Annotated in this window: 109 protein-coding genes and 4 pseudogenes (1 of these 113 running past the window's edge); 78 read left to right on the forward strand and 35 right to left on the reverse strand. The window is 28.8% G+C overall.

The features are described 5' to 3' along the window. From AC1B00_RS00005 to AC1B00_RS00015, 3 genes are all read right to left on the reverse strand, one after another. Positions 1 to 766, reverse strand: a 766-nt coding sequence (locus AC1B00_RS00005) for a cache domain-containing protein (protein ID WP_488847537.1), incomplete at its 3' end; no start/stop codon positions are given. Positions 767 to 833: 67 nt separating this feature from the next. Continuing rightward, positions 834 to 2,186: a magnesium transporter gene (gene mgtE / locus AC1B00_RS00010; protein ID WP_488847538.1), complete on the reverse strand. Its 1,353-nt coding sequence runs from the start codon at positions 2,184 to 2,186 to the stop codon at positions 834 to 836. Further along, a complete protein-coding gene (locus AC1B00_RS00015; protein WP_488847539.1) occupies positions 2,186 to 3,358 on the reverse strand; it encodes a peptidoglycan DD-metalloendopeptidase family protein in 1,173 nt (390 codons plus the stop codon). Before AC1B00_RS00015 ends, mgtE begins: the two co-directional genes overlap by 1 nt. A 96-nt stretch (positions 3,359 to 3,454) precedes the next feature. On the opposite strand from AC1B00_RS00015, the gene AC1B00_RS00020 reads away from it, so the two are divergent. The 5 genes and pseudogenes from AC1B00_RS00020 to AC1B00_RS00040 all read left to right on the forward strand — a co-directional run bounded on the left by AC1B00_RS00020 (position 3,455) and on the right by AC1B00_RS00040 (position 7,364). Then, entirely contained in the window at positions 3,455 to 4,150 is a 696-nt protein-coding gene (locus tag AC1B00_RS00020; RefSeq protein WP_488847541.1) for a plasminogen-binding N-terminal domain-containing protein, read from the forward strand. 214 nt (positions 4,151 to 4,364) lie between these two features. Further along, positions 4,365 to 4,673, forward strand: a pseudogene (locus tag AC1B00_RS00025) (lipoprotein required for motility); the annotation flags it as partial. Next, positions 4,649 to 5,035: a hypothetical protein gene (locus tag AC1B00_RS00030; protein ID WP_488847542.1), complete on the forward strand. Its 387-nt coding sequence runs from the start codon at positions 4,649 to 4,651 to the stop codon at positions 5,033 to 5,035. The pseudogene AC1B00_RS00025 and the gene AC1B00_RS00030, both read left to right, overlap by 25 nt. Continuing rightward, the gene (locus tag AC1B00_RS00035; RefSeq protein ID WP_488847543.1) at positions 5,032 to 6,333 is read left to right on the forward strand and encodes a sigma-54-dependent transcriptional regulator; all 1,302 of its coding nucleotides are present in this window, start codon (positions 5,032 to 5,034) and stop codon (positions 6,331 to 6,333) included. The genes AC1B00_RS00030 and AC1B00_RS00035 overlap by 4 nt, the downstream gene beginning before the upstream one ends. Next, complete coding sequence (locus AC1B00_RS00040; RefSeq protein WP_488847544.1) at positions 6,330 to 7,364, forward strand: aspartate-semialdehyde dehydrogenase; 1,035 nt, start codon at positions 6,330 to 6,332, stop codon at positions 7,362 to 7,364. Before AC1B00_RS00035 ends, AC1B00_RS00040 begins: the two co-directional genes overlap by 4 nt. A gap of 118 nt (positions 7,365 to 7,482) precedes the next feature. Here AC1B00_RS00040 and hemJ read toward each other — a convergent pair whose 3' ends face one another. From hemJ to glmM, 3 genes are read right to left on the reverse strand one after another with little or no spacing between them, the layout of a single operon-like run. After that, positions 7,483 to 7,926, reverse strand: coding sequence for a protoporphyrinogen oxidase HemJ (gene hemJ, locus AC1B00_RS00045; protein WP_488847545.1), 444 nt, complete (start codon positions 7,924 to 7,926; stop codon positions 7,483 to 7,485). Positions 7,927 to 7,928: 2 nt separating this feature from the next. Next, the gene (lspA, locus tag AC1B00_RS00050; RefSeq protein WP_239818356.1) at positions 7,929 to 8,372 is read right to left on the reverse strand and encodes a signal peptidase II; all 444 of its coding nucleotides are present in this window, start codon (positions 8,370 to 8,372) and stop codon (positions 7,929 to 7,931) included. After that, positions 8,369 to 9,691, reverse strand: a complete 1,323-nt coding sequence (gene glmM / locus AC1B00_RS00055) for a phosphoglucosamine mutase (protein WP_488847546.1) — start codon at positions 9,689 to 9,691, stop codon at positions 8,369 to 8,371. Before glmM ends, lspA begins: the two co-directional genes overlap by 4 nt. A gap of 98 nt (positions 9,692 to 9,789) precedes the next feature. Between glmM and rpsT the strand changes: the two genes are divergently transcribed. The 11 genes from rpsT to mscL all read left to right on the forward strand — a co-directional run bounded on the left by rpsT (position 9,790) and on the right by mscL (position 23,537). After that, positions 9,790 to 10,056 (forward strand): 30S ribosomal protein S20, encoded by a 267-nt coding sequence (rpsT, locus tag AC1B00_RS00060; protein WP_336611580.1) that lies wholly within the window; start codon positions 9,790 to 9,792, stop codon positions 10,054 to 10,056. A gap of 7 nt (positions 10,057 to 10,063) precedes the next feature. Continuing rightward, entirely contained in the window at positions 10,064 to 11,131 is a 1,068-nt protein-coding gene (gene prfA, locus AC1B00_RS00065; protein ID WP_336611581.1) for a peptide chain release factor 1, read from the forward strand. Continuing rightward, entirely contained in the window at positions 11,128 to 12,000 is an 873-nt protein-coding gene (locus AC1B00_RS00070) for a hypothetical protein (protein WP_488847547.1), read from the forward strand. The genes prfA and AC1B00_RS00070 overlap by 4 nt, the downstream gene beginning before the upstream one ends. Positions 12,001 to 12,060: 60 nt before the next feature. Next, entirely contained in the window at positions 12,061 to 15,606 is a 3,546-nt protein-coding gene (nifJ, locus tag AC1B00_RS00075) for a pyruvate:ferredoxin (flavodoxin) oxidoreductase (protein ID WP_488847548.1), read from the forward strand. 232 nt (positions 15,607 to 15,838) lie between these two features. Beyond that, on the forward strand, positions 15,839 to 16,918 hold the full coding sequence (locus tag AC1B00_RS00080; protein ID WP_488847550.1) for a hydrogenase small subunit: 1,080 nt from the start codon (positions 15,839 to 15,841) through the stop codon (positions 16,916 to 16,918). Positions 16,919 to 16,920: 2 nt separating this feature from the next. Further along, positions 16,921 to 18,627 carry a nickel-dependent hydrogenase large subunit gene (locus AC1B00_RS00085; RefSeq protein ID WP_488847551.1) on the forward strand — a complete coding sequence of 569 codons (1,707 nt, stop codon included), beginning with the start codon at positions 16,921 to 16,923 and terminating at the stop codon, positions 18,625 to 18,627. 1 nt (position 18,628) lies between these two features. Then, entirely contained in the window at positions 18,629 to 19,276 is a 648-nt protein-coding gene (gene cybH, locus AC1B00_RS00090) for a Ni/Fe-hydrogenase, b-type cytochrome subunit (protein ID WP_488847552.1), read from the forward strand. Further along, positions 19,273 to 19,845 (forward strand): hydrogenase maturation protease, encoded by a 573-nt coding sequence (locus tag AC1B00_RS00095; RefSeq protein WP_488847553.1) that lies wholly within the window; start codon positions 19,273 to 19,275, stop codon positions 19,843 to 19,845. Before cybH ends, AC1B00_RS00095 begins: the two co-directional genes overlap by 4 nt. Continuing rightward, positions 19,835 to 20,977, forward strand: a complete 1,143-nt coding sequence (locus AC1B00_RS00100; protein WP_488847554.1) for a hypothetical protein — start codon at positions 19,835 to 19,837, stop codon at positions 20,975 to 20,977. Before AC1B00_RS00095 ends, AC1B00_RS00100 begins: the two co-directional genes overlap by 11 nt. Beyond that, positions 20,961 to 23,081 carry a carbamoyltransferase HypF gene (hypF, locus tag AC1B00_RS00105; protein ID WP_488847555.1) on the forward strand — a complete coding sequence of 707 codons (2,121 nt, stop codon included), beginning with the start codon at positions 20,961 to 20,963 and terminating at the stop codon, positions 23,079 to 23,081. The genes AC1B00_RS00100 and hypF overlap by 17 nt, the downstream gene beginning before the upstream one ends. Positions 23,082 to 23,129: 48 nt before the next feature. Further along, positions 23,130 to 23,537, forward strand: a complete 408-nt coding sequence (gene mscL, locus AC1B00_RS00110; RefSeq protein WP_239818368.1) for a large-conductance mechanosensitive channel protein MscL — start codon at positions 23,130 to 23,132, stop codon at positions 23,535 to 23,537. Positions 23,538 to 23,568: 31 nt separating this feature from the next. On the opposite strand, the gene AC1B00_RS00115 is transcribed toward mscL, so the two are convergent. Continuing rightward, complete coding sequence (locus tag AC1B00_RS00115; RefSeq protein ID WP_488847556.1) at positions 23,569 to 23,934, reverse strand: ion transporter; 366 nt, start codon at positions 23,932 to 23,934, stop codon at positions 23,569 to 23,571. Between the two features lie 294 nt (positions 23,935 to 24,228). Between AC1B00_RS00115 and AC1B00_RS00120 the strand changes: the two genes are divergently transcribed. The 4 genes from AC1B00_RS00120 to AC1B00_RS00135 all read left to right on the forward strand — a co-directional run bounded on the left by AC1B00_RS00120 (position 24,229) and on the right by AC1B00_RS00135 (position 27,938). After that, positions 24,229 to 25,902 (forward strand): DUF262 domain-containing protein, encoded by a 1,674-nt coding sequence (locus tag AC1B00_RS00120; RefSeq protein WP_488847557.1) that lies wholly within the window; start codon positions 24,229 to 24,231, stop codon positions 25,900 to 25,902. Positions 25,903 to 26,061: 159 nt separating this feature from the next. After that, positions 26,062 to 26,202 (forward strand): hypothetical protein, encoded by a 141-nt coding sequence (locus AC1B00_RS00125; RefSeq protein ID WP_488847558.1) that lies wholly within the window; start codon positions 26,062 to 26,064, stop codon positions 26,200 to 26,202. Positions 26,203 to 26,272: 70 nt separating this feature from the next. Continuing rightward, positions 26,273 to 26,797 carry a WYL domain-containing protein gene (locus AC1B00_RS00130; protein ID WP_488847559.1) on the forward strand — a complete coding sequence of 175 codons (525 nt, stop codon included), beginning with the start codon at positions 26,273 to 26,275 and terminating at the stop codon, positions 26,795 to 26,797. 262 nt (positions 26,798 to 27,059) lie between these two features. Further along, entirely contained in the window at positions 27,060 to 27,938 is an 879-nt protein-coding gene (locus AC1B00_RS00135; RefSeq protein WP_488847561.1) for a radical SAM protein, read from the forward strand. A 37-nt stretch (positions 27,939 to 27,975) separates the two neighbouring features. On the opposite strand, the gene dcuC is transcribed toward AC1B00_RS00135, so the two are convergent. Both dcuC and AC1B00_RS00145 read right to left on the reverse strand, forming a co-directional pair. Next, entirely contained in the window at positions 27,976 to 29,286 is a 1,311-nt protein-coding gene (gene dcuC, locus AC1B00_RS00140; RefSeq protein WP_239818374.1) for a C4-dicarboxylate transporter DcuC, read from the reverse strand. Positions 29,287 to 29,566: 280 nt separating this feature from the next. Next, complete coding sequence (locus tag AC1B00_RS00145) at positions 29,567 to 29,932, reverse strand: DUF4878 domain-containing protein (RefSeq protein WP_488847563.1); 366 nt, start codon at positions 29,930 to 29,932, stop codon at positions 29,567 to 29,569. 72 nt (positions 29,933 to 30,004) lie between these two features. Here AC1B00_RS00145 and AC1B00_RS00150 point away from each other — a divergent pair, with 72 nt between their 5' ends. Next, positions 30,005 to 30,568: a C40 family peptidase gene (locus AC1B00_RS00150; protein WP_488847564.1), complete on the forward strand. Its 564-nt coding sequence runs from the start codon at positions 30,005 to 30,007 to the stop codon at positions 30,566 to 30,568. A gap of 118 nt (positions 30,569 to 30,686) precedes the next feature. Here AC1B00_RS00150 and dapB read toward each other — a convergent pair whose 3' ends face one another. Then, positions 30,687 to 31,421: a 4-hydroxy-tetrahydrodipicolinate reductase gene (gene dapB, locus AC1B00_RS00155; RefSeq protein ID WP_336611595.1), complete on the reverse strand. Its 735-nt coding sequence runs from the start codon at positions 31,419 to 31,421 to the stop codon at positions 30,687 to 30,689. A gap of 5 nt (positions 31,422 to 31,426) precedes the next feature. Next, entirely contained in the window at positions 31,427 to 31,735 is a 309-nt protein-coding gene (gene trxA / locus AC1B00_RS00160; RefSeq protein WP_239818378.1) for a thioredoxin, read from the reverse strand. Between the two features lie 104 nt (positions 31,736 to 31,839). On the opposite strand from trxA, the gene AC1B00_RS00165 reads away from it, so the two are divergent. The 6 genes from AC1B00_RS00165 to AC1B00_RS00190 all read left to right on the forward strand — a co-directional run bounded on the left by AC1B00_RS00165 (position 31,840) and on the right by AC1B00_RS00190 (position 37,440). Further along, positions 31,840 to 32,112, forward strand: a complete 273-nt coding sequence (locus tag AC1B00_RS00165) for a NifU family protein (RefSeq protein ID WP_239818530.1) — start codon at positions 31,840 to 31,842, stop codon at positions 32,110 to 32,112. Beyond that, entirely contained in the window at positions 32,109 to 33,449 is a 1,341-nt protein-coding gene (locus AC1B00_RS00170; RefSeq protein ID WP_488847565.1) for a UDP-N-acetylmuramoyl-L-alanyl-D-glutamate--2,6-diaminopimelate ligase, read from the forward strand. Before AC1B00_RS00165 ends, AC1B00_RS00170 begins: the two co-directional genes overlap by 4 nt. Beyond that, entirely contained in the window at positions 33,442 to 33,744 is a 303-nt protein-coding gene (locus tag AC1B00_RS00175) for a YbaB/EbfC family nucleoid-associated protein (RefSeq protein WP_239818380.1), read from the forward strand. The genes AC1B00_RS00170 and AC1B00_RS00175 overlap by 8 nt, the downstream gene beginning before the upstream one ends. Next, complete coding sequence (locus AC1B00_RS00180) at positions 33,741 to 34,781, forward strand: DUF7488 domain-containing protein (protein WP_488847566.1); 1,041 nt, start codon at positions 33,741 to 33,743, stop codon at positions 34,779 to 34,781. Before AC1B00_RS00175 ends, AC1B00_RS00180 begins: the two co-directional genes overlap by 4 nt. Next, positions 34,782 to 36,620 (forward strand): transketolase family protein, encoded by a 1,839-nt coding sequence (locus AC1B00_RS00185; protein WP_488847567.1) that lies wholly within the window; start codon positions 34,782 to 34,784, stop codon positions 36,618 to 36,620. 88 nt (positions 36,621 to 36,708) lie between these two features. Then, positions 36,709 to 37,440 carry an IclR family transcriptional regulator gene (locus AC1B00_RS00190; RefSeq protein WP_488847569.1) on the forward strand — a complete coding sequence of 244 codons (732 nt, stop codon included), beginning with the start codon at positions 36,709 to 36,711 and terminating at the stop codon, positions 37,438 to 37,440. Between the two features lie 18 nt (positions 37,441 to 37,458). On the opposite strand, the gene AC1B00_RS00195 is transcribed toward AC1B00_RS00190, so the two are convergent. The 4 genes from AC1B00_RS00195 to flgH all read right to left on the reverse strand — a co-directional run bounded on the left by AC1B00_RS00195 (position 37,459) and on the right by flgH (position 39,921). After that, a complete protein-coding gene (locus AC1B00_RS00195; RefSeq protein ID WP_488847570.1) occupies positions 37,459 to 38,298 on the reverse strand; it encodes an NHL repeat-containing protein in 840 nt (279 codons plus the stop codon). Between the two features lie 61 nt (positions 38,299 to 38,359). Then, a complete protein-coding gene (locus tag AC1B00_RS00200; RefSeq protein WP_488847571.1) occupies positions 38,360 to 38,623 on the reverse strand; it encodes a helix-turn-helix domain-containing protein in 264 nt (87 codons plus the stop codon). 80 nt (positions 38,624 to 38,703) lie between these two features. Next, the gene (locus AC1B00_RS00205) at positions 38,704 to 39,222 is read right to left on the reverse strand and encodes a hypothetical protein (protein WP_488847573.1); all 519 of its coding nucleotides are present in this window, start codon (positions 39,220 to 39,222) and stop codon (positions 38,704 to 38,706) included. Positions 39,223 to 39,249: 27 nt separating this feature from the next. Continuing rightward, positions 39,250 to 39,921, reverse strand: coding sequence for a flagellar basal body L-ring protein FlgH (gene flgH / locus AC1B00_RS00210; RefSeq protein ID WP_239818386.1), 672 nt, complete (start codon positions 39,919 to 39,921; stop codon positions 39,250 to 39,252). 69 nt (positions 39,922 to 39,990) lie between these two features. Between flgH and pta the strand changes: the two genes are divergently transcribed. The 13 genes and pseudogenes from pta (at position 39,991) to AC1B00_RS00275 (ending at position 55,800) form a co-directional block, all read left to right on the forward strand. After that, positions 39,991 to 41,445, forward strand: coding sequence for a phosphate acetyltransferase (gene pta / locus AC1B00_RS00215; RefSeq protein WP_488847574.1), 1,455 nt, complete (start codon positions 39,991 to 39,993; stop codon positions 41,443 to 41,445). 20 nt (positions 41,446 to 41,465) lie between these two features. Beyond that, on the forward strand, positions 41,466 to 42,635 hold the full coding sequence (locus tag AC1B00_RS00220; protein WP_488847575.1) for an acetate kinase: 1,170 nt from the start codon (positions 41,466 to 41,468) through the stop codon (positions 42,633 to 42,635). A 277-nt stretch (positions 42,636 to 42,912) separates the two neighbouring features. Then, positions 42,913 to 43,809, forward strand: coding sequence for a dihydrodipicolinate synthase family protein (locus AC1B00_RS00225; RefSeq protein WP_488847577.1), 897 nt, complete (start codon positions 42,913 to 42,915; stop codon positions 43,807 to 43,809). Continuing rightward, positions 43,806 to 44,063, forward strand: a pseudogene (locus AC1B00_RS00230) (UxaA family hydrolase); the annotation flags it as partial. The gene AC1B00_RS00225 and the pseudogene AC1B00_RS00230, both read left to right, overlap by 4 nt. Before the next feature lie 102 nt (positions 44,064 to 44,165). Then, the gene (locus tag AC1B00_RS00235; RefSeq protein ID WP_488847766.1) at positions 44,166 to 45,323 is read left to right on the forward strand and encodes a UxaA family hydrolase; all 1,158 of its coding nucleotides are present in this window, start codon (positions 44,166 to 44,168) and stop codon (positions 45,321 to 45,323) included. Positions 45,324 to 45,345: 22 nt separating this feature from the next. Next, positions 45,346 to 46,605 carry an MFS transporter gene (locus AC1B00_RS00240; RefSeq protein ID WP_239818390.1) on the forward strand — a complete coding sequence of 420 codons (1,260 nt, stop codon included), beginning with the start codon at positions 45,346 to 45,348 and terminating at the stop codon, positions 46,603 to 46,605. 9 nt (positions 46,606 to 46,614) lie between these two features. Next, positions 46,615 to 47,403 carry an SDR family oxidoreductase gene (locus AC1B00_RS00245; RefSeq protein WP_488847578.1) on the forward strand — a complete coding sequence of 263 codons (789 nt, stop codon included), beginning with the start codon at positions 46,615 to 46,617 and terminating at the stop codon, positions 47,401 to 47,403. Between the two features lie 10 nt (positions 47,404 to 47,413). Further along, complete coding sequence (fucP, locus tag AC1B00_RS00250; protein ID WP_488847579.1) at positions 47,414 to 48,661, forward strand: L-fucose:H+ symporter permease; 1,248 nt, start codon at positions 47,414 to 47,416, stop codon at positions 48,659 to 48,661. Further along, on the forward strand, positions 48,658 to 49,392 hold the full coding sequence (locus tag AC1B00_RS00255) for an amidohydrolase family protein (RefSeq protein ID WP_488847581.1): 735 nt from the start codon (positions 48,658 to 48,660) through the stop codon (positions 49,390 to 49,392). The genes fucP and AC1B00_RS00255 overlap by 4 nt, the downstream gene beginning before the upstream one ends. Next, positions 49,392 to 49,709, forward strand: coding sequence for an L-rhamnose mutarotase (locus tag AC1B00_RS00260; RefSeq protein ID WP_239818394.1), 318 nt, complete (start codon positions 49,392 to 49,394; stop codon positions 49,707 to 49,709). Before AC1B00_RS00255 ends, AC1B00_RS00260 begins: the two co-directional genes overlap by 1 nt. A gap of 79 nt (positions 49,710 to 49,788) precedes the next feature. Next, the gene (proB, locus tag AC1B00_RS00265; RefSeq protein ID WP_336611608.1) at positions 49,789 to 50,571 is read left to right on the forward strand and encodes a glutamate 5-kinase; all 783 of its coding nucleotides are present in this window, start codon (positions 49,789 to 49,791) and stop codon (positions 50,569 to 50,571) included. A 9-nt stretch (positions 50,572 to 50,580) separates the two neighbouring features. Next, the gene (locus tag AC1B00_RS00270; RefSeq protein WP_488847582.1) at positions 50,581 to 51,810 is read left to right on the forward strand and encodes a glutamate-5-semialdehyde dehydrogenase; all 1,230 of its coding nucleotides are present in this window, start codon (positions 50,581 to 50,583) and stop codon (positions 51,808 to 51,810) included. Between the two features lie 411 nt (positions 51,811 to 52,221). After that, complete coding sequence (locus AC1B00_RS00275; RefSeq protein ID WP_488847584.1) at positions 52,222 to 55,800, forward strand: autotransporter outer membrane beta-barrel domain-containing protein; 3,579 nt, start codon at positions 52,222 to 52,224, stop codon at positions 55,798 to 55,800. 21 nt (positions 55,801 to 55,821) lie between these two features. Here the strand turns inward: AC1B00_RS00275 and AC1B00_RS00280 are convergent, their stop codons facing one another. Next, entirely contained in the window at positions 55,822 to 56,259 is a 438-nt protein-coding gene (locus AC1B00_RS00280; RefSeq protein ID WP_239818400.1) for a PH domain-containing protein, read from the reverse strand. Between the two features lie 250 nt (positions 56,260 to 56,509). Between AC1B00_RS00280 and AC1B00_RS00285 the strand changes: the two genes are divergently transcribed. Then, positions 56,510 to 59,242, forward strand: a complete 2,733-nt coding sequence (locus AC1B00_RS00285; RefSeq protein WP_488847585.1) for an FAD-binding and (Fe-S)-binding domain-containing protein — start codon at positions 56,510 to 56,512, stop codon at positions 59,240 to 59,242. Positions 59,243 to 59,343: 101 nt separating this feature from the next. On the opposite strand, the gene AC1B00_RS00290 is transcribed toward AC1B00_RS00285, so the two are convergent. Both AC1B00_RS00290 and AC1B00_RS00295 read right to left on the reverse strand, forming a co-directional pair. Then, the gene (locus AC1B00_RS00290; protein WP_488847586.1) at positions 59,344 to 60,708 is read right to left on the reverse strand and encodes an L-serine ammonia-lyase; all 1,365 of its coding nucleotides are present in this window, start codon (positions 60,706 to 60,708) and stop codon (positions 59,344 to 59,346) included. Then, entirely contained in the window at positions 60,705 to 61,913 is a 1,209-nt protein-coding gene (locus tag AC1B00_RS00295) for an aromatic amino acid transport family protein (protein ID WP_239818405.1), read from the reverse strand. Before AC1B00_RS00295 ends, AC1B00_RS00290 begins: the two co-directional genes overlap by 4 nt. A 388-nt stretch (positions 61,914 to 62,301) precedes the next feature. Between AC1B00_RS00295 and AC1B00_RS00300 the strand changes: the two genes are divergently transcribed. Next, complete coding sequence (locus AC1B00_RS00300) at positions 62,302 to 63,714, forward strand: alanine/glycine:cation symporter family protein (protein WP_488847767.1); 1,413 nt, start codon at positions 62,302 to 62,304, stop codon at positions 63,712 to 63,714. A 73-nt stretch (positions 63,715 to 63,787) separates the two neighbouring features. Here AC1B00_RS00300 and AC1B00_RS00305 read toward each other — a convergent pair whose 3' ends face one another. Beyond that, entirely contained in the window at positions 63,788 to 65,800 is a 2,013-nt protein-coding gene (locus AC1B00_RS00305) for an ATP-dependent helicase (RefSeq protein ID WP_488847587.1), read from the reverse strand. Continuing rightward, positions 65,793 to 67,649 (reverse strand): LTA synthase family protein, encoded by a 1,857-nt coding sequence (locus AC1B00_RS00310; RefSeq protein ID WP_488847588.1) that lies wholly within the window; start codon positions 67,647 to 67,649, stop codon positions 65,793 to 65,795. The genes AC1B00_RS00305 and AC1B00_RS00310 overlap by 8 nt, the downstream gene beginning before the upstream one ends. A gap of 104 nt (positions 67,650 to 67,753) precedes the next feature. Between AC1B00_RS00310 and AC1B00_RS00315 the strand changes: the two genes are divergently transcribed. Further along, positions 67,754 to 70,363 (forward strand): valine--tRNA ligase, encoded by a 2,610-nt coding sequence (locus AC1B00_RS00315; protein WP_488847589.1) that lies wholly within the window; start codon positions 67,754 to 67,756, stop codon positions 70,361 to 70,363. Between the two features lie 572 nt (positions 70,364 to 70,935). On the opposite strand, the gene AC1B00_RS00320 is transcribed toward AC1B00_RS00315, so the two are convergent. From AC1B00_RS00320 to AC1B00_RS00360, 9 genes and pseudogenes are all read right to left on the reverse strand, one after another. Beyond that, positions 70,936 to 71,544 (reverse strand): hypothetical protein, encoded by a 609-nt coding sequence (locus AC1B00_RS00320; protein ID WP_488847591.1) that lies wholly within the window; start codon positions 71,542 to 71,544, stop codon positions 70,936 to 70,938. Between the two features lie 126 nt (positions 71,545 to 71,670). Next, positions 71,671 to 72,174 (reverse strand): methyl-accepting chemotaxis protein, encoded by a 504-nt coding sequence (locus tag AC1B00_RS00325; RefSeq protein ID WP_239818534.1) that lies wholly within the window; start codon positions 72,172 to 72,174, stop codon positions 71,671 to 71,673. 24 nt (positions 72,175 to 72,198) lie between these two features. After that, positions 72,199 to 72,957, reverse strand: a pseudogene (locus AC1B00_RS00330) (PAS domain-containing protein); the annotation flags it as partial. 175 nt (positions 72,958 to 73,132) lie between these two features. Next, positions 73,133 to 75,073 (reverse strand): HD domain-containing phosphohydrolase, encoded by a 1,941-nt coding sequence (locus tag AC1B00_RS00335; protein WP_488847592.1) that lies wholly within the window; start codon positions 75,071 to 75,073, stop codon positions 73,133 to 73,135. A gap of 3 nt (positions 75,074 to 75,076) precedes the next feature. Beyond that, positions 75,077 to 75,808 carry a 3'(2'),5'-bisphosphate nucleotidase CysQ family protein gene (locus AC1B00_RS00340; protein WP_239818481.1) on the reverse strand — a complete coding sequence of 244 codons (732 nt, stop codon included), beginning with the start codon at positions 75,806 to 75,808 and terminating at the stop codon, positions 75,077 to 75,079. Further along, positions 75,808 to 76,242: a DUF2147 domain-containing protein gene (locus AC1B00_RS00345; RefSeq protein ID WP_488847593.1), complete on the reverse strand. Its 435-nt coding sequence runs from the start codon at positions 76,240 to 76,242 to the stop codon at positions 75,808 to 75,810. The genes AC1B00_RS00340 and AC1B00_RS00345 overlap by 1 nt, the downstream gene beginning before the upstream one ends. Positions 76,243 to 76,248: 6 nt before the next feature. Then, on the reverse strand, positions 76,249 to 77,259 hold the full coding sequence (gene tsaD, locus AC1B00_RS00350) for a tRNA (adenosine(37)-N6)-threonylcarbamoyltransferase complex transferase subunit TsaD (RefSeq protein WP_488847594.1): 1,011 nt from the start codon (positions 77,257 to 77,259) through the stop codon (positions 76,249 to 76,251). Next, positions 77,256 to 78,644, reverse strand: coding sequence for a class II fumarate hydratase (gene fumC / locus AC1B00_RS00355; protein WP_488847595.1), 1,389 nt, complete (start codon positions 78,642 to 78,644; stop codon positions 77,256 to 77,258). The genes tsaD and fumC overlap by 4 nt, the downstream gene beginning before the upstream one ends. A gap of 12 nt (positions 78,645 to 78,656) precedes the next feature. Further along, entirely contained in the window at positions 78,657 to 79,916 is a 1,260-nt protein-coding gene (locus tag AC1B00_RS00360) for a M28 family peptidase (protein ID WP_488847596.1), read from the reverse strand. Between the two features lie 220 nt (positions 79,917 to 80,136). Between AC1B00_RS00360 and AC1B00_RS00365 the strand changes: the two genes are divergently transcribed. From AC1B00_RS00365 to AC1B00_RS00395, 7 genes are all read left to right on the forward strand, one after another. Continuing rightward, a complete protein-coding gene (locus AC1B00_RS00365; protein ID WP_488847598.1) occupies positions 80,137 to 81,387 on the forward strand; it encodes a coproporphyrinogen III oxidase family protein in 1,251 nt (416 codons plus the stop codon). A gap of 2 nt (positions 81,388 to 81,389) precedes the next feature. Further along, the gene (locus AC1B00_RS00370; RefSeq protein ID WP_488847599.1) at positions 81,390 to 82,097 is read left to right on the forward strand and encodes an AMIN domain-containing protein; all 708 of its coding nucleotides are present in this window, start codon (positions 81,390 to 81,392) and stop codon (positions 82,095 to 82,097) included. A gap of 10 nt (positions 82,098 to 82,107) precedes the next feature. Beyond that, entirely contained in the window at positions 82,108 to 83,220 is a 1,113-nt protein-coding gene (locus AC1B00_RS00375; RefSeq protein ID WP_488847600.1) for an NAD(P)/FAD-dependent oxidoreductase, read from the forward strand. 203 nt (positions 83,221 to 83,423) lie between these two features. Then, positions 83,424 to 83,723, forward strand: coding sequence for a hypothetical protein (locus tag AC1B00_RS00380; protein ID WP_488847601.1), 300 nt, complete (start codon positions 83,424 to 83,426; stop codon positions 83,721 to 83,723). A gap of 30 nt (positions 83,724 to 83,753) precedes the next feature. Then, a complete protein-coding gene (locus AC1B00_RS00385) occupies positions 83,754 to 84,224 on the forward strand; it encodes a hypothetical protein (protein ID WP_488847602.1) in 471 nt (156 codons plus the stop codon). Positions 84,225 to 84,241: 17 nt separating this feature from the next. Beyond that, positions 84,242 to 85,012, forward strand: a complete 771-nt coding sequence (locus tag AC1B00_RS00390) for a hypothetical protein (protein WP_488847603.1) — start codon at positions 84,242 to 84,244, stop codon at positions 85,010 to 85,012. Continuing rightward, entirely contained in the window at positions 85,013 to 85,762 is a 750-nt protein-coding gene (locus AC1B00_RS00395) for a hypothetical protein (RefSeq protein ID WP_488847604.1), read from the forward strand. 7 nt (positions 85,763 to 85,769) lie between these two features. Here the strand turns inward: AC1B00_RS00395 and hemW are convergent, their stop codons facing one another. Next, the gene (hemW, locus tag AC1B00_RS00400) at positions 85,770 to 86,801 is read right to left on the reverse strand and encodes a radical SAM family heme chaperone HemW (RefSeq protein ID WP_488847605.1); all 1,032 of its coding nucleotides are present in this window, start codon (positions 86,799 to 86,801) and stop codon (positions 85,770 to 85,772) included. 1 nt (position 86,802) lies between these two features. Continuing rightward, positions 86,803 to 87,384 (reverse strand): hypothetical protein, encoded by a 582-nt coding sequence (locus AC1B00_RS00405; protein WP_488847606.1) that lies wholly within the window; start codon positions 87,382 to 87,384, stop codon positions 86,803 to 86,805. A 123-nt stretch (positions 87,385 to 87,507) separates the two neighbouring features. On the opposite strand from AC1B00_RS00405, the gene AC1B00_RS00410 reads away from it, so the two are divergent. The 18 genes and pseudogenes from AC1B00_RS00410 (at position 87,508) to AC1B00_RS00495 (ending at position 103,034) form a co-directional block, all read left to right on the forward strand. Beyond that, positions 87,508 to 87,975: an RNA pyrophosphohydrolase gene (locus AC1B00_RS00410; protein WP_239818505.1), complete on the forward strand. Its 468-nt coding sequence runs from the start codon at positions 87,508 to 87,510 to the stop codon at positions 87,973 to 87,975. Next, positions 87,969 to 89,171: an aspartate kinase gene (locus tag AC1B00_RS00415; RefSeq protein WP_239818506.1), complete on the forward strand. Its 1,203-nt coding sequence runs from the start codon at positions 87,969 to 87,971 to the stop codon at positions 89,169 to 89,171. Before AC1B00_RS00410 ends, AC1B00_RS00415 begins: the two co-directional genes overlap by 7 nt. Further along, a complete protein-coding gene (locus tag AC1B00_RS00420; protein ID WP_336611143.1) occupies positions 89,171 to 89,698 on the forward strand; it encodes a HobA family DNA replication regulator in 528 nt (175 codons plus the stop codon). Before AC1B00_RS00415 ends, AC1B00_RS00420 begins: the two co-directional genes overlap by 1 nt. Continuing rightward, positions 89,695 to 90,273: a DNA polymerase III subunit delta' gene (locus AC1B00_RS00425; RefSeq protein ID WP_488847607.1), complete on the forward strand. Its 579-nt coding sequence runs from the start codon at positions 89,695 to 89,697 to the stop codon at positions 90,271 to 90,273. Before AC1B00_RS00420 ends, AC1B00_RS00425 begins: the two co-directional genes overlap by 4 nt. Beyond that, positions 90,260 to 91,369, forward strand: a complete 1,110-nt coding sequence (folP, locus tag AC1B00_RS00430) for a dihydropteroate synthase (protein ID WP_488847608.1) — start codon at positions 90,260 to 90,262, stop codon at positions 91,367 to 91,369. The genes AC1B00_RS00425 and folP overlap by 14 nt, the downstream gene beginning before the upstream one ends. After that, positions 91,366 to 93,294 (forward strand): NAD-dependent DNA ligase LigA, encoded by a 1,929-nt coding sequence (gene ligA / locus AC1B00_RS00435; protein WP_336611140.1) that lies wholly within the window; start codon positions 91,366 to 91,368, stop codon positions 93,292 to 93,294. The genes folP and ligA overlap by 4 nt, the downstream gene beginning before the upstream one ends. Then, a complete protein-coding gene (gene tlyA, locus AC1B00_RS00440) occupies positions 93,291 to 93,986 on the forward strand; it encodes a 23S rRNA (cytidine-2'-O)-methyltransferase TlyA (RefSeq protein ID WP_488847609.1) in 696 nt (231 codons plus the stop codon). The genes ligA and tlyA overlap by 4 nt, the downstream gene beginning before the upstream one ends. After that, positions 93,958 to 94,827 carry a bifunctional riboflavin kinase/FAD synthetase gene (locus AC1B00_RS00445; RefSeq protein WP_488847611.1) on the forward strand — a complete coding sequence of 290 codons (870 nt, stop codon included), beginning with the start codon at positions 93,958 to 93,960 and terminating at the stop codon, positions 94,825 to 94,827. The genes tlyA and AC1B00_RS00445 overlap by 29 nt, the downstream gene beginning before the upstream one ends. Continuing rightward, positions 94,817 to 95,527, forward strand: a complete 711-nt coding sequence (cmoA, locus tag AC1B00_RS00450) for a carboxy-S-adenosyl-L-methionine synthase CmoA (RefSeq protein WP_488847612.1) — start codon at positions 94,817 to 94,819, stop codon at positions 95,525 to 95,527. The genes AC1B00_RS00445 and cmoA overlap by 11 nt, the downstream gene beginning before the upstream one ends. A 278-nt stretch (positions 95,528 to 95,805) precedes the next feature. Further along, positions 95,806 to 96,330 (forward strand): annotated as a pseudogene (locus AC1B00_RS00455) (methionine ABC transporter ATP-binding protein); the annotation flags it as partial. Between the two features lie 162 nt (positions 96,331 to 96,492). Next, positions 96,493 to 96,756 (forward strand): NIL domain-containing protein, encoded by a 264-nt coding sequence (locus tag AC1B00_RS00460; RefSeq protein WP_488847768.1) that lies wholly within the window; start codon positions 96,493 to 96,495, stop codon positions 96,754 to 96,756. Further along, entirely contained in the window at positions 96,753 to 97,493 is a 741-nt protein-coding gene (locus AC1B00_RS00465) for a methionine ABC transporter permease (protein ID WP_239818515.1), read from the forward strand. Before AC1B00_RS00460 ends, AC1B00_RS00465 begins: the two co-directional genes overlap by 4 nt. Positions 97,494 to 97,502: 9 nt before the next feature. Further along, positions 97,503 to 98,273 carry a MetQ/NlpA family ABC transporter substrate-binding protein gene (locus AC1B00_RS00470; protein ID WP_336611135.1) on the forward strand — a complete coding sequence of 257 codons (771 nt, stop codon included), beginning with the start codon at positions 97,503 to 97,505 and terminating at the stop codon, positions 98,271 to 98,273. Between the two features lie 9 nt (positions 98,274 to 98,282). Continuing rightward, a complete protein-coding gene (locus tag AC1B00_RS00475) occupies positions 98,283 to 99,044 on the forward strand; it encodes a MetQ/NlpA family ABC transporter substrate-binding protein (RefSeq protein WP_239818517.1) in 762 nt (253 codons plus the stop codon). Between the two features lie 60 nt (positions 99,045 to 99,104). After that, positions 99,105 to 100,196, forward strand: a complete 1,092-nt coding sequence (locus AC1B00_RS00480; RefSeq protein ID WP_488847613.1) for an ABC transporter substrate-binding protein — start codon at positions 99,105 to 99,107, stop codon at positions 100,194 to 100,196. Further along, entirely contained in the window at positions 100,183 to 101,229 is a 1,047-nt protein-coding gene (locus AC1B00_RS00485) for a FecCD family ABC transporter permease (RefSeq protein ID WP_336611132.1), read from the forward strand. Before AC1B00_RS00480 ends, AC1B00_RS00485 begins: the two co-directional genes overlap by 14 nt. Then, positions 101,222 to 102,001, forward strand: coding sequence for an ABC transporter ATP-binding protein (locus AC1B00_RS00490; RefSeq protein WP_488847615.1), 780 nt, complete (start codon positions 101,222 to 101,224; stop codon positions 101,999 to 102,001). The genes AC1B00_RS00485 and AC1B00_RS00490 overlap by 8 nt, the downstream gene beginning before the upstream one ends. Beyond that, a complete protein-coding gene (locus tag AC1B00_RS00495) occupies positions 101,985 to 103,034 on the forward strand; it encodes a GGDEF domain-containing protein (protein ID WP_488847616.1) in 1,050 nt (349 codons plus the stop codon). The genes AC1B00_RS00490 and AC1B00_RS00495 overlap by 17 nt, the downstream gene beginning before the upstream one ends. Here AC1B00_RS00495 and AC1B00_RS00500 read toward each other — a convergent pair. Both AC1B00_RS00500 and nusA read right to left on the reverse strand, forming a co-directional pair. Continuing rightward, positions 103,031 to 104,008: a pyridoxal phosphate-dependent aminotransferase gene (locus tag AC1B00_RS00500; RefSeq protein WP_488847617.1), complete on the reverse strand. Its 978-nt coding sequence runs from the start codon at positions 104,006 to 104,008 to the stop codon at positions 103,031 to 103,033. The two genes, AC1B00_RS00495 and AC1B00_RS00500, sit on opposite strands and share 4 nt — an antisense overlap. Next, positions 104,005 to 105,099, reverse strand: a complete 1,095-nt coding sequence (nusA, locus tag AC1B00_RS00505) for a transcription termination factor NusA (protein ID WP_239816751.1) — start codon at positions 105,097 to 105,099, stop codon at positions 104,005 to 104,007. The genes AC1B00_RS00500 and nusA overlap by 4 nt, the downstream gene beginning before the upstream one ends. A gap of 117 nt (positions 105,100 to 105,216) precedes the next feature. Between nusA and AC1B00_RS00510 the strand changes: the two genes are divergently transcribed. Genes AC1B00_RS00510 through AC1B00_RS00535 form a run of 6 tightly spaced genes read left to right on the forward strand, consistent with a single transcriptional unit; the run spans position 105,217 to position 109,347 of the window. Next, the gene (locus tag AC1B00_RS00510) at positions 105,217 to 105,447 is read left to right on the forward strand and encodes an HP0268 family nuclease (RefSeq protein ID WP_239816752.1); all 231 of its coding nucleotides are present in this window, start codon (positions 105,217 to 105,219) and stop codon (positions 105,445 to 105,447) included. Next, positions 105,444 to 106,739, forward strand: coding sequence for a tRNA (N6-isopentenyl adenosine(37)-C2)-methylthiotransferase MiaB (miaB, locus tag AC1B00_RS00515; RefSeq protein WP_488847619.1), 1,296 nt, complete (start codon positions 105,444 to 105,446; stop codon positions 106,737 to 106,739). The genes AC1B00_RS00510 and miaB overlap by 4 nt, the downstream gene beginning before the upstream one ends. Continuing rightward, positions 106,726 to 107,361, forward strand: coding sequence for a lysophospholipid acyltransferase family protein (locus tag AC1B00_RS00520; RefSeq protein ID WP_488847620.1), 636 nt, complete (start codon positions 106,726 to 106,728; stop codon positions 107,359 to 107,361). Before miaB ends, AC1B00_RS00520 begins: the two co-directional genes overlap by 14 nt. Continuing rightward, a complete protein-coding gene (locus AC1B00_RS00525) occupies positions 107,354 to 108,325 on the forward strand; it encodes a hypothetical protein (RefSeq protein WP_336611126.1) in 972 nt (323 codons plus the stop codon). Before AC1B00_RS00520 ends, AC1B00_RS00525 begins: the two co-directional genes overlap by 8 nt. After that, complete coding sequence (locus AC1B00_RS00530; protein ID WP_239816755.1) at positions 108,315 to 108,836, forward strand: hypothetical protein; 522 nt, start codon at positions 108,315 to 108,317, stop codon at positions 108,834 to 108,836. The genes AC1B00_RS00525 and AC1B00_RS00530 overlap by 11 nt, the downstream gene beginning before the upstream one ends. After that, positions 108,829 to 109,347, forward strand: coding sequence for a hypothetical protein (locus AC1B00_RS00535; protein ID WP_239816756.1), 519 nt, complete (start codon positions 108,829 to 108,831; stop codon positions 109,345 to 109,347). Before AC1B00_RS00530 ends, AC1B00_RS00535 begins: the two co-directional genes overlap by 8 nt. Before the next feature lie 22 nt (positions 109,348 to 109,369). Here the strand turns inward: AC1B00_RS00535 and AC1B00_RS00540 are convergent, their stop codons facing one another. Continuing rightward, positions 109,370 to 110,002, reverse strand: coding sequence for a superoxide dismutase (locus AC1B00_RS00540; RefSeq protein ID WP_488847622.1), 633 nt, complete (start codon positions 110,000 to 110,002; stop codon positions 109,370 to 109,372). A gap of 201 nt (positions 110,003 to 110,203) precedes the next feature. Here AC1B00_RS00540 and AC1B00_RS00545 point away from each other — a divergent pair, with 201 nt between their 5' ends. Both AC1B00_RS00545 and AC1B00_RS00550 read left to right on the forward strand, forming a co-directional pair. Beyond that, positions 110,204 to 110,917, forward strand: a complete 714-nt coding sequence (locus AC1B00_RS00545) for a DUF4198 domain-containing protein (RefSeq protein ID WP_488847623.1) — start codon at positions 110,204 to 110,206, stop codon at positions 110,915 to 110,917. A gap of 60 nt (positions 110,918 to 110,977) precedes the next feature. After that, positions 110,978 to 111,457 carry a thioredoxin domain-containing protein gene (locus AC1B00_RS00550; RefSeq protein ID WP_239816759.1) on the forward strand — a complete coding sequence of 160 codons (480 nt, stop codon included), beginning with the start codon at positions 110,978 to 110,980 and terminating at the stop codon, positions 111,455 to 111,457. Here the strand turns inward: AC1B00_RS00550 and AC1B00_RS00555 are convergent. After that, complete coding sequence (locus AC1B00_RS00555) at positions 111,443 to 111,946, reverse strand: gluconokinase (RefSeq protein ID WP_239816760.1); 504 nt, start codon at positions 111,944 to 111,946, stop codon at positions 111,443 to 111,445. The two genes, AC1B00_RS00550 and AC1B00_RS00555, sit on opposite strands and share 15 nt — an antisense overlap. A gap of 78 nt (positions 111,947 to 112,024) precedes the next feature. Here AC1B00_RS00555 and AC1B00_RS00560 point away from each other — a divergent pair, with 78 nt between their 5' ends. Together AC1B00_RS00560 and AC1B00_RS00565 are read left to right on the forward strand one after the other, a co-directional pair. Further along, complete coding sequence (locus AC1B00_RS00560) at positions 112,025 to 113,392, forward strand: GntP family permease (protein WP_336611124.1); 1,368 nt, start codon at positions 112,025 to 112,027, stop codon at positions 113,390 to 113,392. Positions 113,393 to 113,595: 203 nt separating this feature from the next. After that, a protein-coding gene (locus AC1B00_RS00565; protein WP_488847625.1) for a molybdopterin-dependent oxidoreductase crosses the window boundary here: on the forward strand, positions 113,596 to 115,343 show its 5' portion. Its footprint extends 736 nt past the window's final position; only the first 1,748 of its 2,484 coding nucleotides appear in the window; it begins with the start codon at positions 113,596 to 113,598; its stop codon lies beyond the right edge, outside the window.

The following is a 115,343-nucleotide window of genomic DNA, read 5'->3' on the forward strand; positions in this document are numbered from 1 at the left end:
TTTTGGTTAAATCACCATCTCCACTGCTAAGTTCTACTGATTTAGCTGTTAGATTGTTTAGCGGGCGAGAGATTTGTAATTTAATAAATATCATAATTAAAATTAGCATAGCGATAGAAATTACAATTGCAGCTGTTATAAATTTAAAGTTTGAGCTCTCAATTACTTCATCAATTACATGTCCTACTTCATTAATTTGAGCCTTAGTTACATCCATATCAATAGTACAGCCATAAATAATATCCATATTTTTATCTTTTTTTGTATATGTTATTATACTTCTATCTTTATTAGCAACCTTATCAAAGAAGGTAACTTCAGTAAAACCACCGCCAGCTAAGCCATTTTTAACAAATTTCATTACATAGCTTTCGCCATTTTTATCCAAATCTGCTTTAAGGTTTTGACCTATTTTTTCAGGTTGATAATGAACTAAATAAGTTCCATCAGAATTAATAGCAAAAAATCTTATATTAGCACTATCTAGATTCATATTTTGTAAATATTCAATAGTGCTCTCAAGTGCATCTTCAGGTCCATCTCCTGCTTTTACGAAGTCTTTATATAGTTTTTCTGTAAAGTGATAAAAACCATAAACAACACTTTTTGCAGCGCTTCTAGCGTCATTAATTGCTAGCTCTGACACTGTGTTTTGAGAAACATCATCAATATTTTGCATGCCTTTGTTTGATATAAATATTAAGCTTATACTTAATATAAATAATCCAATGAAAATACACAAAGAAAGTTTCGTTGAAATTTTCATATTATCTCCTTAATTGATAATTTAAAAAGTTGAATTTAATCACATAAATGTTAAAATTAAATTAAATCTATAAAATAATTATTTTTGCAAGTAGTAAAAAGCTAAAAAAGCCTAAAGCATCGGTTGTTGCTGTAAGCAATACTGAGCTTCCTAAAGCAGGATCAAACCCACATTTTTTAAGCAATAATGGAATTAATGAGCCTATTAAACCTGCAAAACCAAGATTTAAAATCATTGAAATAAATATAACAAGGCTAAGCATAGGCATAGAAAACCAAAAATACGCAACTGCTCCTAAAATTATTGCAAAAATTGTTGCATTTGAGAAAGAAATAGCTATTTCTCTAAAAATTATATTTTTTGAACTCTCATAGCTAAGTTCGCCTAAAGCTAGTTTTCTAATAGTAACTGCAAGTGCTTGAGAGCCTGTATTTCCACCCATTGATGCAACTATTGGCATAAGAGCTGCAAGGGCTACTAATTGCTCTATTGCATCAGAAAACATAGCAATTACATGAGCTGAGATTAAAGAAGTAATTAGATTTACAATAAGCCATTTTGCTCTACTTTTTGCGGCTTTAATAGTGTTTTCATCTTCGCTATCAATATCGCCAACCCCTGCGAAGTTATACATTTGCTCTGTTGCATAATCTTGAATTAGGTCGTGAATATCATCATAAGTTATTCTTCCTAATAATTTATTATTGTTATCTACAACAGCTATTACGCTTAAGTCGTAATCTTGAACCATAGTAATTGCTTCTTGTATATCATCATAGTCTCTTACAAAGTGCAAATCTTTTGCTAAGTCTTCGTTTTTATCTAGTATTTGCTTAAATGTATCATTAAATTCATATAAAATTAAATCTCCAACATGAAGACTATAAATTAATTTTTCATTTTCGTCAGTTATAAAAAGTTGAATGATATGCTCTATTTCTTGGCTTTTTTTAAGTTCTTTATATTTTGTAATAGCGCTTTCTAAAGTATCATCTAATTTTGCCGTAAAAATCTCTGTTTGCATGTAAGCACCGGCTTTTTCATCATCGTAGCGTTTTAAGAATAATATATCATCTTGTTCATCTTTGCTAAGATTTGAAAAAATACGATTAGCTTTTTCATCATCTATTTCTTCAATGCTTTGCATTAAGTCCGTTGCATCATCGCTCTCTAACTCCCCTAGAGCAAGTGCAAGTTTTTTACTAGATGCAAGTTTTAAAACATCACTTAACATATGCTCAGGCATTAAAGTTGCGATATTTCCTAAGTCTTCATCATCAAGGCTTTTTATTATATTTTCATAGGCTTCATAATCATCATTTTTAATTATTTTTAAAGCTTCTAGTAATTCAGCGTAGCTAACATCTTTTTCATCTAAAAAATCTTGAATTATTTCAAAAGCTACTGCTGTATTTTTCATTAATTTAACTCCACGATATTTTCAAAGCTTTCTTCTTTTATAGGAGTAACTTTTGCTTCTAAAATATGTTTTATTTCATTTATATAATCTTTTACAACTAAATCAAATTTTTGTTTTTCTTTGCCTGCTAGAGCATCTTTTGTAATTCTTACAACACTAGCTGGGTTTATTGCTGTATTGTTTTTATACATACCAAAATGTAAATGTGGTCCTGTGCTAAGTCCGGTTGATCCCACATAACCAACAATTTGACCTTGTTTTACGCTATCGCCTATTTTATAATTTCCAAACTTACTCATGTGTGCGTAAAGTGTCATATAACCACTTGAATGCGTTATTTGAATAACATTTCCATATCCGTTCTTAACACCCCTAAAGCTTATTTTTCCTGCTCCTGCTGCTTTAATAGGAGTTCCTTTAGGTGCTGCGTAGTCAATTCCTAAGTGAGCTCTATATTTTTTAAGAATAGGGTGAAATCTACCTGGGTTAAATGGAGAGCTAATTCTTACATTTCCAACAGGTAGTATGAAAGTATAGCTTTCTAGTTGTTTTCCACTTTCATCATAAAAATCATTATCTCCATATTTAAATATATAATAAGGTTTTTTATTTACTTCTATCATTGCTGATTTTATATTTAAATCTCCATAAACTCTACCTAATCTTCTTTTTTGCGAATATACAATTACTACTTTATCATCTTTTTTCATACCAGTGTAATTGATTGTCCCAGCGTAGGCTCTTAGTAATGCACTTGCTAATTTTGAGTTTTGAGTATTATCAATAATGTCTTGATAAACAGATTTATTTATTTTAAATGTTAGATTTGTATTTTCTATCTTATAACTTATCGGTGTAAATGTGATTGCGTATTTATCTTCTAAATCTTTATATATTTGGATTTGCAAATCTTCGCTAATAGGAATTAAGACTTGTTCTATGTTTTCATTTTCATCTCTTAATATTTGATATTTTATACCTGCAATTATTTCTGCTGTTAATTCTTTATCTTCTTTATCAAGATTGTGATATATGCTTAGTGGAATTTGATTTTTTTGTAAGAAAAATAAAAAGCTTTCCCCTCGTTCCCAAATTAATTCTTCCATTTTTAGTTCTTTTGAGATTAGATTTACACTTAAAAAAATAGATAAAATTAATATGATTTTTCGCATTATTTTCCCTTAAAATATAATAAATTTTTACAAAATAAGGCAGACATTTTACTTTTTTATGCTTATAATTTAGTAATTAATTTTAAAAGGATTGTTATGTTTAAGAAAACTTTTATTTTCTTTTTCTTTTCTTTATTTATGTATGCAAATCAAATTACAAGTGCTGTGATTGATAAGGTTGAGCAAGGCTATGTTTATGCACATATTGTGGATAATAATTTAAATTTAGATGAATTAAAAAATGGAGCATTTATAGTAAAAGATGTAGAAGAGCATTCCATTATTGTAGCTAGAGCTAATTTTATATCTTTTGAAAATAATGTATTGAAATTAGAGTTATATACATTTTCTGACTTAAAACAAACCGCATTACCTTTGCCTGTTTTGGCACCACAAATAGGCGATAGGGTTGTATTAAATACTTATGTAAAACACACAATGTTAATTGCTCCTAGTAAGCAAGATTATGAAATAGTTCAAAATAATTTTAAAGATTTTATTTATTTTGATACGAATGTTTTTGCAGCTAATTTATATTCATCTTCTTTGATAGTTCCTAGTAGAAATGATTTAAGAGATTTTTGTAAAACATGGGTTGTAGGAAGTATTATGTATGTTGCAGAAAATAATTTAAGTTTATATGAATGTTCTTCTCTTAAAAAAATTGCTAGTTTTGAATATAAAGTAAATAAAAATGAAAATATCAATTTTTATTCAAATATTTCTAAACAATTAAGCAAAACAACAGATTATTTTTCATATTATAACGAGCTATTCAAGGAAAAGGAATAATAATTGCTTTAAAGCATAAAATTATTAAAAAGGATTAATCGTGAAAAAATTAAGTGTTATAGCATTTGCTCTACTTATTTGTGCTTGTGTTCCGCAAAAAAAGACAACAAATATTCAAGTAGAAAATAATACTCAAAAAACAACAGCTTATAAAAAAGCAAGTTATCAAGAGCCAGTTTTAAGCCCAGAAGAAGAAGCAGTTCGTCTTATGATATTTTCTGCAATTGGCGAAGGCATTCCACCACAAAACACTGTTTCTCAAGCACAAGCCTTAGCTTTAGCAAAAAGAGCAGCTTTAGCAGATGCTTATAGACAATTAGCAGGAAAGCTCTATGGAATTAGAGTAAACTCAAGAGAAAATGTAAAAGATGCAATGCTAAGAAGCTCATTAATTACAACTTATGTAAATGGACTTATTAAAAATGCAAACATTACAGGTGAAGGCTTTAAAGACGGGCTTTACACGGTTGAGCTAGAACTTAAAATTGATAAATATAAATGGAACGAATTGTTCTCGTATTAATAACTTTAGTAGGATTATTAAACGCAACTAATCCTGATTATATCTTTTGGGCTAGATTAAGCACTAATAATCTAGTCCTAACTAATGAAGAATTTCATCTAAGTCGTGCAATGAGTATTGATAAAAAGGCGAAATACTCTTATGTTTGCGAACTTAACGCTACAAAAGACAATATATATGAAAGTTTAAAAGATCAGCAAAGCAATTTAATTGATTGTGTAAATAAAGCAATAGTTAGTGAATATGTAGATGTAAATAATTTTAAAGCAAATATTAAAACTTATTTAAGATTATTGCCAATTTATTTTAAAGCTGAACAAAATCAAGGAAAAATACTAATTTTTACAAAGGATAAGGTATGAAAATAGCCATAGTTGAAGATGATATTAATATGAGAAAATCACTTGAATTATCATTAAGCGATGATTATGAGCTTAAAACTTATAAAAATCCAATAGATGCTTTAAAAGAGCTTGATGATAGTTTTGACTTAATTATTAGCGATATTAATATGCCAAAAATGGATGGACTAGAGTTTGTAAAAACTGCTTTAGAACAAAACATAAATGCTGAGTTTATAATAATTACAGGAAATGCTACTTTAAATAAAGCAATAGAAGCTTTAAGATTAGGTGTGAAAGATTTTTTAACAAAACCATTTGATTTAGAAAGATTATACGAAGCAATAAATAGAGCAAAAGTAATAAGAGAAAAAAAGGCTAAAAAAACAAAAAAAGAAAGCTTGATTAAGCAAGATGGCTTTTTAGGTAATTCAAGTGAATTAGACTTATTAAAAACTACTGCGCTAAAGGCTGCAAAGACTAATGTAAGTGTGTTTTTAAGTGGCGAGAGTGGGGTTGGAAAAGAAGTTTTTGCAAAATTTATTCATGAAAATAGTAAAAGAGCAAATAAACCTTTCATTGCTATAAATATGGCAGCAATTCCTGAAAATCTAGTAGAAAGCGAATTGTTTGGCTATGAAAAAGGAGCTTTTACAGATGCAAATAGCAATAAATTAGGTTTGTTTGAATTAGCTAATGAAGGCACATTATTTTTAGATGAAATAGGGGAAATGAGTGCTAGTTTACAAGCAAAATTATTAAGAGTATTGCAAGAAAAGTGCATACAAAGATTAGGTGGAGCAAAACCTATAAATATAGATGTAAGAATTATAAGTGCTAGTAATATAAATATCCAAGAAAATATAAAAAATAATAAATTTAGAGCCGATTTATTTTATAGATTAAATACAATTATGTTAGATATTTTGCCACTAAGACACCGTAAAGATGAAATAATAGAAATTGCAAATGCTACTTTAAAAAGAGTTAGTGATGAATATGATTTGGGAGAAAAATCATTAAGCGATGAGGCTAAAAAGCTTTTATTAGATTATGATTATCCTGGAAATATTAGAGAGTTAATTTCAATTATAGAAAGTGCTGCAATTTTAAGCGATGAAAATATTGTAAAAGCAAGTGATTTAAGACTTAATTTTACAAATAGTAACAAAACTAATATAAATGATTTAGAATTTGAACTAATTAAAGAAGCTTTAAAGCAAGAAAAGGATATAAAAGCAGCTGCAAAATTAATCTCAATGAGCGAAAAAGCTTTTAAAGAAAAAATGCAAAAATACAATTTAGGAGATGAAATATGAAAAGTATTGCAATCGTAGGTGCTAGCGGAGCAGTTGGAGAAGAAATATTAAATGTTTTAAATGAATATGATTTTCCTGTAAAAGATTTAAGATTATTAGCTAGTAAAAATAGTGCAGGTAAAGAAGTTGTATGGCGTGATGAAACTTATGTTATTGAAGAATTAGATGAGCATAGTTTTGATGAAGAAGATATTGATATTGCATTTTTTGCAGCTGGTGGAAGTATAAGTGAAAAATACGCAAAAATAGCAGCTAGTAAAGGTGCTTTAGTAATTGATAATACAAGCTTTTTTAGAATGCATGATGATGTTCCTTTAATAGTGCCTGAGTGCAATCCGCAAGATTTTGCTAAGCATAAAGGAATTATCGCTAATCCAAACTGCTCAACCATTCAAATGGTTCAAGTTTTAAAGCCACTTGATGATGCTTTTGATATTAAAAGAGTTGATGTTAGCACTTATCAAGCAGCAAGTGGTGCAGGTAATTTAGGTATGAGTGAGCTTATGGAAGGCTTACAAAAAGTTTTTGCATTTGAAGAGATTAAACCTTCTAAATTTACTTATCAATTAGCACTTAATTTAATTCCACAAATTGATAGCTTTACAGAAAGTGGCTATACAAAAGAAGAACTTAAAATGGTAAATGAAACTCAAAAAATATTGCATAAAAAAATGCAAATAAGTGCAACTTGTGTGCGCGTACCAGTTCTAAGAAGTCATAGTGAAAGTATTACAATTACATTTAATAACGAAGTTGATTTAGATAAGGTTAGAGCAATTTTAAGCAAGGCTCCTAGTGTAGTTCTTATGGATAATCCAAATGCGAAAGCCCATAATGAAGAAGAGCCAAGCGAGGAATTACGCTATCCAATGCCACTTTTTACAAGCGATACAAATGAAACTTATGTAGGAAGAATTAGAAAGGATTTAAATGATCCTAAGATATTGCATTTATGGTGCGTAGCTGATCAAATCCGTGTAGGAGCTGCAACAAACGCTGTAAGAATTGCTTTACTAGCTTTAAATAAATAATATTATTAGAATTTGAATTTCCTAATTCAAATTCTACACTTCAAATAGCTTTAAAATACTTGTTTTTAGACATAAAAATAAAAGAATTTGAAATAGGAATTTCAAATTCTTTTTTAGATTAAAATGGTTTTATAATCATTGCAGTAATTATTCCAATCATTATAATTGTTGGAACTTCGTTATAAGCTCTAAAGAATTTACCACTTTTTGTACAGGTATCGTTTTTAAGTTGTTTTAAATATCTTAAGCAATCAAAGTGATATATTAAAAGTAAAACAACGCAAAGTAATTTAAGATGAAAATAACCTAAATGCATTAGGGTATTATTTGCACTAATCATTAAAATACCTGTAATAACTGTAACCATCATAGAAGGTTGTCCTATGAAGTAAAACAGCTTATCTTCTTGAATTTTTACAACTTCAACAAATTCTTTTTTATGTGAATGTTCTTGATGATAAACATAAAGGCGTGGCAAATAAAATAAAGTAGCCATCCATGAAATAAATGCTAAAAAGTGTAGCCATTTAATCCAATCATAATTATTTGTTAAAAAGTCCATTCTTAACTCCTTTTTTTAATTATTTCTTTTAAGATTATTATAAACACTCCTAAGTTAATGCAAACATCGGCAATGTTAAAAACAGCGAAGTTAAACCAGTAATGCCAAGCGATAAAATCAATTACACCAGGGTAAAAAAATCTATCGTAAATATTACTCATTCCACCTGCTAAAATGAATGATAAAGCAGAATAATTATCGTTTAGAAATTTTTTCTCTTTAACTAAAAATATTCCTGCAATCATTAATAAAATAATTTGTATATATTTTAAGTATCCTTGTAAAAAACTTAACATTGAAAACGCAACACCATCATTAAAAACCAAGTAAAAACTAATAGGAGTAAAATGCCATTCATAACCAGCTAAAAATATATTTTTGCTTAATCTATCAAGTATTATTACAAAAATAATAATTAAAGAAGAATATATTAATTTCTTCTTCATACTAGCACACTTTTAAAGTATTTTACACATTCACTCTCCATTGCTTTTAGTGTTTTTTCATCTTCACATTCAAGCAATATTCTCATTAAATTTTCAGTTCCTGAGTATCTAAACAAATAATTTACATTATTAACTTTAAGTTTTTCGTATAATTTTTCTATTCCTTCAAGGCTTTCAAGTGGTTTTTTTTCTGTTATTTTTAAGTTTGTTAAACTTTGTGGATAAAGTTTGATTTCACTAAAGATTTCGCTAGCTTTTTTATTTAATAATAGTTTAGCTACTTGAAGTGCAGCAACTATTCCATCACCTGTTTTTGCATAATCACTAAAAATTATATGTCCGCTTTGTTCTCCACCAAAATTATAATTTTTTTCTTGCATTGCATGTAAAATATACTTATCTCCAACATCAGTTGTAACATAAGAAATATTGTGTTTTTTAAGATAATTTAAAAAGCCCATATTACTCATTTTACTAATTGCAACGCCACTTAAATTATCATTATCTTTTAAAGCTTTTGCTAAGACACCTAATAAAATATCGCCATTTATAATTTCGCCATTTTCATCAACCACAACTAATCTATCAGCATCTCCATCAAATGCAAAACCTATATCAGCTCTTAATCTTTTTACTTCTTTTGCAAGCATACTTGGATGAAGTGCTCCACAACCATCGTTTATATTAATTCCATTTGGCTCACAAGCTAGAGTGATTACATCAGCACCAAGCTCAGAAAAAACAGCAGGTGCAACCTTATAAGCTGCTCCGTTAGCACAATCTAGCACAATTCTTAGATTTTTAAGGGTTGTATTTTTTGGGAATGAATTTTTAATATGAACTATATATCTTCCTATAACATCATCAATTCTTTTTGCAGAACCTATTTTATCTTTTATTACAAGATGGGAATTAATTAAGTTTTCATCATTAAAAATTTTATCAATTTCAAGCTCGTCAGCTTCGCTTAATTTAAAACCATTTGCATCAAATACTTTTATCCCATTATCATAATAAGGATTATGAGATGCACTTATCATAATAGCAAAATCACATCTCATATCTTCACTCAAAAACGCCACAGCAGGAGTTGGCATAGGTCCTATTTGTAATACATTAAAACCTACTGCATTAAGCCCACTTACGATAGCATTTTCTATCATATAACCACTTCTTCTTGTATCTTTTCCTACTATTACTTTTTTTGTTACAGCTTTGTTTTTAAAAAATATTCCTATAGCCATTGCAGCTCTTAAAGCTTTAAAAGCACTCAAATCGCTACCTGCAAAGCCTCTAATTCCATCAGTTCCAAATATCATTTTTAGCCTTTCACTATGATTTTAATTTTAAATTAAGATTATTTTAACAAAACTTTACTAAAATCATTCTTTTAAAAATTTTTACGAAGGAATTTTTTATGGCAAATCATAAATCATCAGAAAAAAGAGCTAGACAAACAATTAAAAAAACTATTAGAAATAGATTCTATAGAACAAGACTTAAGAACATTACTCGTGCAGTTCGTGAAGCAGCATTAGCTAATGATAGTGAAGCAGCAGCAGCAGCTTTAAAAATAGCTAATAAAAAAATTCATGAAATGGTAAGCCGTGGTTTTCTAAAAAAACAAACAGCTTCAAGAAAAGTAAGTCGTTTAGCACTTTTAGTAAATAAAATTGGTGCTTAATTTTTAAATGCTAGCAAGCAAACTTGAGCCTTTCTTAAAACGCTATGAAGAAATTCAAGCGTTTTTAAGTAATATTGAAAATACTTCAGATTTAGCAAAAGTTACAGCCTTATCAAAAGAACAAAAAGGTTTAGAAGATATAGTTGAAGTTGCTAAGAAATATTTAAATACTTTAGAATCAATTGAAGAGAATAAGACTTTATTACAAGATCCTGAATTAGGTGAATTAGCTAAAGATGAATTAAAATATTTAGAAGATTTAAAACCTAAATTAGAAGAAGAAATAAGAATACTTTTACTACCAAAAGACCCCAACGATGAGAAAAATATTTTCCTAGAAATTAGAGCAGGAACTGGTGGAGATGAAGCGGCTTTATTTGTTGGAGATTTATTTAAAGCATACGCTAGATATGCAGAAAGTAAAGATTATAAAATAGAGATTGTAAGTCAAAGCGAAGGTAGTGCAGGTGGATTTAAAGAAATTATTTTATTAATTAAGGGTGATAAAGCTTATTCAAGATTAAAATATGAAGGTGGAACACATAGAGTTCAAAGAGTTCCTGCTACTGAGTCTCAAGGAAGAGTTCATACGAGTGCAATAACTGTTGCAGTTATGCCTGAGGCTGAAGATAATGACATACAAATAAATCCAAATGATTTAAAAATTGATGTTATGAGAAGTAGTGGGCATGGTGGTCAGAGTGTTAATACTACTGATTCTGCTGTAAGAATTACTCATATTCCTACTGGACTTGTAGTTGTTAATCAAGATGGGAAAAGCCAACATAAAAACAAAGAAAGTGCTTTAAAAGTATTAAAAGCAAGACTTTATGAAATGCAAGAGCAAGAAAGATTAGCAAAGGAAAGAGAAAGTAGAAAATCTCAAGTAGGAAGTGGAGATAGAAGTGAAAGAATTAGAACTTATAATTATCCACAAAATAGAATAAGCGATCATAGAATAAATTTAACTCTTCATAGATTAGATATCATTATGCAAGATGGTTTGTTAGATGAAATTATAGAACCTTTAATAGCACACTATCAAGCAGAGGCCTTAAACGAAGCTAATTTATGACAAAAGTATTAGCATACATACTTGTTATAATAGTTGTAACAAGTGTGTTTTTATATAAAAATAATCAAAAAGAACAGATTGAAATTTTAAAACAAAAGCAAGAAGAAGAATTATTAGTAAAAAGCTTAGAAAGATTTTATTTAGCTGGAAAGGTTGAATGCTATAATCATTCTGAATGTAATATAGATAATGGAGTTTCTAAATATTTTCAATTTTCTAATTTATATCTAAGAAACAGACAAGATTTAATAACTTTTTTTAAATTATTAGATAAAGATAGTAAAGATTACAGAGCAGAGTTTATTAAAAAAAATAATTTTGAATATTATTTAAGTGATGGCAGTTTTTTTAATAATCCGATAAATAATATTGACAATTCTCATAAAGAATTTGAAATAGGAATTAAGAAATTAAGATTTAAAAACAATATCTTAGATGATTTTGCATTTTTAACTTGGTATGTAGATATTGGTTCTTATCAAACAATTATTGATACTTTTAAAAATATAAATGTTAGTCTAAAAACAAAATATGAAATTAAAAATTCTCATCTTGGTTTAGATAAATTAGACTTAGAATTAAAGCTTACCTTGGTTGATGAAAGCAAAATTAAGCTTATGATAAAAAATAAAAAAATTGAATTAAAAATGGAAAATTATGATTCATTGAAAATAATATTTGTAGAATTTAAAGAAATAATAAAAAAGTTTCTTGAAAACAATAAAGATATTATATTTTTTTCTGATTTATTAACTCATTATGATGATATTACAAATTCAAAAGTAAAAAGTATTTCTTTATCAACTAATAATCTTTTTGATACAAAAAATATCCTATTTGTAAGCACATATAAACTTGAATCAAATTAACATTTATTTATAAGCTTTGAGTAGAATTGAAACACAAATTCTATAAAAAAAGGAAAAATTATGGCAAAAGTTATGAAAACAATGGATGGTAACGAAGCCGCTGCATATGCTGCCTATGCGTTTACTGAAGTCGCAGGAATTTATCCTATTACTCCAAGTTCTCCAATGGCTGATTATACAGATATTTGGGCTTCTCAAGGTAAGAAAAATATTTTTGGTATGCCTGTTAAAATTGTAGAAATGCAAAGTGAAGCAGGTGCTGCAGGTAGTGTTCACGGCTCACTTCAAGCAGGTGCATTAACTACTACTTATACAGCTTCTCAAGGTTTATTACTTAAAATTCCTAATATGTATAAAATTGCAGGTCAAATGCTACCTGGTGTTATTCATGTTGCTGCTCGTGCAATTGCAGCTCAAGCTCTTTCAATTTTTGGAGATCATCAAGATATTTACGCAGCTCGCCAAACAGGTTTTGCGATGCTATGTTCAAATAGTGTTCAACAAGCTATGGATTTAGCTGGTGTTGCTCACCTTAGTGCTATTAAAGGTCGTGTTCCATTTATGCACTTCTTTGATGGTTTTAGAACTTCACACGAAATTCAAAAAATTGAAGTTATGGATTATGAAGTATTTAAAAGATTAATTGATATGGATGCAGTTCAAGCATTCCGTGATGCCTGTTTAAATCCTGAACATCCAAAAACTCGTGGAACAGCGCAAAACGATGATATATACTTCCAAACTCGTGAATTAGCAAATAGATATTATGACGCTTTACCTGATGTAGTAGCTGATTATATGAATGAAATTTCAAAAGTTACAGGAAGAACTTATAAGCCATTCGTATATTACGGAGCAGCTGATGCAACTCGTGTAGTTGTAGCAATGGGTAGTGTAAATGAGGCTTTAACTGAAGTAGTTGATTATCTAAATAAAAAAGGCGAAAAAGTTGGTGTTATGATGGTTCATTTATATAGACCATTTAGCTTAAAATATTTCTTTAACGAAATGCCAAAATCAGTTGAAAAAATCGCTGTTTTAGATAGAACAAAAGAGCCAGGTAGTATAGGTGAGCCTTTATATCTTGATATTAAAGCAGCTTATTATGATCAAGATAATGCTCCTATTATTGTTGGTGGTAGATATGGTTTAAGCTCAAAAGACGTAGATCCTGCACAATTACTTGCAGTGTTTGAGAATTTGAATTCGGAAAAACCAAAAAATAATTTTACTATCGGTATTAATGATGATGTAACAAATCTTTCATTACCATTAGGTAAGAAGATTTCATTAGGAGATGAGAGCACAACTGAGTGTTTATTCTATGGACTTGGTGCTGATGGAACAGTTGGTGCAAACAAAAACTCAATTAAAATTATCGGAGATAAAACAGATTTATACGCACAAGCTTATTTTGCTTATGATAGTAAAAAATCAGGTGGATATACAAGAAGCCACTTAAGATTTTCTAAAAAACCTATCACATCTACTTATTTAGTAAGTACTCCACACTTTATTGCTTGTAGCGTGGCTGCTTATTTAGATATTTACGATGTTTTATCAGGCATTAGAGAAAATGGAACTTTCTTACTTAACTCAATTTGGGATGAGCAAACTACAATAGAAAAAATTCCTAATAAAGTTAAAAAAGTTCTAGCAGAAAAAAATGTAAATTTCTATATTATCAATGCTACAAAACTTGCTCGTGAAATTGGTCTTGGCAATAGAACAAATACAATTATGCAAAGTGCATTCTTCAAATTAGCAAAAATTATTGATTATGAAGATGCTCAAAAATATATGAAAGAATTTGCATATAAAAGCTATGTGAAAAAAGGTGAAGCAATAGTTGAAATGAACTATAAAGCTATTGATACAGGAGCACAAGGCTTAGTAAAAGTTAATGTTGATCCAGCATGGGCAAATCTAGTTATTGAAGAGAAAAAAGCTGATGATAAATATATAGGAACTGCTTTTGTTGAAAACATTGTAAAACCTATGAACGCTGCTAAAGGTGATGATTTACCAGTTTCTGCATTTATTGGATATGAAGATGGTAGCTTTGAGCACGGAACAACTCAATTTGAAAAGCGTGGCGTTGGTGTTATGGTTCCTAAATGGATTGAGGCAAATTGTATTCAATGTAATCAATGTGCATCAGTATGTCCACATGCAGTAATTCGCCCATTCTTAATCAATGAAGAAGAAATGGCAAACGCTCCAGTAGGAGTAAAAGAGCATTCACTAGATGCTAAGGGTATTAAAGGCGAAAGTCTTAAATTTAAAATCCAAGTATCAGCACTTGATTGTACAGGTTGCGAACTTTGTGTAACTGAGTGTCCAAGTAAAGAAAAATCACTTGTAATGGTTCCACTAGAAGAAGAGCTAGAAAAAGGCGAACAAGATAATGCTGATTATTTATTCCATAAAGTAAGTTATAAAGATAACTATTTAGCAAAAGATACTACAAAAGGTGCTCAATTTGCGCAACCATTATTTGAATTCCACGGAGCGTGCCCAGGTTGTGGTGAAACTCCATACATTACTTTAGTAACAAGAATGTTTGGTGAAAGAATGATGATTGCAAACGCAACAGGATGTAGCTCGATTTATGGTGGTTCTGCGCCTTCAACTCCATACCGCAAAAACGATAAAGGTTTTGGACCTGCATGGGGTAACTCATTATTTGAAGATAATGCTGAGTTTGGTATGGGTATGAGAGTTGCAACTGAAACAATTCGCCATAGAATTGAAGATATTATGATTAATACAAAAGATAAAGCTCCAAATGCAATTGCTGCGCTTTATGGTGAGTGGTTAGCTAATAAGAAAAATGCTGATATAACAGCAGATGTAAGAGATAGATTAATCCCGTTATTAGAGCAACACGCTGAGCTTGAAGGTGCTAAAGAAATTTTAGGACTTAAAAACTATGTAGCTAAAAAATCTCAATGGATTTTCGGTGGCGATGGCTGGGCTTATGATATAGGTTACGGCGGACTTGATCATGTTTTAGCAAGTGGTGAAGATGTGAATGTATTAGTAATGGACACTGAAGTTTATTCAAATACAGGTGGACAAGCATCTAAATCAACAAGAACTGGTGCAGTAGCTCAATTTGCTGCAAGCGGTAAGCCAAGTCAGAAAAAAGACTTAGGACAAATCGCTATGACTTATGGAAATATTTTCGTAGCTCAAGTAAACTCAAATGCAAACTACGCTCATTTCATTAAAGCATTAATCGCAGCTGAAGCTTATGATGGACCAAGCTTAATAATTTGCTATAGCCCTTGTATAGCTCACGGAATTAAAGGCGGAATGGGTGCAAGTGGAGATCATGCTGAAATTGCTACTAAGTGTGGTTATTGGCCGATTTATACTTTTGATCCAAGGTTAGAAGAAGAGGGCAAAAACCCATTAAAAATTGTTTCTCGTGAGCCTGATTGGGATTTATATGAAAGCTTTTTAATGGCAGAAGTTCGCTATAATTCTCTTAAAAAGTCTAATCCAAAAGAAGCAGAGGAATTATATGCACGCAACAAAGCAGACGCTCAAAGACGCTACAGACAATTAAAGCGTTTAGCAGCAGCTGATTATTCTAATTAATATTAAGCCCTTTTTAGGGCTTAATTATTTTTATTTTCTTAAAGAATTTGAATTAGGAATTTAAAAATCAACTTAAATCTTCTTAAATTAATTTCTAAAAATGTTTTAATTAAGAAATTGATTTTTTTCTTTATTATCAAAAAGCTTTTATTTTAAGATTAAAATTATCTTTTTTGTAACCTTAAATTCTTTAAATCATATTAAAATTAATAAATTTTTTTAAGGAGATATTATGCAAAATCTTAATGCCAAAAAAGATTTAATGCAAATACTAAACGAACATGGTTTTAGTAGAAGGGATTTTTTAAAATGGTCTAGTGGAATGGCTACTATGCTAGGACTTGGAGCAACTTTTGCTCCAAATATTGCAAATGCAGTAGAAAACGCTAGTAATACTCCTGTAATTTGGCTACACATGGCTGAGTGTACAGGCTGTAGTGAGAGCTTACTTAGAAGTGACGCACCTACAATTGATAGCTTAATATTTGATTATTTAAATATTGAATATCACGAAACCGTAATGGCTGCAAGCGGTCATCAAGCTGATGAAAACTTAGAAAACGCTATTAAAAAACACGCTGGAAAATATGTATTATTAGTAGAAGGTGCAGTTCCTGCAGGAAGTTCTAGTTTTTATCTAACCTTGGGTTCTAAAGGCCATACAGGAGAAGAAATAGCAAAAAAAGCTTGTGAAAATGCAGCAGCGATTTTAGCAATAGGAACCTGTTCAAGCTTTGGTGGTATTCAAGCAGCTGCTCCAAATCCAACAAATGCTGTGCCAATTAGTAAGATTACAAATAAAAGCGTAATTAATGTTCCAGGCTGTCCTCCAAGTGAGAAAAATATCGTTGGCTCAGTGCTACAATTATTATTATTTGGTTCTATGGCACTTGATAATTTTAATCGTCCTAAATGGGCATATGAGCATAGAATTCATGATTATTGTGAGCGTAGAGGACATTTTGATGCAGGTGAGTTTGTTGAAAGCTTTGGTGATGAAGGTGCTAAGAAAGGTTATTGTCTTTATAAAGTTGGCTGTAAAGGACCATATACATTTAATAATTGTGCAAAACATAGATTTAATCAGCACACAAACTGGCCAATCGGAGCTGGGCATGGTTGTATAGGTTGCTCTGAGCCTGATTTTTGGGATAGTATGCAAGCTTTTGAAGAGCCACTTAAAAATAAATCATTTACAACACTTTTTAATGATGCAACAAGTGATAAGATAGGAATAGGTGTATTAACATTAACAGGAGTAGCAATAGCTGCTCATGCAACAATTTCAACAATTAAAAAAGATAAGGAATAAAAATGCAAAAAATAGTAGTAGATCCAATTACGAGAATTGAAGGACATTTAAGAGTAGAAGTAATAGTTGATGATAATAACGTAGTAACCGACGCTTATGCAGGTTCAACTCTTTGGCGTGGAATTGAAACTATTGTAAAAGGTAGAGACCCAAGAGATGTGGGCTTTATGACGCAAAGAATTTGTGGAGTTTGTACATATTCGCATTATAGAGCAGGTATTGAAGCAGCTGAAAATGCTTTAGGTATTGTTCCGCCAAAAAATGCAAAACTTACAAGAACATTAATGAATGCTGCATTATTTATGCATGATCACTGCGTTCATTTTTATCAATTACATGGTCTTGACTTTGTTGATGTTGTAAGTGCTTTAAGCGCTGATCCAGTAAAAGCTGAGCAAGAAGCTCTAAAATGGTGTGATAAGCCATTTGCTTGTGGAGTTGGAGAGCTTAAAGCTGTTCAAGAAAAGTTAAAAGGCTTTGTTGATAAAGGAGAATTAGGAATATTTGCAAACGCTTATTGGGGACACAAAACTTATCGCTTTAGCCCAGAGCAAAACCTAATTGCGTTAAGCCACTATTTAGAGTGCTTAAAAATTCAAAGAATTGCAGCGCAATTAATGGCGATTTTTGGTGCAAAACAACCACACCCACAAAGCTTAACCGTTGGTGGTGTAACTTGCGTTATGGATATACTTGATCCTGCAAGAATTGGCGAATATAAAACTAAATTCCTTGAAATTAGTGATTTTATTCATCGTGCTTATTTGGCTGATATTAAGATGGCTGCAGCTGTTTATAAAAACGAGCCAAGTGTAATGAATGATGTTGGCGTTGATAATTTCATGTGTTCTAATGAATTTTATTTAGGAGATGAATATTTATTCAAAGGCGGAATTGTTACAAATATGCTAAGTAATCCAACTTTAAGCGAAGTAGATGAGAGTAAAATTACAGAAGAAGCAACTAGAGCTTGGTATAAAAATGATAAAGCACTTCATCCTTATGATGGCGAGCAAGAGCCAAATTATACAGGTTTAGTAGATGAAAAAACCCTAAATCATAAAGGCGAGTTAGAAGATTCTAAAGTATTTGATATGAATGGAAAATATAGTTGGATTAAAGCTCCAAGATATGATAATTTACCTGTTCAAGTTGGACCAATTGCAACAATTATCGTAAATTACTTAGCAAAAAATCCTATCGTTGTAAAAGAAGTTGATGCTTTATTAGCTGAATTAAATATTGAGCTTAAAGATTTACTTAGCACATTAGGAAGAACTGCAGCAAGAATGCTTGAAGTTAAAATTATAAGCGAACACGCATTAAAAGCTTTAGATAGTTTAATTGAAAATCTAAAAGTTGATCAAAGCACTTGCGCGCCTTATGTAATAGATAAAAATAAAGAATATAAAGGTCGCTTTATAGGTAATGCTCCAAGGGGAGTTTTAAGCCACTGGATTAGAATTAAAGATGGTATAGTGCAAAATTATCAATGCGTAGTTCCATCTACATGGAATGCAAGTCCAAAGGATGCTAATGGCGTTATGGGAAGCTATGAAGCTTGCTTAATCGGTCTTAAAATTGCAGATCTTACAAAACCACTTGAAATTATTAGAAAAATACATTCATACGATCCTTGCATTGCTTGTGCTGTGCATGTTATGGATAAAAAAGGTAATAAGTTAGGTGAATATAAAGTAGGGGTGTGATATGAAACATTATGAGTTTTCTATTGGTCTTAGGGCTACTCATTGGCTAAGAGCTTTTGCTATCTTAGCCCTTTGTATTAGTGGCTTTTATATAGCAAGTGTATTTATTTCGCCAGATAAATCAACTGAGCCAAATCTATTTATGCAAGCAAAGTTTCGCTTCGTGCATAATGTAGCTGGATTTATTCTTTTAGCTTGTTTTATCTTTAAACTTTATCTTTTTATTTTTGATAAATTAAGCCATAAAGAGCGTGTAAGTATAAAGGATTGCTTTAGTATTAAAACTTGGATAGAGCAAATTAAGTTTTATTTATTTTTAGGAAAGCATCCACACTTGCAAGGTGTTTATAACCCACTTCAATTTGTGAGCTATTTTTTCTTTTATATTGTTTTAGCATTGCTGATTTTAACAGGTTTCGTGCTTTATATAAATGTATATCATGAAGGTTTTGCTGCTATGATAACTCCGTTTATTAAGCCATTTGAAGAAATGTTTGGCGGACTTGCTTATGTTAGAATTCTTCATCATATTTTAACTTGGATTACTATGATTTTTGTAGGAGTTCATATTTATATGGCTGTATTTAATGCTATCAAAGGCAAAGATGGTGCAATGGACGCTATATTTAGTGGATATAAATATAAATGAGAGTTTTAGTTCTAGGAATTGGAAATATCTTAATAGGTGATGAAGGAGCTGGAGTTATTTTTCTTGAGTATTTTAGGAAAAATCTAGCTCCTAATCCTTTAATACAAGAGGAATTTAAAAGCGGAATTTCAACTCAATTAGTATTTTTAGACGGCGGAACAATGGCTATGAATTTAGCTCATATAATTGCTGATTTTGATAAAGTTTATGTGGTTGATTGCATTAATGCTGATGATTTAGAAGTAGGTGATGTTGTATTTTTTGATTATAAGCAAGTTCCAACCAATATAAATTATCAAGGCAGTGCGCATGAGCTTGAAATGCAAATGATGCTTAATTTTATGAATTTAGTTGGTGATTTGCCAGAGTGCAAAATTTTAGGAATTGTTCCAAATCGCCTTGAGCCTATGAAGATTGGCTTAAGTGAAAGTATTCAAAAATCTTTTGTTAAATTACAAAAAACTCTTTTAAATGAATTAAACAAAGATGGTTTTAACTTAGAGTTTAAAGGTGATTTTAGTATTGAAAAAGCGATTAATAATTATAGGAATTTAAGCAGTGTTAATTAGGTATGATTTTAAGATTAATTTAAAAGATTTTGGAATATTTTTAAGCCATATTGTAAAAAAAATCAATATAAATTATAAGCTTTTTTATGAAAATAATGAGTTTTCGTTAGAGTTAAATGATGAAAGCGAAAAGATTTTAGAGTTTAATGAGCTTATTAAAAAAGTTCCTTATTTTTTATTTTTACAAGATTTTAATGTAAGCGAAGAAAAAAGCGAAAAAAGAAAGGAATTTGAAATAGGAATTTCAAAATTACCTTTAAATCTTTGTGATGAGATTTTTGATGATTTAGCATTAAAAGTGCAAAATTATGAAAAAACAGATGAGAGTGATTTTGTAGTTATAGCTAATTATGAATTATTACAAAAAGCATTTGTATGTGATAAAAATACTCAAATATTGCTAAATTCTTATGAAAAACCATTTATAAAACTTGCACTAAAACCACTTTATAAAAAGGCTCATAATCTAAAAGATTTTTTATATGTAGGTTTTGCAAATAATAAAGATTTATATAATGAATTAAAAGAAAACACCCAGCTTTATTATATAAAACAGCCAGAAAACGCACTGATAATTAAGCCTTATAACGATACATTTTGTGTTATTCAAAATCCTTATACTAATGAGTTATCAAATGCTTTTAATATTGATAAATTAAGCTTTAAATTACCTAAAAATAAGACTAGTTTGATTAAACTTTTAAAAGGCTTAGAGCATGGAGAAAAACTCTTGGCAAATTACGAAAAGAAATTTAGATTGAGTGATTTTGAATTAGTTGAAGATAATATTTTTGCTCTAATTAAACTTGCTAATATAATACTAGAAAGCGATGTTTTAAAGTTAGTTCCTAATAATTATACAAAGGGCGTTAGAGTTGATTTTATAATTGATGAAAACGGCTTAAATATAGCAAAATTAATCTCTTCATTAATGAGCTTTAGATTAGCAAATGCAGCGATGATTGAAGTAGGGTTTTTTGAAGGGCTTGTAAAAATGCTTGGAAATTTAAATACTGATGAAAGATACATAAGCACAAAGCTTATAGAGTATAGTTCGTTTTTAAGCTACAACGCATTTTTAAATCCACATTTAAAAATTAGCAAATGGGCTAATAGTGAGTGTTTTAATTAATATAACAGGCAAGGTTCAAGGAGTAGGATTTCGCCCTGAAGTTTGCAAATTAGCCAAAGCAAAAGGACTTAATGGCTATATTTTAAACGATACTTTAGGAGCTAGCTTAGCGCTTGATTGCGATGAAAAAAGAGCTAGAGAATTTATAAAAGACTTAAAACAAATCCTTAAAAAAAATCGCCCATTAGCAAGTATAGAAAAAGTAAACATTACCAAAACTAATGAAACTTATAATGATTTTATTATCAAAAAACCAAGTAAAGATAAGCGTAATCTAGCAGTTATTTTGCCAGATTTCGCTCCTTGTAAGGATTGCATAAAAGAGCTTAACAATCCTAAGTTAAAACGAAGATTTAATCATCCCTTTATAAACTGCACTAATTGTGGCACAAGATATAGCGTGATAAGAAAAATCCCCTATGATAGGATAAACACTTCTATGAGTGAGTTTATTATGTGTGATGAATGCAGTAAAGAATATAACGACCTTGATGATAGAAGGTTTTTTGCTGAGCCTATTGCATGTAATAGCTGTGGGGCAAGGCTTAGTGTAGATTTAGCAAAGGCTATAAAATATCTTAAAAATGGCAAAATTGTAGCGATTAAAGGTGTTGGCGGATTTAATTTATTGTGTAATGCAAACGATAGCAAAGCGGTTGATAAACTAAGAGCTTTAAAGCAAAGACCTAAAAAACCTTTAGCAATAATGGTTAAAGATATTAAAATGGCTAAGCAATACGCCGAAATTTCAAAAAAAGAAGAGCAAGTTTTAAAAAGTGAGCAAAGACCTATAATGCTACTTAAAAGTCTTAATAAAACTGCTTTTAATATACATTTTGAATTTAGCCAAATAGGTATATTTTTACCAACTGCACCTATATTTCATATACTTTTTAAGGGGCTTGATTTTGCATTAGTAGCTACTAGTGCAAATATGAGTGGCGAAATGATTTATTCTAAAAAAAGCGAGTTTAAGAGATTAAAACCTGATTTAATAATAAATCATAATAGAAAAATTATTAATAAAATTGATGATAGTGTAGGGCAAGTAATTAATAATACTTATCATCATCTAAGAAGTGCTAGGGGCTTTTCGCCGCATTATTTTCATCATAAAATAAAGAAAAATATAAATATTCTTGCTCTTGGAATGGAAGAAAAAAACGAGTTTTTAATATATACAAATGGGCTTTGTATAAAATCACCTTTCATAGGGGATTTAAAAGATATTAGTGTTTATGAAAATTTCATTAAAACTTTAAGATTTTTTGTGAGTAATTATAAAATCAAATTTGATTATGTTTTGGCTGATTTACACCCATATTTTTTATACCACGAAAAAATCACAAAAGAATTTGAAATAGGAATTAACAAATTCACAAAAATTATAAAAATCTATCATCACGCAGCCCATGCAATGAGCCTAAATCTTAAAAATATTAGAGCATTTTGTTTTGATGGCACGGGATTTAAGAATAATTATCATATAAGTGGTGGCGAAGTGCTAGACATTACAAGAAATATAATTAATACTGCGTTTTCTTTTGATAATTTTAAATTAGTGAATGTTAAAAATAATGAATTATTAGCCTATGCTATTATGCAAAAATACGAATTACCGTATAAAATAAACAATAATTATGATATAGCCTTAAAAAACTGCAAGCTTTATACAAGCTCACTTGGCAGGATAATTGACGCTTTTGCTTATCTTGTTTGTGGGTTAAAAAAGAACGATTTTGAAGCACATTCAGGAATGCTAATAGAAAGCTATTATAACGAGAATATAAAAGATATTTATAAGGTAGAATTTGAATCAGGAATTATAAATTATAAAGATATTTTTGCAAGTTGTATAAACGAAGCTCCTGAGCTTGCATGCACTAAGTTTATAAATACAATTGTTTATATAATTAAAGCTTTAAGCTTTAGTAAAAGAGCAGTTTTAAGTGGCGGAGTGTTTTGTAACAAAACTATTTTAAGGCTGCTTTTAGAAGATAAAGAATATAAATTTTATACTCCAAAAGACTTTGCTATAAATGATGGTTGCATTGCTTTAGGACAACTTAATTACTTCTTAAATAATATGAATTTTAAGGATTAATTTATTATATATTGATAAAATCACGCCTTTTTTCAAAAAGGATTAATTATGAAAATTTTACAAGAATTTAAAACATTTGCTATGCGTGGCAATGTTGTGGATTTAGCTGTTGGTGTGGTTATTGGAACTGCTTTTGGTAAGATTGTAAGCTCACTTGTAAGCGATATTATTATGCCTATTGTTGGGGTTTTAACAGGTGGAGTTGATTTTAGCGATTTAAAATTAGTTATCAAAGAAGGTGCTAAAGAAGCTGAGAATGTAACTGTTAATTATGGTATGTTTATTCAAAATGTTGTTGATTTTTTAATCATTGCTTTTTCAATTTTCGTTGTTGTAAAGCTAATCAATAAGCTTAAAAAAGCAGAAAAAGAAGAAGAAAAACAAGCTCCAGCTCCTGCACCTGCAGAAGATATTGTACTACTAACCGAAATTAGAGATTTATTAAAAAACAAATAATTTTTAAGCTAATCTTAGCGATTAGCTTAATTTATATCATATTCTTAGAATTATTTTCTTCATTTTTCTTCTTAATCTCATCTATACTATTTACAATAATTGCGATGATTAGGTTCATTATGATAAAGGTGCAAATTAGTATAAAAGATACAAAAATCACCCAAGCATAAGGATAAACCCCAATAGCTTCTTTAACGATAGCTGAACCTCCATCAAGCGTCATAATGGTAAAAAGAGTAAAGAAACTATCTTGTAAAGTGCCAAAATGCTCACTCATATTAGCAGCAAAAAGATTGCAACAAAGCACCCCATAAATGTAGTAAAACAGTAACAAAAGCATAACAATACTAATGATTTGTGGCACAGCAAAAAGCATAGTAGAGCATACAAATCTCATAGATGTACTATATTAAGTTTTATCTAAATACAATAAAAGGTAGTTTAATAAACATCTATGCGTTCATGCTTTGTTGCAGCAAAACTTGATATTATATTTGTATTAAATGTGGTTGTAATATGTATAAATATTTATTATCAAAATTTAAAGAGATAATTGTTGTATTTTTAGTAAGTATGCTTTGTGAATTTTTATTTTGGTTTTTAAAAGAATTTAAAGTAGGAATTTTAAGAATTAAATTGTTGAAAAGTTTGCTATAATATAAACTAAAATTAAAAAATAAGAGGAGTCAAAATGAATCCTAAACAAATAACAATTAGAGAATTTTTTACAGGTGAAAAACATTACAATATTCCTGTTTATCAAAGAGCTTATTCTTGGGAGAGTAGAAATTGGAAAGTTTTTTTAGATGATCTTAAAGAATCAATAAAGGGTGAAAATAGATACTTTTTTGGAAATATATTAGTAGAAAAACTAAATAACATAGATTATTTGGATATTATAGATGGTCAACAAAGAATAACAACAATAATTATTTTTGCAAGAGCAGTTTTAAATGTTTTAAAAGAAGTAAATTTTGCTTTAGATGAAACTTTAAATAGTAATGAGTTGTTAAAGTATATAGAGGAAGATTTTTTGATTTATAGAAACATCCCCAAGTTGCACGCGGTAGACTATGACAATGATTTTTTTTATAATACTATTATTAAAGACTTACCTACTCATAACCCTCAAACTCCATCTCAAAAAAATATACTAGAAGCTAAAGATTATTTTTATAAAGAATTGAAAAAAATGCAAATTGGTGATATTTTGAAAATCTTGGAAATTATTAAGAAATCAAGTATTATTAGTGTAGAATTTCAGAATAAAAGAGACTCTATTTTAATGTTTGAGTTGCAAAACAATAGAGGTAAAGAGCTAACAAATATGGAAAAGTTAAAGTCTTATCTGTCTTATCAATTATATGTTTATTTAAATGAAGAACGATGCGAAATGGAGTTAAATAATCTAACAGATGTTTTTAAAAATATTTACAAAATAATCAATGATATAAAAATAGCAAGTGAGGATGAGGTATTAAAATATTTTAATGAATCGAAATTTGGTTTTTCTTATCGCGAAAATGACAATGATTTAAATTATAAAAAATATTTAAATGAAGCTGAGAATAAAATAGAATGGATAAAAAATTATGTAACAGAGTTAAAGATAGCTTTTGTAGATTTTAAAGATTTTCAAAATTCTAATAATCAATTCAAAGAATATTTAATATATTTGGATGTTGCTACTGTGTATCCTTTTATAATTAAAGCTTATTCAATATATAGGAATGATTTTGAAAAATTAAATGAAATTTTTAAAGCTTTGGAAATAATTGCTTTTAGAGATAGAATGGTAAAAACCCGTGCAAATTTAGCTTCTAGATTGAATTCAGTTTTAAAAAATTTTAATAGTTTAGAAAATTTGATAAATAAATTAAAACAAGAATGTAATGATAAGAATTCGTATTGGAGAGATGAAAATATGATAAATATGATTTATAATATTTATCATGACAATTACAGAGTAATACCTTATATATTATTACGATATGAAAATTACTTAAGAGATAAAAATGCTACTACAAGAGGGTATTTGTTTTCTATTAAGGAAATTATAAAGCCTAGTATAGAGCATATTGCACCAGAAGATGAAAATAAAGATATAAATTCTGGTTACTGCGATTATGATGAAGAATTTATAAATTCTTATTTAGATTCAATTGGCAACTTGCTTTTGTTACCACAATCACATAATAGTAGTATAGGAAATTGTCCTTTTGAAGAAAAACAAAATAGTTATAAAAATTCTCCATTATTACATATGCGCGAAATTAGTGGATATGATAAATGGGATAAGAATGCGATAAATAAAAGAAATGAAAAATTTATAAATTTCATTATATCAACTTGGAGTTATAAATAATTAGAAATACAAGAAAGGTTTAAAACCAAAACATAAGAATATTATTTAGTTGATTTACTAATAGAAAGAATAATTGGAATTTACAATAAAGAGCGTTTTAGCAAAGCCGAACTAGCACTTGAATACGGAGTAAGTGAGCGAACCATTCAGCGTGATATTATGCAAAGATTAGGGCATTTATCTATTGCTAAAGATGATAGCGGTAGGTATTATATAAAAGATAGTAAGATTTTAAAAACTTATAAAAACGACTATATAAATTTGTTAAAAAATATCATGGGGGGGGGTATTTGCAATTGATTTTATAGAAAATTTTTCTGAAAGTAAGTATTTTCCTATAAAGTTTCAGCCAATTAGTGAGATTTGTAATATGAGTGATTTCACTAACCTATGCAAGGCTATCATCTTTCAAAAAATCATAAAAGTAAATTACGATAATAAACCAAGAACCTTAAAACCATATAAGCTTATAAGTCATTTAAGTGCATGGTATTTAGTAGCTACTGAAAATGATATTATAAAAACATTTGCATTATACAAGCTAAAGGCTATAAATATATGCAAAGATGAGTTTTTGCATGATAAAAAGGTCTTAGAAGAGCTTGAAAAAGATAGTGATTTTTTCTTTACTAGTTGTGATAAGGTTGAAGCTATTTTAGAAATTAGTAGCTTAGGAGTAGAGTATTTTTTAAACCATAAAATCCTAGCAAATCAAAAAATTTTAGATAAAACTAGCGACAAACTTATAATCAGCACAATGGTAAGTTGTGATGATGAATTGCTCAGCGTTGTGTTTAGGTTTATACCTTATGTAAAAATTCTAGCTCCAAAAGAATTAGCTTCTAAAAATGAAAAAATAATACAAAAGTATTTAGAATATTTAAACCAGCAATAATTTTAAGCCTTATAAAATATAAATAAAATTGTTTATAAGAATAAAAAATAATTAATTTATCTATTTGAATTTTATTAAATTTAGGTAATAAATTATCTAGTTTTATATGTTGATTTACTGCTTATGTTAAAATTTTAATGTAATTAATTTTAGTAAAATAGAAAAGCTTTTATTATATTATTTATTTGATTATTTGAAAAATTGTCAGGTTATATTATAACCTTAATTCCTATTTCAAATTCTATTAATTTTAAGGATAAATATGAAGGTAATTTTTGGTCCAATTAATTCAAGAAGATTTAAAAAATCTTTAGGTATAGATTTAAGTCCTAATGAGAAATGTTGCAATTTTGATTGCTTATATTGTGAGTTAGGAAAGGCAAAGATAAAGCACAAAAATGAAGCTAATTTAAGCGTTGAATATATTGTAAGTGAGCTAAAAAAGGCTTTAGATATTCATAAGGATTTAGATTATATTAGCATAAGTGCTAATGGAGAGCCTACTTTATATCCTAATTTAAAGGAATTAATTTTAGAAATTAATAAAATTAAAAAAAATGCAAAATCACTAATCTTAAGCAATGCAAGTACTATTTTTGATGAAAATATTCAAAAAGCTTTATTAGAACTTGACGCTGTAAAACTTAGCCTTGATAGTGTAAATGAAAAAGTCTTTCGCAAGATTGATAGAAGCAACATAGATTTATCAAAAATAATTCAAGGAATTATTAATTTTAGTAATATTTATAAAGGCGAACTTGTTTTAGAATGCTTGGTTTTGGAAGGAATTAATGATAATAAAGAAGATTTTATAGCTTTAAATGAAATCTTAAAAAATATAAAAGCTTCAAGGCTTGATTTAGGCACTATTGATAGACCAAGTGATTATGATGTAAAGGCTGTTAATTTTGAAAAATTACGAGAATTAGCAAGCTTACTTACTAATATTAATGTAAATATTATTTCAAGAACAATAAACGAAAAAATATATGATGATTTGCTAAAAACTTTAGAATTAAGACCGCTTAGCGAAGATGAAATAAGTATAAATGATAAAGAATTATTAAAAGAATTGCTAGAAAAAAATATCGTTGAATTAGCAAAGATAAATGATATTAATTTTTATAAATTAAATAAATGAAATTCCTAATTCAAATTCTTGAATTAGGAAAGTTAAATTAAATAGCAACTATCGTATAAACAATAGCAGCAATTATTGTAGGTAGTGCGTTTCTTTTTGCTAGTTCAATTGGATTTACTTTAGCATAAGTAGCGCAAATAATAGCCGCACCAGCAATCGGACTCATACTTCTTCCAAGACCTGCAACAGCCGTTACAACTGAACCTAAATGAACTGGGTCAAGCCCTATATCAGCAGCTTTAATAGTAACTGATTGATTAAATGCAATTCCTGCTGCATCGCCACTTCCTGTAATTAAAGCAAGAGCAAAAGTTCCAACCGAACCAATAAATGTTGCAATGCTTGGATTTGACTTCATAAAATCAATTAATTGTTGAACAAATCCCATCGCATTAAGACCTGCAACGAATATTCCTGCACAAATGATTATTCCATAAACATGAGAAAATCCTTCTCCCATACCAGCACAAAACTTCTTCATAACATCACCAGCTTTTACATCTTTAATGCAAGTGATGAATGCAAGTAATGAACCTATAATCATTGCATGACCGATTCCAACTTTTGGCACTTTAAGTGCAAAGCTTGCTTCATACCATTCTTTAAAATGTGAATTGCTAAGAATTAAAAGTATAGCAACAGGAACAATAGGAACAATAGCTTTTATAGGATTAATTTTAAAGTTTTCATCATCATTTTCTAAATCTTCAGGAACATAACCTTTATATTCTTTAAGCACAATTCCAACTATCATTAATCCAATAGCACAAATAATCGCACTCATACCAAAATAAAATGCTTCATAATGAATAACTTCCATAACATCAACTTTACTAACTTCAGCAACGATATTTGTTTGATGATAGCCTGGGTTTAGGTTAGCACTTCCGTAAGTTCCTAATAAAACAGTTGAAGCTGCAAGTGCAGGATGAACTCCCATTCTCATAAGTAAAGGAATAATAACAGCACCAACAGCAGCAGAACAACCAGCAGCAGATGTAACAGAAATATTAATAAAAGCAGTAATCAATACAGCACCAGGAACTAAGAAAATCCCTGCATATTTTAATACTTTTGATAATGCATGAACTAAATGCTTATCACACGAAGTTAGCTTTAAAACATAAGCAAAACCCATTGCAGCTACGATAGGCTCAATTATATTTGCCTTTTTAATAGCTTTTGTAAAAGCTTCTAGTGCATCCATAGGAGCACCTGCGATAATACATAAAATCACACCACTTGTAAAAAGAACCATTCTTGATTCATGACGCTTGATTAAAAGAGTTATTGTTGCAATAACTACAATTAAAGCAATAGCGATTTTAATCATTGCGAATGTACCCATAATTTCTCCTTAAATTGTTAAAAAAATAATAAATATTTTTTATGTTAATACTAACTAAATCTCGTAAATTTTTAATAATAATAATGAAATTTAAAATAAAAGATAAAAATAGTATTATTTGATAAAATAGGCATTTAAAGTAAATTTATTAAAGTATTATTATATTTTGAGATTAATTTTTAATATAGTATTTTTATTTTTAAATAATAATTATTATTGTATTTCCTAATTCAAATTCTAGCTTTTTTGAGTGGAATTTGAATTAGGAATTTAGATTATTTTACATTTGTATAAACCATTTTCCATCTTTATTGTATAGCGATACATTTTCATCTATTTTAGTTCCATCTTTAAAGATTAAAGTAGTTATTGCTTTTGCAGTATTTTCGGTTTTGTTTATTAGTTTTGTTTTTACTGATTTAAAACCACCATGTTGTTTTGCTTTTTCACTAGCTGTTAAAACCATCATAGATACTTTGCCTTTTACTACTTCTTTGGTATATTGATTGTATTTAAAACACTCAACTACACTATCAACTTTTCCTTTAAAAACACCTTCAAAAAATTTATTAGCAATATCTTCAGGATTTGTTCCGCCACAAGCAACAAACAAAAATGCAACAATTGTTAATAATAATTTTTTCATAATTTTCCTTTCAATAAGTAATAAAAAGTATTATATAAATTTTAATAAATAATTTATAAATTAAAGGTTTTTATGAAAAAATTAATAATTTTAATTAATATTTTTATATTTTATTTATACTTTAATTTAAATATTTCTTCATTTAGCATTCCAAATAATTTAATGCTTGGAGATTTGATTTTAAGAGAAGGTATAGGAATTGAAAGTGAGTTAATAAAGTTAGCTACTAATTCAAAATACACTCACATAGGAATAATTTCTAGTATTAATCCAACTAAGATTCTTCATGCTACTTATGAAGATTTTGGCTTTAGTGGGGTAGTTCAGTTTGATTTAAAGGATTTTTTAAAGGGTGCTAAAGAAGTAAAAATTATAAGATTAAAAAATCTAAAAGATAAAGAAAAATTAATTAATGATTTAAAAGCTAAATTAAAAAGTGATTTTGTTTTAGATGAAAGTGAAAATGCTTTATATTGCACTACATATATTTATAATGATTTGAAAAAATATTTAAACATAAAGCTTAATAAGACTTATTTGGATTTACCTATTAATAAAGGTTATTATTTACTTCCTAGTGAGTTTTTAAAATTAGAGCATGAAGTAATTTTTGAAGAAAGGGATTATTTAAAATGAGCGCAATTAAAATTCTTATAGCTATAATTTTCGCCCTTATTTTTACTGCTTGTAGTGAAAAGGACTTAATTATAACCGATATTGTTTTAAGAAGTTTATTGATATTTGAGCTTTATCGTTAATCTAAAAGCTCTTTTACAAAATCACTCATTGAATAATTTTTATTTTCTTTATTTACTAGCCATTTTGCTATTTTAATAGCACCCTTGGCAAAAATTATTCTAGAATTTGCATTATGAATTAGCTCTACGCTTTCATCATCTCCATAAAATCCCACACTATGATAACCAGCAACACTACCACCTCTAAGGCTTACAAGTCCTATTTCATTATCTTGTCTTTTTTGTGTTCTATTAAAACATATTGCGTGTTCTTTATTTAAAGCCTTATTTCTTGCTTCTTTTGCATTATTTGCTAAAGTTAAAGCTGTTCCACTTGGTGCATCGGCTTTATATTTGTGATGTTTTTCGTAGATTTCAATATCAAAATCTTTTAATGCCATTGCGGCAATTTTTGTTAGTTCGTTTAAAATCGCAACCCCTAAAGAAGTATTAGAAGCCCAAAAGAACTTACCTTTATAATCTTTTGCTAGATTAAAATATTCATCGCTAAGTCCAGTAGTTCCTACAACTAAAGCAGGTGGATTTGCTAAAGCACTAGCTTTTTTTAATAACTCCATACTAGCAGCAGGTGCTGAAAAATCAATTATAACTTGAGCTTTAAATAATTCATCATAATTAGAATTTTCTTTAGTAAAAGTATAAATTAGATTAATATTTTCATCGTTTGAAGCTAGTTTTACTAGCTCAACGCCCATTCTACCATTTGCTCCGAATACTGCTAGATTTATCATGGAGATTATAATAATGCGTTTAATTTATCAGCTAAAGCTTGTTTTGCTTGAGCACCGATTACTGTATCAACGATTTCGCCATTTTTGAAAAATAGCATTGTTGGAACTGAACGAATACCAAACTCAGCTGCTAAGTCTTCGCAATCATCAATATTTACTTTTGCTACTAATGCTTTACCTTCAAATTCATTTGATAATTCATCAATCGCAGGTGCAAGCATTCTGCATGGTCCACACCAAGGTGCCCAAAAATCTACTAATGCAACGCCTTCTTTAGCTAAATTAATATTTTCACTTGTTAATTCTTTTGCCATGTTAATCTCCTAAAAATATTTGTAAATAAAAATTATTATCTAACTTAGTTAATGAATATTTATTTTATTTAAGCACAATAATGATAAAAATAATTCAAGGAAAAATTATGATATTTAGCGATGAAGAGTTAATTGAGCCTTGCTTAAATGTATTAAAATCAAAGCTTCATATATTGCATAATGATGGCGGAGATTTAGAGTTTTTAGGTGTTAAAAATGGTGTAGTTTATATAAAATTACTTGGGGCTTGCCATGGTTGTGCTGCTGCAAATACTACATTAAAATTAGGGCTAGAAAGAGCTTTAAAAGAGCAAATTGATAATGATTTAACTTTAATCAACTTAGAAGGTGGAAAGGAAGCTTTCTTAAAACTATGAAAATACAAATTAATGAAACTTTTATAACAGATAATTCAAACGAATGTGAAAAGGGCTGTTATTTTCTAATTACGAATTCAAATTCCAAATACGAAAATGATGCAAAAAACAAAGGTGCTTTAATAATTAATGAAGAAGAAGCAAGAAAATTATTAAATATAAATAAAGATTTAAAAATAATAGGAATTACCGGAACTAATGGTAAGACCACAACGGCTGCTGCGATTTATTCAATATTAATCGATTTAGGAAAAAAGGTATTTTTATGTGGAACTCGTGGGGCTTTTTGTAATGATGAAAGAGTTGCAAATAAGTCTTTAACCACTGGATTTTTATTAGAATTATTAAGCTATTTAAAAATAGCTACCGATAATAATTGCGAATATTTTGTAATGGAAGTAAGTTCTCACGCAATTGCACAAAATCGCTATGGTAATATGAAATTCGCAGCTAAAATTTATACTAACTTAACTCAAGATCATTTAGACTTTCATAAAACATTTGAAAATTACGCTGAATGCAAGGCGAGTTTTTTTCAAGATGAGTGCTTAAAAATAATAAATCAAGATGCTTATAAATTTTCATACAATATAAAAGGCGCAATTACATATGGTATTGAAAATCCAGCTTTATATAGCGTTAAAGCTTATACTTTAAATGATGGAATTGACGCTGTATTTGCAATCAAAAATGAACTATATGAAATAAGCTCACCTTTAAGGGGTGTTTTTAATATTTATAATCTATTAGCTGCATTTGCTTGTGTAAATGAATTAGTTAAGCCAAATAAAGATGAATTGATTAATGCAATAGCAAACTATGCAGGTGTAATGGGAAGAATGCAACAAATTTCTAATAAATACGGAAGAGAAATCATAGTAGATTTTGCACACACACCTGATGGAATTGCAAATGTATTAGAAGCAATGAAACATAAAAAACTAATAGTAGTTTTAGGCGCAGGTGGTAATCGTGATAAAAGCAAAAGAACACCTATGGCAAAAATCGCTTGTCATTATGCAAAAACTTTATTTTTAACTAGCGATAATCCAAGAGATGAAGAGCCGATTGAAATTATAAAAGATATGATTGAAGGCTTAAGTGCTGAAGAGCTTAAAAATATAAATATAGTAATTGATAGAAAATTAGCTATATATAAAGCATTAATGGCACAAAATAAAAATGATTGTGTTATGATTTTAGGCAAAGGCGATGAAGATTATCAAGAAATAAAAGGTGTAAAATATCCATTCTTAGATGAAAAAGTTGCAATTGAATGCTTAGAAGAAATTAATAATTATGAAGAAAAACTTAAATTGAAAGGCGAATATGTTTAAAGATTTTGATTTTTCAAAAATGCAAGAAATGTTGCAAGATGTTCAAAACAAAGCAAAAGAATTTGAAAACGAACTTGTAAATAAAGAATTCGTAGCAAAAAGTGGTGCTGGAATGGTAGAAGTAAAAGTTAATGGAAAATTTCAAGTAATTGATATTAAAATTGATGATGATTTATTAAAAGATAAATCTTCTATGCAAATACTTTTGATTTCTGCTTTAAACGAAGCTTTAGAACAAGCTAGTGCAAATACTAAAAATATGGCTGCTGATATGTTTTTAAAGGGCGGGCAATGAAAAAGCTAGCATTATCTTTAATGCTTAGCATTTCTTTATTTGGGGTTGAGCGACCTACATTTGATGATTTTTTAGCTTGTTATGAAAAGAACAAATCAAGCATGTTAAATTATGAAGGCTTACCTGCTTTTGTTTTAGAAGAAAACCTTTTAGCAGTTATTAAACTACCGGAAACAAAGCTTAATTCATATATTAAATATGATCCATTTTTAAATCTTTATTTAGTAAGAACTGATTTTTCACTAATTAAACCTATAACCGATGATGAAACTAAAAAAACTAGAAATGATTGGCTAGGCGTAATTGACCCTAAAAAAGAATATATAGGTCATTTAAAATATTTAGCTCAAGGACTTTTTGAAAGAGATAAGCTAGATTTTAATACTAAAATCGGTTTATTAAACTCACCTTGCTGCAAGGTTTTAGGTATTAGTTTGCTTAATGGAGAATTTATAGGTAATCGCTATTTAAATCATTTTAAAAAATACAATGATGTTTATTGGGGCGATATAGGTGCAACTTTTACTCAAAGAGGGGATAGATATTTTGTAAATGGAATTACTTTTAATAGTAATTTAAGATTAAATGATGAGATTTTAAGCATTGATGATAAGCCTATTGAATCGCTTAGAGCTTTAAATGAAAGAATATTATTTGCAGAAAATCAAAGCACAATTTATCTAAAAGTTTTAAGAGATAATGAAGAGATTAATATAAGCTCAGTTGTTAGTCCTAAAATCTACGAACAACCTGTATTTACTACAAAAAAAGCTATCGTTAAAACTCAGATTTCAAATTCTTTAGGAATAAGCCTTGATAATAATTTAAATGTTATAGGAATTTCAAATAGGAATTTGGGTTTTAGACTTAAAGATAAAATCTTAAGAGTAAATAATGTTATCGTGCGTAATAAAGCAGAGTTTAATAAATTAGTTCAGCAAGGCGGAGTTTTAAATATATTAATTCAAAGATATATTAAAGACGAGAATAAAAATGGAGATTTTCAATTCTTCATCACTATAAACAAAGGAATATAAATGTTACAAAATATGTCAAATAATTTAAAGTTTTTAAGTGTAGATATGATAAATGCTGCAAATAGCGGACATCCTGGTGTAGCTATGGGGCTTAGCGATATTTTAGCAGTTCTTAGCACAAAGCTTAATTTAAACACAAAAAATCATATCAATCGTGATAGATTAGTGTTTTCAGGCGGTCATGCAAGCTCACTTATATATTCGTTTTTACATTTAAGTGGTTTTGATTTAAGTCTTGATGAGCTTAAAAATTTTCGTCAATTAGGCTCACTTGCAGCAGGTCATCCTGAGATTAAAACTCACGGAGTAGAGATTGATACAGGCCCATTAGGACAAGGTGTAGCAAATGCTGTTGGCTTTGCAATGGCTGCAAAGTTTGCAAGTGCGAGATTAAATAATTCTTTAAATCATAAAATCTATTGCCTTTGTGGAGATGGGGATTTAGAAGAAGGTATAAGTTATGAAGCTTGTTCTTTAGCAAATGTTCATAATCTTGATAATTTAGTATTAATTTATGATAGTAACGAAATTAGCATTGAAGGCGATGTAAAAAACGCATTTCGTGATGATATAGTAGCTAGATTTAATAGCGTTGGATTTGATGTGCTTACAATCAACGGACATGATTTTGATGAGATTAGTCAAGCTTTAGAAAAGACTAAAAACGCTAAAAAACCAAGCATAATTATTGCAAAAACTAAGATAGGCAAGGGTGCTTGCGAGTTAGAAGGTAGCGAGAAAACTCACGGCTCACCTTTAGGAAAAGACTTAGCGCTAAAAGCAAAAAAAGCAGCTTCTTGGAGCGAAGAAGAATTTTATATAGATGAAGTTGCAAAAAATGGCTTTAAAGAAATGATTAAAAGAAGTGATGAGTATTTTGCAAATTGGGATAAAGCTAATAAATTTAGCGAAGAACAACTTGAATTCATTGCTTATTTAGAAGGTAAAAAAGAATTAAATGTAGATTTTTCTAAATTAGATTTAAGCAAAAATTATGCTACAAGAGATAGCAACCACGCTTGTTTAAATGAAATTGCTAGAGCAATTCCTACATTTTTAGGTGGTTCAGCTGATTTAGCACCATCAAATAAAACTTATTTAAATGATTTTAAAGATTTAAAAGATGGTGGCAAAAACATAGCATTTGGTATTCGTGAGCATGCAATGGGAGCTATTGTTAATGCGATGGCTAGATATGGCTTACATCCGTTTTGTGCTACATTTTTAGTATTTAGTGATTATTTAAAGCCTTCAATTCGCCTTGCTGCACTTATGAACCTTAAGGCGTTTTTCGTATTTTCTCATGATAGCATAGGTGTAGGTGAAGATGGTCCAACACATCAACCAATAGAGCAAATCAGCACTCTTAGAAATATACCTAATTTATACACCTTCCGTCCTGCTGATATGGCTGAAAATATTGCTTGCTGGCAAATCGCACTTAAACTAAATAATCCAAGTGCATTTGCATTAAGTCGCTCAGCACTTCCTAGCTTAAATACTAGCATTCCTGATATTAGCAAGGGTGCTTATTTTGTAAAATATAATGATTTTGCAGACACTACAATAATTGCAAGTGGTAGTGAAGTAGCACTCGCACTTGAAGTTGCAAAAGATAAAAATATCAATGTATTAAGTATGCCTTGCTTTGAATTATTTGATAAAGAATTTGATAAATCTTTATTAAAAGGAAAGGTTATAGGAATTGAAGCTGCAAGGTCTTATGAATTATACAAATATTGCGATGAACTTATAATAATGGATAGTTTTGGTGCTAGTGGAAAAGAAAAAGATGTATTCAAACACTTTGGCTTTAGTGCTGATAAAATCAAGATTTAAAAATTAGGAATTTCTTTTGAAATTCCTAATTCAAATTCTTTGTAATTTTGAAAGAATTTGAAATAGGAATTAAACTTTAGGAATAATCGTGGAAAATTTGCATCAACCAACTTTAAGGGTTATAAAAGTATTAGAAACTTTGAAAAATTGTGATGAAGGTTTGAATATTAGCCAAATTGCTAAAGAATGCAGTATAAGCGTAGGGACTTTGCATCCTATTTTAAAAACCTTATGTGAATTAGATTATTTAACTTACGATAATAAAGTTTATAAATTATCTTTTTGTCTAAATCCTGAGCTAGAGCAAAGAAAATCAACAAAAGTTATTATTTATTATATGGATGAATTAGCTGCAAAAATTAAATTAAATGTTCAATTAGGTATGTTAAATGGTAAAAAGGTTATATATCTTCACAAAAGCGAAGGAAATGAAAAAATCGCTTTAAAAACAAAAGCAGGAGATGTTGCGAATGCAAATGCAACTGCTTTAGGTAAGGCATTATTATTTGATAAGACTTTGGCTGATTTAAAAAGAATATTTAAAAAGCAAATCTTAGAGCAAAACACTGCAAGAACGATTAATAATGTAAATGATTTATATGAAAATATTGAGTATTGTAAAAATCTAGGATATTCTTATGAATATGGAGAATATGACGATGATTTTTCTTGTTTTGCTGTGCCTATTAGAAAAAATAAAGAGATTTTCGCAGCAATTAGCGTAACGATTTTAAAATTTCATTTAAACGATGAGAAAAAAGAAATAATAACAACAGAATTGTTAAATTATAAAAAGATAATAGAAGAACATCTTTCATAAGTCATTATGAGAAAAATCTCATAATGAATTTAATTTTATTTTTAATAAAGAATTATTAGCCATTTCAGGAACTAATAGAGTTTTTGTGCTTTTATCATAAAACATATCAGCAGGACCTTTTAAGTCTCTTAAATTTAGCTTTTCTAATTTATTATTTGATAATTTATAAATATAGCCTTTTAATTCTTTGCCCCAGCTTGTAATTAATATATCTTTATCTACTTTTACTATTCCATCAAATTGCTCTAAATTATCGCTTAGTTTTTCAATGCTTTTATCACTAAGATTAATCTTTAAAATAGCTCCGCCATCTTTTTCGCTAGGATCATAGCCTACAACATACAAATAATTTTCATCAATTAATAAGCCATTTGGACCACCATTTTCTTTATCAATATTTAAATAATCAGAATATTTTCCACCATTTAAATCAACTTTATGGATTTTGTAAGTTCCTGTATCGCTTACTAAAAGTGTATTTGCATCAAGACTCTCAATAGCATTTAAAAATACTGCATCTTTAATCACTAATTTAAACACTTCTTTATAAGTATTAATATCAAAGCCATAAATTGTATCAATATCTACAACATATAAAACATCATCAATGATTTTCATACCTTTTGGAGCGTTTAAATCTTTTGCAAATACTTCTAATTTATCATTTTTCTTAGAAATTATATTTATATAGCCATCATTGTCTTTATTTAGTGGCTCTAATTTAGCTCCTACATTTGATACAAAAATATAATCATCATTTGCTATAACGCTTTCAGGTGAAGCAAAAGTATTGATTTCTTTAATTTCATAAGCACTAACAAAACTTAGTGCAACCATGCTAAAAATAATTTTCCTCATTTTTCTCTCCTTGTTTTTTTGTATAAATTATAAGAAAAAATAATTTTATTTTCTAATAGTTTTAATGTAAAAAATATAAGTTTTTTGCTTTTTGGAATTGTTTTGGGGTTGTTTTATATCTTTTTTTATATCTTGAAATAAACCAAGCAGGCGAGTTAAACCCAACTTCAAGGCAAATTTCTGTGATATTTTTATTTGAAAATTCTAATAAGAATTTTGCTTTTTCAAATTTTTTATTATCAAGCCATTCTTTAGCACTTATTCCAAAACTTTGCTTAAAACTTTTGCTAAAGCTAGTAAGCGACATATTTGAAAATTTTGCCATTTCTAAAACATTTTGAAAATCTTTTTCGCAATATGAAAATATTTGAAATAATGGTAATTTAAAATTAGTTATTATCGTTTTTAAAATGTAATAAAACTTTGATTATTTTTACTATAAAGTAGGGCTAAAAATAATTCTTCAAATTTTAATTTTATAATTTCTTCATTAGTTTTATAAGAAAAACAAGGCAAAAATGAAGTAAAAATTGAGTTTAAAAGCTCGTTTGAATTAAGCTTAAAAATATGCTCATCGGTAGCAAAATTACTAGTTAATAAAGATTTGTATTTATAAATTAATTCAATCAAAATGCTTTCTTTAAAACAAATAATGATTGAATTATAATAATTATTGCGAATGCAATCTTTTATTAAATATGAGCCTTTAGTAAAAAACAAAATCTCATTTTTATTAATAGTAAAATCTTGTTGTTTTGTATGAATTATTTTTTGACCTTCGTTTATAAAAACTAAAGCATAATCATCAAAGCATACTTCATAAAAATCATCATTTTTACTTTTTTCATAAAGGCAAAGATTAAGATAATTTGAATTAATCACCTTTTTACTAATTTTTCCTAATTCATTAGGTAAATATATCATATAAACTCTTTGGAATTTGAATAGGAATTAAAAAGGCCAAATAGTCTCAACTGCTTTAGTCCCCCAAGGCTTTTTAGTAGCCTTATCAATCTCTCCTTGAGTTGAATAAAGTATCTTAGCATCTGCGATATATTTACTCTCAATTGTGTTTTGCCCTGAGATATCATAAGGGCGAATTACTCCTGAGATTTGCACGATTTGTTTTTCGCCATTTATTAAAAGCTGTTTTTTTCCTTCTATAAAATAATTTCCATTAGCTAAAACTTTTATAACTCTAGCGCTTATCGTGGTTTGAAATTTTTCGTTTCTACTTGCTTGACCACTACCACTAAAATCACTAGTATTTTTAGTATTAAATCCTATATCAGTATTTTTATTAAGTTTTGATAATAATCCTGCGAATACTCCTGCGTTTAAATTAGTATTTGTAGATTTATTAGTGCTTTTGCTTGCTTTTGAGCTTTGCGAAGCATCTTCTTTTATGATTATTGTAACAATATCATTTACATTCATTGCTTTATTGTCGCTAAATAATGGGTTTGAGCCTTTGCCAAAGAGTGAGCCAGGACTTCCTAAATTATTTTCAGCCTTAGGTTCAATTTGTTCTACATAAGTTGGGGCTTTCATATCCATTTGTGGGTCTGCTAAGCCACAACCTGAAATTATTACGCCTAAAATAAAAGCATATATTTTTTTCACAAGATTTTCCTTATTTATTAATACTTTAGGCATATACTCTAGCAAAATTTAATCAATGAAGGAGTAGCAATGAATGCGATTTACTTTCAAAAAAGTAACAGGGAAAACCTAAATAATCTTGCTATTAAATTATCTAAAAAATACCCTAATATGGTAGTTTTTCAAGCACTTGCTTGTGAAGATGGTGTTTGTGGTTTAGATAAATTAAGTAAAGATTTTAATATCAAAACAGAATATTTATTTGATACACAAAGTGGAGTTAAGAAGTATTTAGAAAATGAGAATGCTTTTTATAAAAGTATAATTATCAAGTTTAATGAGCTAAAAGCTAAATATGATTTTGTTTTAGTTTCTAGTTTTGGTGCTTTTGGTGGTCTTGATACATTTTGGATTAATCTAAGACTTAGTAAAGAATTAAATCTAAATTATGTAATTGATAGTGATTTAACCAAATTTGAGTTTGCTAAAATTCATCATAACTATACTAGTTTATATAACGAAAACACAAGCATAGATGAATTATTAAATCTTAAAAAGCCTGAATATGTAAGTCCAATGGCATTTGAAGTTATGCTTGAAAGTAAAGCAAAAAGCGATATTAAAACAATAGTTTTACCAGAAGGAAACGATGAGCGTATTTTAAAAGCAGCTCATAAATTATTAGAAAGCAAAGCAGTAAAACTAATAATCTTAGGAAACAATAAAGAAATAGCACAAAAGGCTAGTGATTTAGGTCTTGACTTAGATGATGTAAAGACTTATAATCCAGGTAATTCATCATTAGATGATGAATGTGCTAATGCGCTTTTTGAAGCTAGAAAATCAAAAGGCATGACTATTGAACAAGCAAAAGAACTTATAAAAGATAGAAACTACTTCGGAACTCTTTTAGTTCATTTAGGCTATGCTGATGCTATGGTTAGTGGTGCTGCATGTTCTACTGCTGATACAATTCGCCCAGCTCTTCAAATAGTAAAAACCAAGCCAGGTGTAAAGAGTGTTAGTGGTGGATTTTTCATGTGCTTAAGTGATAAGGTATGGTATTTTGCAGATTGTGCAGTAACTCCAAATCCAACTCCTGAAAACTTAGCTGAAATAGCTTATGTTAGTTCAAAAACTTATGAAGCTTTTGGTTTTGAGCCAAGAGTGGCAATGCTTTCATATTCAACTGCAAATAGCGGAAGTGGCGTTAGTGTGGATTTAACCAAACAAGCTTGCGAGTTTGCAAAAGCTTATGAAGGATTAGTATATGATGGTCCTATTCAATTTGACGCTGCAGTAGATATTGCAACAGCTAGTAAGAAAATGCCTGATAGTAAGGTTGCAGGAAGAGCAAATGTATTTGTATTCCCTGATTTAAACGCAGCAAATATAGGTTATAAAGCAGTTCAAAGAAGTGCAGGAGCAATTGCAGTTGGTCCATTACTTCAAGGTTTAAACAAACCAATCAATGATTTAAGCAGGGGTTGTTTGGTTGAAGATATTGTAAATACATGCTTAATTAGTGCAATTCAAGCACAATAAATTATAAAAAGGAAAGAAAAATGAAAAAAGTATTAGTTTTAAACGCAGGTTCAAGCTCACTAAAGTTTCAATTATTTTTCAATGAAGATAGCGTTGCAAGTGGCTTGGTTGAACAAATTGGTGAAAGTAATTCAAGAGCAAAAATTAAATTTGATGGTAAAGAATTAGAGCATTTAGGTGGCATAAACAATCACGAAGATGGCTTAAAAGTAGTTCGTGATTTATTTGCAAAAAGCGGACTTTTAACAGATTTTAGCGAATTAGCAGCAGTAGGTCATCGTGTAGTTCATGGTGGAGATAAATTTATTAAAGCAACTTTAGTAGATGATAATTGCTTAAAAACTTTAGATGAATTAGTAAAATTAGCACCTTTACATAATCCTGCAAATATTTCAGGAATTAAAACAATTATAAGTCTTGCTCCAAGTGTTAAAAATGTTGCAGTATTTGATACAGCATTTCATCAAACAATGCCAGAAATCGCATATCGCTATGCAATAGCTAATAAATACTATGAAGAAGATGGCGTTAGAAGATATGGTTTTCATGGAACATCTCATGAGTATGTAACTCGCGAAGCAGAAAAATTCTTAGGCGTTCAAAATATTGATGCAATTACAGCTCACTTAGGAAATGGTGCAAGTATTAGTGCTATTAAAGGTGGTAAATGCGTGGATACTTCAATGGGTCTTACTCCACTTGAAGGTTTAATGATGGGAACTAGATGTGGGGATATTGATGCAGGGGCTTTATTTTATCTAGCATACAATAAAGGCTTAAGCGTTGTTGAACTTGATAAAATTTGCAATAAACAAAGTGGTTTATTAGGAATTTGTGGTGCTAATGATATGCGTGAAATTGAAGAAAATATGCAAAACGGCGATGAGAAAGCAAAATTAGCATTTGATATGTTTTGTTATAGAATAGCAAAATACATAGGCTCATACCTTGCAGTAACTCCTGCAAAAGCTCTAATTTTTACAGCTGGAATTGGCGAAAACGATGATTTAATGAGAGCAGCTGTTTGTAAGCAACTTGCACACCTTGGCTTTAGTATTGATGAAGAAAAGAATGCTAAGCGTGAAAAAGTAGCAAGAAATATAGCAAAAGCTGATTCAAAATATCCTATTTTAGTTATTCCAACAAACGAAGAATTATCAATTGCAAAGCAAACTTTAGCATTAATTTAAAAGAATTTGAATTAGGAAATTCCTAATTCAAATTCCAAAACTTTTTAATCTTTATTCTTTAATTTAATTATTTTTTGCATTAAGTCATAAATATAATTCTTTTATTTTTTCGTATATACAAAATATGATTTAACTTATACGAAAAGTAACACTTTTTAAAAATATTTGGAATTTTTGATTTAAATTAAATAATTTTTACCTTTTATGCAATATCTTTCATAAATACAAAAAATAAAATTTAATTTTTTTGTATATACAAAAAGTTAAGGAGAATAATATGGGAATACTTAAAGGAACTTTACCTGCTTTATATACACCATATAAAGATGATGGAAGTATTAATGAAGCTGAGTTTTTAAAAATGTGTGAATGGGGCATTGCTAATGGACTTGATGGTTTATTTTGCAATGGAAGTGCTGGAGATTCACAAGCAATGCCTTATGAGATGAAATCAAAAATGCTAGAGCTCTCAATTAAAGCTGCTAATAAAAAAGTGCCTGTTATTTGTGGAATAGGAAGTTGTATTTATCAAGAAAGCCTAGATCTTGCAAATGAAGCTTATAATAAAGGAGCTGATGCGCTTTTACTTATGATGCCGTATTATTATAAGTTTAATGATGATACGCTTTATACTTATGTAAAAGACTTACAAGCTAAAGTAAAGCTTCCACTTTATATTTACAATATCCCACTTTTTGCACCTGCGATGAGTTTAAATCTAATTGAAAAATTAAGCAAATTACCAAATATTGTAGGTATGAAAGATAGTAGTGGAGATGCGTTATTGCTAAATCATATTTTAGATGTTGTGCCAAGTGATTTTGATGTATTTGTGGGTCGTGAAGAGCATTATTTTGGAGCTTTAATGATGGGTGCAAAAGGTTCAATGACAAGTGCAGGATGTGTTTTCCCTGATATTATGAGTGCGATTTATAAAGCATATAATGAAAAAAAATATGAAAGAGCAATAAAACTTCAAAAAGCATTATTACCAGCTATTAGATTTGGAATGAGCTTATCATTTCCTATGGGATTTGCACTTTTACTTAAAGCTCGTGGTTTTGCATTCGCAAATAAAAGCATTCATCCACTAAGCGAAGAAACTCTAAAAGCACTTAGTGAAAAATTTGAATATGCAAAAGAATTAGTTAAAAACATAGAAAGTGCATTATGAAAAATAGATTTTTAAAAGTTAGCGAAATAGACAATGTCGCAACTGCAATAAGTGATTTAAAAAACGGCGAAGTTTTTGGCGATGTTACTTTGCTAAATGATATTAAAAGCGGACATAAATTCGCTTTAACCGATATTAAAAAAGGTGATTTTATCATTAAATACGGCGAAGTAATAGGAGCAGCTAGTATTGATATAAAAAAAGGCGAATGGGTTCATACAAACAATACTGAAGGCGTTCGTGGTAGGGGCGATAGCTGTGATAGTTCAAAATTAGAAAATGCTTTAAAATTAAGCATTGAGAGTGCAAACAAGAAAAACCTAAACGCACAAGATTCAAAGCATGAAAAGGTAGTTTTGAAAGGTTATAGAAGAGAAGATGGCAAGTTTGGCTTAAGAAATAAAGTCTTAATAATTCCAAGCGTTGTATGCGCTAATAAGGTTGTAGAAAATATAGCTCGTGCATGCCCTGAAGCTGTATATGTAACTCATCAGCACGGATGTAGCCAACTTGATTTTGATGCAGAGCAAACAAGAATGCTAATGGCAGGAAATTGTGCAAACTCTAATGTATATGCTGCACTTGTAGTAGGGCTTGGTTGTGAGACTATTAGCTCAAATTCGGTTAAAGAATTAGCTAAAAGTTTAGCACCTTATAAAGATGTAAGAGCGATTAGTATTCAAGAGCTAGGTGGTATTACAAATACAACAAATGAAGGTATAAAAATAGTTAAAGAAATGCTTGAAAATGCTAGTAAATGTAAATTGAGTGAAGGCGATTTTAGCGATATTATCTTAGGAACTGAATGTGGTGGAAGTGATGCTTATAGTGGGCTTAGTGCAAATCCATCGCTAGGAAGTCTAAGTGATTATGTAGTAGAAAATGGTGGAGCTGTAATTTTAGCTGAAACAACTGAGCTAATAGGAGCTGAAAATATCTTAGCAAGGCGTGCAATTAATGCTGAAGTTGAGAAAAAAATATATGAAAAAATCTATGGCTTTGAAGAAAATGTTAAAAACAGCGGCTCAGACATTCGTGGTGCAAATCCAAGCCCAGGAAATATAGCAGGCGGACTTACTACTATTGAAGAAAAAAGCCTTGGTTGTGTTTATAAAGCAGGGACAACTAAGGTTGTAGATGTGATTGATTATGCAATGCCAGTTACTAAAAAAGGTCTTACATTCATGGATACTCCAGGAAATGATATAGAGCAGCTTAGTGCTATGGTAGCAGGTGGGGCGAACTTAGTTGTATTTACAACAGGTCGTGGAACTCCAACAGGAAGCCCTACAACTCCAACGATTAAGCTAAGTACAAATAATTTTTGCGCCACAAATATGGCTGATGTAATTGACTTAAATGCTGGTGAAATCGTAGATGGTAATAAGTGTAAAGAAGACATTAGAGATGAGTTAATTGAATTAATTATAAGAATAAGCGAAGGTAAATTAACAAAAGCAGAAATCAATAAACAAAATGATTTTAGCGTTTGGAGACTTGCAACAACTTGTTAAGTCGTAATCAAAGGAGGATTACATGGAAAAAATAGTAAATAAAATGTATTTAAAGATAATGCCTTTAATACTTTTAATGTTTTGCTTAGCAATGCTGGATAGATCAAACATTGCTTATGTAAAAGATTATATTGCAATTGATGCGGGTATAAGCAATAGTGCTTATGCTTTAGGGGCTGGGATATTTTTTATAGGTTATGCAATATTTGAAGTTCCATCAAATTTGTTATTACATAAACTAGGAGCAAAAGTATGGCTTAGTAGAATTATGGTAACTTGGGGACTTGTTTGTATGGCTATGATGTTTATAAAAGATGAAACAAGTTTTTATATTCTAAGATTTTTATTAGGACTTAGCGAAGCTGGATTTAGTCCTGGAGTTATTTTATATCTTAGTTATTTTTTCCCTACTGCATATAGGTCAAAAGCTTATGGCTTTTATCAATTAGGAGCTCCATTAGCTCTTATGCTTGGTGGCGTTATTACAGGGGCTATTTTAGATTACGCACCTAGCATTTGGTTTAAAAACTGGCAATGGATGTTTATTATTCAAGGAGCAATTACGGTAGTAGTAGGTGTTTATGCATTTTTTAAGCTTGCTAGCAAACCAGAAGATGCTAAGTATTTAAGCGAAGAAGAAAAACAAATTTTATTAAATGAACTTGCAAAAGAACAAGCAAGTAAAAAAGATTGTAATACAAGTAAAGCTTTAACTTCTTTATTAGTATGGAAATTTGTTTTAGTTTATTTTGCAATACAGCTTAGTGTTTATGGGGTTTTATTTTATTTACCGACACAAGTATCGCATTTTTTAGGAACTAGTGTAGGTTTAAAAGTTGGGCTTATTAGTGCAATTCCTTGGCTAGTAGTATTAATTGCTCTACCTATTATTACAAGTTATGCTGATAAATTAAAGTCTTGGAGTTCTTTTAGTATTGCATTGTTATTTTTAGCAGTGTTATGTATGTTTATATCTGTATTTATGAATTCTTTAGCTTTATTTATTTTATTTATTTCGTTAGCTGCTGTTGGTTTTATTGTAATTCAGCCTATTTTTTGGAATCTACCAACACAAGTTTTAAAAGGAACTGGTGCAGCTGCTGGAATTGCTTTAATTGGAGCTTTAGGAAATCTTGGTGGCTTTGTTGCACCTAATTTAAAAACCTTAGCAGAAAATCAATTTAATAATTCTTATGCAGGTTTAATTGCTTTATGCTTGGTTGCATTCTTAGGTGTGCTTATGTTAATTCATTTAAAAAAATCTTACAAAAATATTAAATAAGGAGAAATTATGGATTTAGGATTAAAAGGAAAAGTTGTAATCGTTACAGGTGGTGGTAAAGGAATTGGTGGTGGCATTAGCAAATGCCTTGCGGCTGAAGGTGCAATTCCTGTTATCGTATCTCGCTCTAAGCTTGATAGTGATTTTGAGACAGAGATTAAAGCACTTTGCCCAAATTATGGCTTTTATCAATTAGATTTATCAAAATGGCAAGAAATTAGTGCAGTTGTAGAGCAAATTGTAGCTAAATACGGCTCAATTTATGCGCTTGTTAATAATGCAGGTATGAATGATAATCTTCATATTGAAAGTGCTACAACGCAAGATCTTATTAAAAGTTATGAGAGTAATTTATTTCATTATTATGAAATGACAAAATGCTGCCTTCCTTATATTAAAAAAGAGCAAGGAAGTATCTTAAATATTTCAAGCAAAACAGGTATCACAGGACAAGGAAGAACCACAGCATACGCAAGTGCAAAAGGCGCTCAAATAGCAATGACAAGAGAGTGGGCTTGCGCTTTTGCTCCTGATAATGTTCGTGTAAATTGCATTTGCCCTGCTGAAGTTTGGACTCCACTTTATGAAAAATGGATTAAAAACTTCCCAGACCCTGAAAAGCAATATCAAGAAATTGCAAAATTCATTCCACTAGGACATCGTTTCACAACTTGCGAAGAAATCGCTGATACTGCTGTATTTACAATAAGCCCAAGGGCATCTCATACAACAGGACAAATCTTAACGCCAGATGGTGGTTATATGCATCTTGATCGTGCATTAAATTGGGAAAACTAAAGGAGAAAAAATGAATAAAAATGTAAAAATTGCAATAGGATTAGTAACATCTTTATTTTTCTTATGGGGTGTTAGTTATGGACTTGTAGATGTTATGAATAAAAACTTTCAAAACCATTTAGGAATTACTCAACAAAATAGTGGTCTTTTACAAATGGCTTATTTTGGAGCGTATTTTGTAATGGCACTTCCAGCTGGTTGGATTGCTTCAAGATTTTCTTATAAGATAGGAATTATTACAGGGCTTGCACTTTATGCAATTGGTTGCTTACTGATAATTCCAGCTACAAATATGGCTAGTTTTAATATGTTCTTATTTGCTTTCTTTGTTCTTGCTTGCGGACTTGGAGCGCTTGAGACTAACGCAAACCCTTATATGACAAAACTTGGCGATGAGAAAAACGCTTCATTTAGAATTAATGCGGCTCAAAGCTTTAATGGTTTTGGACAATTTGTTGGACCTATTATTGGTGGTAGCTTATTCTTATCAATCACTCATAGTGGCGAAAACGCAACAGCAGCTGAAAAAGAACAAGCATTACTTGAAAATATGTTTAATGTTCAAATGGTTTATGTAGGAATTGCTTTAATAGTATTTTTAATCTTACTTGCATTCGTATTTAACAAAATCCCAGAAGGTAGTGAAGTAAGTGGTGAAGCCGAAGTTAAAGACAATTCAAAAGCAAGTGATGTATTTAAACATAAGCATTTTAATTTAGGAGTATTAGCTCAATTTTTATATGTTGCAGCTCAAGTTGGAGCAGGAGCATTCTTTATAAACTATGCAGTAGAACATACTGCAAGCCTTGGCGATGCTGCTTTAAGTGATGAAAAGGCTGCGTATTTCTTCTCAGCTGCACTTGTAGCATTTATGATAGGAAGAATTGTTACAACTCCACTTATGAAAGTAATGAAAGGCGAGAGCATTTTAGGTATTTATTCACTTATAAATGTTGCATTATGCTTTTATTTATATGTAGCTGATGGAATGATTAGTGTTTATGCTTTAATTTTAATATTTTTCTTTATGAGTATTAGTTTTCCTACTATTTTTGCAGTTGCTACAAAAGATTTACCACTAAATCAAGTAAAACTTGGTGGCTCAATCTTAGTAATGAGTATTTGCGGTGGTGCAATAATGCCTACAATTATGGGAGCTATAAATGATAGTTATGGCACAGGTGCAGGATTTTTAGCTTTAGCTCCTTGCTTTTTATATGTAGCATTATATAGCTTTTTATGGACTAAAAAATCATGAAAGTAATTGATACACACTTTCATATATGGCAACAAAATGACGCTAGTTGGGTGCAAAATGCCCCAACTAGACTAAGGCGTGATTTTACTTTTCTTGAATACTTAGCTGAATTTAGTGAATGTGATTTTTTAGGCGGTGTTTATGTGGAAATAAACGCAGATGAGCCAAAAGCAGAAAGTGCTAAAATGCTTAGCTTTAAACATGAAAAATTACTTGCTTTATGCCTTGCTACAATAGGAGCAAATAGCTTTAGAGAAGTTTTACACACAAAGCAAAGCGGATATTGTTTAGGTAGTGAGTTTAAAAAAACGATTAATTTAGTAAATGCAAATGATTTATTGTTTGAAGTTTGCATAAACGAAAACGAACTAAGTAATTTTAATAAAATTATTAAGGAATTTAAAACAGGAATTATCTTTAATCATTTTGCAAATATTAAGGATTTTAGTGGCAAAGATACCTTAAAACAAATTGCTAAAAAAGAAAATGCTTATATGAAATTATCATGCCAAGATGATTTTGTTTTAGGTAAAGATTATTCAAAATTACTTGATATGGCTTTTAATATTTTTGGCGAAGATAGAATTTGCTTTGGCTCAAATTATCCTGTAAGTGAGCTAAAACCAAATGAGTGGATTAGAATAATTGATAGTCATTTTAAAAGCGATGATTTAAAAGAAAAGATTTTTTATTTAAATGCAAAAGAAATTTATAAAATAAAGGAGATTTAATGCAAAGATTTGGACAAATTATCAAAGTTATTCCAGAAAAATTAGCTGAATACGAAAGACTTCACGCAAACCCTATGCCAGGCGTAAATGAGATGATAAAGGCTTGCAATATTCGTAATTATTCAATTTATAATTTTGGTGAGTATTTATTCGCATATTTTGAGTATGTAGGAACTGATTTTGATGCTGATATGGCAAAAATGGCAGCAGATGAGAATACACGCAAATGGTGGGCTTGCACAGACCCATGCCAAATATCACTTGGCTATGCAGGTCAAAAATGGCTAAATATGAAAGAAGTTTATCATTTAGATTAGGAAAGTAATTCCTAATCTAAATTCTTTTACGAGTGTTAATTGTAAATCTTTAATATTCCTAAAAAATAAGGGGATTATTATGAAAAACAATTTAAAAAATAGCAAAAGAATCGTAATTAAAGTAGGCACATCAACTCTAACTTACGAAAACGGAAATCTAAACCTTGGTTTAATTAGCAAATTAGCATGGGTTTTAACTGATTTGAAAAATCAAGGCAAAGATGTGATTTTGGTTACTTCAGGAGCAATCGGAGTAGGTTCAAAGAAATTAGGCTTTAAACAAAGACCTAAAGAAACGAAAGAAAAACAAGCAGCAGCAGCAATAGGACAAGCTGAACTTATGCATATTTATCAAAACGCATTTTCAACTTTTGGTTGTTTTGTTGCTCAAATTTTATTAACAAAAGATGATTTTGAAATAGAACAAAGAAAGATAAATACCCAAAATACTTTAAATACTTTATTAAAATATGAAATTATCCCCATAATTAATGCAAATGATACTATTTCAACTTATGAGATTGAATTTAGCGATAATGATAGCTTATCAGCTAGTGTTGCAGTGCTTAGTGGTGCTGATTTGCTTATGATTTTAAGCGATATTGATGCTTTTTATACAGCAAATCCTAAAAACAATCCTAACGCAAAAAGAATTGCTTATGTAGAAAAAATAACAGATGAAATCATGAATATGGGAGAAGATAAAGGCAGTGAGTTTAGTGTAGGCGGAATGAAGACTAAACTTCAAGCTGGTTTGGTTTGTGCTAAAGCTGGTATTAAAATGGCTATATTAAACGGAGATAATCCTATGAATATAACAGAAGTTTTAGCAGGAGCTGATATAGGAACGATTTTTGGATAAGGAAGAAAAATGCTAGAAATTTTAGGAAATAATGCAAAACTTGCTAAAACAAAGATTATAAAACTTAGCACAAAGCTTAAAAACGAAGTATTAAACGAATGTGCGAATGAGCTTTTAGCAAATAAAGATGAGCTTTTAAAAGCTAATTTAAAAGATATAAACGAAAATATTAATCTAAAAAGTGCTTTCGTTGATAGGCTTAGATTAAATGAAAGCAGAATAGAAAATATGGCAAATACTTTAAGAAATATTGCATTATTAGATGATGTGATTAATCAAGTAGTATTTGGTAAAACTTTAGAAAATAATCTTAAATTAGAGCAAGTTAGAGTGCCTTTAGGAGTTGTTGCAATTATTTTTGAATCTCGCCCTAATGTTTGTGTAGATGCTTTTGCTTTATGTTTTAAGAGTTCTAATGTGGTGATTTTAAGGGGTGGAAAAGAAGCACTTAACACTAATTTATTTTTAGTTTCAATTTTTAAAAAAGTATTAAAACGCTTTAATTTAGATGAAAATTTCGTTCAAATCATAAGCGATACAAACAAAGAATTAGTAAAAAGTCTATTAAAAATGAATAATTACATAGATGTAGTAATTCCTAGAGGAAGTGCTAGTTTAATTAATGAAGTTAAGAACAATAGCACCATTGCTTGTATTCAAACAGGAGTTGGAAATTGTCATATTTATGTTGATTATAATGCAAAATTAGAAAATGCTTTAAAAATCATTGATAATGCAAAAAGACAAAGACCAGGGGTATGTAATAGCGTAGAAACTTTATTAATCCACGAAGATATTGCAAAAACTTTGCTACCTTTAGTGCAAGAGCGTTTAAGTGATGTTGAGCTAAGAGTTTGCGAAAAATCTTGCAAATATTTAACTAGATTTGTTAAAGCAAGCAAAGAAGATTACGAAGATGAATTTGAGGATTTAATCCTAGCGATTAAAATAGTAAGCAATGTAGATGAAGCTATATCTCACATTCAAAAATACAGTACAAATCATTCAGAAGCAATCATTTCAGAAGATTTTACTAATATTAATAAGTTTTTAGATGAGTTAGACTCAGCTTGTATTTATGTAAATGCAAGCACTAGATTTAGCGATGGTGCGGAGTTTGGCTATGCAGCAGAAATTGGTATTAGCACACAAAAACTTCACGCAAGAGGTCCAATGGGACTTAAAGAACTAACTACTACAAAATACAAAATCATAGGCGACGGACACATAAGAGCTTAAAATTTGTGGAATTTGAATTAGGAATTTAAACCAAATTCCTATTTTAAATTCTTTGAAAATCAATAAACTTTATCAAAAAAAAAAAAAAAAAAAAAAAAAAAAAAAATAGAAATTGAATTAAATATTTGCGATAAATTTTAAGCAAATTTTAAAAAACTATTTACTAAGATTAAGCCTTGCTTTAAGCAAAAATTTATTTTAAGGAGATGTCATGGTAAGACACAAAACGGGGGGGGGGTATTTAAGCTCTCATTAGTTGCAAGTGCATTAATCTTAAGCACTAGCTTAAACGCTTTAGAGTTAAACAAAGCTACTCACGCAGAAGCTGAGAAAGACTACTACAAAATTACAAGTGATATTACTGAAAATATTACTATTAAAAACTACGGAAAAGCAACTTTTCAAGAAGACATGGGTCTTAAAAAAATTACAGGTGATATTGTAAATAATGGAGCGTTTTTATTAGACCATGAAGGCGGTGGCGTTCATAAAGAACATGTTTTAACAGGTGGTTTTACAAATAATAAAAGCTTAGTTGATTTTAATCAAGCCTTAATTGACCCACAATTTACAGAAGAAAAAGTAGGTTTTTTTAAAAAACTTTTAAGTTTAAATAAAAACTACAAAATCAATGGTTTGATTGATGGAATTCAAGTAGATCTTGCAGAAGGTAAAAAAATTACAAACAATAGTGGTTTGCATGTATCAAATATAGAGATTAAATCTTTAGGAACTACAATTGAGAATAATGATTTATTTGTTTTAGATGAAGGTGCTATTGAAAGTAGTAGTGGTGTAGCTATTAGTGGAAATGGAGATGTGATTTTACTTGATGCTGATGTAAATGGTAGCGTAAGTGCTAAAGATTTATATGTAATGGGAACACCAGTTGGAAATGATAAGCCACTTATAGCAAGAGAGCCTAGTATTCCACATGGAAAACAAACAAGTGATTTATATGGTGGAGATATAACAAGCTCTAATTTAGCTAAATTTGAAACAGCTGTAATCGGCGGTAAAGTTACAGCAAATACTAAAGCAAGTGCAAATAATTCATTCTATGGCTTTAATACGACTTTTCAAGGTGCTATTGATAATCAAAACGGCAAAGCTAGATTTATTCTTTCAGACATTCAAAACGGAGTTAAGAGTAAAGGCGATATAGAAATCTATGGAACAAAAATAAATGGTAATGTAGAAACAGAAGGAAAATTCATAAGTGGAGCTCATCAAAAAGAATTAGCGAATAAGCATTTCGCAAGTCTTTTAAATAGTGAAAAAATAGCAAGTGCTGAAGATATGAAGAAACTTGATGAGATAATGGGAAATGAAGAAAATTTCTTACCACTTATTAAAGCAGCGACTTCAAACAATCATACAGAAATAGATAGCACTACATTTTATAAAGACGCTTTAAAATATGTAGATAGTGAAGACTTAATATCAGGAGATTTGATAGCTAATGGCGGTATTGATACAACTGGTTTTGAAATGAAAGGAACTGGGGTTGTTAGGGTTGCTAAAGGCGATATAAATACTATTGTTAGCAGTTTTGAAAATACAGGTGGTGTTTATATTACAGAAGGTAATTTAAATGCTAATAACACAGAATTTGCAAGTGATGTAAATATTGCTAAGGGTGATTTAAATGCTTTAGGAAATTTATTGACCGATAAAGCTGATAAAAGTGGTTTAAATCCTGCATTTTCTTATATTGACAATGATGATGCAGTTAATACAATGTCAAGATTTAAAAATATCAATGTAAATGATGGAAATATAAGCCTAACAAATACTTATGCAGAAGGAATCATAGCAAACGATAAAGCTACAAGTTCTAAAACAATTACTCTTAAAAATGCAGTTATAAACAACCTTACACACGGAGCAAATAAAAAAGACGCAGAGTTTAATGTAAATGCAAATAAAGCATTATTTGGTGAAAGCGTTATAAACTATGGCTCAATAAATGCTGTTAGCTCAGTGTTTGATAAAGATGTTAAAACCAAAAACCTAAGCTTAAGCGGAATTGTTGAAGATGTAGAAAGGCTAGATAAAGAAGCAGGAGAGTATCACGGAGAGATTAGCTATAACGCTAATATCGCAGCTTCAAATAATCTAAGCTTAATAGGAATTGAGAGTGCTTATAAATTAGATAAGAGTGCTAATACTACACTTTTACAAGCAAAAAATATAAACATTACTAGTTCAGCTATTAAAGGTCAAGTTATAGGTAATGCTGATATTAGCGATGATTTAACTACTGGTGTAATGGCAAGCGGTGTAAGTGCTGCTAATTTTTATAAAGACCCTATCTCAAAAGGTTCAAACATTAATCTAAATAACGCTATTGTATTTGGCGATATAAAAGCAGATAAGCTAAATGCAAATGGCTCTAAGATTACAGGTAGAATCTTAGCAAATGATTTAAATGCAAGCAATAATACATTTATTATGGGTGGCACAAATAATACATTCCTTGGCACAATGATTGCAAGAAATAGCACAAGTGGAGCAAATAACGAAATAGGATTGCTTGGTTTAAGTGTAAATAATGGCAAAGCCGATGCAACTAATCTAGCAAACCTACCATTAGCTTTATTAAAGGTTGGAGCTGGCACAGCAAACGCTGAAAATTTTGTAACAAAAATCGGTGTTTATGATGGGCTAAGTGTATATTCACTAGATAAGAAAAACATCTTAAGCGGAACATTAAAGCAAACTGATGGCGATTATATTTACTATTCAGTAGTAGCAAATCCTGTTAATGCAGCTACTAGTAGAGCAAGTGTGCTTGCAAGTAGTACTAGTGATAATTTTAGTGCTGATAGCAAAAGTGGTGCTGATAAGAGTATTTTGGATAATGCAAGTTCAAGCGTAGGAGCAATTGCTCAAAATGCAAGTGATGTTGCAAAAGGAACTGCAAGTGATGAGGTAATGGCAAAGGCAAACAATACTGCAAATGATACAAGCAAGATTGTAGCAAATGAAGCAAGCCTTGATAAAGCAATTGAAGAAGCACAAGCAGATATTAAAAACGCAGCAATTGAAGAAGCTGTAAAAGTAGAAAATACTTCAACAAATGGCAATGAAATTGAGCTTACTTTAAAGGGTGCTAATACAAAGGCATTAAAAGATGCAAAAAATATGCTAAATCAAACTTATTATTCTTATGTTAGCGAATGGAATAATCTAAACAAAAGAATGGGCGAACTAAGAAATAATAATGGCAAAAACGCTGGAATTTGGATTAGGAATTTCGGTGGAGAGGGCAAGATTGATAATGCTAAGATTAAGTATTATGAAGTGCAATTTGGTGCAGATAAACAAACTAGCACAAATTACGGCGAACTTTATACAGGTGTAATGGCAAATATAGGTCAAAATACAAGCAATTCAAGTGATTCAAAGGTTAAAAATCACGGCTTTGGTGCTTATGTTAGTTTAGTTGGAAATGATGGTTTATATATTGATGCGACTGCAAAATATACTCATCATAAATCTACATTTAAAGATAATGTATGGTTAGGCGATTTAAAAGACAGCGGAAGTGGTTTCTTAGGAAGTGTTGAAGCTGGATATAGAATGGGAAGTGATTTTTATCTTGAGCCTAGTGCTGAGCTAATCGTTGGCTATATCCCTATGACTAATCTAAAAGGTAATGATAAAGTTACTTTAAAAAGTGAAGGTAAGTTTATGAGTGCAGCTAAAGTTGCTTTAAGCGCTGGTGCAAATATTAATGATAGCTTTGGTTTAAGAGCTAGCGTTGGTGGGGCATTTGATTTAAACAAAACTCCTACTATAACACTAAGTGATGGCACAACTACAAGAGTTGAAAAAGGCTTTAAAGATAGTCGTGGATTTGCTAGTGTAGGAGCTAATTTTAACTTAGGAAACAATACTAAGTTTAGCTTAGATGCTGAAAAATCATTTAGTGGTAAGTATAATACAAACTACAATATAAACGGAACTTTAAGATATTCGTTCTAAGAAAAGCCCTAGAAATAGGGCTTATTTTGATAATTTATTTTCTATATATTCATCTACACTTCTTTTAAAATTAATCGGTGCTCCGATAAATGGAATTGGCGCAGATGAACCAGCACCATTTATAAATATTGTGCCGTAATTAAAAATCCTACCAAGAATTCCTTGACCAACTCTAATGCTTTCTATTTTTTCTAATCTTAGTTCTATTGTATCTCTTCTAATAAAGCCAAATTTTGCTATAACTTTTTTATTTGTTAAAGCAAGTTCTGTTGTTGTAATAATTACAAACATACGAAGTAAAAGAAAGATAATAAATATAGCAATAAAAGGATGAATACTAACACTTAAAATTGCTAAAACTAAAATAGCAAAAAAATCACCTAAAAAAGCAAAAATACTAACTTTTGCTTTCATAACAACGCTTTCATCTGCGCCTAAAACCTGTTCTACATAAGACATAAGAACTCCTTTTAAAAAATTAAAAAAAGCATTATACCCCCCCCCATTCTTAACTTTAACTTAAATTATAAAAGTATTTTGTGCTTAATTTAAATAATTTTTTAAAGAATTTGAAATAGGAATTTCAAAACGAAATTCCTAAGCTTGTTTAAATAAAAAAGAGTTCTTTAGCGTTATCTTTTAAAGTATTTCTTTTCTTTTTTTAAGTAAATTGTTTTATTATTACACTAACTTTATTTAGGAGGAAGTTGTGAATAATTATGAAATGTTTTTTAATGAAGCAAAGTATATTTTTAAAGATAGGATTTTTAATGATTATCTTAGATGTTTTGCTTATGGAGTTGATGCGTCTTGTTATAAATATGTTCCAAAAATCGTAGTAATTGCTAAGAGTGAAGCAGAGATTAAAGAAATCATTCGCTTAGCAAATCTATACAAAACCCCGCTAAATTTTCGTGCAGCTGGCACAAGTCTTAGCGGTCAAAGTTCTACTGATAGTGTTTTGGTTGTTATTAAATATGCTTTTAAAGAAATAAATGTAAGCAAAAATGCAGATGAAATCACACTTGGCTGTGGGGTTGTTGGCGTTCATGCAAATACGGCTTTAAGCTCGCTTTCTAAAAAAATCGGACCTGATCCAGCTACAATTAATTCAGCTTTAATAGGCGGAATAATCAATAACAACTCAAGCGGTATGTGCTGTGGGACAAAGGATAATTCTTATAAGACTTTAAATAGTATTAGAGTGATTTTAAATGATGGCACTATTTTAGATACTGCTGATGCTAAAAGTGTTAGTGATTTTAAAAAATCTCATGCAAACTTATTAAATGAATTAAAAGAGCTTAAAAATCAAATTAGAAATGACGAGGAATTAAATAATCTTATAAAGCGTAAGTTTAAGATAAAAAATACCACAGGATATTCATTAAATGCTTTTGTTGATTATGATGATGAAATAGATATTTTAGCTCATTTATTTATAGGAAGTGAAGGGACTTTAGGTTTTGTCAGCAAAGCAAGGTTAAGAACTATTGATGATTTACCTTACAAAGCCTGTGCTTTATTATTTTTCCTAAATATAGAAGATGCAGCAAATACTATTAGTGAATTTGCAAAATGCGATTTTATAAACTCGGCTGAGATTATGGATTATGCAAGTTTAAATGCAGCAAGTAGTTATGATGAATTAAAAGAGCTTTTAAGTGATATTAAGCAAGGTTATACCTGTGTTTTAATTCAAACCGAAAGCGATAAAGAAAATATCTTAGATGAAAATATAAAAAAGATTAAAGAGCTTTCAAACAAGACTTATAAATCTTATTTTTCTAAAGATAAAAATGAATATGATTTATGGTGGAAGATTAGAAAAGCACTTTTACCTATTGCAGCAAGTAAAAGAGAACCAAATGCAACGGTAATTACTGAAGATGTTTGCTTTGAAGTAAAAGATTTAGCAAAGGGTATTAAAGAAATCCAGAATTTATTTTTAGAATTTGGTTTTGATGGAATAATATTCGGTCATGCACTAGCTGGAAATATTCACTTTATTATTACGCCTAATTTAAATGATAAAACTGAATTTGATAATTTTGCAAAATTAGTTGAAAAGATGTCAATCGTAGTAGCAAGCTATGGTGGAAGTATTAAAGCAGAGCATGGAACAGGAAGAATGGTTGCTCCGTTTGTAGAAGTTGAGTGGGGCAAAAAAGCTTATGAGATTAATTGCAAAATAAAAGAGATTTTTGATAAAGATAATATCTTTAATCCTGATGTAATTATTACAAAAGATAAAGATATTTATAAAAAGAATATAAAAAATCCAAGCTTAGTTGATGAAGCTCTAAATTTATGTATGGAATGTGGATTTTGCGAAAGATTTTGTCCTTCAAATGAATTTACTTTAAGTCCAAGACAAAGAATTGCAGTGCTTAAAGAAATGAAAAGCTTAGAAAGTTTAAACGATACTAATAGTAAGAAAAAATTAAAAGAGATGAAAAAGCTTTATAATTTTTATGTAGATACTAGCTGTGCAGCCTGTGGGGTTTGCTCTATGGTTTGTCCTTTAGGAATAAACTTTGCTGATTTTAGCTTAAAGTATAGAAAAGCAAGTCAAGGAGCTATTTCAAAAATCATTGGTAATTTAGCTTATAACAATCATCAAAGAACTTTAAAACTTGCAAAATCATCACTAAAAATAGCAAATAAATTTGATAATTTTAAACTAAACAATGTATTAGCGACATTTTCTATGCCACAAAGTAGAAATTATTTGCCACTTGCAAATGATTATAATTATAAGAGCAATACGCAAAAAGAAAATGTTATTTATTTTACAAGTTGCTTAAATAAAGCCTTTAAGCCAAATGCTAAGATGAATGATGTAAGAAGCATTCAAGAAGTATTTGAAAGCTTATGCAAAAAAGCTGGAATTGGAATAATCTATGCTCCAAATGACTTATGCTGTGGTAAAGCTTATGAAAATTATGCAGATATTCAAAGTAAAAATGAAGCAAAACTTAGCGAATTTATAGCAAATGCAAATGCTGATATTGTGATTGATCATAGTGCATGTTCAGCAAAAATGCTTAAAAATCATAAAGTTTATGATTTGGCTGATTATTTATATAAGGTTATTGCTCCAAGACTTAAGATTAAACAAATTGATGAGGTAATAGGGCTTTATATAATGTGTGCTGCTAGAAAAATGCATATTGAAAATAGCTTAATAGAACTTGCAAAAATGTGTGCTAAAAATGTAGTTCTTGATAATGATACATATTGCTGTGGCTTTGCAGGTTATAAAGGCTTTTTAACTCCAAAATTAAATATAAGTGCGACAAATAATTTTAAGAAATTTTATGCAAATACAAATATTAAAAGAGGGTTTTCAAGCTCAAGCACTTGCGAAGTAGGGCTTAGTGATGCCACTAACATTTCATGGCAACACATTGCATATTTGCTAGATGAATGCAGTGAATAGGTCTTAATTCCTATTTCGTAATTCTTTAGATTTTAGTACTTAAAAATCAAGGGAATTTGAATTAGGAAATTAAAAATCCTAATTCAAATTCTAAATAAAAATTAGCAAAATTTCTTATAATTTGTAGCTAGACCTGCAAGGCTTGTTTCTTTGTATCTTGTATCCATATCCTTGCCTGTTTCATACATAGTTTTAATTACTTCATCAAGCCCAACGCTAGGAGCACTCTCTCTATCCATAGCCATTTTTGCTGCACTTACAGCTTTTATAGCTCCGAATACATTACGCTCAATGCAAGGTATTTGCACAAGTCCTGCAACAGGATCGCAAGTAAGCCCTAAATGATGCTCCATTGCAATCTCAGCTGCAGAGCAACAATCAATCGGACTTGCACCCATGCTAAATGCAAACGAAGCTGCCGCCATTGAAGATGCTGAGCCAATTTCTGCTTGACAACCAGCTTCAGCTCCACTAATACTTGCGTTTTTCTTAAACAATGAACCTATTGCCATCGATACTAATAAAAAGTCTCTAATGTCCTTCTCGCTCATACTTTTTACATGTTCTTTTAAATATAAAAGCACAGCAGGAACAACCGCACAAGCTCCATTGGTTGGAGCAGTTACTACACGATTGCCTGCTGCATTTTCTTCTGAAACGCTCATAGCATAAAGGCTAAAATAATCAATAAAATCTAAATCACCTTTACGATTCAAGTGTTTATCTCCTAATAATGCAAGTTTTTTTGCAAGTGCAGGAGCTCTTCTTTTAAGCTTGATTGGTCCAGGTAAAATTAATTCATTTGAATTAGCACCTGCTATAAAGCTATCGTGCATTGCTTCATAAATCTCTTTGCAATAATTATTTATATATTCTTCGCTATTAAAGTTTAGCTCATAAAGCATTGCAATTTCGGCTATATTTTTATTATATTTATTACATAACCATAAAAGTTCTGTCGCACTATCAAAAGAATAATCGTAATTTTTTTCATCAGAGCTATTGCTTTGGCATTTGATTTCATCTTCGTTTTTAATAAATCCACCGCCAACTGAATAATAAGTCTTAGCTTTAATGCAAGTATTATTAGCAAATGCTTCTATTGTTAGGGCGTTTTCGTGATATTGTTTAAACTCATTAGAAAATACAATATCGCTATTTTCATTAAAATCAATCTCTTTTACTCCGCCCAATAAAAGCTTTCGCTCATTTAATCTTAATAAAACTTCTTGTTTTTGCTTTGCGCTAATTGTCTTTACATTTAAGCCACTTAGACCCAAAATTACAGCAATATCGCTTAAATGCCCTTTACCAGTAAGTGATAAAGAGCCAAATAAAGTAACTTTAATTCTTGTAATTTCATCTAAATTTAAATCTTTTAAAAACTCATTTCCTGCTACAAAAGGTCCAACCGTGTGCGAGCTTGATGGTCCTATACCGATTTTAAAAATACTTAAATTACTCATGATATCATCTTATAAACTACGCTAGTAATTGTGATAATTCCCATAATAGCTACGAAATAACAAGCCGCACCATTTTTGTAAGTTCTAAGCTCAGGAATTTTGTATATCGCATATACAGGCATTAAAAATAATATAACAGCAATAATAGGACCGCCCAAATCTTCTATAAATCCTAAAATACTAGGATTGTAAAATGCAACTATTATCATAGTTACATACATAAATATAGTTGTAAAGGCATTATTTTTACTAACTTCTTTTCCACTTACTTTTTTAATAAGTCCGTTTAAGCCTTCTCTAGCACCAAAATAGTGTCCAAAAAAGCTAGTTAAAATCGCTAAAAACGCAACAGCAGGAGCACCATAGCTTATAATATTTCCTTCAAATTTATTAGCAAAATAGCTAAGAATTGGAATGTTTGCATCTCTTGCAATAGCAAACTCACTTTTATCAAGGCATAAAATACAAGAAAATACAAAAAACATAACAAATACTAATAAAAGTGTAGCGTTATTAAATAATATTTGCTTTCTTTTTGCGTCTGAGTTTTCTTTATACTCATTATAAGTATTTAAGCTAAAAGTTGAAATTGCAGGAGAGTGATTGAAACTAAATACAAGCACAGGTAAAGTAAGCCATATTGTAGTAATAAATTCTTTAATACTTGGAACTTCACCTAAAACTCCTAATTTCCAGTGTGGTATTAAATAAAGTGAGAATAAAAATAATATTAAGCATAATGGATAAACAAGCCACTCACATACTTTAGTTACTAAATTTTCATTAGTAAACATTACAGCCATCATAATAGTGATTAAAATAATAGCCAAGATTAAGCGATTTGGCTCAGCTAAACCTAACTGATTTACCATAAATGAGCTTATTGTGTTTGTAATACCAACCCCATAAGCAAGACAAATAGGATAAATTGCAAAAAAGTATAAAAATGTAATCACAATTCCTACTTCTTTACCAAAGTATTTATTCACAGCATCAGTAATATCTCCACCTTTAGTAGAACCTACGAAATATGATAGAAATAAATGTGATAAATAAGTCATCGGAAAAATTAAAACACACATTAAAACAATAGGCCAAAAGCCACCCGTTCCTGCACGAATAGGTAAGAATAATATCCCAGCACCTACTGCAGTTCCAAATAATGAAAACATCCAACGATTGTCAAACTCGCTCCATTTTTTCATCATTACTCCTTAAAATAAATTAAAGCCGTTATTTTAGTTATAAAAATATAATTTTTATAAATTTTCAAGAAATTTTATAAAAAATGTTACTCATGGTTACAATTACTTCATTGTTTTAAAAAATATGTTTTGATTATGATTTTTATTTTCTTTTTTAATATATAATTTAAAAATATTACTAATTTTAAAGGAGATTTTATGAATTTAGTTCATCCAAAAAGCATTAAAGAAATAATTAAAAAAGATAAATTATCTAAAAATCCCTTTGAGAGATTAATAATAGCTTGTGAAGATAAGGCTGATAAAAAATAAGCATTGTTACCAAAAACGCTCGAATTTATATATAATGATTTTTTGAATTTTTTATTAAGGAGAGCGTTTGCAAAGTTTGTTAAATGAAATTCATTTATTTTTAGACACTATAAATGGTTATTTATATACTTATTTTTTAGTGTTTGCTTTAATTATCGTTGGGGTAGTTTATAGCATAATCACTCGTTTTGCTCAATTTAGATTAATGGGTAATGTAATTTCACTTTTAAAAGAAAAACAAGACAATAAAAGTGATGTTAGTAGCTTTGAAGCTTTAATGATTTCAACAGCTTCAAGAGTTGGTATAGGAAATATCGCAGGAATTAGCACGGCTGTTGTTGTTGGTGGTGCAGGAGCTTTATTTTGGATGTGGATAATGGCATTTATTGGAGGCGCAAGTGCTTTTGCTGAAAGCACATTAGCACAAGTTTACAAAAGCCGTGATGAAAACGGATTTCGCGGAGGTCCTGCATACTTTATTGAAAAAGGTTTAGGAAGTAGATTTTTTGGTAAATTATTTTCTGTTATTTTAATAATAACTTATGCGTATGGATTCAATGGACTTCAAAGCCATACTATGACTTCAGCTTTTGCAATATATTTTCCTGATAATTTTAGTTCAGCAAGTATTATTATAGGTATTATTTTAAGCGTAGTTGCTTTTGCTTTATTTTTCTCTAATTCAAAATCACTAGGAAAAGTAAGCTCAATCATAGTTCCTATTATGGCTTTTGTTTATATTTTACTTAGCTTAATTGCTATGATTATGAATTATTCTGAAATACCTGCTGTTTTTTCATTAATATTTGAAAATGCCTTTGATTTTAAAGCTATTTTTGGTGGTTTTGCAGGTAGCGTTGTAGTTATTGGAATTAAGCGTGGTTTATTTTCAAACGAAGCAGGTATGGGTTCAGCTCCAAACGCAGCAGCAGCGGCAAACACAAGTCACCCTGTAAAACAAGGAATTATTCAAAGTTTTTCAGTATTTATTGACTTAATTATATGTTCTTGCTCTGGCTTTTTAGTATTATTTTCTACTAGCTATATGGAGCAATTAAGCAAAGGCGAAAAAACTCTAAATGCCTTGCCTATGGTTCAACAATCTATGATTGAGTATTATGGCACTTGGGGACTTCATTTTATTACTTTTGCTGTTATTTTATTTGCGGTTACTTCATTAATCGGTAACTTTTATTATGCTGATGCAAACGTAAAAAACCTTACAAAAAATAAATTAAATGAGTTAGTATTTAAAATAAGTGCAGTTGCTATGGTGTTTATAGGTTCTCAGCTTGATTTAGCTGTTGCATGGGATTTAGCTGATATTACAATGGCTGCAATGGCTTCAATTAATATAATTGCGATTTTATTATTAAGTCCTGTTTTAATTAAATGCTTAAAAGATTATGATGAGCAAAAGAAAAAAGGACTAGATCCAACATTTAGTGCAAAAAAATTAGGAATTAAAAACGCTGAGTGCTGGGATTAATCTTAAAAGGCTTAATGCCTTTTAAGATTGGAATTTGAATTAGGAATTTGCTTTTAATTCCTATTTTAAATTCTTAAATATTTTCAGGCTTTTTACCTTCATCTATAAAAATAGAACGAATAGCATCATTTTTATCATCTTCGCTTTGTCTTTTTGCCCAACTCATAATAAGCTCATCTTTTGCTCTTGTAAGTGCTACATAAAACAATCTTCTTTCTTCATCAATTCCACCAGCACTTTTGCTAAGCTTTAGATTTGGAAATCTTCCTTGTGCTAAATCTATTAAATACACGATTTCAAATTCTAAGCCCTTGCTTGCATGAACAGTTAGAAGTTGCACTCCTTTTGTACTTTCATAATCAATATTTAAAATCGTTTTTTCATAAAAATCTTTAAAAGTATTGTAATTTTTCGCATCTTCTAAAATATATTTACAATTATTTTTGATATTTTCTAGTTTTTGCTCTTTTATCTCATTTACGATTTTTGCGCCTTTAAAAGAACGCTTTGCTGCAATATTATTTATAATTAGACTAAAAATCTTAGATGAATATGCGTTTTTTAGCAAAATACTAGGATTATCAATGTTTTCATTTTCTTTTAAAAACTTATATAATTCTTCTAAAAAGGTTACATTATCAAACTTTAGTTCTTTTAATAATAAAACAGGATTATGTTTAAAGTCACTTGCTAAAAAGCTAAATTCATTTTGCTTTGCTTCATTTTGTGTGCTTGCAAAAAGCCCAAAAGCTTCATCGCTTTTAGCTAAAAAATCATATCTATCTTTTTTAATAGGTCTTAAAATCCCTTCTAGTAACGAGCCATTTCCAAGCTCTAAAAAAGCCTTATAAATAATATTTACTTTAGCATTTCCAACGCCTTTGCTCTCTAATAAAATCCCTAAAAAGCTTAATATATCGCTATTTTTATTGGTTAGATTTGCTAAGTTTATTAAGGTATTTATTTCTTTTAGTTCACAAAAACTAGTTCCGCCTTTTCTAGCTACTTTTATACCTTTTAATTTTAATGAGCGTTCTATTAAATCCCCGCTTGAATTATTACGATAAATAACTGCTATATCGCTCTTTGGCTTTATTTGAAGCTTGGATAAAATATCGTTAGCAATAAATTCATATTGTTCGTTAGCTAAATTAAAACTATGTAATTTTATAGGCTTTATCGCATCATCTCTTGTAACTATTAGTTCTTTTGGATAAAGCCTTTCATTTTTTGTAATAACTCTATTTGCAAACTCTAAAATATTGCTAAGACTTCTATAATTTTTGTTAAGTGAATAAATATTAGCGTTTTTATATCTGTCTTTAAAACTACCTATAATTTCAATATTTGCACCATTAAAAGCATAAATACTTTGATCATAATCACCCACGCAAAATAAAGATTTTTTAGGAATTGCGTCTAAAATAGCGCTTTGAAGATTATTAGTATCTTGATATTCATCTACTAAAACTTCATAAAAAGGCTCATCTTTATAATCATTTTTAAAAAAATCTTTAGCATTTAGCAATAAATCATCAAAATCATAATAATTATGAGCTTTTTTTTGCTCGTTAAATTCATCTAAAACCTTGCAATAAAAATTAATATTATCGCTTTGCTCTTCATAATTTTGCTTTAAATATCCACGAAAATCATCAACTAAATTAGTATTATTAAACCTTGAATAAATATCAGCTAAGTATGAATAATCAAATAAATCATCACGATTAGGATTGTATTTTTCATAAATACTTTTAAGCAAGGCTCTAAGTTCTGAATTTTTTTTAAGATTAATTTCTTTATGTTTTTTTAAATACTCTAAGCTAATTGCATGAAAAGTCCCACTTATTATGCCTTTTATCTTGCTTGAGCCGAGCTTTTTTTCAAGTCTTGCCATCATTTCTTTTGCAGCTTTATTTGTAAAAGTAAGGAGCATAATGGTATTAGGCTTTGCACCGTCGTTTAATAACTTTTCAATTCTAGCAACTATGGTGCTTGTTTTACCTGTTCCTGCACTTGCTATTATTAAATTACTGCCTGATTTTGCATTAACAGCAGCAAATTGTTCTTCATTTAATTTATTCAATTATGTTTCCTTTATATACTAAATACCAAGAAAGGGCTTGAAGTCTTTGTAAATACCTCCCCCCGCTAGTTAATTTTCCGTTTTCAAATTCTATACCAAAACCATATTTATTGTTAGCTAAAATTTCTTTTTCTTCTAAACTAAAGCATGGAGTTCCAAAGCTTACATATTCATATCCTTTTTCTGCTACTAGATTAATAATACTTGCTGCTATATCAAGATGATTTGTTATCTTACAAGTTGGATAAATTTTAGCTTTTGGATAATACATTATGACAGGCACTGTATGAGTAGTTAATAAATCATTATTATCATCTATATTAAACCTTCCATAATGATCACCTGTGATAATAAATAAGCTATCAGGCTCTTTAGCAGCTGTTTTTTCTATCCAATTAATTAAAGTTTTTTGATACCAATAAATTGTAGCTAATTCGTTTTTATATTTTTTGCTTAATTTTTCTATCTTATCAAATGGAATATCAAAATCATTTTTTTGCATAAAAGCTAGATCATAAATCTTGTGATTAGTAATAGTCATTAAAACATTAAAACTATTATCTTTTGAGTTTTCAGCCAAGTACTCTAATGCCACATCATCCAATACTCCCATATCGGTATACAATGGCTCTTTTAGATTGTGTTTTTTTGCCCAAGTAATCATATTATCTTTATGATGTTCATTTATGAAGCCTGTTTTTTTTCCAAGATCTCCTACATTACTCCAGTTTTTAGTATTTCCCATATAAAAAAATGATTCATATCCTATTTTATTAAAATGACTAGCTAAAGAAGTTTTAGGGGTAATTATTTTGTTATAATAGTATAAATTATCTTCTTCGTTAAAATATATACCCAAAAATTGTAATTGTAAGCTTTGTGCTGCACTATTGGCATTCTCTAATGCTTTTATATATGTAGCTTTACTTTTAGCAAAGTTTTGAATATCGCTAAAAAGCTCACTAAATTTATCATCCATCACCCAATCTGATAGGCTTTCGCTTATAATATAGTAAATTTTGCGTGGTTTTATGGCTAATTCATCATTTTTTACATGCTTTATATATTCATACAAATTTATTTTGCCGTTGCAAGGATTTATGTCAAAAGATTTACATGCAGCTTCTTTTGGGGTGCCTATATTAAAATAAGCAAAATCTATATTTTTTTTCTTCATTTCTTTTCTTACAGCTATAAAAAACCCTTTCATATGTCCTAGTAGACTGCTTTGAAGTATATAATTGTCTTGTGCTTTTATAACATCAAAAAGAATTTTTTGTGTAAATGAGAATTTTTGATTAATACCAAACAAGACAAAACAAATTACAAATAAAAAACTGAAAGCTATTTGCTTGTAATTTAACTTTTTATCTTTTTTTATAGAAAATAAAGAATTGTGAAACTTATTTGCTAATAATATAAAAAGTAAAAATACAATAGTAGCAGGTAAAATACCTAGATTATCGTTTATTGCTATGCTTAATAGCTGACTTATTTCTTCATGTTTAAATAAAAATAAATTACTATCAAAATTACTTCTAAAAATACCAAAATATATAAAAAACATAAGATTTATAAAAGCAATAACAAATATCTCTATATTGAAAATAAATTTAGAGACAAATTTATTAAAACTAAATCTTAGCATTAGTAAAGAAAATAAATAATAAGCCCCAATAAAGCCAGAGCAAAATTGTAAATCAAATCTCATGCCATCGTATATAGCAGTAAAAATATCTTGAGATTTCATTGTTTTTTCATAAAACATTATAATAAATGAAATTCTAAAGAAAAAACAAGTAAATAAGTAAAATATAAAAACTAAAAAAGAACGAATTAGCAAATTCATAAAAACAACCTTTCAAAAAATAAAGCCAAAAAGTCTAGCAAAATAACCTAAAAATAAGCAAAAATTAATAAAATGGGCGAAAATATACATTTTAAGGATTATTTATGAGCGATTTTTACAATCCAAAAGAAATTGAAAAAGATTATTATGAATTTTGTAAGCAAAAAGGCTATTTTGAAATAGATGGAAATAAAAATATCCAAGAAAAAGGTAAAAATTTTGCCATTATGATGCCACCGCCAAATGTTACAGGCGTTTTACATATCGGACACGCACTTACTTTTACACTTCAAGATATTATGACAAGATATAAAAGAATGGATGGATATAAGGTGCTTTATCAACCAGGCTTAGACCATGCAGGAATTGCTACTCAAAATGTGGTTGAAAAGCAACTTTTAGCAAAAGGCATTAAAAAAGAAGAGCTAGGCCGTGAAAAGTTCATAGAAAAAGTTTGGGAGTGGAAAGAGCAAAGCGGTGGAGCAATAGTTAAGCAAATGCAAGCTTTAGGAATAACTCCAGCCTTTTCAAGGCTTCGTTTTACTATGGATGAGGGACTTCAAAACGCTGTTAAAAAAGCTTTTGTGGACCTTTATAATAAAGGTCTAATTGAACAAAACAACAGAATGATAAACTGGTGCACCAAAGATGGAGCATTAAGCGATATTGAAGTTGAATACGAAGAAAACAAAGGCAAACTTTATCACATAAGGTATTTTTTAAATGATAAGGATTATTTAGTAGTTGCAACTACTAGACCTGAGACATATTTTGGAGATACTGCTGTAATGGTAAATCCAGATGATGAAAGATATAAGCACTTAGTTGGCAAGGAAGTTACATTACCTATCATAAATCGCAAAATTAAAATCATAGCTGATAGTCATGTTGATATGAGCTTTGGAACAGGAATTGTAAAAGTAACTCCAGCACATGATAATAACGACTATGAAGTAGGACTTAGACATAATCTAGAGTTTTTAACTATTTTTGATGAAAATGGGATTTTAAACGAACATTGTGCTGAGTTTGCTGGACTTGAAAGGCTTGAGGCTAGAAAAATAGTAGTTGATAAATTAAACGAACTTGGCTTTATTGAAAAAATAGAAGATTATGCAAATCAAGTTGGGCATTGTTATCGCTGTAAAAACATCGTTGAACCATACATTTCTAAACAATGGTTTGTAAAAACTGATATCGCAACAAAAGTTATAGAAAAGGTAAATAATGGTGATGCTAAGTTTTATCCAGCTCATTGGATAAATAGTTTTAATGCGTGGATGCGTGAGCTTCGCCCTTGGTGTATAAGTAGGCAGCTTTGGTGGGGTCATCAAATCCCTGTTTATTATTGTGATGAGTGTGAGCATATTCATGTAGACGAGAGCAAGGTAGAAAAATGCGAAAAATGTGGCTGCGAAAGCATTACTCAAGATAAAGATGTTCTTGATACTTGGTTTAGCTCGGGGCTTTGGGCGTTTTCAACTCTAGGTTATAACAACGGCGATTTTGGTAAAGGCACACTATGGAATGAAAGCGATATAAAAGACTTTTATCCAAACTCACTTTTAATTACAGGCTTTGATATACTCTTTTTTTGGGTATGCAGAATGCTATTTCAAAGTGAAAATGAACTAGGCGAAATCCCATTTAAAGACATTTATCTTCACGCACTTGTAAAAGATGAAAACGGGCAAAAAATGAGTAAAAGCAAAGGCAATGTAATTGACCCACTTGATAGCATTGATAAATATAGCGCTGACATTTTACGCTTTACTTTAGCACTTTTAGCCGTTCAAGGAAGAGACATAAGAATGAGTGAAGATAGAATGATTTTGGTTCGCAACTTCACAAACAAGCTTTATAATGCGGTAAATTTCTTACTACTTAAAGGTAAAGATTACAAAATACTAGATAGTTATAAAACAACATTAGGTATTTATATAAACGCAGAGTTTCAAAAGTGTGTAAATGAAACTCGTAAAAACCTTGATGAATATAGATTTAACGATGCTGCTATGAATATTTATAAGTTTTTATGGGATGAGTTTTGCGACTATGGTATAGAGTTTAGCAAGGCTGATGAGACAAGTATAAACGAGCTTGCAAGCGTGTTTTTAAATGCTATGAAATTACTTAGCCCATTTATGCCGTTTATTAGTGAGTATTTATATCATAAATTAAGTGGGACAAGTATTTTTGAAAATGGCTCAATTATGGTTGAAAAATACCCTGAAGTTAGCGAAATTCAAGCCATAGAAGAGCAAATTATCAAAAACTACGAGCTTTGCAAAGAAGCGATTAACAGCCTAAGAAGTATCAAAAAAACAGCAAATATCACGGATAAAAACGCTCCAGCCCAAATTATTAGCGAGCATAAATTTGATAAGTATTATCTAAAACTTATCGCAAAATTAGCTAAAGTGGGAGTTTTAGAGCAAAGCGAAAATGTAAAGGAAAGCTTTAGTGTAAATGTAAGCACGAACTTAAAAACCGCTATTTTTGTAGATAGCTCAGCACTTAACGAAATGAAAGCAAAGCTAGAAAATAAACGCAAAAAAGTTCTAGCAGAGTATGAAAAGCTAAACAAAATGCTAAGCAATGAAAAGTTCGTAGCAAACGCTCCAAAAGAAGTTGTAGAACAAAACAAAGCAGCGCTTGAGAGTGCAAGTAAAGAGCTTGAAGCAATAAATAACGAGCTAAACGCTCTAGGTTAATATTTGCTAGGCTTTTGCTTAGCAAATATTTAATTTCCTATTTAAAATTCCCTTGATTTTTAAGTATTAAAATCTTAAGAATTACGAAATAGGAATTAGCTTTTTAACTTTATAAAGTCTAAATATTGTTTTTAAATTTCTAATTCAAATTCTTTTATTTTTAAATACTTAAATATAAGTTTTAACTACTTTAGTATTTCTTTTAATTCCAGCACTTATTGCTTAGCTAGGTTGGATTTAGGTGGTTTGGGTGGTTTATTCCGAGCTAATAATGATTATCAATAGTTTTTACTTAAAATTTTAAAGAATTTGAAATAGGAATTTCAAATTCTTATTTTTCAATTATCCTTGCAATATCGTTAAAGCCTGTAAATGTTTTTTAACATAATTTTGTTTTCTTAATAGTATATTTTATATAAAAATAAATTAAAATCTTAAAGCAAATCACAATAAAAGCCTTTATTGATTTTAGTACCCTTAATTCTTATAAAACTAGCAAAATTAAAATTTCAAATAGTGCAGGGTAAGAAGCATTGATTTTATTTCAGCCATTATGTCTTCTGAATTGTATTTTATAATTTATATGTTGGGATTACATAACCACACCCATCTATATAATATTCTCTCTCTTCTTTTTCTTTAGTATATGAGTTATATGAAATTACATGCATTTTATATCCATCTATAAATTGAAATGAATTTTTATCAAAAAATTCATCGTAAAAAAATACTAGATTATTGTTAAATTCATTAACTTCTTTTAATTCTAAATTATCTAAAGTTTTAAGAGATTTAACTTCATCAATGCTATTATGATTTTGCACTTCATATATTTTTGCATTACTTAATTTAAAATAATTTACAATTGCTCTTTTATATTTTTCTTCTTTTTCTAAATTACATTTATATCCGCTTTTAGAATAATCATGTTTATAATTTGTATACTTATTTTTAAAATCCCAAAATGATGTATAACCTTCTACTTCTAATTGCCTTTCAAGAGAGCAAAGCTCTTTTTTAGTTTTAAGAAATTTATCATAAGTTGAATTAAAATATTCACTATAAAAATCATTTAAAATCATAATGAGTATTGGAATGCCAACAAGGGCTAAAACCGAAAACGCCACACACAAACCAACAAATAAAGATTTTTTTATTAATTCTTTAATAAAAGAAAGCATTTAAAGCCTTTTAGTATTTTTATATTTTATTTATTATATTTGATAAGAGTTATAAAATTTGTAGATAATTTAGAAGAAAGAATTTGAATTAGGTTTTTAATTCCTATTTCAAATTCTTTGAAATTATTATTGCTCCATTGCTTTAGCTACTTCTCTTGAGCTTTCTTTGATTTTATTCATACAATCATTAGCTGTATTTGCTAGATTTACACTTTCATTTACTTGAGCTATGCTTTTGCTAATACTTTCAACCACGCTTGCACTTACATTTCTAATAGAATTAATTGTCATTGTGATTTCGTTAATTGATGTTGCTGTGCGTTCAGCTAGTTTTCTAACCTCATCAGCAACCACAGCAAAGCCCCTACCATGCTCACCCGCACGAGCCGCCTCAATAGCAGCATTTAGTGCTAATAGATTTGTTTGCTCTGCAATGTCTTTAATGGTTTGAATAACTGATACGATCTCATCTGATTGAATATTTAAAGAATGAACTAACTCGCTACTTTCATTCATAATCTCAGCTATTTCTTGAACGTTTTTAACGCTTTTTGCTATTACTTTACTACCTTCATCGGTGCTTTCATCGTTCTTTTGTGCTAGTTCGCTTACGATTTTGTTCTTATTCATATCTCTTATAACTTGTCTGCTAACATCACTTGCAAACTTGATTACCTTATAAACCTTACCTTCTTGATTATAAACAGGATTATAACTAGCTTCTAAATATACAGGGGTTTTATCCTTGCTATATCTAATGAATTGTCCTGATTGAAAAATACCACTTTTTAAGTCATCCCAGAATTTTCTATATGCACTGCTTTTTACATATTCTTCATCACAAAACATTGAATGGTGTTTGCCTACAATTTCATTTTTTCTATAATGCATAGTATTTAAAAAGTTTTCGTTTGCATCTAGGATTTCTCCATTTGGATCAAACTCAATTAAAGCCATTGATTTGCTTGCAGCATTAATTGTATTTTTTAAATCTAAAAGCTCATTTTCGTGCTCTGTAACATCGGCTGCAAATTTTATAACCTTATAAACTTGATTATTTTCATCTGCTATTGGAAGATAGTTTGCTTCTAAATAAATTGCGTTTTTATCTTTTGTAAATCTTTTGAATAAGCCACTTTGTGGAATATTTCTTGATAATTCTTGCCAAAACATAGGATAAGCACTTGAATTAACATAAGAGCTATCGCAAAACATTCTATGATGCTTTCCTTTAATCTCTGCTAAAGTATATTTTGTAGCCTTTAAAAAATGCTCATTTGCATCAACAATATTGCCTTTAACATCAAATTCTATAATAGCCATTTCGCCATAAATAGCTTTTAATATAGCTTGTTTATCTTTTAACTCAAGCGATAATTTTTCGGTATTATCCTTGTTATTTTTAAAAAACATATTTTTACTCCTATTTTAAAAAATGGGCGATTATATGTATTTTTACTTAAAGTTGTATAAAAAAATAATAATAATTTTTATTGTTTTTTAAATTTTGTTTTTATTGAATATTTTTTAATTTATTATTAGTATTTAATGATAATCTTTTAGGAATTTGATAAAACAAATTCCTAAATTATCCTTTATAAACATCTTTGTATTTTTCTTTGATTGCGAATATTTCTTCTTTACAAGCAAAAAATGCTTCAACAACCTTGGGGTCAAACTGAAAACCTGAATTATCGCTAATGTATTTGCAAACTTCATCTAAAGGCCAAGCTTTTTTATAGCATCTATCACTTGCTAGAGCATCAAACACATCAGCTAATGAAACAATTCTTGCATAAATATGAATATCTTCACCTTTTTTACCCATAGGATAGCCACCACCCGCAAATTTTTCATGGTGTTCGTGAGCTATGATTGCTGCTGCTTCCATGATTTTACCCTTAAATCTATGTAGCATTTCATAACCAATTTGAGCATGTTTTTGCATTGTTTTAAACTCTTGTTCGTCAAGTCTTCCTGGCTTATTAAGTATCGCATCAGGAATTCCTATCTTACCTATATCATGAGTAGGTGCTCCATAGCTTATAAGTGTTACTTCTTCTTCACTTAGTCCCATTTGTCTTGCTATTGCTTCACTAATTTTTCCAACTCTTTTTACATGATTTCCTGTTTCTTCGCTTTTGCTCTCAACCATTTCAGCAATTGAGTAGATTAGGTCTTTTTGAGCGTTTAGGATATCTTCTTGAAACTTCATACCTTCATAGATTTTGCCAGAATAATCAGCTGCAATTCTTAAATAATCTAAGTCATCTTTATCAAAGTTATTATTAATATTTGTTAGTTTATTTAAAGCTTGAAATACTCCTATTACTTCATGCTCGCTATTTAAAATAGGCATTGCTAGAATTGATTTAGTGCTATATTTTGTTCTTTCGTCGTTTGTGCTATCAAAATATGGATTACTCTTAGGGTTATTTTCTAATATAGCTTCTTTTGTTTCAATTACACGACCAACAATACCTTTTCCAAAAGGAACTCTTATTTCATTTACGCCATCAGCGTGTAATGTGTAGTATTCTTTTCTTTCATTATCTATAAACCATACACTACATCTATCAGCTTGAATGTTTTGCTTAACCATTGTTCCTAAAGTATTTAGGTTCGCTCTTGAATCTGAATTTTTAGAAATTTGTGAAAAGCATTCAAGAATGGTTTCAAGTTTTTGCTCTTGGTCTAGATTATGTCTTTTTAATACATTGATTACGGCTTTATCGCTATTGTAGTTTGTATTAAACTGCATAAACGAGCCGTTTTTGATAATCATTCCATATTCTTTTAAAATATCTAGCTCTTTTAATTCTTCTTCAATTCTTTCTTTAAAACAATATTTAATGTGATAAACATGGAAAATTACATCTTTTCTTGTTTCATCTTGGATTTTTTTAAGTAGTTTAGGGGTTAAATGTTTTGAATCTCTTGCTAGTTTTTCATAACTTGAATCAAAACTAACATCTGCAATAACTTGCTTAATATCTTTTCTTGAGTTAATTAATTCAACTATTCCTTCATGATAATAAGTATCTGATGTAAAATATATACTATCGTTTCCGTAGCTCATAATAAAGCCATAGCTACCCTCTGAATGATAGCTCATAACAGGTTCAATATAAACATCATCTATTAATATTTTATCACCTATATTTATTTCTTTATAAGTGATTGCATATTTTCCATTAGCAAGTTTGATTTTAGAAAAATCAGGCCAAATTTTATTATTAAAAAAGTGATCTTTTAAGCTTTGTATGCTTTCTCTACTTGCGTATAGGCAAATACTATCTTGAAGTTTTAGAAAATAATTATCAACATATAAAGCAATAGCACAAATATGGTCTAAATGAGTATGAGATATGAATACATGTTTTATAAAATTGTCATTTGTTGGTTTAGGTAAAAAACCTGCATCAATAACGCCACTTAAACTAAATTGAATACAAGTTAGATTATCGCTTAAATATTTACTAACAGATGAGCCTTCAAAAACTATTCTATGTGTGTTAAAAATATTCATTATTTAATCCTTATTATATACACTTGAAAACGCTATGAAAGGTTTGCAAGTAAAATTTGGTTTATTATAGTTTAATTTTTGTTTATCAAGACCTAACATAAGGCCACCACTTTGATTTATCAAAAAGTCCCCAGCAGCTAAATCCCAAGAATTAAGCATTTCATATCTTAAATATACATCAGCAAAGCCTTCAAGCAAAGCACAAAATTTTAAAGCCGAACCTATATTTAATGCTGTGTAGCCATAGCTAAAAGGTATTTTTGCATTATTTTCGTTTTGATCTTTTCTTAAAGATACTAAAGCTTTATTAGATTCTTTTTTAATTTTATTTAAGATTTCTTGATTTTTATACACTGGCATACCTTTAGCTGAATAATAAATATCTTTATTGCAAACATCATAAATTAAGCCAAGAATTGGTCTAGCACCATCAATTAAACTTATGCAAATGCAAAAATTCTTTCTAGTTTTTAAATAATTAGTAGTTCCATCTAGTGGGTCTATTAGCCAAAAGGGAGCTTTTTTTCTTTTTTCATAATCAAGTATTTGTTCTTCTGAACAAATACTAATTTTACTTTCTTTTAAAATATCACATATTATTTCATTTGCTTTTAAATCAGCTGAGCTTACCAGACTACCATCTGGTTTGGTTTTTATTAAAGGATGTTTTATGCTAAGCAGTTCTTCTCCTGCTAATTTTGCAGCTTTTTTTGCAAGAGTAAGTAAATCTTGCATTATTTTTCCTTAATCCAAGTTTGACTTCTTCCTATTAAAGAAAAGCCTATATATCCCCTTAAAATTAATTTATCATCTTTAAAAGTAGCGTTAGCTCTATATAATTTCCCGCTCTCAGGGTCAATTATATAACCACTTTTATATGTATTAGCACCTTCTTTTTTTAGTTTATATAAAAGTGGAGCTCCAACAATTTTCATTTTACTTGCATCTTTTGCATGGGTAAAGAATGGATAAGTTTTCTCACAAGCATCGCAAATCTCACTATCAGGATATTCAAATAGCTTTACTACTTTACCAAATAATTCATTATTTTCTTCATAAATATGCCATCTTGCAGTTTGTTTTCCTTTTTCATCAACGCTAATGTAATAGCCATAATCTTTTGCGAATAATATTCCTATGAAACTTAAAATTAATAATAATTTTTTCATTATTTCTTATAACCTTTGAAAATTTTTTGATTTTGGATTTATTATATCATCACTTATATTTACGAAATCTTTATGTTTATATGCATTAATTGCCGCTCTTGCTATCATTAAAGCATTATCAGAACAATACTTTAATGGTGCTAAAAGTAGTTTTGAATTATGTTTTTTAGCAATTTTTTCTAATTCACTTCTAAGTAGCAAGTTTGCACTTGCACCTCCAACTACCCCTAAAGCTTTATAATGTCTTTTTGATAAAACTATATTTAATTTATTAATTATATGCTTACACGCAATTCTTTGAAATGCTGCTGCTATATTTGCCTTATCTTGCTCTAAAGTATTATTATCTATGCTATTTTGTATAGCTAATCTTACTTGATTTTTAATGCCTGAAAACGAATATTCAAGTCTATTTTTATTAGGAATTGGTAAAGAAAACTCATAAGTATTATTATTTTCAAGCTTAGCTAATTCTTCAATAAAAACTCCACCTGGATAACCTAAATTCATCATTTTTGCAACTTTATCAAAGCTTTCACCAAAACTATCATCGCTTGTGCTTGCTAAAATTCCTATTTCAAATTCTTTTGAAATTTCAATTATCATAGTATGGCCACCACTTACTAATAAAACCAAAAAATCATTTTCTAATTCGCTATCTAAAAATAAAGAGCAAATATGTCCTTTTAAATGATTTACAGCTATTAAAGGTAGATTTAATGCTACACTTAAAGCCTTAGCCATAGCAACACCACTTTGAAGTGATACTGACAAACCTGGTTCATTTGTAACTGCAATTGCTTTTAAATTATTAAAAAATGGCTTAGTTTTAGCTAGTATTTTAGGTAGGGCTTCAGTATGCAATCTTGATGCAAGCTCAGGCACAACTCCACCAAAATCTGAATGCTCATCTTGAGAGATTTTTTCATAAAAAACACATTCATAGGTATTTACATCAATAACTGCGATGCTTGAATCATCGCAGCTACTTTCAATTGCTAATATTAGTTCTTTCATTTTGGCTTAATCATATTTGCAGGAACAACGAATTTATCAAAATCATCTGCACTTAATAATCCTAATTCTAAGCAAGATTCTTTTAAGCTTATTCCTTTTTTGTGAGCATTTTTTGCAACTTTTGCAGCATTTTCATAGCCTATGTGTGGATTTAGTGCAGTTACTAGCATTAAAGAATTGTTTAGATTATAAGTAATCTTATCAATATTTGGAGTAATTCCGATAGCGCAATTATCATTAAAGCTAATCATCGCATCTGCTAATAATTTTAAGCTTTGTAAGAAATTATAAATAATTACAGGCTTAAATACATTTAGCTCAAAATTACCTTGAGAAGCTGCAAAGCCAATAGCTGCATCATTTCCCATAACTTGAACACTAACCATTGTTAAAGCTTCGCTTTGAGTAGGATTTACTTTACCTGGCATAATTGAGCTACCTGGCTCATTTTCTGGAATACTAAGCTCACCTAAACCACATCTAGGACCACTAGCAAGCCATCTAATATCGTTTGCTATTTTCATTAAGTTTGCTGCAAGACCTTTAAATGCACCATGTAAAAATACTAAAGCATCATGGCTTGTAAGTCCGTGGAATTTATTTGGGCTACTTATAAACTTAGTGCCTAAAAGCTCGGTTAATTTTGCTGATACTTTTTCACTAAGCTCTGGATGAGCGTTAATTCCAGTTCCAACTGCTGTTCCACCAATTGTTAGCTCTCTTACATCTTCAAGTGCTTTTAAGATATGTCTTTTTGAGCTTTGCAACATATATACATATCCACTAAATTCTTGTCCTAAAGTAAGTGGGGTTGCATCTTGTAAATGTGTTCTTCCGATTTTGATTATATTTTCAAATTCTTTTGCTTTTTTATCTAGTGTTTTTTCTAGAATTTCTAGTGCAGGAATTAGTGTTTTTTCGGTTTCTAAGACTGCAACAATATGCATTGCTGTTGGGAATGTATCGTTTGAGCTTTGGCTCATATTTACATGATCGTTTGGATGAACGATTTTTTCTTTTGTAAAATCCATTCCATTTAGTTTAGTTGCAAGGTTTGCGATAACTTCGTTTAGGTTCATATTTGTTTGAGTACCTGAGCCTGTTTGCCAAATAGCTAATGGAAACTCATCATTATGCTTACCAGCAATTATTTCATCACAAGCTTTAACGATAGCATCTTTTTTAGCATTATCTAATTTACCTAAGTCGTTATTTACTAAAGCTAAAGATTTTTTAAGATACGCAAAAGATTGTATTAATTCTACTGGCATTTTTTCTGTGCCTATTTTAAAATTTTCCAAACTTCTTTGTGTTTGTGCTGCCCACAATTTATCTGCAGGAACCTTTACCTCACCCATTGTGTCGTGTTCAATACGATAACTCATTTTATTCTCCTTTTATTTGTAATTTTTAATTAAATCAAATGTTGCGTTTTTAATAACATCAATTGTGCTTATTTCACATCTTTCATAAATACTATGTGGATTTAATATATTTGGCCCAATTGAAGCGCATAATAATTCACTTTGTTTAGTCTTTAAAACTCCGCATTCAAGTCCTGCATGAATACTACTCATACTAGCTTTTGGATTATATTTTTGTAAAGAATTAAGCACTGCATAAGTAAAATCATTTGGCACAGGTTCCCAAGGCTCATCTTTTGCAATAAGTTTTACATTGTCATTGTTAAAATGCGCTTTAGTTTTATAAAACACTTCATCTAAATCTGCTGAATTATCACTTCTTGCAAACATTTGCAGTTCTAATTCATCGTTATTTTGCTTGATAATTGCTAGATTTACGCTAGTTTTTACTATATTTAAATCTTTTGAATAAGACCAAACTCCGTGCTTATAGCTTGCAAGATGGCTTAAAATATCTTGTTCTATTACTTTTTCGCCTTTGCTTTCAAGCTTTGTAATTTCTATATTTTCGCTTGATTTTAATTCAGCGTCACTATAAAAAATAGCCTTTGCATTTACGCTTATACTATTAGTTCTTTCGCCTCCATTAAAGCTTACTAATTCAGCATCATTTTTATATAAAAATAAAGCCAAATCACTTATTGCACTAGGAATGTTTTTAATAATATCAATTCCACTATGTCCGCCTTTATAGCCTTTAGTGTGAGCTTCATATAGGTATTTTTTGCTAGGATTTTTGTAGCTTAATTTGATATTTACATTCATCATTAAACTTGCTGCACAGCCAATGATAACTCTATCTACGCACTCACTATCAAGATTTAGTAAATGCTTTGAGCTAATTTTTAGCTCTAAATTATTAGCTCCTATTAATCCAACTTCTTCATTAGCAGTAAATAAACATTCAAGGTCGTTAAATTCATTCATAGCTTCCATCATAATGGCAATTCCTATTCCATTATCAGCGCCTAAGGTTGAATTATTTGCTTTTATAAAGCCATCGCTTTCTATGATATTTATATTGGGTGCATCGCCTACACAAACCATATCATAATGACTTTGTAAGCATATATTAGAATTTCCTTTTTTGCATAAAATATTTTCTGCTTTATCAACTAGCACTTCAAAGCCTTTTGATTTAGCATAATTAATTAAAAAATCTTTTAATTTCACAGCATCAAAACTACAATGCGGAATTGCTGCAATTTGCTTGAAATGTTCTAAAACACTCATTATTTCTCCTTAATTTTTTACGAAAACATTAGATTTTAAAGTTTAATAAAGAGTAAGTTTAGTGTGTAAAATAGTAATTTATTTTAAAGTGTGTAAATTAGTAATATTTTTAAAGAATTTGAAATAGGAAATATAAATTGAAATTCCTAATTCAAATTCTAGAAATTAATTTTATTTGTATAAACTAAAAACATTTTTTAATATTTAATAAAGGTTATTAATGAATTTTTTGCAAAAACAAGCTTTAAAATATACCTGTAATTTTTTAAATAAAGAACTAAAATCAAAATTCAAATTCCAAGAAGAAATCGTGTTAAATAAGGCAAAAGATAATAAAAAGGTAATGCTTTATATTCATGTGCCATTTTGTCACACATTTTGTCCATATTGTAGTTTTCATAAGTTTGCTTATGATGAAGAATTATGTAAAGAATATTTTAAAATTTTAAGAGTTGAATTGCAGCAATTTAAAGACTTAGGATATGACTTCAATACGCTTTATGTAGGTGGTGGAACTACGCTTATAAATGAAGATGAGCTTATAAAAACTCTTAGTTTATGCAAAGACTTATTTAGCATTGAAGAGATTTCTTGTGAGAGCGATCCAAATCACATAAAACCAGAAGTTTTAAAAGATTTTAAAGGGCTTATTGATAGGCTTAGCTGTGGGGTTCAAAGCTTTGATAATGATATTTTAAGAAAGGTTAATCGCTTAGAAAAATTTGGCGAGCAAAAAGAATTAGTAAAAAAATTAGAATTAGCTAACGGAATACTTCCTACTTTTAGCATTGATTTGATTTTTAATTTCCCATCACAAACTAAGCAAATGCTAATTAAAGATATAGAATTAGCAAAAAGCATTGCTCCATCACAAATAACCTTGTATCCATTAATGAAATCTAATTTAACAAAAGAAATAATCGCTGCAAAATTAGGAATAGATAAGCAAGATAATGAGTATGAGTTTTATAAGATAATTTGTGATTATTTTAATGATTATGAACAAAATAATTCATGGAGTTTTTCTAAAAATAGGACTAGTTTTAATGATGAATATGTAAGCACTCATCATGAATATATTGGAGCTGGAAGTGGGGCGTTTTCTTTCACAGAAAACAAGCTTTTGGTAAATGCTTTTAAACTTGATGATTATAAGGCTAAGGTGTTAGAAGGCAAGAATAAAAAACTAGCTCATATTGATTTTAGTAATGAAGATGTGATTAATTATATATTTTTAACAGAATTTTTTAAGGATAATTTAAATATTAATAATTTTAATCAAAATTATAATTGTGATTTAGAAAAACATTTAGGTTTGAGATTAAAAGCAATGAAAAGTGTTGGTGCAATTAACATAAATAATGGTATTATTCAAAATACTTTTTTTGGCAAATATTTAGCACTTACTTTAATGAAAGAATTTTATATAAATATGGACTTAGTAAGGGCGTTTTTTAGAAAGGATTTATGATTATGAAAAAGGGCTTTTTGCTTTTTATATCTTTATTTTTATTTGCAAGAGAAAATCCATTCGTTCCTATTGTGAATATTAATAATCCAAGTCCTATTGAAGAGATTAAAGAATTGCAAAAAATAGCCTTTAATGTCCCAAGCGATGCAAGAATTTTAAATAAAATAAAATTAATTTATACAAATGTAGATGGGACTTTAAAAGAATACGAAATAGATGTAAATCAAGGGCTTGATTGGCATAAAGTTTATATGATGCTTGATGCAAGAGAGCTTAGTATAAAAGAAGATAAAGAGCAAAAAACAGAGCTTAAAGTTGAAGATAAAATCAAATTAGCTTTAAACAAAGAAGAAGAAAAAGAACAGCCTATCAAAACCCCAGAAATAGTAGAAGAAGTTACGCAATATAAGCCTTTAGAATATACTTTTTCAAATGATTTTAATGTAATACTTGATAAAAAAAATATACATATTAAAACTCACAATAATTTGCTTAGAGAATTTAGCCTAAAAAATCCAAATAGAATTGTAATGGATTTTAAAACTAATTATGTCCTACAAAACAAGCATTTTAAAATGGAAACTGATTATGTTGATGAGATATATTCAGGGGTTCATAGAAATTTTTATAGACTTGTTATTAAATTAGATGGAATTTATGATTATGATATTCAAAAAAATGTAGGAGAATACATTATAAAATTAAAATAAAAGGAGTGTTATGAAAAAAATCATTTTTTTAGGCGCTGGATATGCGAATTTATCTTTAATCAAAAGTCTTAGTAAAGAAGATTTAAAAAAGGCTGAATTTTTATTAATAAACAATAATTCATATCACTATAAAACAACAGAATTACATAAAATTGCAGCAGATGAAAGCGAAAAAAATATTAAAATTGATTTAAAATCAATCATTCCAGAAGAAATAGTAATCATTCAAGACACAGCTATAAAAATAGAGCCTAATAAATTGTATTGCAAAAACACTGATTATGATTTTGATGAAATTTATATAGGTTTAGGAGCGAATAAAAATACTTTTGGCATTGAAGGGCTAGAAGAAACTTACGAAATAGGCGATTATGAAAACGCACTTAAAACAAAAGAAGATTTGTATAAAAACCTAGAAAAATCAGAAAGCATTTATAAAAATGTTGTGATTTGCGGAGCAGGTTTTAGCGGGGTTGAATTATGTGCTTCTATCGCTCAAGTTTGTAAGTCAAAAGATATAGATGCAAATATTTATATAATTGAGGCAATGGATGAAATTTTGCCTATGTATAGTAAAGAATTAGCTAAAGTTGCTAGAAAATATTTAGAAAATTTAGGGGTAAAAGTCTTAAGCTCACATAAAATCATAAAAAAACAAGGTGATAGAATTTATTTAAATGATGAAGAAAATTATATTGACTCAAAAAACATTATTTTTACTGCCGGAGTTAAGGGAAATGCAGTTATAGGAAATAGTGTATTTGAGAGCAAAAACAATAGGGTCTTAGTTAATGAGTATTTGCAAGCTCCAAATTATGATAATTGTTATATTTTAGGAGATTGTTCTTTGATTATGAATAATGATAGACCTTTTGCACCAACAGCACAAATTGCTTGCAAACAAGGAAATTATTTAGCAAAAAGTCTAAGCGCTAGGCTAAATAATCAAAGTTTTAAAGAAAAATTTAGTTATAAAGACCAAGGAAGTGTTTGTTCTTTAAGTGAAAAATACGCAGTTGCAAGCGTGCAAGGTAGAGATTTTAGTGGCTTTTTAGCAAAAGTTTTAAAGAAATTTACCGAGATAAAATGGCAATATAAATTATTCGGCTTAAAAGGCTTATGATTTTTAGTATTCTTTAAGGATACTAAAAATTAAAACATAAATACACTAACTTTTTTATATATTCTTAATTTAAATTCCTATTTCAAATTCCTTTAAAAATTATGAGAATTTGAAATAGGAATTAGTAATTTTTATTCAAGATAATTTTAATAATTGTTTTAATTTTTGCTATGATATAAGTATTTTAAATTTAAGGCATTTAAATGTTTTTTTATAAAAAATGTGAAGTTTGTAAAAATAAAATTCCCTTACCTAAAACACATGTTTTTGATGATGATTTAGGATATATAATGAAATGCGATTATTGTGAAGCTATTTACAAACACCAAACAAGAGATATTTTAGGAATTTTGATTTTTATTTGCAATGTTTTTGCCCTTATTTTTAGTATTATTTTAATGTATGTGTTTTATTGTGTTATAGCTAACGAACTTATATGTTTTTTTTATCTTATTATTTTTGTATGGTTATTTTATGCATGTATTTCATATATTAATTATTGATAAATATGTTCTTGCTAAAAAGGAGAAATAATGGCTTTTAAAAATGCAATTATTGATGATAGATTAGAGAAGAAATATTCTTTTGTAGATATTTGTATTAAACATACTAATGATTGGTATCTCAGACAACATCATAAATTTCCTTTTGAAAAACGCATTGTAATAGATGAAGAATTAGGCTGCTGGTTTATAAGATGTATGAATTTTGATGACCCAGAACTAGACCATGCAAAGCTTAATAAATCTTTGTGGATTTTATATTATAAAGGCGAGCATATAAGGATAATTTTAGATTATGATATCAAACAAGAGATTGATAATGTAGTTTATAATAGAGTTTATAAAATCCTTTCTATAAGAGATAATAAAACATTAAATGAAAAAGAAATAATAGCCTTATTAAGAGAAATATTAGCTGTTTATAAATGGGACGGAAGCTTAAATAATGATAAAGAATTTAAAGCATATATAATAGATGAAGTATTAGGAGAATACTTATAACAAAAGGAGATTTTATAATGGAAAAAATTGTGATAAAAATTGTAATTTTAATTGCAATATTGCCAATTTATTGTTTTTTGTTTATGATGATTTTTTTCGTATATTCTACTCGCGATATGTTTATTTTATCAATTTTACAAGCACCTTATGGAAGTTTATTTGGTTCAATATTTATTATACCTTTGTGTTTTTTAACTCATGTAATATATAGCAAGATATCAAAAGAATTGTGTTTAATAATTTTATCTATTATATTTTGCTTATCTTATATCCCTGTTTTGATCTTGTCAATAGGTGCAATAATAGCTTTGATTTTGCCATTTGTGTATTATTATTTGTTAGTAAAGTTATACAAGAAATTTTTTAAAAGTAAATCAATCTTTATAGGTAATACTCAGCTTAAATTAGATTTTAAAAATATAGAAATTAATAACGAAATTTATGAAAAATATAAAATAAATGAAGTGCTTTCTAAATTCAATACACAAGATACTATATTTAATACAAAAACAATGCTAATTAATAAAGAGCTTGAATGTTTTTTCATAGATTGTGATCTAAATTCAAATAGAATAATTTGGATTTTAAACTATAAAACAGATATTATAAAAATAATTCTTATTCATAAAAAACGCCTATCAAATGATAATGCTATATTTGCAATCATAGATATTGCGGGCAATTATTTAATTAGCGAAGAAGAAGTGATTTATTTATTAAAAGAAATCTTAGATATTTATAATCAAGATAAACAAGTAAAATATATATTATTAGACAAGAAATATTAAATGATTAAAGAGAATTTAAAATTTATAATCATACTTGCATTAACCCCTATAAATGCTGTTTTTATATATCTTGCAATTAAATCTTGTTTTATTGAAAATTATTTGTTTTTAATGTTTGTTTATATGTTTGTTCATTATTTTGTTTTATCAATGAAGTATTTTTATGATAAATCAAAATTTTTTGCTATTGTTTTATTTAGTTTAATTTCGCTTATTTTTGTAGTAGAAAATTGGCTATATTTTATGATTTTTATTGTTATTTATATCCTTGTAATTTATATATTAAGAGAAGTTGATACAAGAAATGCGATTTATGTGATTAATCCAAAAGGATTTAATTTAGCCCATATAACTTTTGGATTTTTAATGCTGCTTTCATTTATTAGTATTGTAAGCTTTTTAAAAGATGAATTAATTATTTATAAAATAATCGGCGTAGTAATTATATTATGCACTTTAATTATGTTTTGTGGTGTTAAAAGAGTGATTTGCTATGAAGATTGCTTGGTATTTGTAAAAGGCTTAGGAGTTAGCAAAATAAAATATGATGATATTAAGGAATATTATTTTCTTAAAACAAATTTTAAAAATACTATAAGAATTTTTTTAAAGCGAAAAAGATTTAAGATTTTTTATATATCTTATGAGCTTTCGTTCAATAAATTTAATAAAAGCGATTTAGAAAAATTAGAAGAATTAATCAATAAAAATGAAAATAAAAATAAAGGAAATATATTGAAATTAATTTAAATAAAATTTATTCTAAAAACAATGCTATTTCATCACTTAATAAGTAGTTTTTATTAAATAATCTTCCATTTTTAATATAAACTAATTCTTTTAAATCATCAAGTTTTGATAAATCCTTAATAAGCTCTAAGCTAACCCCTACATTTGATCTAAGACCTAAAAAAATGCTTTCTAATCTAATATCATCTAAGCTTAATATTTCTTTACTTCTTTTGAGTGGATTATTTATATATTCAGCAAGACTAGAGCTTGCATAATAGCGAATATTTTTGCTCGTTCCTACACTTGAAAGCCCAATACCGATATAATCATCTTTATTCCAATAAGCTTTATTATGAGAGCATTCGTAATCACTTGAACTTGCAAAATTGCTTATTTCATAGGCTTTTAAGCCTATTTTATTAATTTGCTCGTAAAAATAGCAGTTTAGCTCATCATTTTTTTGTAAATAATCTATTTTATTAGCAAATGGAGTATTTTCTTCAAGTATTAAAGTATAAGCGCTTAGATGATTTAATTCTAAACTTTTTAATACATTAAGCTCATTATTTAACATAGTTAAATCGTCCATAAAAGTTCCATATATTAAATCAATACTATAATTTATCTTTTCTTTTTTAAGTAGGGCGATTTGATTTAGTGCTTCAAGTGATGAATGGCTTCTATTTAAGAATTTTAGCTTTTCATCATTAAAGCTTTGAACCCCAAGGCTAATGCGATTTAGTCCATAATTTCTCATAGTATTAAGCCATTCAAGACTTAAAGAATTTGGATTTGCTTCAGCACTTATTTCACAATTTGCATTTAAAAATGGCTTTAGTAATTTAAATAAATTTTCATAATACTTTGCAGGTATAAAGCTAGGCGTTCCGCCTCCAAAATATATGCTTTTTATATCTTTAGTAAAGGGCAAAAACCTTGATAAATCTAATTCTAAAGCCTTAAAATACTCATTTATTTTTTGCTTATTTGTAAAGCTAGCAAAGGAACAATAAGAGCATTTACTAGCGCAAAAAGGAATGTGAATGTATATTCTCATCTTAAGCTTTTAAATTAAATATATTTTCGCCTAATTTTGCGATTTGTTCATCTATCATTTTAAAGGCATTTTCTAAGGTTTTGTTAGCTAAGCTCATATAATCATCTTTAAAGTCAAACTTTTTAAACGCTTCATTAAAGCCATCTAGCAAGCCATTTTTTGCTGTTTTTAATTTATCAACATCATTATTTGCTAGTTCAAGAATACTATTTGCTATTTTTTGACCTGAGTTTTTAGCTCCAAATAAACCATTTTCGCTTATTAAGTCTTTTGCTAATTCCTGATTCAAATTCTTTAAAGTTAAATCCTTAAAATCATTTAAAAAGTTTTTGATATTTCCCCTATTATTCGCTATTTCATGAAGATTACCTTGAATGCTAATTTCTGTAATGCTGATTTCAAAACTTAAAGCAAAAAAGCTGTCGTTTTCTCCTTTTGCAGTTAGTTTTTCTAATTCTTTGTCGTTTAGTTCTACTCCGTAATTTTTTAAATTTTCTTTTATATTTTTTTGTGCTTCATCTTTACTTTTAAAGCTTCCTGCTGCTTGATAAGATAGGGTAATATTTTTTGCACTAATTTGCATTCAAACTCCTTAAATAAATTATGATTTTATATCGGATAAATTTAATTAATTCTTTAGGCAAAATGTTGCTTTCAATTAAATTTTTCTTGATAGTATCGTATGAAATTAATTTTAGGTTATTAGATGAAGAAAAATTACAGAAAAAATGTAGCAGCTATTGTTTTGTCTCAAGAATACCCACTAAATTGTAAGATTTTAGTGGCTTTAAGACTAGATATTGATGTTTGGCAGTTTCCACAAGGCGGAATTGATGAAGGAGAAAGCCCAAAAGAAGCACTTCTAAGAGAATTAGAAGAAGAATTAGGGACTAAAGAATTTGAAGTAATTGCAGAATATCCTGAATGGTTAAGCTATGAATTTCCTAATGAGGCTGTTAAGAAAAAATATAATTTTGACGGACAAACTCAAAGGTATTTTTTAGTTAAAATAAGGGATAATAACTTGATTAATTTAAATACCAATGAGCCTGAGTTTAAAGAGCATCTTTTTGTTGATTATAAGGACTTAAATCCTTATATTAATCATTTTAAAAGACCACTTTATACTAAAGTTTTAAAGTATTTTCAAAAAGAAGGATTTATAGGATGTTAGTTGTTCAAAAATATGGAGGCACAAGCGTTGGCAACCTTGAACGCATAGAAAATGTTGCAAATAGGGTGATTAAGTCAAAAAAGACTTATAAAGATATAGTTGTGGTAGTTTCTGCTATGAGTGGAAGAACCAATCAATTAATTGAAAACGCTAATTTTTATTCAGAATTTCCGAATAAAAAAGAATTAGATATGTTGCTTTCTTGTGGGGAGCGTGAGACTGCAGCACTTTTAGCAATTTCTTTGATTTCTAAGGGTTATAATGCAATATCGCTAAGTGGTAAAGAAGCAGGACTTTTAACTACTGATGATTATACAAATGCAAAAATTATAGATATTGATTCAACTAGAATTAAAAAAGAATTAAGTGAAGGCAAAATCGTAGTGGTTGCAGGTTTTCAAGGATATGCAGCTAATGGCAATACAACTACTTTAGGTCGTGGTGGAAGTGATTTAAGTGCGGTTGCTTTTGCAGGTGCATTAAATGCTGATTTATGTGAGATTTACACAGATGTTGATGGAGTATATACAACTGATCCTAGAATTGAGCCTAAAGCTAAAAAACTTGACAAAGTTTCTTATGAAGAAATGTTAGAGCTTGCAAGTTTAGGAGCGAAAGTTCTTCAAAATAGAAGTGTTGAATTAGCAAAAAAATTAAATGTTAAATTAGTTACAAGAAGTAGCTTTAATGATAATAGTGGAACAATAATAACAAGCGAGGAAAAAATGGAACAAGCATTAGTAAGTGGAATAGCGTTAGATAAAAATCAAGCAAGAATTGTATTAAGAAGAATAGAAGATAAACCAGGAATTGCGGCAAGTATCTTTACAACTTTAGCGAAAAAAGACATAAATGTTGATATGATTATTCAAAATGTAGGTCATGATGGAACTACAAATCTAGGTTTTACCGTTCCACAAAATGAGCTAAAAAATGCTAGTGAAGCTATGAGAGAGCTTTTAGGTAGCGATGTTGTGATTGAAAGTGATAGTGATATTGTAAAGGTTTCTGTTGTTGGTGTTGGTATGAAAACTCATTCAGGCGTAGCAAGTGCAGCTTTTGAAGCATTAGCAAATGAAGGAATAAACATACAAATGATTTCAACAAGTGAGATTAAAATCTCTATGATAGTAAGCTCAAAATATGCTGAACTTGCTGTAAGAACTCTACATAAAGTTTATAAGCTGGATAATTAATGCAAGATTTTTTAGGCTTTGTAAAAGACTTTATTCAAAAAAAAGGCATTCAATATAGCTGGTTAGATAGCGAAAGGTTTAAAATAAGCCCTTTGCTATCTTCAAGGCTTAGCTCGTTATTAGATGGAAAAGCTTTTATTGTAGTTACTGATGATGAGAGAGCTTGGTTTGAAGATTATTTTTTAAGCTTAGTGAATGCTAAAAGTGCTAGACCATTATTACCATTTTTTAGTTTAAAAGGCTTTAAGCTTGATAATTATGAAAAAAATGAAGATTTATTAGATGATGTTTTAAGCCTTTCTTATCCTAATGGATATATTTATGTTTATTTTGGTAAGGATAATTCTAAAATGGCAAAACTTGCTAAAAACAAAAAAGATAGTTTATTATTCATCTTAGATGAAGAATACGATAATTCTTTTTGTTTAAAGTCTAGTGATGAGCATTTGGATATTAAACTAATTACGATAGCTCAATTAATTAATGCTTGTTTAGATGCAATAGTTTTTGCAAAGGTTAAGATTTGAGAAGCGAGATAATAATTACTCAAAATCCTGATGAATATATTAATGAGCTAAAGCAATCGGTACAAATTTGTAAAATTTATAAAGATGATGAATTTTTACTAGATGATGCAAAAAGCATTATGCAAAATGCTTATTTGATAGAAGAATACGATAAGTATTTTGTATTATATTATAAAGATTACAGCATTCAAGCTCAAAATTATATGTTAAAACTACTAGAAGAACCACCTGCTAAGGTTTATTTTAAAATCTTAGTAAGTTCAAAAAATATCTTATTACCCACTATCAAATCAAGATTAATTTCAAGAAAACTTGATAGCTATAAAAATGATTTTGAAATTAAAATTGATTTAAAAAATATGAATTATTTAGATATTGCAAATTACAATATAGATAAAGCAAATCTTAGCGATTTTATAAGTGCTCTAATAAAACAATGCTATAAAAACAATATCAAATTAAATAAAGATTTGTTAGAAGAATTTTATAAATGTTATGAATTATCAAAGGTTAATTCAAATCCAAAAATTATTACTTCAAGGTTATTATTAGGAATAATGCGTGAAAGAAGCTAGTTTTTATATACTAGATGAAAACTCAGCTAAAGAAATTAATTCAAGTGAGTTTGCACTAGATAGGTTTTTAAAAAGAGCAAATAAACACATAATTTATATTAAAAACATAAGCACAACTGCTGCAAATATTTTAAAGCAAGACGCAATAAGTGTTAATGCTGTGGTGCTAAATCATAAAAATACTATTTTGGGTGGAGATTTTAAATACGATAGTATTTTATTAGTTGATGAAATTAATGCAAAGGATTTATCAAATAAGCTTAAATTACAGCAATTTTCTTGCAAAAGACTTGCTAAATTTTTAGATGAATTAAAAATAAGCAAAAAATATCCAAAAATTATGGGTATTATGAATATAAATGATGATAGTTTTTATGAAAGCTCAAGAATTAGCGAAAAAATATTTTTGCAAAAAGTTTATGAATTTATTGAAAATAACGCAAGTATAATTGATATTGGAGCAATGAGTTCAAGACCTAATTCAAATTACTTAGGAGCCAAATTAGAGTTAAACAGATTAAAGCCTATTTTTAAGCTTATAAAAGAACATAAATTAAATGAAAAAATTGAGTTTAGTTTGGATAGTTTTGATGAGCAATGCCATAAAAATGCACTTGATTTAGGCTTTAAATATGTAAATGATATAAGTGCAAATACTAAATTATCAAAACTTGCATTAAGCTATGATGCAACATATATTCTAATGCATTCAAAGAACAATTATATTGATAATTATATAAATAAATCAGGTTTAAAAATTTGTAATTCCGATTCTAAATTCTTTATTTTAAATAGCGTTTATGAGTTCTTTTTAGAAAAATTAAGTGAGATTGAGAGTAAAGTTATGATTGATGTTGGAATTGGCTTTGGTAAAAGCGAATATGAAAACTTAGTTTTGATAAAGTATTTAAATCATTTTAAGACTTTAAATAAACCTATTTTATTAGCAGCTTCAAATAAAAAACTTTTTGGCACATATAAAGAGCCTTTAAGTCTTTTAGCACATGCAAACTCAAATGCTGATTATATTAGAGTGCATAATGTTGCCGAACAAAACGCAGTTATAAATTATCTTAAAAAAATGGATGAAATATGAAAGAATATTTAGAAAATATAAAATTAGCAAATACTTGGGCAAAAGCTTATTATTTAGGAGAAAACCCATTAGCAAGTGATGCAGAATATGATGAACTAATAAAAAAAATAAAAGAATACGAAAAGCAAAATCCAGATAAAATTGACGCTAATTCACCTACTCAAAGAGTATTTCCGATTAGTCAAATGCAAGTAAATGATGGCTTTAATAAATTAGCACATTTAAGCAAAATGTATTCTATGGAAGATGTATTTAATGAAGATGAATTAAAAGCTTGGATCAAAAGAGCAAAAGCTGAAAATGAAGAGTTTTTTATAGAGCCAAAATTTGATGGTGCAAGTTTAAATCTAATCTATGAAGATGGTAAATTAATTCACGCTATTACTCGTGGAGATGGGCAAATTGGTGATGATATAACTCAAAATGCTTTAGTAATTAACTCAATTCCAAAAACAATTTCTTATAAAGAACTAATTGAAATAAGGGGAGAAATCGTTATATTAAAAGATGATTTTGACAAATTAAACGAGATTAAACTAGCAAATAATGAAAGCTTGTTTTCTAATCCTAGAAATGCTGCAAGTGGTTCGCTAAGATTAAAAGAGCCAAGTGAAGTTGCTAAGAGAAATCTTCAATTTTATCCACATGGAATTGGTAAAAACTCATTAACATACAAAACTCATAGCGAAGCAATGGAATTTGTAAGAAATCTAGGCTTTTTAAAAGACGATTTTTGTAAAGTTGTAAGGGCAAGTTCTTTACAAAGTGAATACGAAAAATTACAAAGCGATAGAGCAAATAAAAAAATGATGTTAGATGGCTTTGTTTTAAGGATAAATGATTTAAGCAAATGTACTGAATACACTGCTAAATTCCCAAAATATATGGCAGCTTATAAGTTTGAACCATTAGAACAAATCACAAAATTAATTGATGTTACTTATCAAGTAGGAAGAACCGGAGTGATTACTCCTGTTGGCACACTTGAGCCTGTAAATATTGATGGAGCGATAGTAAAATCAGTTACCTTGCATAATTACGATGAAATTACTAGATTAAATCTTTTAATTAATGATAGCGTTAGTATTATTAGAAGTGGCGATGTTATTCCAAAATTAACTCGTGTTTATAAAGAAAGAAGAAACGGAAGTGAAATTGAGATAAAAAAGCCTATAAATTGTCCATCTTGTAATGAAAAACTACTAGATGACGGAGCTTTAATTAAATGTATTAATCTTAATTGTAAGGCAAAAATGCTAAATCAATTAATATATTTTGCAAGTAAAAAATGCTTAAATATTGAAGGATTAGGCGATAAAATCATTGAACTTTTATTTAATTTAGGCAAAATCAGCACATTTGAATGTATTTATGAGCTAAAATATGAAGATTTTGAAGGTCTTGAAGGCTTTGCCAACAAAAAGATTTCAAATATTTTAACTTCAATTGAAAACTCAAAAGATTGTGAATTAAGTAGCTTTATAAATGCTTTAGGAATTGATAATATAGGAGAAGTTGCAGCTAGTAAAATAGCTAGTGAATTTGCTTATGAATGGTATTTAAAAGATGAGGCAGAGTTTTTAAAACTTGATGGATTTGGCGAAGAAATGGCTAAATCACTTGCTAGGTTTTGTAGTGTTAATAAGGATTTGATTGTAAGATTTTATGAGATTTTAAGGCTTAAAAATACTAATATTAAATCAAGTGATAAATTTGCAAATACAACATTCGTAATCACAGGAACACTGAGTAACGCAAGAGAATATTACGAAAAAATAATAAAAGAAAACGGCGGAAAAGTAAGCTCAAGTGTTAGTAAAAAAACAAGCTATCTTTTATGTGGAAGTGATGCAGGAAGTAAGCTAAATAAAGCACTTGAATTAGGCGTAAAAGTAATTAATGAAGATGAGTTTAATAGTTTATGAGAGCTGATTTATTTGTTGCAAACGAGCTTAATATTAGCAGAAACAAAGCTAGTGAGCTTTTATTAGAAGGTAAAGTTTTAATAGATGATGAGATAAAAAAACCAAGTGCTAATATTAGCGAGAATGCAAAATGCACTTTACTTAGTGATGTTTATGTAAGTAGGGCTGCATATAAATTAAAGGGATTTTTGCAAGAATTTGAATTAGGAATTTGTGGTGAAGATTGCTTAGATGTAGGTTCAAGCACAGGAGGATTTACTCAAGTTTTATTAGAAAATAACGCTAGAAGTGTTACTTGCGTTGATGTTGGTAGCAATCAATTGCATGAGAGTTTAAGGCAAGATTTAAGAGTAAAAGTATATGAAAACACTGATATAAGAGATTTTAATCACGAAAGCTTTAGAATAGTTGTTTGCGATGTTAGTTTTATATCAATTAATCTAATAATTAATGATTTAATAAGACTTAGTAGTGAGTATTTAATACTTTTATTTAAGCCACAATTTGAAGTAGGCAAGGCTGCAAAACGAAGTAAAACTGGCGTAGTAAAAGATGAAAAGGCTATTAACAAGGCTTGTTTAGAGTTTGAAACTAATTTAGCAAGACTTGGCTTAAGATTGCTTAAAAAAGCTAAATCAAACTTAAGTGGAAAAGATGGAAATTATGAATATTTTTACGCTTATACAAAATAAGATTTTAAAAACTACAAAAGAAGATTTAAGCTCGGTTACAAGTCTTGCGATAGGTTGTTTTGATGCACTTCATTTAGGACATTTTGAGCTTATAAAAAGACTTGATGAAAACGGGGCTTTGCTTATAATTTATAAAAAAACTAAAGAAATAGTTCCTATTTTTTATAAACAAGAACTATTAAATTGCAAGGTATTTTTTGTAAATCTTGATGAGATAAAAGAAGAAAGTGCGTATAATTTTACACAAAATATTATGTATAATTTTACACAACTTAAGTATTTTGTAGCAGGATATGATTTTCATTTTGGCAAAAATAGAGCAGCGCATGCAAAAGAACTAAAGAGCTTTTCAGGGCTTGATTGTATTGTTGTAGATGAATATAAAATTAATGGTGTTAGCGTTCATTCGAGCTTAATTAGAGAATGCCTATTAAATGCTAATTTAAAAGATGTGAAAACTTATCTAGGAAGAAACTACCATATAAAAGGCAAACAAATCAAAGGTCAAGGCTTAGGGACTAAATTTTTCGTGCCAACTATCAATGTAGATTATGAGAATTATTTTTTACCAAAAGCTGGGGTTTATTATGCAAAAGTATTTTTAGATGAAAATAAATACTTTGCAGCTGTATTTTTAGGCAAACGCTCAACCGATGAAAAAGAGGCTTTGGAAGTTCATATTTTAAATAATTCAAATTCCTATTTCAAATTCCAGCAAATTAAAATAGAATTTTTAGAGTTTTTTAGAGAAAATAAAAAGTTTGATGATTTTAATAGCTTAAAGGCTCAAATTGATTTGGATATTAAAACATTAAGCTTAAAGGCAAAAAATGAGAGATGAAGTTTTTAATGATAATTTAGTTAAACAATTTGAATTTGATGAAAAAGTTGTAAGGGTTTTTGATGATATGGTTACTCGCAGTGTGCCGTATTATTTGCAAAATCAAGAATTAATTTTTAGTATTTTGAGTGCAATTTTGCCAAAGAATGCAAAGGTTTTAGATTTAGGATGTTCTACTGCAAATACTCTTTTAGCGCTTTCTAAAAGAGATGATTTAGAATTATTTGGGCTTGATAATTCAGATGAGATGTTAAAAAGAGCAAAAATTAAAGCCGATGATTTAGGCGTAAAAATTAATTTTTATAATCAAAATATAGAAGATATTTTAAGCCTTAATGAGAGTTTTGATGCGATAATTTGCTCTTATACTCTTCATTTTATAAGACCTCTTTTAAGACAAGAATTGCTAAATAAAATCTATAAAAAGCTTAATAAAAACGGAGTTTTTATATTATGCGAAAAGCTTTTATATGATAATAAAGTCTTACAAAAAAACATAATAGATATTTACGAAAATTATAAAGAAAATCAAGGATATTCAAGATATGAAATAGCTCAAAAAAGAGCAGCATTAGAAAATGTTTTGATACCTTTTACTTACGATGAGAATGTAAATATTTTAAAAAATGCTAATTTTAAGCAAATTGATTGCTTTTTTAGGTGGGCGAATTTTTGCTCTTTTATTGCTTTTAAGGAATAATGTTACTAAATGTAACAAATTTAATGCAAATATTTAATTTTTTCCTTGACATAAAAAATATTTTTTGCTTTAATCAAAAAATATTTTAAAAAAAGGATTATAAATGATGATGCAGATGCGATAGCGTCTGGCTTAAAAAACTTTCTTTTTTAGCTAGACGCAAATAATTTCATACCAAAAGCAAGCAAGCTAAAAAAGAAAGATAAAACATTTTTGCTTCTTTAACTTAAAAATCAAAAATTTTTATTTTTCTTTAAAATTAAATTTTAAGGAAAGTTATGATTGAGATAAAAAATCTTAAGAAATATTATGGTAATACTTGTGTTATAAATGATGTTAGCCTTACAATTAATCAAGGCGAAATCTACGCAATTGTAGGACAAAGTGGAGCAGGCAAAAGCACACTTTTAAGATGTATAAATGCACTTGAAAGTTATCAAGCAGGCTCGCTAAAAGTTTATGGAAACGAAATAAAAGACCTTAAAGAAAAAGAGTTAAGAGAATTAAGAAGTGAAGTTGGAATGATATTTCAGCATTTTGCTTTAATGGGAAGAAAAACAGCTTATGAAAATATAGCAATGCCTTTAATCTTACATAAAAAGGACAATATTGATAAAAGGGTTAAAGAATTGCTTGATTTAGTAGGCTTAAGTGATAAGGCTAATTCATATCCAAGCAATCTTAGTGGTGGTCAAAAGCAACGCATTGCAATAGCAAGAGCACTTGCACTTAATCCTAAGATTTTATTAAGTGATGAGGCAACAAGTGCGCTTGATCCTGCTACAACTAATCAAATCTTAGATTTATTAAAACAAATTAATAAAGATTTAGGAATTAGTGTTGTTTTAGTAACTCATGAAATGGACGCAGTAAAAAGAGTAGCAGATAAAGCGTGTTTATTAAGTGGTGGAGAAATTATTGGAAATGGTGAAATTAGCGAAATATTCTTAAAGCCTAGTAAGAAAATGAGAGAGTTTTTAGATGAGGCTGATTGTGTGCCTGAAAGTGGCCTTAATATTAGGCTAATTTTTCCTAAAGAAGTGGCTCAAGATGGAGTAATTTCTAAAATGGCTAGAGAACTTGATATTGATTTTTCAATAGTTTGGGGAAAGATAGAAAAATTAAACGATATTGCATTAGGCTCTTTAATTATTAATATTAATCCAAATGATAAGCAAAGAGTATGCGAATATATTAATAAAAGCGGTGTTTTATGGGAGGAAGTATGAATTATTTTGATAATTTTTTAAAACATTTTGACAAGATTTTATATCCTGCTTTAAAAGAGACTTTATATATGAGTATAAGTGCAACCATTGTTGGTTTTGTTTTAGGGCTTATTTTAGGGATTTTTCTTTTTGTCAGCAAAAAGGGTGGTTTATATGAAAATCTTACATTTTATAGAGTGCTTGATTTTTTAGTAAATATTTTCCGTTCTTTTCCGTTTTTAGTACTAATAATTGCTCTAATTCCTTTTACAAAGCTTTTAATTGGAAAAAGCATAGGAACAACAGCTGCTATTGTGCCACTTACAATAGGAATTGCTCCATTTATTGCAAAATTAGTTCAAAACGCTTTAAATGAAGTTGATTACGGGATAATTGAAGCTGCTAAAAGCTATGGGGCTAGTAGGGTGCAAATTATTTTTAAAGTTGTTTTATATGAAGCATTACCAGCTTTAATAAACGCTGCAACGCTTACCTTAATAGTTGTGATTGGTTATAGTGCAATGGCAGGCATTGTTGGCGGTGGCGGACTTGGAGATGTTGCCAATCGCTATGGTTATCAAAGATTTAAAACAGATATTATGATAGAAACGGTTATAGTGTTGATTGTCCTAGTTCAAATAGTTCAGATTTGGGGCGATTTAGTAGAAAAGGCTTTAAGAAAAGGTAAGGATAAATATCTTTATATTTCAATATTAGCTTTAATTTTATTGTTTGTTTATTCAGGTAATTTTATTTAAGGAGAAAAAATGAAAAAGTTGTTTAGTTTAGCTGCTTGTGTGGCTTTAGGTGCAAATTTATTTGCTGATGTTATTAGTGTTGGTGCAACACCTGTGCCGCATGCAGAGATTTTAGAAGAAGTTGCAAAGATTGTAAAAGAAAAAGGTCATGAGTTAAAAATCGTTGAGTTTAACGACTATGTATTGCCTAATCTTGCCGTAGATGATGATGAATTAGATGCGAACTTTTTTCAGCATAAACCATATTTAGATGAGTTTAATAAACAAAAAGGAACAAAATTAAGTGCAGTTGCGCCTGTTCATCTTGAGCCTATGGGAGCATATTCTAAAAAGATAAAAGATATTAAGGATTTAAGTGATAAGGCATTAATTTATATTCCAAACGATCCTACAAACGAAAGTAGAGCGCTTGATATATTAGAGCAAGCTGGTTTAATTGAACTTGATAAAAATGTTGAGCTAAAAACTCCACTTGATGTTGTAAAAAATCCTAAAAATCTTGAGATAAAAGAGCTTGAAGCTGCACAATTACCAAGAGTTTTAGATGAATGTGATTTAGCTGTAATTAACTCAAATTACGCATTAGCAGCAAAACTAAATCCTACAAAAGATGCAGTAATTATTGAGAGCAAAGATAGTCCTTATACTAATAATCTAGTTGTAAAAACTAGCAATATTGATAGTGAAAAGACTAAAGTTTTGGTTGAGTCTATAAACGATGCAAGAATTAAGACTTTTATAGAAGAAAAGTATAAGGGCGAAATAATCCCTAGTTTTTAAGGAGAAAAAATGAAAAAATTAGCTTTAAGTTTAGCGTTTTGTTTATATGCAAGTGCGCAAGTTTTAAGAGTAGGAATTACTCCTTATCCAAATGCAACTATTTTAGAAAATGTTAAAGATGATTTAAAAGAATTAGGTTATGAGTTAAAAATCGTTGAATTTAATGATTATATTCTGCCAAATCTTGCATTAAATGATGGCGAATTAGATGCTAATATGTATCAACATAAGCCTTTTTTAGAAGACTTTAACGAAAGTAAAGGCACTGATTTAGTAGCAGTTGCAAATGTATTTTTGCCTCCAATGGCAGCATATTCAAAAAAGATTAAGGATTTAAAAGAGCTAAAAAATGGCGCCTTAGTTTATATTCCAAATGACCCTACGAATGAAAGTAGGGCTTTAGATATTCTTGAAGCAGCTGGACTTATTAAGACAAATAAAGAAGTAAAGTTTAGAAGTGTTATTGATATTACTGAAAATCCTTTAAATCTTGATATAAAAGAGCTTGAAGCTGCACAAGTGCCAAGGGTTTTAGATGAATGTGATTTAGCTGTGATTAATACAAATTACGCATTAGCTGCAAAACTAAATCCTACAAAGGATTCTATTTATTTAGAAGATTTAAATAGCCCTTATGTAAATGTTATTGCAGTTAAAAAAGGCAATGAAAATAACGAAGGAGTAAAAGCTTTAATTAAAGTTATAAAAACTCCAAAAATTAAAAACTTACTTGAAGAGCAATTTAAAGGTGCTATAATCCCTGCATTTTAATTGAATGGAATTTGCAAAAGCAAATTCCTATTTCAAATTCTTTAATTTAAAGGGTATGTATTGAGATTTATTTTACTTATTTTATTTTCTCTTAGCATTTTTGCTAAAGAAATCACTTTTAAAGATGTAGTTGGTAATGAAATTACCTTAAATACTCCGGTTAAAAAAATTGCTTTAGGATTTTATTATACTGATTATTTAGCAGTTGGTGGTGTGAAGGCTTTTGATAAAGTAGTTGGATTTTCTAAGGCTGTTTGGAGCGAGTGGAGTCCGATTTCTTGGCAAATGTATTTAAATGCAATGCCTAACTTAGATAAGATAACTGATTTTGGAGAAGCTGAAGCTGGGACTTTATCGGTTGAAAAGATTTTAGCGCTTGAGCCTGATGTTTTAGTGTTAGCAAAATGGCAATACGATACTTTAAAAGATACTCTAAATCCTATAAAAATCGCAAATATTCCTATCATTGTGGTAGATTATCACGAAGGAAAACTTGAAAATCACGAGATTAGCACGAAGATTTTTGGTATTTTATCAGGTGAAGAAAAAAGAGCTTTAGAAATTATGAATGATTATAAAAAGCGCTTAGAATTAATTCAAACAAGAACAAAAGATATCAAAAATAAAGCTAAAGTATATATTGAATACGGAATAAATGGACCTGCTGATAATGGAGTTACATATTCACATTATATGTGGGGAGCATTGATTGATAAGGCAAACGCTAAAAGCGTAGCTGATGGGCTTATTAAGACTTGGGGCGCAATTAATCCTGAAGAAGTATTGTTGCAAGATCCTGATATTATAATAATTGCAGGTCGTGAAAGTGAGCTTAAGAAAAATAAAACTTCTATGGTAATGGGAAATGAAATTACTTATGAAGAGGCAAATACTAGATTAAGAGGTTTTGCTGCAAGAACTACTTGGCAAGATTTAAATGCAGTTAAAAATAAAAGAATTTTCGGTGGTTATCATAGTATGCTAAGAACTCTAAGCGATATTTTTATGCTTGAATTTATTGCAAAAGCAGCTTATCCTGAATTATTCAGTGATATTAATCCAAGTGATGATTATATAAATTATCATAAAAAATACTTACCTATTATTCCTGATGGAACATTTATGTTAAAGCTTGATGATGAGAAATTTTAACGAAGAAATTCTTGCATACAAGCTAATAATTAAAAAGAGATTAAGCTTTTTATTAATCTCTTTTATTTTATGTATATTATTTTTTATTATAGATATTTCCACAGGTCCTGCTCAGCTTGATTTAATCGTAGTTTGTAAAGCTTTATTATCAAAAATATTTGATATTGATATTCAAAAAATCCATGTTAATATTGTTTATAATTTAAGATTACCTATGGCTTTAATGGCTGTTGTAGTTGGTGCTGCACTAGGTCTTGGTGGAGCATTAATGCAAACTATTTTAAATAATCCTTTAGCAAGTCCTTATACCTTAGGGCTTAGTGCTGCTGCTGGTTTTGGAGCGTCTTTAATGATTGCTTTTAATGTAAGTATTATTAGCTCGTTTTTTAGCATTCCATTAGGTGCATTTTTAGCAAGTTTATTAAGCTCAAGTGTATTATTTATGTTTGCTAAAAACAATAATTATAACACCCAAAGCCTTGTATTAGTTGGAATAGCTTTATTGTTCTTATTTCAATCTTTTTTATCTTTAGTTCAGTATTTATCAAGCCCTGAAGTATCACAACAGATTTTGTTTTGGTTATTTGGTAGTTTATCAAAAGCAACTTATTTAAATATTTTAATAGTATTTGCTGTAACTATATTTGTTTATTTATTTTTATTAAAGGATAATTGGGCTTTAAGCGTATTTAGATTAGGCGAAAAGAATGCTAAGGTTTTAGGTGTTAATTTAGTCTATCTTAGAATAAAGGTATTGTTTTGCGTTTGTTTGGTTAGCTCGGTTGCAATATCTTTTGTAGGAGTTATTGGCTTTATTGGACTTGTTGCACCACACATTGCAAGAATAATAATAGGAGAAGATCAAAGATTTTTCCTACCTGCATCTATGATAATAGGAGCTTTATTTTTAAGTCTTGCTTCAAGTGTATCAAAAATAATAGTCCCAGGAGCATTGTTTCCGATAGGTATAGTAACTTCTTTTATAGGAGTTCCGTTTTTCTTCTTTATAATCTTAAGGAATAAAAATGCTTAAAATAAATAACCTAAGTGTTAAAAAAGGAAATAAGCTTATTTTAAATGATATTAATTTGGAATTTAAATCAGGAAAAATATATGCAATTTTAGGAGCAAATGGGGTTGGAAAAAGCACTTTGCTTGATAGCATATTTGAACTAGATAATAAATTTGATATGACTTATAAAGATATTAATTCAAAAGATATTAAAGCTTGGCAAAGCAATATCGGCTATATGCTTCAAAGCTTTCATACTCATACAAATCTTAGTGCTTTAGAAGTCGTTTTATTAGGTGCTTATAATGATTTAGGTTTAAAAATAAGCGATGAGATTTTAGCTAAAGCTACTAAGATTTTAGAGCAGTTTAAAATCTCTCATCTAGCTAATTTAAACATAAAAGAACTTTCAGGTGGACAAAGGCAAATGATTGCTTTTGCACAAGTTTTACTTAAAAATCCAAAGATTTTATTACTTGATGAGCCTGTAAGTGCGCTAGATTTAAAACATCAATGTATTTTATTAGAAGCTTTAAGAAAAATAACTTTAGAAAATAATTTAATAAGCATAGTTGTTTTACATGATTTAAATTTAGCAAGTTTGTTTTGTGATGAAGCAGTGTTTTTACATAATCAAAAAGTATATAAAAAAGGCAAGATTGATGAAATTATAAATCTTGATTTAATTAAAGAAATTTATGAAGTAAAAGCGAGCATTAATAAAATAGATGATAAAACTTTTATTCAGGTATTAGGCTCATTAAACAAGGAAAAATATGAAGAAAATATATAATATTTTAGTTGATAAGATTGTAGATGATTACGGCTATTTTATAATACTTTTAGCACTTATTTTACATTTATCGTTTATAGGAATTTTTTATTTTATAGGCATTACTGAGCTATTTGTAATAAATATTTTTTCAACCCTAACTTATGCTTTTTTAGCTACTACCTTTCAAAGTCATAAGTCTGATTTTTATTATTCAATAGCTTATTTAGAAATTTTATTACATCAATTAGCAGGTATTTATTATACCGGTGCTTCTAGTGGGTTTGACTTATTGTTGTGCTGTTTAATGTTAGCTCAGTTTTTATTTTTTAAAAAAAGCACTTGCATTATTTCTACTTTAGTTATTATTACGATAATTTATATTAGTTATTTTGATGCAAATTCGCTTATTTTACATAGTGAAAAATTATTTAATAACGATATTTATAAAAACTCTAATGTTATTTTATACCCTATTAATATAGGTATTTTATTTACATTCTTAATAGGTTATGGTTTGTTAGTAACGGTAATTCCTAGTAAAAAAATTAATGATTTAAAGAAACTAATTTATAAAGACTTTTTAACAGGTCTTAATAATAGAAAATATATTGAAGATGTAATATTACCTAAATATAATCAAGAAAATATTTTAGTAGCAATTGCGGATATTGATAATTTTAAGCATATTAACGACACTTACGGACATCAAACCGGTGATATTGTTTTAAAAATGTTAGCGATTGTGTTAATTAATAAAAATAAAAAATATGCTAAATATAATGTTGATATTTGTAGATGGGGTGGGGAAGAATTTTTAATTATTGCTGATATTAACGATACTGATATTGCTAATATGTTTTTAAATGAAATAAGAGAAGATATTTTTAGATTAAAAATAAGTGATTTACATGAAACAATAAGCGTTACGATAGGAGCTAGCATATCTAGTTTTAATCCGAAAGAATATAAGCAAATGTTTGAAATAGCTGATAAAAACTTATATGTAGGTAAAAATACAGGTAAAAATAAATGCGTGATTACAAAGGCTTAAACTAAATTCTTAGCTTTTGCTAATCTTAAAGCTTTTGTAAATTCATGTAATTCATTAATATTACCTATGCTAATTCTATTTAATAATGGGAAATTGTCTATATTTCTTCCTACTATTATTCCTTGCTCTTTCATATAATTTGCATAATTAATATCTTTGATTTTATGTAATATAAAATTAGCTTGTGATTTATAATAAAATATATCAAGCTCTTTAAAAACTTCTTCTAAATATTTTTTATTTTCATTAATTATATTTCTAGTAGTATTTGCAAAATCTTTTTGTTTTAATGCATAAATAGCACAATTTAGAGCAATAGAATTAATCGCATCTATACTAAAATAAGGCTTAATAATATTTATAAAATCACTATGCGATATTCCATATCCTATTCTAATTCCTGCTAAAGAATACATTTTAGAAAAAGTTCTAATATGTAAAATATTTGTATTTTTAGCTAATTCTAAGCCTTCATAATCATTAGCAAATTCAAAATAAGCTTCATCAAATAGCATATAAGTATTATCTTTGCAAATTGAGTTTAAGTATTCTAGTTTTTCTTTATTTAAGGTTAAACCTGTTGGATTATTAGGATTTGCAATATATATAACATTAGTTTTATTTGAATCCAAATTAACTTTGCTAATTCCTATTTCAAATTCTTCATAAAATGTATCAATGCTATAACCTATATTTCTTGCATATTCTATTGTAAGCTCAAAAGTTGGAAGTGGAGCTATTAGTTTAATATTTGCATTAGCTTTTTTATAAAGAGCTAAAAGGCTCATATAAATAACATTACTAGAGCCATTACCTAAAACAAAATTATCATTATTTAAATTATAAAAACTTGCTAATTCATCAAGTAATTTATAATTTTTATCAAACGAATATCTATTAAAATCAATTTTATTTACAATGTCTTTTATATCTAAGATATTGCAAGTATTTTCGTTTTTGCTTAAATCAATCATATATTTTTAAATAGATTTTCAAGATTTGCTTTAGCTTCAACTGAGCTTATATGATTTTCTGCTTCAGTGCCAACTTCAATTAATTCAATACTAAGACCTGTTAGCATATTGCAAAGTCTAATATTTATACCTTGTTTTCCTATTGCTTTGCTTTTTTGATCGTGATTAATTACAACTTTTGCTACATCATTATCAATTGTAACTGAGTTTATAATAGCAGGAGCTAAAGCACGAGAAACCACAATAGCTTGTTCGTTAGAGTATTCTATACAATCTATATTTTCTCCATTTAATTCTTTGCTAATTGCATTAATTCTAACGCCCTTTGTTCCAACACTTGCACCTACTGCATCTATATTTATAGAATTTGCTCTCAATAAAACCTTTGCTCTTTCACCTGGAATTCTAGCGCTATTTATAATTTCAATAGCCCCATCTTTAATCTCAGGCACTTCAAGGGTTAAAAGTGCATTTAAAAATTTTGGAGATGTTCTTGAAATTTCTACTTTAAGACCTAATTTTTTATCAACGCTAACTTTTTTAATAACAGCTTTTAAAACATCGCCTACTTTAAATTTTTCACCTTTTATACGATTTTTTCTAGGTAAAACTGCTCTAATTTCATCAAATTCTATGAAAGTATTTTCTTCATGGTCAATAAATACAACCGTTCCAAAGATTAGTTTATCAATCATACTTTGATATTTTTCAAATAATTTTTCTTCAACAAGTCTTTGAACATTATATTCAAGCTCTTTGTAAAGCCAATTGATTGCAGTTCTATCAAGGTTAGCAAAAGATATTTCATATTTTAGAGTATCTCCGATTTCTACTTCGCTTGATTCTAGTTTTGCTTTACTTAAACTTATATATTTACTATCATCGTTTGCTAATTCATCTTTATCAGCAACTACTAAAAGATTTTGATAAACACAAAGTGTTTTTTTAACATCTACGCTAAATTCTTTATCATCACCAAAAATTCTTTTTGCAGTGTTAGTTATAGCCTTTACAACTTTGTCGCTAACTTCTTCTATTGGCAATGATTTTTCATTCGCTATTGATTCTATTATATCTACTATTCTTTCCAAGATTTTACCTTTAATTGAAGTTTGAAGATTATTATAATACAAAAAATAACTTTTAATAAGTTTAATGAAAGAACTTTTTGTTATGATTTATTTTTTTAATTTAAAAAAGGATATGAAATGAAATTTAAATTAGCAAAACAAACTTTAAATTCAAAACCAAAAGAAATTAGTGTTGAAGAAGTTATTAAAACACTTGAAGAAAAAAAAGTAATATTTTTAGATCATTCAAATTCAAGCGAAGATATTACTAAATTAGTAGAAAAATTAAATAATTATAAAGTTTATGTAAATACTGTTAAATATGGTCTTGTAGAAGATGAATTTATTTACGAGGTACATATACTTTGAGTAAAAAATTATATATAGAAACTCTTGGCTGTGCAATGAACGTTCGTGATAGCGAGCGTATGATTGCAGAGCTTACTACTAAAGAAGGTTATGAAGTTACTACGAATAAAGCTGAAGCTGATTTAATTTTAATAAACACTTGCAGTGTTCGTGAAAAGCCGGTTCATAAATTATTTAGCGAAGTAGGGGGCTTTTTAAAAGAGAAAAAAGAAGGTGCAAAAATAGGCGTTTGTGGTTGCACGGCTTCGCATTTAGGTAGCGAAATATTTAAGCGCGCTCCACAAGTTGATTTTGTGTTAGGTGCAAGAAATATAAGCCGTATAACAGAAGCGATTAAAACTCCTAAATTTATAAGTAATGATATAAATTATGATGAGAGTGATTATGCTTTTGCTGATTTTAGAAATAGTATTTATAAAAGCTATGTAAATATTATGATAGGTTGTGATAAGCATTGTGCTTATTGTATAGTTCCACATACTAGAGGAGATGAGCTTAGTATTCCTAAAAATATTATTTTAAATGAAGTAAAAAAAGCAGTAGATAATGGTGCTAAAGAAGTATTTTTGCTAGGTCAAAATGTAAATAATTATGGTAAAAGATTTTCAAGCAATCATTCTAAAATGGATTTTTCAGACCTTTTAAACGAGATTAGCGAAGTTAATGGTTTAGAAAGAATTAGATTTACTAGCCCACATCCATTGCATATGGATGATAAATTTTTAGACACTTTTGCAAACAATCCTAAAGTGTGTAAAAGTATGCATATGCCGCTTCAAAGTGGAAGCACAACAATACTTAAAGCAATGAAGCGTGGATATACTAGAGAATGGTTTTTAAATAGAGCATTAAGATTAAGAGAATTAGTTCCAAATGCTAGTATTTCAACAGATATTATCGTAGCATTTCCAGGTGAGAACGATGAAGACTTTGAACTTACACTTGATATGATGAGACAGGTTAGGTTTGAGCAAATATTTTCTTTTAAATATTCAAAAAGACCATTAACACCGGCTGCAACTATGCCAAATCAAGTGCCAGTTGATATTGCAAGTGCAAGGCTTACTAGATTACAAAGTTTGTATAATGAAATTTTAGATGAGATTAGTGCTGCTCAACTTAATAAAACTTATAAAGTTTATTTTGAAGAATTAAGAGAAAATCAAACAATAGCAGGAAGAAGCGATAATAATTTCTTAGTAGTTGTAAATGGTAGTGAAGAATTGTTAGGAAAAATGGTTGATGTAAAAATCACCAAAACTTCTAGGACAACCCTTTATGGCGAAATTTAAAATTAAGCTTTTGGCTTTTTTTATATATTTAGTTTTAAATTTAATTTATTTTACTTGTAAGAAAAAATTTTATGGTGAAAAAACCTTGCCAAAAGAGCCTTGTGTAGTGCTTTTTTGGCATGGAAAACTTACCATGATGGCATTTATCTTTGCTTATATTAAAAAAAATGGCTATACAAAAACTCCTTATGTATTAATTAGCAAACATAAAGATGGAGAGCTAATTTCTAGTGTTATGGAGTTTTTTGGCATTAAATCCGTTCGTGGAAGCACTTATGATTCAGCCTTAGAAGCCTTAAGGCAAATTAAAACCTTATTAAAAGAAGGTCATGATGTATTTATAACCCCAGATGGCCCTAGAGGACCTTATCATAGTATTTCGGTAGGCTCTTATAAAATAGCTAGTAAATATAACATTCCTACCATTATTTTTGATAATGCTGCAAGTAGGGTTTATAGAGCTAAGAGTTGGGATAAGATGATATTAGCAAAGCCATTTTCAACCATGGCTTATATTATTTCAAAACCTATTAATTTAAGCGTTGAAAATCCTGAAGATGAATTAAGTAAAAATTTTGCTATATTAGAAGAAAAATTACAGCAAGAAGGATATTATGTTTAGCATTAGAAAATATCTATCAAGTGTATTTATAAATGTAGTTTTAAAAGATAAAGCCTTTGTGATTGAATCGTATTCGGTTAAGAAGGAAAAAATCATAAAAACTCAGCAAAGAACTTTCAGTGATGAAGAAAAGCAAAAAGCATTAAAATATATAAAAGATTTAATAGATAATCATTATTTTACTTATGTGTCTTTATTATTTACTAGTATTGGACAAGGAATGATTCCTACTATAAATAAAAATGAACTACAAAGATACGGAGTAGATGATAGTGCTATAACTTTAAAAACTTTTGATAATTCATTTTTATATGCTTCAAAAGTTGAGCTTGAAAATTCAAATGTAATTATTGATAATTTACATGTTGATTTAATATTTTCTCCATTTGTAATATTGAGTAAATTGATAAAAGATAAAAGAGCTGATGGTTTTGTTTATGAAGGAATAAATTTATTTGTTTTAAAATACAACGAATTTATAACTTTAATGATTTATGAAAATAATAAGTTTAAGTTTGGAAGTTATTTTGAACTTAAGATAAATAAAGAAAATGAAGAAGAAGAAAATATTGAGCTAGAAGAAGAATTAGAAATAGAAAACGATGATGATGCTTTAGAAGAGCTTGATTTTGATGAACTTGATAACATAAAGCTTGATGATGATTTTAATTTAGATGAGAATTTGAATACGGAAGTTAATGATGAAAGTTTAAATACTTTTAGTCTTGATATGCAGATATTTGAATACATAAATAGCGCTATTAAAGAGTTTTATGACAATGAAGTTTATGAGAGCGATTTTATAAATAATATTATTATGTTTGAGCATGAGAAAAGCTCAAAAGCTATGCATTCATATATAGAAAGTGAATTATTGTTAAAACCTATTGTTTATAAGATAGATGTATTTAAAGAAATGCTTAAATTAAGTTGCTTAGATTTAGGAGTGAAAATTGACTTATAGTTTTAAAAAAGCCGAATTAAAACCTATATTAAATAAATTTAACAAATTATGTTTTTATTTTTTAATATTCATAATTGTTGTTATTTTATTTTTTGCTGTTTATATAAAAATAAAGCAAGGCTTAGCATATAATGAAGCTGAAGAAGCTAGAATTAATAGTGAAAAAACAATAGAATTAATGCTAAAGCATAAAAACGAACTAGCTTTAAATAAAGAATATATAGCTTTAGTTGATGATATAAGTGCTTCAAATATTAATCTTAAAAAAAGTATAAAAAATCTATTTGATTTAGTTCCTGATAGCATTGTTTTAAATGAAGTTTTGATGGAGCAAAAAAGTTTATTAATTAAGGGAATTACACCTACTAAAGAAATTTATAATAATCTTTTGCAAACTCCATTACAAAGTATTTTTGAAACTACAAAAACAAATTTTATTCAACTAAAATCAGGTTGGTATAATTTTGTAAGCATAAATACTATTGAAAATTCAGAGGGTTTTAATGAATAAAGATAATAGCACAAATAAAATTGATATAGTAAAATTGTTATTATGGCTTAGTGTATTTTTAATAGCTATTTTTAGCCTTAGTGCTTTATTAATAATTCCTAGTGTAAATAAATTAAAAATCGCAAATGAAGTTCTAAGCTCTTCTAATTCTAAACTAAGCCAAAATAAGGGTAAATTAGATAATATAGATAGACAATTAAATGAATATTTAGCAGAAAATAAAACTAATTTAGACAAAATTCATAATGATTTTGATATTGAGAAATTTAAAAATCATTGCAAAACTTTTTTTGATGATGTAAAGCTTGATAAAAATGTAGATTTTAATGAAGAATATGTAAGTTATCAATTATTTGTAAGCACAAAGATTACAAGTCCAGCGATTTTTTATAATTTCATAGATTCATTAGAAAACTATCCTAATATTTTAAGAGTTCATTTTCCTATAATTTTAAAATCTGAAAAAGATTTGATAAAAGCTCAATTTAATTTACAAGTTTATAAAAGATAAGCCCAAATAAATGGGCTTAATATTATTTATGAAGTTCGTTAGCGTAGAATTTAACTGAATTAAAGCCTTCTTTTAAAGCCCATTCATAAGCTTTACTTACGAAATCCCAGTTAATATGCTTATAAAACTCTTCTAAATAAGCAGCTCTTGCGTTTCTGTGGTCAATATAATAAGCGTGTTCCCAAACATCAACTACTAATAATGGAACTTTATTTTCAGTAATAGGAGTTTGAGCATTGCTAGTTTTTACTAATTCTAATTTTTTAGTATCAAGATTTAGCACAAGCCAAAACCAACCACTACCAAATAAAGCAGTAGCACCTTTAACAAACTCATCTTTAAAATTACTACAGGTATTAAAGTTTTCTTCAATAGCTTTTTGTAATTCTTCGCTCATTTTGCTTTCTACTGGACTTATGCAATCAAAATAAAAATCGTGATTATATACTTGAGCAGCATTGTTAAAAATACCATCTTTAGAACTTAGAATAATTTCAACTAAATCTTTTTTCTCATAATCAGTTCCTGTGATTAGATTATTTAGATTATTTACATAAGTTTGATGGTGTTTGCCATAGTGAAAATTAAAAGTTTCTTCACTCAAAAATCCAGAAAATGCATTTGTTGCATAATTTAATGTTCTTAGTTTAAACATTTCTATCTCCTTAAATTAATTTGCATAGATAATATAACATAAAAAGATAATATTTATCCTATTTTATTTTCAAATTCCTATTTCAAATTCTTTTACTTTTTTATATTTAATAGTAAATATTAAAATTACAATCATTTTAAGCTAAAATTTATTTAGAATTTCTATAATAATCACTATCAAATTAAAATTAAAGGATACACTATGAAATTAAGTAAAATCGCATTCGCAAGTTTATTTGTTGCAAGCACAGCATTTGCTCATCAATTTTTTCCTATGAAAACAGATAATGGCTATAAAGTAGGCTTTTGGGCTGATGATCACTGGGGTCAATATCAAAGCGATAGAGTATTTGGAATTAGTGCTTATGATGCAAATGGCAAGAGATTAAAAGCTGGATATGATTATTTAAATAATAAGATTTTTATAGAAGGAAATCCATCAGTTGCTACTATGAATTATGATTTTGGTTATTATACTTTTACAAAAGATGGCAAGCATTATGCTTTTGCTAGAAATGAAATTACAGATGTTACTGGAGCAAACGAAGTAACCCAAACTAGAAAAATCTATAAACTAGGTAAAAGTATTTATGAATGGAATGAAGCTTCTAGCAAGGCTCTTGGCTTAAAATTTGAAATTGTTCCTTTAGAAAATCCACTAGTAAAAAAGGTTGGAGATAAACTAAAAGTTTTAGTTTTACTTGATGGCAAACCTGTTAGTGGTGTAGAATTTGAAGATCAAAATGATGATATTGATGGTGTAGTAACCGATAAAAATGGTCAAGCTACATTAACTCTTACAAAACCACAAGATGGACTTCAAATAATTGCAGCGGGAATTAAAATACCATATAACCTTGATAGATACGGCGATACATTACAACTTACTGCAACTCTTAGCTTTAAATCTAAGTAATTTGTAAAGTTAGTTAAACCTTTTGCCTTAAAATAGATTAAAAATATTTTAAGGCAAGGAATGAAACTAAAAATTTTATTAATTATTTTAATACTTTCATCTCTTTTATTTGTATATAAGGATATTATAAATAATCATAAAGAAGTTAATACTTTTGAACTATCTTATATTGATTTGGATATGATTAAGGACTTAAAGGCTTATACTTTAGTTAATTTTTGTAGTAGCAATAATTCTATATGCAATAAATTTCAACCAACTTTAAAAATTTTATTTAATGAATTAAGTGGAAATGATATTAAAATTTTTAATATTAATATCTTTGAAAATACAGAATTATTAAATAATTTTCCTATTAATTTAATACCTATTCAGTTCTTTTTTACAAAAGATGGCAAAAGCTACAAGCCTAGCGAGGCTTTAGGTTTAGATTTTCAAAATACTATTATGAATGAGAAGGAATTTTACTATCACATAGGCGTTTTAAGCAAAGAAGAGATAATAAAAATCCTTAATGAAATGCAATTAAATCAACTCTAATTGATTTAATGCGTTTTCTACAATATCACCTATCGGAGCATCTATACTTATATTTATAACAAGCTCTTCATCTTTAGGAAATTCTAGTGTTGCAAATTGTGAATCAATCATATTTTCTTTCATATAATGACCACTTCTTTTACTCATTCTTTGCATGATTAAATCTTTATCACCATATAAATGTATAAAAATGATTTTGCCTGATTTTCTTATTTCATCTCTATATTTTTTCTTAAGAGCTGAGCATGCAATAACGCATGAGCGTTCTCTTCTTGAAATTGAGAAAAACACATCAGAAATTCTTTCAAGCCAAGGCTTTCTATCTTCATCATTTAAAGGTGTTCCGCTTTGCATTTTTTCTATATTTGCTCTTGGGTGTAAATCATCTCCATCTATAAAACTAGCTCCTAAATTATTAGCAAGCATAGCTCCTACCGTGCTTTTACCACAGCCACAAACACCCATTACTACAATGTTATAATGTTTCATTTTAATCCTTTGTTAAAAATCTTGCTATTTTTAACTTATTTTTCTTAATATTACATAAATTTCTAAAAAGGAGAAGTAATGGAGCTTAGTGCCTCTTATTTATTATGTGTCGCTGCTATTGCAGTTGTTTTATTACTATTTATGATTATGAAGCTAAAAATTCATGCTTTTATATCATTAATAATCGTAAGTTTTTTAACTGCTCTTGCAGCTAATACTCCACTAGATAAGATTTTAGGAGTAATGTTAGGTGGTTTTGGTTCAACTTTAGCAAGTGTTGCTTTATTAGTTGGTGTTGGTGCAATGATAGGCAAAATATTAGAAGTATCAGGTGGAGCTCAAGTTTTAGCAGATACTTTGATTGAATATTTTGGCATAAATAAAGCTCCTTTTGCTTTAGGTTTAGCGTCATTAATATTTGCATTTCCTATATTTTTTGATGCTGGTCTTATTGTAATGCTACCTGTTATTTTAAGTGTTGCTCATAAGCTAAAAGGCTCAATTTTAACCTATGCACTTCCTTCTGTTGGTGCGTTTTCTGTAATGCACGTATTTTTACCACCACACCCTGGACCTGTTGCTGCGGCTGCAACTATTGATGCGAATGTTGGTTGGGTATTAATATTAGGTCTTGTAATAGGTCTGCCTACATGGTATTTTAGTTCTTATTTATTTGGACTTTATTCAGGTAAGAAAATGTATTTTAAAGCACCTGACTTATTTGAAGATGAAAAAATTGAAATCAAGAAAAAGCCTAAGTTCTTAACCGTTTTAATGATTTTATTAACTCCTGTTGTTTTAATTTTCATTAGTGCAATAATCTCATCTATGCAAAAACTTGATGTGCTTTCAAAAAGCAGCGTTTTATTTAATTCTTTAAATCTTTTAGGGCAAACTCCTATTGCTTTAATGATTACTTTAATAATTTGTATTATTACATTTTATAATACTTTAGGTGCAAAAAATATTGAAAAATACTGCGAAAAATCACTTCCTGCAATTTGCTCTGTTGTTTTAGTTACAGGAGCAGGTGGAATGTTTGGTGGGGTTTTAAGAGCTAGTGGTATAGGTGATGCTTTAGCTGGAACTTTAGCTAATTTAGGTGTTCCGGTAATTTTAGCAGGATTTATAATAGCTGCTGCAATTAGAATAGCTCAAGGCTCAGCAACCGTTGCACTAACAACTGCAGCAGGTTTAATGGCACCTGTAATTGCTTCTTATACAGGCTTAGAAGAATTTGATAAAGTTGCAATTGTTTTAGCTATTGCTTGCGGTAGTGTAGTTTGCTCTCACTTTAATGATTCAGGTTTTTGGCTTGTTAAAGGATTGTTTGGACTTGATGAAAAAACAACTCTTAAAACATGGACTATGCTAGAAACTTTAATCGGAGTTATAGGTTTTATCTTTATTCTAATTATTCTAGCTATTTATAAATTTATTTTCTAATTTCAAATTCCTATTTCAAATTCTTTTTGAAATAGGGATATTTTATTCTTTTTCATATTATTTCTTAAAATTTTCTTATGGGGGGGGGTATGCCCTATAAAATAGATAAATTTTAATTATTCCATTAATTAAATTTAAGCAAAATTATTTATAATATCTATTAACTTAAAAAATTAAGTTTTAATTAAATTTAAGGAGAAAATATGGAAAAGTTATCTCGTAGAAGCTTTTTAAAAGGTGCAGCAGGAGTAGCTGCTACTAGCCTTGGTGCTGTTGATTTTGTTGGTTTTGATGCAATGCCAAAAACAGATAAAAGTTTAATAAGTGCTTCACACTTCGGAGCTTATCATCCAGTTATTAGAAGTGAAAAAGCAGAAGGTTTTGAGGCTTTTAAAGGTGATGTTAAACCTACAAGCTTAATGAATGGGGTAATTCATAGAGTATATGCTCAAGATAGAATAAAAAATCCAAGTGTTAGAAAAAGTGTTTTAGAAAAAGGCTTTGCAAAAGCTCCTAAAAACTTAAGAGGTAAAGAAGAATTTGTAGAGATTAGCTGGGAAAAGGCTTTCGAATTAGTAGCTAATGAATTAAAAAGAGTTTATAAAGAATACGGAAGTAATGCAATATATGGTGGCTCTTATGGATGGTTTTGTGTAGGCAGTGTAAATAACCCACAAAGCTTACTTGGAAGAATGCTAAATATTGCAGGAGGTTGCACTACTAGAACTCTTACTTATTCAACTCACTGCATTCGTGCAATTACTCCTTATATTAGTGGGGTTGATGAATCAAGCGCTAAACAAACTTCATGGGATAATGTTTTAGAACATTCAAAAGTTATTGTTTTATGGTCTAACGATATGATTAATACTAATCAAATTGCTTGGGGTGTTCCACTACATGAATCATACGAATATTTAGAAAAATTACAAGCTTTAGTAAAAGCAAATAAAATTAAAGTTATAAATATTGACCCAGTTTATAATGATACAGCTAGATATCTTGGGGCTGAGCAAGTGTTTATAAATCCTACAACTGACGTTGCAATGGTTGAGGCAATGTGCTATCACTTAATTAAAAATAATCTTCATGATGAAAAATTCCTTAAAAAATACACAGTAGGATTTGCAAAATTAAAAGAAAGATTATTTGATGAAAAAAATCCTAAAACTCCTGAATGGGCAGAAAAAATCACAGGAGTAAGTGCTGCTAAGATTAAAGAATTAGCTGAACTAATGGCAAAAAATAGAACAATGATTATGGCAGGTTGGGGTTTCCAAAGAGCTCATCATGGAGAGCAAACTCACTGGGCTATGATTACTCTAGCATCAGTTTTAGGACAAATTGGACTTGATGGTGGTGGATACGGCTTTAGCTATCATTATTCAGATGGCGGGGTTCCAACTCCAGGTGCAGTTACAGGAAATGCAAATAGTGGAAATATTGAAGACAAGGCGAATAATTTTAGTGGTTTCCCTGGACTTGCAGGAATTAGTACAAAGACTTCAGTAAAAGGTGAGTGGAGTGATAGAGAAAACGAAGTAATTCCTGTTTCAAGAATTGTAGATATGCTTGAAAATCCTAATAAAGAATATATATTTGATGGAAAAGTAAAAACATTCCCATTAATTAAATCAATTTATTGGGCGGGCGGAAACCCTATGCATCATCACCAAGATAGAAACAGACAATTAAAAGCATTTGCTAAGGTTGATAGCTTTATCGTTCAAGATTGTTTTTGGACTGCTAGTGCAAGACATGCTGATTTAGTTTTACCTGCTACAACTGAAATTGAAAGAAACGATATTACAAAAGCACACACAAATAAATATATTTTCGCAATGAAAGAGTGTGTAAAACCTATGTATAATTCAAAAAATGATTATGATATCTTTTGTGGAATTATTAAGCACTTTGGTGAAGAAAAATATCAAGCTTTCACAGAAGGTAG

It is taken from the genome of Campylobacter sp. DY7, assembly GCF_057802535.1.

Bases quoted from the DNA above. Each gene is read 5' to 3' on its own strand.
- mgtE (WP_488847538.1), bottom strand. From the start codon at position 2,186: ATGAAAAATACAGCAGTAGCTTTTGAAATAATTCAAGATTTTTTAGAT.
- AC1B00_RS00015 (WP_488847539.1), bottom strand. From the start codon at position 3,358: ATGCGAAAAATCATATTAATTTTATCTATTTTTTTAAGTGTAAATCTA.
- AC1B00_RS00020 (WP_488847541.1), top strand. From the start codon at position 3,455: ATGTTTAAGAAAACTTTTATTTTCTTTTTCTTTTCTTTATTTATGTAT.
- AC1B00_RS00030 (WP_488847542.1), top strand. From the start codon at position 4,649: ATGGAACGAATTGTTCTCGTATTAATAACTTTAGTAGGATTATTAAAC.
- AC1B00_RS00035 (WP_488847543.1), top strand. From the start codon at position 5,032: ATGAAAATAGCCATAGTTGAAGATGATATTAATATGAGAAAATCACTT.
- AC1B00_RS00040 (WP_488847544.1), top strand. From the start codon at position 6,330: ATGAAAAGTATTGCAATCGTAGGTGCTAGCGGAGCAGTTGGAGAAGAA.
- hemJ (WP_488847545.1), bottom strand. From the start codon at position 7,926: ATGGACTTTTTAACAAATAATTATGATTGGATTAAATGGCTACACTTT.
- lspA (WP_239818356.1), bottom strand. From the start codon at position 8,372: ATGAAGAAGAAATTAATATATTCTTCTTTAATTATTATTTTTGTAATA.
- glmM (WP_488847546.1), bottom strand. From the start codon at position 9,691: ATGATATTTGGAACTGATGGAATTAGAGGCTTTGCAGGTAGCGATTTG.
- rpsT (WP_336611580.1), top strand. From the start codon at position 9,790: ATGGCAAATCATAAATCATCAGAAAAAAGAGCTAGACAAACAATTAAA.
- prfA (WP_336611581.1), top strand. From the start codon at position 10,064: ATGCTAGCAAGCAAACTTGAGCCTTTCTTAAAACGCTATGAAGAAATT.
- AC1B00_RS00070 (WP_488847547.1), top strand. From the start codon at position 11,128: ATGACAAAAGTATTAGCATACATACTTGTTATAATAGTTGTAACAAGT.
- nifJ (WP_488847548.1), top strand. From the start codon at position 12,061: ATGGCAAAAGTTATGAAAACAATGGATGGTAACGAAGCCGCTGCATAT.
- AC1B00_RS00080 (WP_488847550.1), top strand. From the start codon at position 15,839: ATGCAAAATCTTAATGCCAAAAAAGATTTAATGCAAATACTAAACGAA.
- AC1B00_RS00085 (WP_488847551.1), top strand. From the start codon at position 16,921: ATGCAAAAAATAGTAGTAGATCCAATTACGAGAATTGAAGGACATTTA.
- cybH (WP_488847552.1), top strand. From the start codon at position 18,629: ATGAAACATTATGAGTTTTCTATTGGTCTTAGGGCTACTCATTGGCTA.
- AC1B00_RS00095 (WP_488847553.1), top strand. From the start codon at position 19,273: ATGAGAGTTTTAGTTCTAGGAATTGGAAATATCTTAATAGGTGATGAA.
- mscL (WP_239818368.1), top strand. From the start codon at position 23,130: ATGAAAATTTTACAAGAATTTAAAACATTTGCTATGCGTGGCAATGTT.
- AC1B00_RS00115 (WP_488847556.1), bottom strand. From the start codon at position 23,934: ATGAGATTTGTATGCTCTACTATGCTTTTTGCTGTGCCACAAATCATT.
- AC1B00_RS00120 (WP_488847557.1), top strand. From the start codon at position 24,229: ATGAATCCTAAACAAATAACAATTAGAGAATTTTTTACAGGTGAAAAA.
- AC1B00_RS00125 (WP_488847558.1), top strand. From the start codon at position 26,062: ATGCAAAGATTAGGGCATTTATCTATTGCTAAAGATGATAGCGGTAGG.
- AC1B00_RS00130 (WP_488847559.1), top strand. From the start codon at position 26,273: ATGAGTGATTTCACTAACCTATGCAAGGCTATCATCTTTCAAAAAATC.
- AC1B00_RS00135 (WP_488847561.1), top strand. From the start codon at position 27,060: ATGAAGGTAATTTTTGGTCCAATTAATTCAAGAAGATTTAAAAAATCT.
- dcuC (WP_239818374.1), bottom strand. From the start codon at position 29,286: ATGGGTACATTCGCAATGATTAAAATCGCTATTGCTTTAATTGTAGTT.
- AC1B00_RS00145 (WP_488847563.1), bottom strand. From the start codon at position 29,932: ATGAAAAAATTATTATTAACAATTGTTGCATTTTTGTTTGTTGCTTGT.
- AC1B00_RS00150 (WP_488847564.1), top strand. From the start codon at position 30,005: ATGAAAAAATTAATAATTTTAATTAATATTTTTATATTTTATTTATAC.
- dapB (WP_336611595.1), bottom strand. From the start codon at position 31,421: ATGATAAATCTAGCAGTATTCGGAGCAAATGGTAGAATGGGCGTTGAG.
- trxA (WP_239818378.1), bottom strand. From the start codon at position 31,735: ATGGCAAAAGAATTAACAAGTGAAAATATTAATTTAGCTAAAGAAGGC.
- AC1B00_RS00170 (WP_488847565.1), top strand. From the start codon at position 32,109: ATGAAAATACAAATTAATGAAACTTTTATAACAGATAATTCAAACGAA.
- AC1B00_RS00175 (WP_239818380.1), top strand. From the start codon at position 33,442: ATGTTTAAAGATTTTGATTTTTCAAAAATGCAAGAAATGTTGCAAGAT.
- AC1B00_RS00180 (WP_488847566.1), top strand. From the start codon at position 33,741: ATGAAAAAGCTAGCATTATCTTTAATGCTTAGCATTTCTTTATTTGGG.
- AC1B00_RS00185 (WP_488847567.1), top strand. From the start codon at position 34,782: ATGTTACAAAATATGTCAAATAATTTAAAGTTTTTAAGTGTAGATATG.
- AC1B00_RS00195 (WP_488847570.1), bottom strand. From the start codon at position 38,298: ATGAGGAAAATTATTTTTAGCATGGTTGCACTAAGTTTTGTTAGTGCT.
- AC1B00_RS00200 (WP_488847571.1), bottom strand. From the start codon at position 38,623: ATGGCAAAATTTTCAAATATGTCGCTTACTAGCTTTAGCAAAAGTTTT.
- AC1B00_RS00205 (WP_488847573.1), bottom strand. From the start codon at position 39,222: ATGATATATTTACCTAATGAATTAGGAAAAATTAGTAAAAAGGTGATT.
- pta (WP_488847574.1), top strand. From the start codon at position 39,991: ATGAATGCGATTTACTTTCAAAAAAGTAACAGGGAAAACCTAAATAAT.
- AC1B00_RS00220 (WP_488847575.1), top strand. From the start codon at position 41,466: ATGAAAAAAGTATTAGTTTTAAACGCAGGTTCAAGCTCACTAAAGTTT.
- AC1B00_RS00225 (WP_488847577.1), top strand. From the start codon at position 42,913: ATGGGAATACTTAAAGGAACTTTACCTGCTTTATATACACCATATAAA.
- AC1B00_RS00240 (WP_239818390.1), top strand. From the start codon at position 45,346: ATGGAAAAAATAGTAAATAAAATGTATTTAAAGATAATGCCTTTAATA.
- AC1B00_RS00245 (WP_488847578.1), top strand. From the start codon at position 46,615: ATGGATTTAGGATTAAAAGGAAAAGTTGTAATCGTTACAGGTGGTGGT.
- fucP (WP_488847579.1), top strand. From the start codon at position 47,414: ATGAATAAAAATGTAAAAATTGCAATAGGATTAGTAACATCTTTATTT.
- AC1B00_RS00255 (WP_488847581.1), top strand. From the start codon at position 48,658: ATGAAAGTAATTGATACACACTTTCATATATGGCAACAAAATGACGCT.
- AC1B00_RS00260 (WP_239818394.1), top strand. From the start codon at position 49,392: ATGCAAAGATTTGGACAAATTATCAAAGTTATTCCAGAAAAATTAGCT.
- proB (WP_336611608.1), top strand. From the start codon at position 49,789: ATGAAAAACAATTTAAAAAATAGCAAAAGAATCGTAATTAAAGTAGGC.
- AC1B00_RS00270 (WP_488847582.1), top strand. From the start codon at position 50,581: ATGCTAGAAATTTTAGGAAATAATGCAAAACTTGCTAAAACAAAGATT.
- AC1B00_RS00275 (WP_488847584.1), top strand. From the start codon at position 52,222: ATGGGTCTTAAAAAAATTACAGGTGATATTGTAAATAATGGAGCGTTT.
- AC1B00_RS00280 (WP_239818400.1), bottom strand. From the start codon at position 56,259: ATGTCTTATGTAGAACAGGTTTTAGGCGCAGATGAAAGCGTTGTTATG.
- AC1B00_RS00290 (WP_488847586.1), bottom strand. From the start codon at position 60,708: ATGAGTAATTTAAGTATTTTTAAAATCGGTATAGGACCATCAAGCTCG.
- AC1B00_RS00295 (WP_239818405.1), bottom strand. From the start codon at position 61,913: ATGAAAAAATGGAGCGAGTTTGACAATCGTTGGATGTTTTCATTATTT.
- AC1B00_RS00310 (WP_488847588.1), bottom strand. From the start codon at position 67,649: ATGAATTTGCTAATTCGTTCTTTTTTAGTTTTTATATTTTACTTATTT.
- AC1B00_RS00315 (WP_488847589.1), top strand. From the start codon at position 67,754: ATGAGCGATTTTTACAATCCAAAAGAAATTGAAAAAGATTATTATGAA.
- AC1B00_RS00320 (WP_488847591.1), bottom strand. From the start codon at position 71,544: ATGCTTTCTTTTATTAAAGAATTAATAAAAAAATCTTTATTTGTTGGT.
- AC1B00_RS00325 (WP_239818534.1), bottom strand. From the start codon at position 72,174: ATGAATAAGAACAAAATCGTAAGCGAACTAGCACAAAAGAACGATGAA.
- AC1B00_RS00335 (WP_488847592.1), bottom strand. From the start codon at position 75,073: ATGAATATTTTTAACACACATAGAATAGTTTTTGAAGGCTCATCTGTT.
- AC1B00_RS00340 (WP_239818481.1), bottom strand. From the start codon at position 75,808: ATGCAAGATTTACTTACTCTTGCAAAAAAAGCTGCAAAATTAGCAGGA.
- AC1B00_RS00345 (WP_488847593.1), bottom strand. From the start codon at position 76,242: ATGAAAAAATTATTATTAATTTTAAGTTTCATAGGAATATTATTCGCA.
- tsaD (WP_488847594.1), bottom strand. From the start codon at position 77,259: ATGAAAGAACTAATATTAGCAATTGAAAGTAGCTGCGATGATTCAAGC.
- fumC (WP_488847595.1), bottom strand. From the start codon at position 78,644: ATGAGTTATCGTATTGAACACGACACAATGGGTGAGGTAAAGGTTCCT.
- AC1B00_RS00360 (WP_488847596.1), bottom strand. From the start codon at position 79,916: ATGAGTGTTTTAGAACATTTCAAGCAAATTGCAGCAATTCCGCATTGT.
- AC1B00_RS00365 (WP_488847598.1), top strand. From the start codon at position 80,137: ATGAATTTTTTGCAAAAACAAGCTTTAAAATATACCTGTAATTTTTTA.
- AC1B00_RS00370 (WP_488847599.1), top strand. From the start codon at position 81,390: ATGAAAAAGGGCTTTTTGCTTTTTATATCTTTATTTTTATTTGCAAGA.
- AC1B00_RS00375 (WP_488847600.1), top strand. From the start codon at position 82,108: ATGAAAAAAATCATTTTTTTAGGCGCTGGATATGCGAATTTATCTTTA.
- AC1B00_RS00380 (WP_488847601.1), top strand. From the start codon at position 83,424: ATGTTTTTTTATAAAAAATGTGAAGTTTGTAAAAATAAAATTCCCTTA.
- AC1B00_RS00385 (WP_488847602.1), top strand. From the start codon at position 83,754: ATGGCTTTTAAAAATGCAATTATTGATGATAGATTAGAGAAGAAATAT.
- AC1B00_RS00390 (WP_488847603.1), top strand. From the start codon at position 84,242: ATGGAAAAAATTGTGATAAAAATTGTAATTTTAATTGCAATATTGCCA.
- AC1B00_RS00395 (WP_488847604.1), top strand. From the start codon at position 85,013: ATGATTAAAGAGAATTTAAAATTTATAATCATACTTGCATTAACCCCT.
- hemW (WP_488847605.1), bottom strand. From the start codon at position 86,801: ATGAGAATATACATTCACATTCCTTTTTGCGCTAGTAAATGCTCTTAT.
- AC1B00_RS00405 (WP_488847606.1), bottom strand. From the start codon at position 87,384: ATGCAAATTAGTGCAAAAAATATTACCCTATCTTATCAAGCAGCAGGA.
- AC1B00_RS00410 (WP_239818505.1), top strand. From the start codon at position 87,508: ATGAAGAAAAATTACAGAAAAAATGTAGCAGCTATTGTTTTGTCTCAA.
- AC1B00_RS00415 (WP_239818506.1), top strand. From the start codon at position 87,969: ATGTTAGTTGTTCAAAAATATGGAGGCACAAGCGTTGGCAACCTTGAA.
- AC1B00_RS00420 (WP_336611143.1), top strand. From the start codon at position 89,171: ATGCAAGATTTTTTAGGCTTTGTAAAAGACTTTATTCAAAAAAAAGGC.
- ligA (WP_336611140.1), top strand. From the start codon at position 91,366: ATGAAAGAATATTTAGAAAATATAAAATTAGCAAATACTTGGGCAAAA.
- tlyA (WP_488847609.1), top strand. From the start codon at position 93,291: ATGAGAGCTGATTTATTTGTTGCAAACGAGCTTAATATTAGCAGAAAC.
- AC1B00_RS00445 (WP_488847611.1), top strand. From the start codon at position 93,958: ATGAATATTTTTACGCTTATACAAAATAAGATTTTAAAAACTACAAAA.
- cmoA (WP_488847612.1), top strand. From the start codon at position 94,817: ATGAGAGATGAAGTTTTTAATGATAATTTAGTTAAACAATTTGAATTT.
- AC1B00_RS00460 (WP_488847768.1), top strand. From the start codon at position 96,493: ATGAGAGAGTTTTTAGATGAGGCTGATTGTGTGCCTGAAAGTGGCCTT.
- AC1B00_RS00465 (WP_239818515.1), top strand. From the start codon at position 96,753: ATGAATTATTTTGATAATTTTTTAAAACATTTTGACAAGATTTTATAT.
- AC1B00_RS00470 (WP_336611135.1), top strand. From the start codon at position 97,503: ATGAAAAAGTTGTTTAGTTTAGCTGCTTGTGTGGCTTTAGGTGCAAAT.
- AC1B00_RS00475 (WP_239818517.1), top strand. From the start codon at position 98,283: ATGAAAAAATTAGCTTTAAGTTTAGCGTTTTGTTTATATGCAAGTGCG.
- AC1B00_RS00485 (WP_336611132.1), top strand. From the start codon at position 100,183: ATGAGAAATTTTAACGAAGAAATTCTTGCATACAAGCTAATAATTAAA.
- AC1B00_RS00490 (WP_488847615.1), top strand. From the start codon at position 101,222: ATGCTTAAAATAAATAACCTAAGTGTTAAAAAAGGAAATAAGCTTATT.
- AC1B00_RS00495 (WP_488847616.1), top strand. From the start codon at position 101,985: ATGAAGAAAATATATAATATTTTAGTTGATAAGATTGTAGATGATTAC.
- AC1B00_RS00500 (WP_488847617.1), bottom strand. From the start codon at position 104,008: ATGATTGATTTAAGCAAAAACGAAAATACTTGCAATATCTTAGATATA.
- AC1B00_RS00510 (WP_239816752.1), top strand. From the start codon at position 105,217: ATGAAATTTAAATTAGCAAAACAAACTTTAAATTCAAAACCAAAAGAA.
- AC1B00_RS00520 (WP_488847620.1), top strand. From the start codon at position 106,726: ATGGCGAAATTTAAAATTAAGCTTTTGGCTTTTTTTATATATTTAGTT.
- AC1B00_RS00525 (WP_336611126.1), top strand. From the start codon at position 107,354: ATGTTTAGCATTAGAAAATATCTATCAAGTGTATTTATAAATGTAGTT.
- AC1B00_RS00535 (WP_239816756.1), top strand. From the start codon at position 108,829: ATGAATAAAGATAATAGCACAAATAAAATTGATATAGTAAAATTGTTA.
- AC1B00_RS00540 (WP_488847622.1), bottom strand. From the start codon at position 110,002: ATGTTTAAACTAAGAACATTAAATTATGCAACAAATGCATTTTCTGGA.
- AC1B00_RS00545 (WP_488847623.1), top strand. From the start codon at position 110,204: ATGAAATTAAGTAAAATCGCATTCGCAAGTTTATTTGTTGCAAGCACA.
- AC1B00_RS00550 (WP_239816759.1), top strand. From the start codon at position 110,978: ATGAAACTAAAAATTTTATTAATTATTTTAATACTTTCATCTCTTTTA.
- AC1B00_RS00555 (WP_239816760.1), bottom strand. From the start codon at position 111,946: ATGAAACATTATAACATTGTAGTAATGGGTGTTTGTGGCTGTGGTAAA.
- AC1B00_RS00560 (WP_336611124.1), top strand. From the start codon at position 112,025: ATGGAGCTTAGTGCCTCTTATTTATTATGTGTCGCTGCTATTGCAGTT.